Annotated in this window: 107 protein-coding genes and 5 tRNA genes (1 of these 112 only partly in view); 91 read left to right on the top strand and 21 right to left on the bottom strand. The window is 71.9% G+C overall.

Going from position 1 to position 112,967, the window contains the following annotated elements; genetic code table 11:
• Together AMK13_RS23820 and AMK13_RS23815 are read left to right on the top strand one after the other, a co-directional pair.
• Positions 1–173 carry the 3' portion of a L,D-transpeptidase family protein gene (locus tag AMK13_RS23820; RefSeq protein WP_338016324.1) on the top strand. The gene continues 1,042 nt to the left of window position 1, outside the view, so the window shows 173 of its 1,215 coding nt (coding positions 1,043–1,215); the start codon falls outside the window, past its left edge; it ends in the stop codon at positions 171–173.
• A gap of 135 nt (positions 174–308) precedes the next feature.
• A complete protein-coding gene (locus tag AMK13_RS23815; RefSeq protein ID WP_049651545.1) occupies positions 309–1,256 on the top strand; it encodes a beta-ketoacyl-ACP synthase III in 948 nt (315 codons plus the stop codon).
• 248 nt (positions 1,257–1,504) lie between these two features.
• Here the strand turns inward: AMK13_RS23815 and AMK13_RS23810 are convergent, their stop codons facing one another.
• The gene (locus AMK13_RS23810; protein WP_049651546.1) at positions 1,505–2,152 is read right to left on the bottom strand and encodes a TetR family transcriptional regulator; all 648 of its coding nucleotides are present in this window, start codon (positions 2,150–2,152) and stop codon (positions 1,505–1,507) included.
• A 449-nt stretch (positions 2,153–2,601) separates the two neighbouring features.
• Here AMK13_RS23810 and AMK13_RS23805 point away from each other — a divergent pair, with 449 nt between their 5' ends.
• On the top strand, positions 2,602–4,974 hold the full coding sequence (locus AMK13_RS23805; protein ID WP_074003998.1) for an outer membrane protein assembly factor BamB family protein: 2,373 nt from the start codon (positions 2,602–2,604) through the stop codon (positions 4,972–4,974).
• A gap of 37 nt (positions 4,975–5,011) precedes the next feature.
• Here the strand turns inward: AMK13_RS23805 and galE are convergent, their stop codons facing one another.
• On the bottom strand, positions 5,012–5,998 hold the full coding sequence (gene galE / locus AMK13_RS23800; RefSeq protein WP_074003997.1) for a UDP-glucose 4-epimerase GalE: 987 nt from the start codon (positions 5,996–5,998) through the stop codon (positions 5,012–5,014).
• Between the two features lie 204 nt (positions 5,999–6,202).
• On the opposite strand from galE, the gene AMK13_RS23795 reads away from it, so the two are divergent.
• Entirely contained in the window at positions 6,203–7,318 is a 1,116-nt protein-coding gene (locus tag AMK13_RS23795; RefSeq protein ID WP_074004053.1) for a S1C family serine protease, read from the top strand.
• Between the two features lie 135 nt (positions 7,319–7,453).
• On the opposite strand, the gene AMK13_RS23790 is transcribed toward AMK13_RS23795, so the two are convergent.
• The gene (locus tag AMK13_RS23790) at positions 7,454–8,623 is read right to left on the bottom strand and encodes a sensor histidine kinase (protein ID WP_049657675.1); all 1,170 of its coding nucleotides are present in this window, start codon (positions 8,621–8,623) and stop codon (positions 7,454–7,456) included.
• Between the two features lie 341 nt (positions 8,624–8,964).
• On the opposite strand from AMK13_RS23790, the gene AMK13_RS23785 reads away from it, so the two are divergent.
• The 11 genes from AMK13_RS23785 to htpX all read left to right on the top strand — a co-directional run bounded on the left by AMK13_RS23785 (position 8,965) and on the right by htpX (position 20,227).
• Positions 8,965–9,381, top strand: coding sequence for an NADH-quinone oxidoreductase subunit A (locus tag AMK13_RS23785; RefSeq protein WP_049657666.1), 417 nt, complete (start codon positions 8,965–8,967; stop codon positions 9,379–9,381).
• Positions 9,372–10,100, top strand: coding sequence for an NADH-quinone oxidoreductase subunit B (locus AMK13_RS23780; RefSeq protein WP_074003996.1), 729 nt, complete (start codon positions 9,372–9,374; stop codon positions 10,098–10,100). The genes AMK13_RS23785 and AMK13_RS23780 overlap by 10 nt, the downstream gene beginning before the upstream one ends.
• Positions 10,097–11,239, top strand: a complete 1,143-nt coding sequence (locus AMK13_RS23775; protein ID WP_074003995.1) for an NADH-quinone oxidoreductase subunit C — start codon at positions 10,097–10,099, stop codon at positions 11,237–11,239. Before AMK13_RS23780 ends, AMK13_RS23775 begins: the two co-directional genes overlap by 4 nt.
• Positions 11,236–12,195 carry an NADH-quinone oxidoreductase subunit NuoH gene (nuoH, locus tag AMK13_RS23770; protein ID WP_375876941.1) on the top strand — a complete coding sequence of 320 codons (960 nt, stop codon included), beginning with the start codon at positions 11,236–11,238 and terminating at the stop codon, positions 12,193–12,195. The genes AMK13_RS23775 and nuoH overlap by 4 nt, the downstream gene beginning before the upstream one ends.
• Positions 12,192–12,749 carry a NuoI/complex I 23 kDa subunit family protein gene (locus AMK13_RS23765; RefSeq protein WP_074003994.1) on the top strand — a complete coding sequence of 186 codons (558 nt, stop codon included), beginning with the start codon at positions 12,192–12,194 and terminating at the stop codon, positions 12,747–12,749. The genes nuoH and AMK13_RS23765 overlap by 4 nt, the downstream gene beginning before the upstream one ends.
• Complete coding sequence (locus AMK13_RS23760; protein ID WP_074003993.1) at positions 12,746–13,474, top strand: NADH-quinone oxidoreductase subunit J family protein; 729 nt, start codon at positions 12,746–12,748, stop codon at positions 13,472–13,474. The genes AMK13_RS23765 and AMK13_RS23760 overlap by 4 nt, the downstream gene beginning before the upstream one ends.
• Complete coding sequence (nuoK, locus tag AMK13_RS23755; RefSeq protein ID WP_049660586.1) at positions 13,474–13,866, top strand: NADH-quinone oxidoreductase subunit NuoK; 393 nt, start codon at positions 13,474–13,476, stop codon at positions 13,864–13,866. Before AMK13_RS23760 ends, nuoK begins: the two co-directional genes overlap by 1 nt.
• Positions 13,863–15,926 (top strand): NADH-quinone oxidoreductase subunit 5 family protein, encoded by a 2,064-nt coding sequence (locus tag AMK13_RS23750; RefSeq protein WP_074003992.1) that lies wholly within the window; start codon positions 13,863–13,865, stop codon positions 15,924–15,926. Before nuoK ends, AMK13_RS23750 begins: the two co-directional genes overlap by 4 nt.
• Before the next feature lie 53 nt (positions 15,927–15,979).
• Positions 15,980–17,536 (top strand): complex I subunit 4 family protein, encoded by a 1,557-nt coding sequence (locus tag AMK13_RS23745; protein ID WP_049656601.1) that lies wholly within the window; start codon positions 15,980–15,982, stop codon positions 17,534–17,536.
• 56 nt (positions 17,537–17,592) lie between these two features.
• Entirely contained in the window at positions 17,593–19,137 is a 1,545-nt protein-coding gene (locus AMK13_RS23740) for an NADH-quinone oxidoreductase subunit N (protein ID WP_074003991.1), read from the top strand.
• A gap of 226 nt (positions 19,138–19,363) precedes the next feature.
• Positions 19,364–20,227 (top strand): zinc metalloprotease HtpX, encoded by an 864-nt coding sequence (gene htpX, locus AMK13_RS23735; RefSeq protein ID WP_074003990.1) that lies wholly within the window; start codon positions 19,364–19,366, stop codon positions 20,225–20,227.
• Between the two features lie 12 nt (positions 20,228–20,239).
• Here the strand turns inward: htpX and AMK13_RS23730 are convergent, their stop codons facing one another.
• The gene (locus AMK13_RS23730) at positions 20,240–21,694 is read right to left on the bottom strand and encodes an aminotransferase-like domain-containing protein (protein WP_074003989.1); all 1,455 of its coding nucleotides are present in this window, start codon (positions 21,692–21,694) and stop codon (positions 20,240–20,242) included.
• Between AMK13_RS23730 and AMK13_RS23725 the strand changes: the two genes are divergently transcribed.
• From AMK13_RS23725 to AMK13_RS23715, 3 genes are all read left to right on the top strand, one after another.
• Positions 21,693–22,601, top strand: a complete 909-nt coding sequence (locus AMK13_RS23725; RefSeq protein ID WP_074003988.1) for a DMT family transporter — start codon at positions 21,693–21,695, stop codon at positions 22,599–22,601. The two genes, AMK13_RS23730 and AMK13_RS23725, sit on opposite strands and share 2 nt — an antisense overlap.
• A 175-nt stretch (positions 22,602–22,776) precedes the next feature.
• Positions 22,777–23,202 carry a BlaI/MecI/CopY family transcriptional regulator gene (locus AMK13_RS23720; protein ID WP_049656591.1) on the top strand — a complete coding sequence of 142 codons (426 nt, stop codon included), beginning with the start codon at positions 22,777–22,779 and terminating at the stop codon, positions 23,200–23,202.
• Positions 23,203–23,205: 3 nt separating this feature from the next.
• Positions 23,206–24,171, top strand: coding sequence for a M48 family metalloprotease (locus tag AMK13_RS23715; RefSeq protein ID WP_074003987.1), 966 nt, complete (start codon positions 23,206–23,208; stop codon positions 24,169–24,171).
• 34 nt (positions 24,172–24,205) lie between these two features.
• Here AMK13_RS23715 and AMK13_RS23710 read toward each other — a convergent pair whose 3' ends face one another.
• A complete protein-coding gene (locus tag AMK13_RS23710; RefSeq protein WP_049661113.1) occupies positions 24,206–24,901 on the bottom strand; it encodes an NAD(P)H-dependent oxidoreductase in 696 nt (231 codons plus the stop codon).
• 89 nt (positions 24,902–24,990) lie between these two features.
• On the opposite strand from AMK13_RS23710, the gene AMK13_RS23705 reads away from it, so the two are divergent.
• Complete coding sequence (locus AMK13_RS23705) at positions 24,991–25,908, top strand: sigma-70 family RNA polymerase sigma factor (protein WP_074004051.1); 918 nt, start codon at positions 24,991–24,993, stop codon at positions 25,906–25,908.
• A 41-nt stretch (positions 25,909–25,949) separates the two neighbouring features.
• Here the strand turns inward: AMK13_RS23705 and AMK13_RS23700 are convergent, their stop codons facing one another.
• Positions 25,950–26,954 carry an NADP-dependent oxidoreductase gene (locus AMK13_RS23700; protein WP_074003986.1) on the bottom strand — a complete coding sequence of 335 codons (1,005 nt, stop codon included), beginning with the start codon at positions 26,952–26,954 and terminating at the stop codon, positions 25,950–25,952.
• Positions 26,955–27,103: 149 nt separating this feature from the next.
• Here AMK13_RS23700 and AMK13_RS23695 point away from each other — a divergent pair, with 149 nt between their 5' ends.
• Complete coding sequence (locus AMK13_RS23695; protein ID WP_079272382.1) at positions 27,104–28,129, top strand: LysR family transcriptional regulator; 1,026 nt, start codon at positions 27,104–27,106, stop codon at positions 28,127–28,129.
• Here AMK13_RS23695 and mug read toward each other — a convergent pair.
• The 3 genes from mug to AMK13_RS23680 form a co-directional block, all read right to left on the bottom strand.
• Positions 28,069–28,611 (bottom strand): G/U mismatch-specific DNA glycosylase, encoded by a 543-nt coding sequence (gene mug, locus AMK13_RS23690; RefSeq protein ID WP_074003985.1) that lies wholly within the window; start codon positions 28,609–28,611, stop codon positions 28,069–28,071. The genes AMK13_RS23695 and mug overlap by 61 nt on opposite strands.
• A gap of 14 nt (positions 28,612–28,625) precedes the next feature.
• The gene (locus AMK13_RS23685) at positions 28,626–29,774 is read right to left on the bottom strand and encodes a phosphatase PAP2 family protein (RefSeq protein WP_074003984.1); all 1,149 of its coding nucleotides are present in this window, start codon (positions 29,772–29,774) and stop codon (positions 28,626–28,628) included.
• A 169-nt stretch (positions 29,775–29,943) separates the two neighbouring features.
• Positions 29,944–31,023 carry an aminopeptidase P family protein gene (locus AMK13_RS23680; protein ID WP_074004050.1) on the bottom strand — a complete coding sequence of 360 codons (1,080 nt, stop codon included), beginning with the start codon at positions 31,021–31,023 and terminating at the stop codon, positions 29,944–29,946.
• A 681-nt stretch (positions 31,024–31,704) separates the two neighbouring features.
• Here AMK13_RS23680 and AMK13_RS23675 point away from each other — a divergent pair.
• Positions 31,705–32,199 carry a hypothetical protein gene (locus tag AMK13_RS23675; RefSeq protein ID WP_074004049.1) on the top strand — a complete coding sequence of 165 codons (495 nt, stop codon included), beginning with the start codon at positions 31,705–31,707 and terminating at the stop codon, positions 32,197–32,199.
• 125 nt (positions 32,200–32,324) lie between these two features.
• Here the strand turns inward: AMK13_RS23675 and AMK13_RS23670 are convergent, their stop codons facing one another.
• Complete coding sequence (locus AMK13_RS23670; RefSeq protein WP_049652087.1) at positions 32,325–32,813, bottom strand: YajQ family cyclic di-GMP-binding protein; 489 nt, start codon at positions 32,811–32,813, stop codon at positions 32,325–32,327.
• A gap of 220 nt (positions 32,814–33,033) precedes the next feature.
• Here AMK13_RS23670 and AMK13_RS23665 point away from each other — a divergent pair.
• The 8 genes from AMK13_RS23665 (at position 33,034) to AMK13_RS45090 (ending at position 43,758) form a co-directional block, all read left to right on the top strand.
• Positions 33,034–33,114 (top strand) — tRNA-Tyr (locus AMK13_RS23665).
• Positions 33,115–33,520: 406 nt separating this feature from the next.
• Positions 33,521–35,353 (top strand): APC family permease, encoded by a 1,833-nt coding sequence (locus tag AMK13_RS23660; protein ID WP_074003983.1) that lies wholly within the window; start codon positions 33,521–33,523, stop codon positions 35,351–35,353.
• 422 nt (positions 35,354–35,775) lie between these two features.
• The gene (gene kdpF / locus AMK13_RS41160) at positions 35,776–35,865 is read left to right on the top strand and encodes a K(+)-transporting ATPase subunit F (RefSeq protein WP_045693083.1); all 90 of its coding nucleotides are present in this window, start codon (positions 35,776–35,778) and stop codon (positions 35,863–35,865) included.
• Position 35,866: 1 nt separating this feature from the next.
• A complete protein-coding gene (gene kdpA, locus AMK13_RS23650; RefSeq protein WP_074003982.1) occupies positions 35,867–37,531 on the top strand; it encodes a potassium-transporting ATPase subunit KdpA in 1,665 nt (554 codons plus the stop codon).
• Positions 37,531–39,645, top strand: a complete 2,115-nt coding sequence (kdpB, locus tag AMK13_RS23645; protein WP_074003981.1) for a potassium-transporting ATPase subunit KdpB — start codon at positions 37,531–37,533, stop codon at positions 39,643–39,645. Before kdpA ends, kdpB begins: the two co-directional genes overlap by 1 nt.
• 20 nt (positions 39,646–39,665) lie before the next feature.
• On the top strand, positions 39,666–40,301 hold the full coding sequence (gene kdpC / locus AMK13_RS23640) for a potassium-transporting ATPase subunit KdpC (RefSeq protein ID WP_049652083.1): 636 nt from the start codon (positions 39,666–39,668) through the stop codon (positions 40,299–40,301).
• 121 nt (positions 40,302–40,422) lie between these two features.
• Complete coding sequence (locus tag AMK13_RS23635) at positions 40,423–43,014, top strand: sensor histidine kinase (RefSeq protein WP_074003980.1); 2,592 nt, start codon at positions 40,423–40,425, stop codon at positions 43,012–43,014.
• A gap of 69 nt (positions 43,015–43,083) precedes the next feature.
• Positions 43,084–43,758: a response regulator gene (locus AMK13_RS45090; protein WP_049652081.1), complete on the top strand. Its 675-nt coding sequence runs from the start codon at positions 43,084–43,086 to the stop codon at positions 43,756–43,758.
• 269 nt (positions 43,759–44,027) lie between these two features.
• On the opposite strand, the gene AMK13_RS23625 is transcribed toward AMK13_RS45090, so the two are convergent.
• Complete coding sequence (locus tag AMK13_RS23625; protein WP_074003979.1) at positions 44,028–45,296, bottom strand: hydrolase; 1,269 nt, start codon at positions 45,294–45,296, stop codon at positions 44,028–44,030.
• Positions 45,297–45,575: 279 nt separating this feature from the next.
• Between AMK13_RS23625 and AMK13_RS23620 the strand changes: the two genes are divergently transcribed.
• From AMK13_RS23620 to AMK13_RS23585, 8 genes are all read left to right on the top strand, one after another.
• Positions 45,576–45,648, top strand: a tRNA-Thr gene (locus tag AMK13_RS23620).
• A gap of 43 nt (positions 45,649–45,691) precedes the next feature.
• Positions 45,692–45,764 (top strand) — tRNA-Met (locus AMK13_RS23615).
• Between the two features lie 83 nt (positions 45,765–45,847).
• Positions 45,848–46,012 (top strand): 50S ribosomal protein L33, encoded by a 165-nt coding sequence (gene rpmG, locus AMK13_RS23610; RefSeq protein WP_006604855.1) that lies wholly within the window; start codon positions 45,848–45,850, stop codon positions 46,010–46,012.
• A 117-nt stretch (positions 46,013–46,129) separates the two neighbouring features.
• The gene (locus tag AMK13_RS23605; RefSeq protein ID WP_049651991.1) at positions 46,130–46,588 is read left to right on the top strand and encodes a MaoC family dehydratase N-terminal domain-containing protein; all 459 of its coding nucleotides are present in this window, start codon (positions 46,130–46,132) and stop codon (positions 46,586–46,588) included.
• Between the two features lie 5 nt (positions 46,589–46,593).
• Positions 46,594–47,016 (top strand): MaoC family dehydratase, encoded by a 423-nt coding sequence (locus AMK13_RS23600; protein ID WP_049651990.1) that lies wholly within the window; start codon positions 46,594–46,596, stop codon positions 47,014–47,016.
• A gap of 97 nt (positions 47,017–47,113) precedes the next feature.
• Positions 47,114–47,677, top strand: a complete 564-nt coding sequence (locus AMK13_RS23595; RefSeq protein ID WP_234348396.1) for a TetR/AcrR family transcriptional regulator — start codon at positions 47,114–47,116, stop codon at positions 47,675–47,677.
• Positions 47,678–47,780: 103 nt separating this feature from the next.
• Positions 47,781–49,226, top strand: a complete 1,446-nt coding sequence (locus tag AMK13_RS23590; protein WP_074003978.1) for an MFS transporter — start codon at positions 47,781–47,783, stop codon at positions 49,224–49,226.
• 77 nt (positions 49,227–49,303) lie between these two features.
• Positions 49,304–50,347 (top strand): UDP-N-acetylmuramate dehydrogenase, encoded by a 1,044-nt coding sequence (locus AMK13_RS23585; protein ID WP_049651994.1) that lies wholly within the window; start codon positions 49,304–49,306, stop codon positions 50,345–50,347.
• Between the two features lie 8 nt (positions 50,348–50,355).
• Here AMK13_RS23585 and AMK13_RS23580 read toward each other — a convergent pair whose 3' ends face one another.
• Positions 50,356–51,420 carry an adenosine deaminase gene (locus AMK13_RS23580; RefSeq protein WP_049651987.1) on the bottom strand — a complete coding sequence of 355 codons (1,065 nt, stop codon included), beginning with the start codon at positions 51,418–51,420 and terminating at the stop codon, positions 50,356–50,358.
• A gap of 128 nt (positions 51,421–51,548) precedes the next feature.
• Positions 51,549–52,796, bottom strand: a complete 1,248-nt coding sequence (locus AMK13_RS23575; protein ID WP_074003977.1) for a pyridoxal phosphate-dependent aminotransferase — start codon at positions 52,794–52,796, stop codon at positions 51,549–51,551.
• Between the two features lie 291 nt (positions 52,797–53,087).
• On the opposite strand from AMK13_RS23575, the gene AMK13_RS23570 reads away from it, so the two are divergent.
• From AMK13_RS23570 to AMK13_RS23490, 17 genes are all read left to right on the top strand, one after another.
• Positions 53,088–53,160, top strand: a tRNA-Trp gene (locus AMK13_RS23570).
• A gap of 145 nt (positions 53,161–53,305) precedes the next feature.
• Positions 53,306–53,632 (top strand): preprotein translocase subunit SecE, encoded by a 327-nt coding sequence (gene secE / locus AMK13_RS23565; protein ID WP_049651985.1) that lies wholly within the window; start codon positions 53,306–53,308, stop codon positions 53,630–53,632.
• 209 nt (positions 53,633–53,841) lie between these two features.
• Entirely contained in the window at positions 53,842–54,726 is an 885-nt protein-coding gene (gene nusG, locus AMK13_RS23560; protein ID WP_079272379.1) for a transcription termination/antitermination protein NusG, read from the top strand.
• A 167-nt stretch (positions 54,727–54,893) separates the two neighbouring features.
• Positions 54,894–55,328, top strand: coding sequence for a 50S ribosomal protein L11 (gene rplK / locus AMK13_RS23555; protein ID WP_049651984.1), 435 nt, complete (start codon positions 54,894–54,896; stop codon positions 55,326–55,328).
• A gap of 77 nt (positions 55,329–55,405) precedes the next feature.
• Positions 55,406–56,128, top strand: a complete 723-nt coding sequence (gene rplA, locus AMK13_RS23550) for a 50S ribosomal protein L1 (protein WP_049651983.1) — start codon at positions 55,406–55,408, stop codon at positions 56,126–56,128.
• A gap of 234 nt (positions 56,129–56,362) precedes the next feature.
• Positions 56,363–57,142 (top strand): hypothetical protein, encoded by a 780-nt coding sequence (locus AMK13_RS23545; RefSeq protein WP_049651982.1) that lies wholly within the window; start codon positions 56,363–56,365, stop codon positions 57,140–57,142.
• 104 nt (positions 57,143–57,246) lie between these two features.
• Positions 57,247–58,164, top strand: a complete 918-nt coding sequence (locus AMK13_RS23540) for a hypothetical protein (RefSeq protein WP_074003976.1) — start codon at positions 57,247–57,249, stop codon at positions 58,162–58,164.
• A 163-nt stretch (positions 58,165–58,327) separates the two neighbouring features.
• On the top strand, positions 58,328–59,206 hold the full coding sequence (locus AMK13_RS23535; RefSeq protein WP_049651980.1) for a hypothetical protein: 879 nt from the start codon (positions 58,328–58,330) through the stop codon (positions 59,204–59,206).
• Between the two features lie 399 nt (positions 59,207–59,605).
• Complete coding sequence (rplJ, locus tag AMK13_RS23530) at positions 59,606–60,169, top strand: 50S ribosomal protein L10 (protein ID WP_045693068.1); 564 nt, start codon at positions 59,606–59,608, stop codon at positions 60,167–60,169.
• Positions 60,170–60,254: 85 nt separating this feature from the next.
• A complete protein-coding gene (rplL, locus tag AMK13_RS23525) occupies positions 60,255–60,638 on the top strand; it encodes a 50S ribosomal protein L7/L12 (protein WP_198959424.1) in 384 nt (127 codons plus the stop codon).
• Positions 60,639–61,337: 699 nt separating this feature from the next.
• Positions 61,338–64,814 (top strand): DNA-directed RNA polymerase subunit beta, encoded by a 3,477-nt coding sequence (rpoB, locus tag AMK13_RS23520; protein WP_074003975.1) that lies wholly within the window; start codon positions 61,338–61,340, stop codon positions 64,812–64,814.
• 98 nt (positions 64,815–64,912) lie between these two features.
• Complete coding sequence (locus AMK13_RS23515) at positions 64,913–68,806, top strand: DNA-directed RNA polymerase subunit beta' (protein WP_074003974.1); 3,894 nt, start codon at positions 64,913–64,915, stop codon at positions 68,804–68,806.
• A 190-nt stretch (positions 68,807–68,996) separates the two neighbouring features.
• A tRNA-Met gene (locus tag AMK13_RS23510) sits at positions 68,997–69,070 on the top strand.
• A gap of 130 nt (positions 69,071–69,200) precedes the next feature.
• A complete protein-coding gene (locus tag AMK13_RS23505) occupies positions 69,201–69,941 on the top strand; it encodes an SIR2 family NAD-dependent protein deacylase (protein WP_049651978.1) in 741 nt (246 codons plus the stop codon).
• A gap of 90 nt (positions 69,942–70,031) precedes the next feature.
• Complete coding sequence (locus AMK13_RS23500) at positions 70,032–71,246, top strand: cytochrome P450 (RefSeq protein ID WP_074003973.1); 1,215 nt, start codon at positions 70,032–70,034, stop codon at positions 71,244–71,246.
• Positions 71,243–72,265, top strand: a complete 1,023-nt coding sequence (locus AMK13_RS23495; RefSeq protein WP_380717753.1) for an ADP-ribosylglycohydrolase family protein — start codon at positions 71,243–71,245, stop codon at positions 72,263–72,265. The genes AMK13_RS23500 and AMK13_RS23495 overlap by 4 nt, the downstream gene beginning before the upstream one ends.
• 47 nt (positions 72,266–72,312) lie before the next feature.
• The gene (locus AMK13_RS23490; protein WP_074003971.1) at positions 72,313–73,632 is read left to right on the top strand and encodes a serpin family protein; all 1,320 of its coding nucleotides are present in this window, start codon (positions 72,313–72,315) and stop codon (positions 73,630–73,632) included.
• A 36-nt stretch (positions 73,633–73,668) separates the two neighbouring features.
• On the opposite strand, the gene AMK13_RS23485 is transcribed toward AMK13_RS23490, so the two are convergent.
• From AMK13_RS23485 to AMK13_RS23470, 4 genes are all read right to left on the bottom strand, one after another.
• Entirely contained in the window at positions 73,669–74,781 is a 1,113-nt protein-coding gene (locus AMK13_RS23485) for an ADP-ribosylglycohydrolase family protein (RefSeq protein ID WP_049660394.1), read from the bottom strand.
• Positions 74,782–74,894: 113 nt separating this feature from the next.
• Entirely contained in the window at positions 74,895–76,166 is a 1,272-nt protein-coding gene (locus AMK13_RS23480) for a DUF2786 domain-containing protein (RefSeq protein WP_074003970.1), read from the bottom strand.
• 93 nt (positions 76,167–76,259) lie between these two features.
• Complete coding sequence (locus tag AMK13_RS23475) at positions 76,260–77,858, bottom strand: hypothetical protein (RefSeq protein WP_074003969.1); 1,599 nt, start codon at positions 77,856–77,858, stop codon at positions 76,260–76,262.
• 11 nt (positions 77,859–77,869) lie between these two features.
• Complete coding sequence (locus AMK13_RS23470; protein WP_074003968.1) at positions 77,870–78,691, bottom strand: ABC transporter ATP-binding protein; 822 nt, start codon at positions 78,689–78,691, stop codon at positions 77,870–77,872.
• Positions 78,692–78,950: 259 nt separating this feature from the next.
• Between AMK13_RS23470 and AMK13_RS23465 the strand changes: the two genes are divergently transcribed.
• The 9 genes from AMK13_RS23465 (at position 78,951) to AMK13_RS23425 (ending at position 90,514) form a co-directional block, all read left to right on the top strand.
• A complete protein-coding gene (locus tag AMK13_RS23465; protein ID WP_338016321.1) occupies positions 78,951–79,505 on the top strand; it encodes a DUF1707 and DUF4190 domain-containing protein in 555 nt (184 codons plus the stop codon).
• 329 nt (positions 79,506–79,834) lie between these two features.
• The gene (locus tag AMK13_RS23460; protein WP_074003967.1) at positions 79,835–81,454 is read left to right on the top strand and encodes a DUF2142 domain-containing protein; all 1,620 of its coding nucleotides are present in this window, start codon (positions 79,835–79,837) and stop codon (positions 81,452–81,454) included.
• Positions 81,455–81,831: 377 nt separating this feature from the next.
• Positions 81,832–82,203, top strand: coding sequence for a 30S ribosomal protein S12 (gene rpsL / locus AMK13_RS23455; protein ID WP_014144289.1), 372 nt, complete (start codon positions 81,832–81,834; stop codon positions 82,201–82,203).
• A 2-nt stretch (positions 82,204–82,205) separates the two neighbouring features.
• Positions 82,206–82,676 carry a 30S ribosomal protein S7 gene (gene rpsG, locus AMK13_RS23450; RefSeq protein WP_030055803.1) on the top strand — a complete coding sequence of 157 codons (471 nt, stop codon included), beginning with the start codon at positions 82,206–82,208 and terminating at the stop codon, positions 82,674–82,676.
• A 39-nt stretch (positions 82,677–82,715) separates the two neighbouring features.
• Complete coding sequence (fusA, locus tag AMK13_RS23445) at positions 82,716–84,821, top strand: elongation factor G (RefSeq protein WP_049649030.1); 2,106 nt, start codon at positions 82,716–82,718, stop codon at positions 84,819–84,821.
• Positions 84,822–85,021: 200 nt separating this feature from the next.
• Positions 85,022–86,215 (top strand): elongation factor Tu, encoded by a 1,194-nt coding sequence (gene tuf / locus AMK13_RS23440; protein WP_049649031.1) that lies wholly within the window; start codon positions 85,022–85,024, stop codon positions 86,213–86,215.
• Positions 86,216–86,502: 287 nt separating this feature from the next.
• Positions 86,503–87,519, top strand: a complete 1,017-nt coding sequence (locus AMK13_RS23435) for a glycosyltransferase family 2 protein (RefSeq protein WP_074003966.1) — start codon at positions 86,503–86,505, stop codon at positions 87,517–87,519.
• Positions 87,520–87,613: 94 nt separating this feature from the next.
• Positions 87,614–90,034 carry a hypothetical protein gene (locus AMK13_RS23430; RefSeq protein ID WP_143204612.1) on the top strand — a complete coding sequence of 807 codons (2,421 nt, stop codon included), beginning with the start codon at positions 87,614–87,616 and terminating at the stop codon, positions 90,032–90,034.
• Between the two features lie 27 nt (positions 90,035–90,061).
• The gene (locus AMK13_RS23425; RefSeq protein ID WP_074003964.1) at positions 90,062–90,514 is read left to right on the top strand and encodes a GtrA family protein; all 453 of its coding nucleotides are present in this window, start codon (positions 90,062–90,064) and stop codon (positions 90,512–90,514) included.
• A gap of 36 nt (positions 90,515–90,550) precedes the next feature.
• Here the strand turns inward: AMK13_RS23425 and AMK13_RS23420 are convergent, their stop codons facing one another.
• The 3 genes from AMK13_RS23420 to rfbA all read right to left on the bottom strand — a co-directional run bounded on the left by AMK13_RS23420 (position 90,551) and on the right by rfbA (position 93,446).
• Positions 90,551–91,777: an acyltransferase family protein gene (locus AMK13_RS23420; RefSeq protein WP_074003963.1), complete on the bottom strand. Its 1,227-nt coding sequence runs from the start codon at positions 91,775–91,777 to the stop codon at positions 90,551–90,553.
• A 197-nt stretch (positions 91,778–91,974) separates the two neighbouring features.
• Positions 91,975–92,574, bottom strand: coding sequence for a dTDP-4-dehydrorhamnose 3,5-epimerase (gene rfbC / locus AMK13_RS23415; RefSeq protein WP_049649033.1), 600 nt, complete (start codon positions 92,572–92,574; stop codon positions 91,975–91,977).
• Entirely contained in the window at positions 92,571–93,446 is an 876-nt protein-coding gene (rfbA, locus tag AMK13_RS23410; protein WP_049649034.1) for a glucose-1-phosphate thymidylyltransferase RfbA, read from the bottom strand. The genes rfbC and rfbA overlap by 4 nt, the downstream gene beginning before the upstream one ends.
• Positions 93,447–93,527: 81 nt before the next feature.
• Here rfbA and rfbB point away from each other — a divergent pair, with 81 nt between their 5' ends.
• From rfbB to AMK13_RS23380, 6 genes are all read left to right on the top strand, one after another.
• Entirely contained in the window at positions 93,528–94,505 is a 978-nt protein-coding gene (gene rfbB, locus AMK13_RS23405) for a dTDP-glucose 4,6-dehydratase (protein WP_074003962.1), read from the top strand.
• A complete protein-coding gene (gene rfbD, locus AMK13_RS23400) occupies positions 94,502–95,437 on the top strand; it encodes a dTDP-4-dehydrorhamnose reductase (protein WP_074003961.1) in 936 nt (311 codons plus the stop codon). The genes rfbB and rfbD overlap by 4 nt, the downstream gene beginning before the upstream one ends.
• A 17-nt stretch (positions 95,438–95,454) precedes the next feature.
• Entirely contained in the window at positions 95,455–96,771 is a 1,317-nt protein-coding gene (locus AMK13_RS23395; RefSeq protein ID WP_198959421.1) for a lipopolysaccharide biosynthesis protein, read from the top strand.
• A gap of 68 nt (positions 96,772–96,839) precedes the next feature.
• Positions 96,840–97,529 carry a glycosyltransferase family 2 protein gene (locus AMK13_RS23390; RefSeq protein ID WP_049649036.1) on the top strand — a complete coding sequence of 230 codons (690 nt, stop codon included), beginning with the start codon at positions 96,840–96,842 and terminating at the stop codon, positions 97,527–97,529.
• Entirely contained in the window at positions 97,526–97,924 is a 399-nt protein-coding gene (locus tag AMK13_RS23385; protein WP_074003960.1) for a DUF2304 domain-containing protein, read from the top strand. The genes AMK13_RS23390 and AMK13_RS23385 overlap by 4 nt, the downstream gene beginning before the upstream one ends.
• Before the next feature lie 4 nt (positions 97,925–97,928).
• Entirely contained in the window at positions 97,929–98,834 is a 906-nt protein-coding gene (locus AMK13_RS23380) for a glycosyltransferase family 2 protein (RefSeq protein WP_198959420.1), read from the top strand.
• A gap of 83 nt (positions 98,835–98,917) precedes the next feature.
• Here the strand turns inward: AMK13_RS23380 and AMK13_RS23375 are convergent, their stop codons facing one another.
• Entirely contained in the window at positions 98,918–100,669 is a 1,752-nt protein-coding gene (locus tag AMK13_RS23375) for a hypothetical protein (protein WP_074003959.1), read from the bottom strand.
• Positions 100,670–100,959: 290 nt separating this feature from the next.
• On the opposite strand from AMK13_RS23375, the gene AMK13_RS23370 reads away from it, so the two are divergent.
• The 22 genes from AMK13_RS23370 (at position 100,960) to rplO (ending at position 112,959) form a co-directional block, all read left to right on the top strand.
• The gene (locus AMK13_RS23370; protein ID WP_074003958.1) at positions 100,960–102,765 is read left to right on the top strand and encodes a hypothetical protein; all 1,806 of its coding nucleotides are present in this window, start codon (positions 100,960–100,962) and stop codon (positions 102,763–102,765) included.
• A 393-nt stretch (positions 102,766–103,158) separates the two neighbouring features.
• A complete protein-coding gene (gene rpsJ / locus AMK13_RS23365; protein ID WP_012785157.1) occupies positions 103,159–103,467 on the top strand; it encodes a 30S ribosomal protein S10 in 309 nt (102 codons plus the stop codon).
• Positions 103,468–103,481: 14 nt separating this feature from the next.
• A complete protein-coding gene (rplC, locus tag AMK13_RS23360; RefSeq protein ID WP_030055817.1) occupies positions 103,482–104,129 on the top strand; it encodes a 50S ribosomal protein L3 in 648 nt (215 codons plus the stop codon).
• A gap of 4 nt (positions 104,130–104,133) precedes the next feature.
• The gene (rplD, locus tag AMK13_RS23355) at positions 104,134–104,811 is read left to right on the top strand and encodes a 50S ribosomal protein L4 (protein WP_049649040.1); all 678 of its coding nucleotides are present in this window, start codon (positions 104,134–104,136) and stop codon (positions 104,809–104,811) included.
• Positions 104,811–105,128, top strand: a complete 318-nt coding sequence (gene rplW / locus AMK13_RS23350) for a 50S ribosomal protein L23 (protein WP_030280768.1) — start codon at positions 104,811–104,813, stop codon at positions 105,126–105,128. The genes rplD and rplW overlap by 1 nt, the downstream gene beginning before the upstream one ends.
• A 43-nt stretch (positions 105,129–105,171) precedes the next feature.
• Positions 105,172–106,008 (top strand): 50S ribosomal protein L2, encoded by an 837-nt coding sequence (gene rplB / locus AMK13_RS23345; protein WP_030393297.1) that lies wholly within the window; start codon positions 105,172–105,174, stop codon positions 106,006–106,008.
• A gap of 11 nt (positions 106,009–106,019) precedes the next feature.
• Positions 106,020–106,301, top strand: a complete 282-nt coding sequence (gene rpsS, locus AMK13_RS23340; RefSeq protein ID WP_030055821.1) for a 30S ribosomal protein S19 — start codon at positions 106,020–106,022, stop codon at positions 106,299–106,301.
• Positions 106,302–106,358: 57 nt separating this feature from the next.
• Positions 106,359–106,706 (top strand): 50S ribosomal protein L22, encoded by a 348-nt coding sequence (gene rplV, locus AMK13_RS23335; protein WP_030055822.1) that lies wholly within the window; start codon positions 106,359–106,361, stop codon positions 106,704–106,706.
• A complete protein-coding gene (gene rpsC / locus AMK13_RS23330; RefSeq protein WP_049649041.1) occupies positions 106,706–107,530 on the top strand; it encodes a 30S ribosomal protein S3 in 825 nt (274 codons plus the stop codon). The genes rplV and rpsC overlap by 1 nt, the downstream gene beginning before the upstream one ends.
• Before the next feature lie 5 nt (positions 107,531–107,535).
• A complete protein-coding gene (rplP, locus tag AMK13_RS23325) occupies positions 107,536–107,955 on the top strand; it encodes a 50S ribosomal protein L16 (protein ID WP_030055824.1) in 420 nt (139 codons plus the stop codon).
• Entirely contained in the window at positions 107,955–108,179 is a 225-nt protein-coding gene (rpmC, locus tag AMK13_RS23320) for a 50S ribosomal protein L29 (RefSeq protein ID WP_049649042.1), read from the top strand. Before rplP ends, rpmC begins: the two co-directional genes overlap by 1 nt.
• Positions 108,179–108,451, top strand: coding sequence for a 30S ribosomal protein S17 (rpsQ, locus tag AMK13_RS23315; protein WP_030055826.1), 273 nt, complete (start codon positions 108,179–108,181; stop codon positions 108,449–108,451). Before rpmC ends, rpsQ begins: the two co-directional genes overlap by 1 nt.
• Positions 108,452–108,553: 102 nt before the next feature.
• The gene (gene rplN / locus AMK13_RS23310) at positions 108,554–108,925 is read left to right on the top strand and encodes a 50S ribosomal protein L14 (RefSeq protein WP_030393301.1); all 372 of its coding nucleotides are present in this window, start codon (positions 108,554–108,556) and stop codon (positions 108,923–108,925) included.
• Positions 108,926–108,940: 15 nt separating this feature from the next.
• Positions 108,941–109,252: a 50S ribosomal protein L24 gene (rplX, locus tag AMK13_RS23305; protein ID WP_030055828.1), complete on the top strand. Its 312-nt coding sequence runs from the start codon at positions 108,941–108,943 to the stop codon at positions 109,250–109,252.
• A complete protein-coding gene (gene rplE / locus AMK13_RS23300) occupies positions 109,252–109,821 on the top strand; it encodes a 50S ribosomal protein L5 (RefSeq protein ID WP_030393302.1) in 570 nt (189 codons plus the stop codon). Before rplX ends, rplE begins: the two co-directional genes overlap by 1 nt.
• A 3-nt stretch (positions 109,822–109,824) precedes the next feature.
• Complete coding sequence (locus tag AMK13_RS23295; RefSeq protein WP_030055830.1) at positions 109,825–110,010, top strand: type Z 30S ribosomal protein S14; 186 nt, start codon at positions 109,825–109,827, stop codon at positions 110,008–110,010.
• A 283-nt stretch (positions 110,011–110,293) separates the two neighbouring features.
• Positions 110,294–110,701, top strand: coding sequence for a 30S ribosomal protein S8 (rpsH, locus tag AMK13_RS23290; protein WP_030055831.1), 408 nt, complete (start codon positions 110,294–110,296; stop codon positions 110,699–110,701).
• Between the two features lie 22 nt (positions 110,702–110,723).
• Positions 110,724–111,263, top strand: a complete 540-nt coding sequence (gene rplF / locus AMK13_RS23285; RefSeq protein ID WP_049649043.1) for a 50S ribosomal protein L6 — start codon at positions 110,724–110,726, stop codon at positions 111,261–111,263.
• Between the two features lie 3 nt (positions 111,264–111,266).
• Positions 111,267–111,650 (top strand): 50S ribosomal protein L18, encoded by a 384-nt coding sequence (rplR, locus tag AMK13_RS23280; protein WP_030280785.1) that lies wholly within the window; start codon positions 111,267–111,269, stop codon positions 111,648–111,650.
• A 48-nt stretch (positions 111,651–111,698) separates the two neighbouring features.
• Positions 111,699–112,322 carry a 30S ribosomal protein S5 gene (gene rpsE, locus AMK13_RS23275; RefSeq protein ID WP_030055834.1) on the top strand — a complete coding sequence of 208 codons (624 nt, stop codon included), beginning with the start codon at positions 111,699–111,701 and terminating at the stop codon, positions 112,320–112,322.
• On the top strand, positions 112,322–112,504 hold the full coding sequence (gene rpmD, locus AMK13_RS23270; RefSeq protein ID WP_049649044.1) for a 50S ribosomal protein L30: 183 nt from the start codon (positions 112,322–112,324) through the stop codon (positions 112,502–112,504). Before rpsE ends, rpmD begins: the two co-directional genes overlap by 1 nt.
• A 2-nt stretch (positions 112,505–112,506) precedes the next feature.
• Complete coding sequence (rplO, locus tag AMK13_RS23265; protein WP_030280790.1) at positions 112,507–112,959, top strand: 50S ribosomal protein L15; 453 nt, start codon at positions 112,507–112,509, stop codon at positions 112,957–112,959.
• Positions 112,960–112,967 lie beyond the last annotated feature (8 nt).

Raw genomic sequence — 112,967 nt, 5'->3', positions numbered from 1 at the left:
GCCCGATGGGCTCCAAGAAGGGCGGCGGCATCTGGCTCCACGTGGACCACGACGGCCCGACCCACGGCTGCGTGTCGATCCCCGAGGACAAGATGGCCCAGCTGATCCGCACCCTGGACCCGGCCGCCCACCCCGTCGTCGTGATGGGCGACGCCTCCACGCTGGCACTCTGACCCCGGAGTCCGCGGAAGCCGGGCACGGAACCCGGGCGCCCCAAGGCCCCTTGTCCACCTCCTACAGATCGAGGGGGCGGATCCTGTCGCCGGTCATACCATGCTGACCAGCGGGTAACCCGGTTCCATGGCAGTATGAGCGGTTCGCGCATTGTGGCACTCGGCCACTACCAGCCCCCCAAGGTCCTCACCAACGACGACCTGGCGGGGCTCGTCGACACCGACGACGAGTGGATCCGCACCCGTGTCGGCATCCGCAGCCGGCACATCGCCGAGGACGAGACCCTGGTCGACCTCGCCACCGAGGCCGCGCAGAAGGCGCTCGCCAACAGCGGTCGGACGGCGGACGAGATCGACCTCGTCGTGGTCGCCACCTGCACCGCGATCGAGCGCAGCCCCAACACCGCCGCCGCCGTGGCCGCCCGGCTGGGCGTGCGCTCGCCGGCCGCGTACGACATCAACACGGTCTGCTCCGGCTTCTCGTACGCCCTGGCCACCGCCGACCACGCGATCCGGGCCGGCTCGGCCCGCCGCGCCCTGGTGATCGGCGCCGAGCGGATGTCCGACACGCTCGACTGGACCGACCGCTCCACCTGCGTGATCTTCGGCGACGGAGCGGGCGCCGCGGTGGTCGAGGCCCAGGAGGAGGGCGCCGAGCCCGGCATCGGGCCGGTGGTCTGGGGCTCCGAGCCCGAGCGGGGCGACGCCGTGGTGATCACCGGCTGGGACCCGGTGATCAGCCAGCAGGGCCAGTCGGTCTTCCGCTGGGCCACCACCCAGCTCGCCCCGCTGGCCCGCCAGGCCTGCGAGCGGGCCGGGATCGCCCCGTCCGAGCTGAAGGGCTTCGTCCCGCACCAGGCCAACCTGCGGATCATCGACGCGATCGCGGGCAAGCTGGGCCTCGGCGAGGACGCGGTGGTGGCCCGGGACGTGGTCCACTCCGGCAACACCTCGGCCGCCTCCATCCCGCTGGCCTTCTCCAAGCTGGTCGAGCGCGGCGAGCTCTCGCCCGGCGACCCGGTCCTGCTCTTCGGCTTCGGCGGCGGGCTGGCCTACGCCGGCCAGGTCGTGCGCTGCCCCTGACCCCGACCCGGCGGCGCCACGAGGCCGCCTGAGGGCCGCCACAAGGCCGCCCGAGGGCGCCGCGAGGCCGTCCGGACCCGAACAACGCCGCTGGGCGGGCACCCTGTCACGGGTGCCCGCCCAGCGGCATGTCTGGCGCGCTTGCGGTACGTCGGCGGACCTCCCCCGAGGACACGGCCGCCGTCCGTCGTTCCCCGGACAGGAGGCCGGGGCTGCGCGCGGAGCGGATGGTGGGTCGGTGGACGGTCCTACTTGGGCGCCTTCTTGCCGGTGACGCCCAGGTACACCAGGGGAGCGAGGTTGGGCTTGAGGTCCTTGACCTTGACGCCCCAGGAGGTGAAGGCCTTCTGGTGCTCGGCCGCCGAGGCGAGCAGCGAGACCAGGGCCCCGGCCACGGCGTTCGGGTCGAGCGACTTGTCGGCCTGACCCTTCGCCTGGAGTTCCCTGACGGCCTCCGCGAGCGGCTTGGCGACCGCGTTGAGGACCGTCATGCGGATCTTGAAGAACCGCTTGTCCCCTTCGGCGGCACCGAGCGTGACCACTCGGAGAATGGCGTCGTTCTTGCGCCAGAAGGCGAGGAATCCGTCGACCAGTTCTTCCGAAGTGGTCGGTCCGGACTTCCCTGCCCAGGACTTTCCGGCCACCAGCTCTTTGAGCTGGTCGGCGTCCTTGGCCATTTCCTCGGCGATTTCGAGGACAGCGCCCTCGACATCCGGGAAGTACTGGTAGAAGGTCGCGGGGGAGGTACCCGCCATACGGGCGACGTCGATGACCTTGACGTCCCGATAGGGCGACGTGCTGAGCATCTCGCGGAGGCAGTCGAGCAGCTTCTGCCGCGTCTCCTGTCCGCGTCGCCCGGCGACGCGACCGTCGACGGTGCGAACTTGTCCTGTCATGCCGTCAGCTTACCGTGGCACGATCTTGGCGCGATTCGGTGATGCGACTATTACTCCGCACGGGGGTTGGTATAGCGGCATGAACCACTTCGGACGGATATTCACCGGGCTTCGAAGCCCCTGTTTGAAGCCCCCCCGTGTGCTTGCGATCTCACAGCGTGACGGCGAGTCCGCTGAGGGGTGATCGGGTGACAGAGCGTGACGATGACCGAAGAGTGCGGTGCCGTCCGGAAGTGGACGGTCCGGAGCCCCGGGCGCAAGCCGCCCCCGGAGCGGGCGTCAGGATCCGGTCGTTCCGTCCTCGCTGGTCAGAGGCCTGTCCGGGGCGTCCTCCGGGCCGGGACGACGTGTTTCAGGGGGTGGGGGAGGTTGGATATGCGCGGGACGGCATTGGAGAATCGGGTCCGGCACCACGCGGCGGGTGCGGACAACGGGGAGGTGGCAGCGGAGTGGACCAGCTGACGGCGCACGATCCGAGGCGGATCGGGCCCTTCGAGGTGCTGGGGCGGCTCGGCGCGGGTGGGATGGGGCTGGTCTACCTGGCGCGTTCCGCGGCCGGGCGGCGGGTGGCCATCAAGACCGTGCGGGGTGAGCTGGCCGAGGACGAGCTGTTCCGGGTCCGCTTCGCCCGGGAGATCGCGGCGGCCAAGACGGTCGGCGGCTTCTACACGGCGGCGGTGGTGGACGCCGACGCGGACGCCCGGGTGCCCTGGCTGGCCACCGCCTACATCCCGGCGCCCTCGCTGGAGGACCTGGTCGAGGAGTGCGGCCCGCTGCCGGTGGAGGCCACCCGCTGGCTGGTCGCCGGCATCGCCGAGGCCCTGGAGTCCATCCACGCGGCCGGGCTGATCCACCGCGACCTCAAGCCCTCCAACGTCCTGGTGGTCGAGGACGGCCCGAAGGTGATCGACTTCGGCATCGCGGCCGGGGTCTCCAGCACCCGGCTCACCATGACCAACGTCGCGGTCGGCACCCCCGCCTACATGTCCCCCGAGCAGGCCCGGGACAGCCGCACCGTCCGGGGCGCCAGCGACGTCTTCTCGCTCGGCTCGCTGATGGTCTTCTGCGCCACCGGGCACCCGCCCTACCGGGGCACCAACCCGGTCGAGACGGTGTTCCAGCTGCTGCGCGAGGAGCCGGACCTGACCGGCATGCCGCCCGAGCTGATGGACCTGGTCCGCCGCTGCATGCAGCAGGCCCCCGAGCGCCGGCCCACCCCGGCGCAGATCCAGACCGAGCTCGCCCCGCACCTCTTCTCCCGGGACGACGCCACCGGCGAGGCCGGGGACTGGCTGCCCGCCCACGCGCTGGAGCTGATCGAGCGCAAGCGGGGCCGGCGCCCGGCCGCCCAGCCGCCGCGCCCGCCGGCCGAGCCGGCCCAGCCGCCCCCGCACCCCCAGGCGCCGCCCGCGCACGTCCCGCCGCAGCACCCCGGCCCGGCCGACCCGCGCACCAATCCGGGCGGGAGGCACGCCCAGCCGCCGGCCGGGCCGGTGCACAGCCTGCCGCAGCGCGCCCCGGGCTCGGACGCCGAGATCCCGACCGCGAAGATCGCCTCCCCGAACCGGCACCGGGCGCCCACCGGCGGCGCCGTCGAGGTGCAGCTCTCCGGCGCCTCCGTCCGGATAGGCCCGGGGCCGCGGGCCGAGCACGAGCAGCCCGGCCCGAGCACCGCCCCGGCCACGACCGACTGGGTCCGCCGGGCCCCCGTCCCGCCGCCCCCGCCGGTCGCCCGCTGGCGCCCCTGGCGGTTCCGGATGTCCAACGACGTCTGGGGCACCCCGGTGGTCGCCGACGGGACGCTGTTCGTCTCCAGCTTCGAGGTGCACGCGCTGGACATCGCCTCCGGCGAGCGCCGCTACAAGACCCGGGACGTGGCCTGGGCGCTCGCGGTGGACGCCGGCCGGGTGCACGCCGCGGACGGCCCGCACCTGTACACCGTGGACGCCGCGGACGGCACCGAGCGCTGGCGCACCTCGCTCGACGGCTGGGTCTACTCGCTCTCCGCCGCCGACGGTGTGCTCTGCTGCGGCATCAGGGGCGGCGGCGTCCAGCTCCGCTCGGCCGCCAACGGCGCCGAGCTGTGGCGCGCCGACGACGCCCAGCAGGACTTCGAGAACCCGCAGTCCGGCCCGGTCCTGGTGGGCGGCGCCGCCTACTACTACGGCGGCGGGCGGCTGCGCTGCGTCGACCCGCGCGGCGCGGGCCTGCGCTGGTCCTTCCCGGTCGGCGAGGAGGTGCCCTCGCACCCGGTCGAGCGCGGCGGCGTGCTGTACGTGTCGGCCGGCACCCGGGTGTACGCGCTGGACGCGGCCAGCGGGGCCGAGCGCTGGCGCTTCGACGCCCCGGTGGTGCTGTTCACCCCGCCCGCCCTGGACGCCGACGCGGTCTACGTGGCCGACTACCTGGGCACGGTCTACGCGCTGGACGCGGCCACCGGCCGGGACCGCTGGCGCGGGGTCACCGGCCGCCGCCAGGGGGCCGACCCGGTGGTGGTCTCGGACGGCATGGTGCTGGTCGGCAACGGCGAGGTGCTGTACGCCTTCGAGGCGGCCACCGGCCGGGAGCGCTGGCGCTACACCGCCCGCGGCGAGATCGTCGGCTCCCCGGCGGTGGCCGACGGCCTGGTGCACCTGGGCAGCCGGGACCACTCGCTGCACACCCTGGACCTGGCCAGCGGTCAGCTGCGCTGGGAGCTCGGCACCAAGGGCGAGCTCACCGGCTCGCCGGTGGCGGTCGGCGGCCGGGTCTTCGTCGGCTCCAAGGACCGCTGCGTGTACGCGCTGGACGCCTTCTACGGCACGGCGGTGCCCGCCCGCTGAACCGCGGGGCGGACACCGCCGGACGGGCGCCGTCGGATCAGGCCCTGCGGGCCCCGGGGTGGCGGCTGCACCAGCCGTCCCACGCGGAGGAGACCATCTCGGTCACGTCGTGGCGGGCGGTCCAGCCCAGCTCGCGGTGGATCAGGTCGGCGGAGGCCACCACCCGGGCCGGGTCGCCGGGGCGGCGCGGGGTCACCTCGGCGGCGGTGTCGTAGCCGGTGACCTTGCCGATCACCGCCAGCATCTCCTTGACGCTGACGCCCTCGCCGCGGCCGATGTTCAGCACCAGGGAGGTCGCGCCGGCCGGGTCGGCGGCCATCCGCTTGGCGGCCGCCACGTGCGCCGAGGCGATGTCGGAGACGTGGATGAAGTCGCGGACGCAGGTGCCGTCCGGGGTCTGGTAGTCGTCGCCGAAGACCCGCGGGGCCTCGCCGGCGGTGAGCCGCTCGAAGACCATCGGGATCAGGTTGAACACCCCGGCGTCGGAGAGCTCGGGGGAGGCGGCGCCGGCCACGTTGAAGTAGCGCAGGGCCACGGTGGACATGCCGTGGGCCTTGCCGGCCGCGGCGACCAGCCACTCGCCGGCCAGCTTGGTCTCGCCGTACGGGCTCATCGGGGCGCAGGGCGTGGACTCGGTGACCAGGTCGACGTCCGGCATGCCGTAGACCGCGGCGGAGGAGGAGAAGAGGAAGCGCTTCACCCCGCCCTCGGCGGCGGCCTCCAGGACGGTCTGGAGGCCGATCATGTTCTCGCGGTAGTACAGGAACGGCTGCTCGACGGACTCGCCGACCTGCTTCTTGGCGGCGAAGTGCAGGATGCCCTCGACGCCGTGCTCGCGGATCGCGGCGTCCAGGGCGGCGCGGTCCAGGGTGGAGCCCTCGATCAGGGGGACGCCGGCCGGCAGCCGGGAGGCGTCGCCGGTGCTGAGGTCGTCCAGGACGGCGACGCGCTCCCCGGCGTCGAGCAGCTGTCGGACGACGTGTCCGCCGATGTATCCGGCACCGCCGGTGATCAACCAAGTCATGTGCCGATCCTAGGGGCGCGCCTCGGGGATCTCCGGCGCACCCGCGTTCGGATCCGGCCGCCACGTTCGGGCGAGTCGAAGCCACAAAGCGGACAAAACGGTGAAAAGCTGACAAGGATTTCCGTGCGCTCATGCCCGCGCCCCCCGGCGTGGTGACGAATCGGAGGCAGCCAGGTGCACCGTCGCAAGGAACACACCAGCCCCCTGCCCGGCGGGCGGCTGCCGGCCGCGGCCGTGGTCGCCGTGGCGGCCGCGCTGGCGCTGGCCGGCTGCAGCAGCGGCACGTCCTCCTCCGCCACCGTCGCCGCCACCGGCTCGCCCTCGTCCCCCGGCTCCACCCAGGCCTCCGCGGCGTCCGGCCAGTCGAACGGCGGGACCCAGCTGCAGGACGCCTACCAGGCGGTGATCGCCAACGTGCTGCCCTCCGTGGTGCAGATCACCACCGGCGACAGCCTCGGCTCCGGGATCGTCTACGACGACAAGGGCGACATCGTCACCAACGCCCACGTGGTCGGCTCCGCGAAGACCTTCACGGTGACCCTCGCCAACAGCACCACGACGCTGGACGCCGGCCTGGTCGCCAGCTACCCCGACTCCGACCTCGCGGTGATCCGGCTGAACAACCCGCCGAGCGGTCTCCGGCCGGCCAGCTTCGGCGACTCGGGCAAGGTCCAGCTCGGCCAGATCACCCTCGCCATGGGCAGCCCGCTGGGGCTCTCCAGCAGCGTCACCCAGGGCATCGTCTCGGCCACCGGGCGGACCGTCTCCGAACCCCAGGGCCCCGGCTCGCCGGGCGCCACCATCGGCAACATGGTGCAGACCTCGGCGGCGATCAACCCGGGCAACAGCGGCGGCGCGCTGGTGAACCTGGACAGCAAGGTGATCGGCATCAACACGCTCGCCGCGACCGAGCCGCAGAGCAACGGCGCGGCCGCCCCCGGCATCGGCTTCGCCATCCCGGCGAGCACCATCACCAACATCGCCGACCAGCTGATCAAGCAGGGCAAGGTCACCAACTCCGGCCGGGCCGCGCTCGGCATCACCGCCCGGACCAGCTTCAACCAGCAGTTCCAGCCGGCCGGCGCGGTCATCGTGGCGGTCACCCCGGGCGGGGCGGCGGCCTCGGCGGGGCTCCGGGCCGGCGACGTCATCACCAGGATCGGCGACACCCAGGTCGACTCGCTGAACGCGCTCACCACCGCGCTCGCCTCGCTCACCCCGGGCAGCAAGGTCACCGTCACCTACACCCGGGACGGCGGCAGCAAGACCGCCGACGTCACCCTCGGCGAACTGGAAGGCGCCCAGACCTCCTCCCCCTGAGCCCCGGTACGGGGACGCCGGGCCGCACGCCGCGCAAGGGTTCAGCGGGCCGGGTGCCGTACCGGAACGGCGCCGGGACCTCGTCTTCGCCTCGACGAGGTCCCGGCGCCCTACTGTGCCGTGCTGTTCCCGTGGTCAGCGGCGAGCCGTGCGGGTGCGCCAGGGCAGCTCGACGGTGACGGTGGTCGGGCCGCCGTCGGGGCTGTCCACCAGGAAGACCCCGTCCACCGCGCGGATCCGCTCGGCCAGCCCGGCCAGGCCGCTGCCCGGGTACGGGGCCGCGCCGCCCTTGCCGTCGTCCTGGACCAGCACCATCAGCTGGTTGTCCGAGCGCCAGACCTCGACCGTGGCGGAGCGGGCGCCGGCGTGCTTGGAGACGTTGGTCAGCAGCTCGCTGACGGTGAAGTAGGCGATGCCCTCGACCGCCGAGTCCGGGCGCTCGGGCTGCCCGTCCGGGCCGCTCAGGTCAACGCTCACCCGGACCCCGCCGGGGACGGTGCAGCGGGCGGCGACCGAGGACAGCGCGGCGTCCAGGCCGCGGTCGGTGAGCACCGCCGGGTGGATGCCGCGGGCCAGGTCGCGCAGCTCCTGGAGGGCCAGCTTCACCTCGCCGTGGGCGTTGTCGACCATCTTCGCGGCGGCCGCCATGTCGTCCTCGGACTCCACCTCGCGCAGCCGCTCCTTGGCCATGCCGAGGTCCATCGCCAGGGCGACCAGCCGGGCCTGGGCGCCGTCGTGCAGGTCGCGCTCGATCCGGCGCAGGTCGGCGGCGGCGGTGTCGACCACGGTGCCGCGGTCGTCCTCCAGCTCGCGCACCCGCTCGGCCAGGGCGCCCGGGAAGAGCAGCGACTCGATCAGGATGCGGTCGACCGAGGCCAGCCCGCGGATCACCCAGGGCAGCACCGGCCAGAGCACAATCACCGAGACCAGGGTCAGGGCGAAGCTGAGCACGCCCCAGGGCAGCATCAGCACGTTGTAGAGCGCCGAGCGCCAGTTCAGCAGGTCGGTGAGCTGGGCGATGGTGTAGCCGACCACCCCCGGGCGGCGCGGCTTCACCGGCTCCGGCTCGTCGATCGCGGAGCCGTACGCGGCGCGCGCCCGCCGCCGGCCCAGCGTGCCCAGGGAGCGCGAGACGGCCAGGCCGCCGGCCAGCATCGGCAGGCCGAGCACGGTGACCGACAGGCCCAGGCCGACCGACAGCGCGGTCATGGCCAGCACGAAGCCGAAGATGCCGAGCGGCAGGTTCAGCAGCAACTGGCCGACCTGGTGCCACATCCTCGTGCCGTACAGCGGTGGGCGCTCCATCCGGGCGTCCTGCTCCTTGATGGCGTCCACGGCGCGGTGCAGCGGCTTCATGCGGATCTACCGTCCCTACTTCGTCGTGCGGCTGGACCAAGCTTCCCGAACCGGGAGCGGTGGGGGCCATGGGGGTGATACATCTTCCCGGCCGGGGGTTAACCCCACCCCCGCGCCCGGTCACCGGACGCCCGCCCGGGTGTCCACCGGCCGTCTTGCGGAGCGGGCAGGGTTCGGGCGGAGCGGAGCGGTCCCCTTAGACTCACGCTTTGGCCATGGTTGGGCCGGTGAGAGCAAACGTCGTAGAACTGTCTTGAGGGCGGGTTCACGGCCGAGGTGGAGGCGAAGGCATGGAGGGGAAGCACGCGGCTGCCGTCGCGGCCGACCCGGCGGTCGGCAGCGGCTACTTCGACGCGTACGCCGCGATGGGCCTGATGGCCGTCGTCGGGGTGCTCTTCGTCGCCGTGGCGTTCACCGCCAACCGGCTGCTGCGGCCCGTGGTGTACTCGCCCGAGAAACTCCTCGCCTACGAGTGCGGGGTGGACCCGGTGGGCGAGGACTGGGCGCACACCCAGATCCGCTACTACGTGTACGCCTTCCTGTACGTGATCTTCGCGGTGGACGCGATCTACCTGTTCCCCTGGGCGACCGTCTTCGCCACCGCCGGGTACGGCGCCGGGACGCTGATCGAGATGTTCCTGTTCATCGGCTTCCTCGCGGTCGGGCTGCTCTACGCCTGGAAGAAGGGCGTTCTGGAATGGACGTGACGCACTCCCACTCGCACGGCGGCGCACAGGGCGGTCCCGTCCCGCTCGGCCTGCCGGACCCCGCGCGCCCCGGTGCCGTCGAGCGCCGCGGCCTCGGCCCGCTGGCCCGGCTCGCGCCGGACCCGGTCAAGGTGGTGCTCAACTGGGGGCGCCGCTACAGCCTCTGGTGCTTCAACTTCGGGCTGGCCTGCTGCGCGATCGAGTTCATCGCCGCCTCCATGGCCAAACACGACTTCATCCGGATGGGTGTCATCCCGTTCGCGCCCGGACCCCGTCAGGCTGATCTGATGATCGTCTCCGGGACGGTCACCGACAAGATGGCGCCCGCCGTCAAGCGCCTCTACGAGCAGATGCCCGAGCCGAAGTACGTCATCTCCTTCGGCGCCTGCTCCAACTCCGGCGGCCCCTACTGGGACTCCTATTCGGTCACCAAGGGCGTGGACCAGATCATCCCGGTGGACGTCTACGTGCCCGGCTGCCCGCCGCGGCCGGAGGCGCTGCTCCAGGGCATCCTCAAGCTCCAGGAGAAGATCGCCGCCGAGTCCCTGCCGGACCGCTACACCGTGCCCGCGCCCGCGGCGGCGCTGCGCCGGCCGCTGGTGGCCGGGCCTTCGGGGGCTTCCGCGGCCGGTACCGCGAGCGGCTCCGCGGCAGGCTCCGCACCCGGGACCGCGGCCGGTTCCGCGGCCGGCGCTTCGACCGAGGGAGGGGTCTCGTGACATCCGCCGAGCAGTACGCGGCGTCGGTCGGGGAGTGGGCGACCGGCGCCGAGGCGTACGGGCTGGTCACCGTCGACGTCCCCGCCGAGCACTGGACCGAGGCGCTCACCAACGCCCGGGACGTCCTGGGCCTGGGCTTCTTCGACTGGCTGAGCGCCGTCGATGAGCTCGCCGAGGGCTTCTCCGTGGTCGCGCACCTGGCCGCCGTCGAGGCGCCCGGCGTCCGGCACCTCGCGCTGCGCACCCGGGTGCCGCGCGACCGGGCCGCGCTGCCGACCGCCGTCCCGGTGTACGCCGGTGCCTCCTGGCACGAGCGCGAGACCCACGAGATGTTCGGCATCGACTTCCCCGGGCACCCCCACCTGGCCACCCTGCTGCTGCCGGACGGCTTCGAGGGGAACCCGCTGCGCAAGGAGTTCGTGCTCGCGGCCCGGGTCGCCAAGGACTGGCCGGGCGCCAAGGAGCCCGGCGAGTCCGACCACGGCGCCGGGCCGGCCCGGCGCAAGATGCAGCCGGCCGGTGTGCCGGACCCGAACGAGTGGGGGCCGCTCAAGGGCACCCTGCCGCCGGTCGCCGAGCGGCCCGCGCGCGGTGCGCGGGCGGCGGGGGCGGCGGCGCGGACGCCCCGGGCGGCTGCGGGCGCGGGTGCCGGTGCTGGTGCGGCCGGTGCGGGTGCGGCTGCCGCGGGCGCCGAGGGCGGTGCCCCGGTGCGGGCGGACCGGCCGCGGCGGACCCGGTCGGTGTCGGAGGGGTCGGCGAGCCAGGCGGGCGCCGAGGCTCCCGCGGCCGCTCCGGCCGAGGGCGCCCCGCCGGTGCGGGCGGACCGGCCGCGACGGACCCGGTCGGTGTCCGAGGGGTCGGCCAGTCAGACGGCCGCCGAGGCTCCCGCCGAACCGGCCGCCGAGCCGACGGCCGAGCCCGCGGCTCCCGTACGGCCCCGGCCTTCCGACGCGCCCCGGTCCTCCGACGCGCCCTGGCACAACCCGGTGCCCGCCCACGAGGAGAAGCCGTCGGGCGAGAAGCCGGGCGAGCCCGCTGAACCCGCTGAACCCGTTGAGCCCGCCGAGCCGGGCAAGCCGGTCGAGCAGAAGGACGAGACCTCGGCCGGACCGGCCGACCAGGACGGAGAAGGCGCGTGAACCTGCTCGACACGGTGCTGCGCTGCGTCGCCACCCTCGTCGTCTTCCTGGTCCTCCCGCTGGTCATCGGCCAGACCGAGCACAAGGTCATGGCGCACATGCAGGGCCGGCTCGGCCCGATGTACGCGGGCGGCTTCCACGGCTGGGCGCAGCTCGTCGCGGACGGCGTGAAGTTCGCGCAGAAGGAGGACATCGTCCCGGCCGGGGCGGACCGCCGGGTCTTCCAGCTGGCGCCCGCCGTCTCGCTGCTGCCGTACCTCTTCGTGCTGCTGGCGATCCCGGTCGGCCCGGACGGCTTCGTCGGCCAGGCGATCGACGCCGGGCTGTTCTTCGTGCTCGCCGTGATGGGCGTCGGCGTGATCGGCAAGCTGATGGCCGGCTGGGCCTCGGCGAACAAGTTCTCGCTGCTCGGCGGCCTGCGCACGGCCGCGCAGCTGATGTCGTACGAGCTGCCGCTGGTGCTGGCGGCGGCCTCGGTGGCGATGGCCGCCGGCACGCTGTCGCTGCCCGGGATCGTGGACGCCTGGGAGTGGTACTGGCTGCCCTGGCAGCTGATCGGGGCGTTCGTCTTCTTCACGGCCGGTCTGGCCGAACTCCAGCGCCCGCCGTTCGACATGCCGATCGCCGACTCGGAGATCATCTTCGGCGCGTACACCGAGTACACCGGCCTGCGGTTCGCCCTGTTCCTGCTGTCCGAGTACGTGGGCATCCTGGTGGTGTCCGCACTGACCGCGGTGCTCTTCCTGGGCGGCTGGCACGGACCGCTGCCGGACCAGCTCGGCTGGCTCTGGATGCTCCTCAAGACCTTCGCGCTGGCCTTCGTGGTCATCTGGCTGCGGGTCACCTACCCGCGTCTGCGCGAGGACCAGCTGATGCGTTTCGCGTGGACGGTGCTGATCCCGCTCGCGCTGGTCCAGCTGGCCCTCACCGGCATCATCAAGGTGGCGATCTCATGAGTTTCCCCGGTATCGGGCTCGCCAAGGGCCTGGCCGTGACGCTGCGGACGATGACGAGGAAGAGCGTCACCGCGCAGTACCCCGACGTGCAGCCGGTGCTGCCGCCGCGTTCGCGCGGCGTCATCGCGCTGCTGGAGGAGAACTGCACGGTCTGCATGCTCTGCGCGCGCGAGTGCCCGGACTGGTGCATCTACATCGACTCCCACAAGGAGACGCTGCCGGCCGCCGAGCCGAACGCCCGGGCCCGCACCCGCAACGTGCTGGACCGGTTCGCCATCGACTTCTCGCTCTGCATGTACTGCGGGATCTGCATCGAGGTCTGCCCCTTCGACGCGCTGTTCTGGTCGCCGGAGTTCGAGTACGCGGAGACCGACATCCACGAGCTGACCCACGAGCGGGAGAAGCTCCGCGAGTGGATGTGGACCGTCCCCGCGCCGCCGGCGCTGGACCCGGCGGCCGAGGAGCCCAAGGAGATGGCCACCGCGCGCAAGACCGCGGACAAGCTGGCGGCCGCCGCCGCGGCGGCCCTCGAGGAGAAGGGTGACGACGCGTGACCGGTGCCACCACGCTTCTCGCGGCGACCGGCTCCCTGGAGCCGGCCGCCCGTTCGTTCCTGTCCCCGACCGGGCAGGAGATCGTCTTCCTGCTGGTCGGGATCGCCGTGCTCGGCTCGGCCGTGGTCTCGGTGACCACCCGGCAGCTGGTGCACGCCGCGCTCTGGCTGGTGGTCGCGCTCGGCGGGCTGGCGGTGGAGTTCCTGCTGCTCACGGCCGAGTTCATCGCCTGGGTGCAGGTGCTGATCTACCTCGGCTCGGTGGTCGTCCTGGTGCTGTTCGGGCTGATGCTCACCAAGGCGCCGATCGGGCGCTCGCCGGACGCCGACTCCAAGAACCGCTGGGTGGCCCTGGTCGTGGCGCTGGCCGCGGCCGGGACGCTGGTCACGCTGGTGGTCGACGCCTTCCGGACCTCCTGGATCGACCTCGGCCAAGGCGGCGGCTCGGCCGCCGTCACCGGGGCCAGCCTGTTCCGGCACTGGGTGCTGCCCTTCGAGGCGCTGTCCGTGCTGCTGCTGGCGGCGCTGGTCGGCGCGATCGTGCTGTCGCGCGGCTCGGGGCGGCGGGTGCCGCCGCCCCGGGCGGGCAGGCTGCGCGCCGGGCGGCCGGTCGGGTCCAACGGGACGGTCGCCGCGAACGCGGCCGCGAACGTGAACGCGACGACTACGGCCGCTCCCGCTGCTCCGTCCGCGCCGTCCGCGCCGTCCGCGTCGGAGGAGAGCTGATGCACCTCGCCTACCCCGCCGTCCTCGCCGCGCTGCTGTTCAGCGTCGGCGTGTACGGCGTGCTCGCCCGGCGCAACGCCGTCCTGGTGCTGATGTCCGTCGAGCTGATGCTCAACGCCGTCAACCTCAACCTGGTCGCCTTCGACGCGTGGCTGCGGGACTCGCTGCACGCCGGGCAGGCGCTCACCCTGTTCACCATCACCGTCGCCGCCGCCGAGGTCGGGCTGGGGCTCGCCATCGTCCTGCTGCTGTTCCGGGCCCGGGGCACCGCGGACATCGACCGGGCCACCGCGCTCGGCGACCCGGGCGAGGCGCTCGCCGTCGAGGAGACGCCGGTCGGCGCCGGGACGCCGACCGGAGCCGAGGCACTGAAGGGCCAGGCCGCCGCATGAACCTCGCCCTGCCCGTACTCGTCCCCGCGCTGCCCGCGCTCGGCGCCGCCGCGACCCTGGCCGTCGGCCGGAAGGCGCCCGGGCTGGCCCGGCCGCTGGCGATCGTCCCGGTCGCCGTCGCGGCCGTGCTCGCCCTGGTGGTCGCCCTCCAGCTCGGCACCGGCCGGACCCTGGACGCCGGCACCCGGCTCACCCCGACCGGCGGCCCGGACGTCACGCTCGGCCTCCACCTGGACGGCTTCAGCTCGCTGATCTCCGTGCTGGTCGGCCTGGTTGCCACCTGCGTCCAGGTCTACTCGACCGCGTACCTCAAGGAGGACCCGCGCTACCCCTCGTACGCGGCGCTGGTCTCGCTGTTCACCGCGGCGATGTTCCTGGTGGTCTACTCGGGCGACCTGATCGTGCTGCTGGTCGGCTGGGAGGTCATGGGCCTGTGCTCGTACTTCCTGATCGGCCACCACTGGGAGACCGCGGACGCCCGCTCGGCCTCGCTGAAGGCCTTCCTGGTCACCAAGCTCGGTGACGTGCCGTTCCTGTTCGGGATCTTCCTGCTCGGCGCGGACGCCGGCAGCTTCCGCGTCCCGGACGTGCTGGCGGCCGCGACGGAGGGCCGGCTCGGGCACCCGACGCTGACCGCGCTGCTGCTGCTCGCCGGCGTGGCCGGCAAGAGCGCCCAGTTCCCGCTGCACACCTGGCTCCCGGACGCGATGGCCGGCCCGACCCCGGTGTCCGCGCTGATCCACGCCGCCACCATGGTCGCGGCCGGCATCTACCTGGTCGCCCGGCTGCTGCCGGTGTTCCTGCTGTCGGGCGCGGCGCTGGTCGTGCTCGCGGTGATGGCCGCCGTGACGATGATCGGCTCGGCGCTCTGCGCGCTCGCCCAGGACGACCTCAAACGGGTGCTCGCCTACTCCACCGTCGGCCAGCTCGGCTACATGGCCGGCGCGCTGGCCAGCGGGGACCGCGAGGCCTCGGTCTTCCACCTGGTCAGCCACGGCGCGTTCAAGGCGCTGCTGTTCCTGGCCGCCGGCGTGGTGATCCACGCCGCGCACACCAACTCGATCTCCGCGATGTCCCGAATGCCCGGGCTGCGCAAGCGGGTGCCGGACGCCTACTGGACGACGGGCATCGCGCTCGTCGCCCTGGTCGGGCTGCCGCCGTTCTCCGGCTTCTTCAGCAAGGAGGCGGTGCTGACCGCCGCCGAGCACGCCGCCAACGGGGAGGCGCTGACCAACGGGCTCGGCCCGGCCTCGGCGGTGCCGCAGGCGGCCGGGTGGATCGTGTTGATCTCCGCCGGGCTCACCGCGCTGCTCACCGCCGCGTACGCGACCAGGCTCTTCCTGCTGGCGTTCCACAGCCCGGCCGGGGCCGCCGTGCCGACGGCCGCGGCCGCCAAGGCCCGGGTCCAGGCCCTGGCACCGGCCGACCACGAGGCCGGCGCGCCGTACTCGCCCGAGCCCGACGAGGCCGACCCGGCCACCGCCGAGCCGCCCGCGATGCGCTGGCCGCTCTGGGTGCTGGCCGTGCCGACCATGGGCTTCGGCATCGTCGGCCTGCGCTCGGACTGGCTGCCCGCGCTCCTGGACGGCGGCTCGCTGCGGCCCTCCGCGGTCACCGCCGTCACCGGGACCGGGCTCGCCGCGGTCGGCGTGATCGCCGCGTACGGCGCCTGGCGCTCGGCGACCGCCCGGCTGGGCACCGGCCGCCCGGCCCCGGCCGGAGGCTGGGGGAGGGTGCCCGAGCAGGGCGGAGCCCCGGCCGCCGAGGTGATCGTCGCCGACCCCGGGCGCACCCTGCTGGGCCCGCTGTTCGGCCCGGCCCGGCACGGCTTCGGCGTCGACCGGCTCTACCACGCGCTGTTCGTCCGCCCGGTGGGCGCCGCCGCGAAGCTGGTCCGCTTCCTCGACCGCGAGGTCGTCGAGACCTACGTGCGCGGCAGCGGAGCGGGCGCCAACCTGCTCGGCCGGGTCGTCCGGCTCGCGCAGACCGGCAACGCGCAGACGTACCTCAGCGCCCTGCTGGCCGGCGTCGTCCTGCTGGCCGTCCTGGTGGCGGTGTAGCCGGTGCTGCTGTCCTCGACCTCCGCCACCTCGACCGCTGCTGGGAGCCCCCGATGAACGCAGTCCTCATCGCCCTCCTGCTGCTGCCGCTGCTCGGTGCCGCACTCACCCTGGCGCCGGTGTTCGGGCCGGACCGGGCCGTGGCCGACCGGCGGGCCCTGCGGCTGAACACCGTCGTCACCGGCGCGGTGCTCCTGCTCGCCGTCGCCCTCGCGGCCGGCTTCGACCACGACGAACCCGCCCGGATGCAGGCCACCACCGACGTGTCCTGGATCCCGGCCCTGCACGTGCGCCTCCACCTCGGCGTGGACGGCGTCTCGCTGCCGCTGGTCGTGCTGACCGCGCTGCTCACCTTCCTCTGCGCGCTGTACTCGGAGAAGCGGCTGCCGGACGGGGAGACCGTGCCCTCGGCGCAGGCCTTCGTCGGGCTGTTCCTCCTGCTCGAGGTCGGCATGCTCGCCACCTTCGCGGTCCTGGACCTCCTGCTCTTCTTCCTGGCCTTCGAGATCGTGCTGATCCCGATGTACTTCCTGATCGCCCGCTGGGGGAGCGGCGCGAAGGTGCCGTCCGCCAACCGCTTCATCCTCTACACGCTGCTCGGCTCGGCCGTGATGCTGCTCGGCTTCCTGCTGATCGGCAGCAAGGCCGGCACCTTCGACATGCAGGCCCTGGCCGCCGCGCACGGCAGCGGCCTGAGCCACACCACCCAGGTGATCGCCGCGCTGGCGATCCTGGTCGGGCTCGCGGTCAAGGCCCCCGCCTGGCCGCTGCACAGCTGGCTCCCCGACGCGCACACCGCCGCCCCGACGGTGGGCTCGGTGCTGCTCGCCGGCGTGCTGCTGAAGATGGGCACCTACGGCCTGGTCCGCGTCCTCCTCCCGGTCGTGCCGGACGGCGCCGCCACCCTGGCCCCCTACCTGGGAGCCTTCGCGGCCGTCGGCATCGTCTACGGCTCACTGGCCTGCCTGGCGCTGGCCCGCCCCGGCGCCAAGGGCGACCTCAAGCGCCTGATCGCGTACTCCTCCGTCGGCCACATGGGCTTCGTGCTGCTCGGCATCGCCTCCCTCACCCCGGTGGGCGTCAACGGCGCGCTGTTCGCCAACATCGCCCACGGCCTGATCACCGGCCTGCTGTTCTTCGTCGTCGGCGCGCTCAAGGACCGCTACGGAACGGCCGACCTCGACACCCTGGCCGGCACCACCGGCGCCGCCCTGTACGGCCGGGCCCCGCGGCTCGGCGTACTGCTCGCCTTCGCCGCCGTCGCCAGCCTCGGGCTGCCCGGCCTGGCCGGCTTCTGGGGCGAGCTGCTCGCCATGTTCGGCGCGTTCGACCCGGCCGCCGGCCTGTCGCGCCCCGCGTTCGTCACCTACATGGTCCTGGCCGGCCTCGGCACCCTCCTCACCGCCGCGTACCTCCTGATCGTGGTCAAGCGCGTCTGCATGGGCGACCCCGAGCAGCCCGCCCCGGTGGCCGAGCTCGCCGACCTGCGCCCGTACGAGGCCGTCAGCTGGACGCCGCTGGCCGCGCTCACCCTGCTCGCCGGACTCTGGCCCGCGCTGCTGCTCGGCCTCTCCGACCCCGCCGTCAAGCACCTCCTCGGGGGTGGCTGACCGTGCTCGCAGCCCAGACCGCCGCACTCGGACCTCACTCCACGGGGCAGCACACTGTGACCTCCCTCGCCGTAGCCAACCCGGGCAGCCTGATCCAGTCCGTGGACTGGGTGGCGATCGCGCCCCCGCTGATCGCCGCCGTGGCCGCCCTCGCCGTGCTGCTCACGGACCTGTTCCTGCCCGAGCGGCACAAGAAGTGGCTCGGCCGCCTCACCGCGGCCGGACTCGCCCTCGCCCTCATCGCGCTCCTTCCCCTCACCGGATCGTCACCCCGCGCCACCTTCTGCGTGCAGAACGTAGCAGGGGGGTCCGACAACGGCGGCTGCTCGTACGTCGCCGACCACTTCGCCCTGGTGTTCCAGCTGCTCGCCCTCGGCGGCGCGCTGATCGCGGCCCTGCTGTCGACGCACACCGTGGAGGACGAGAAGCTGCCGCGCGGCGAGTACTGGTTCCTGCTGCTCTCCAGCGCCACCGGCGCCGCCCTGCTGCCCGCCTCCCGGGACCTCGCCACCATGGTGATCGCCCTGGAGGTCGCCTCGCTGCCCGCCTTCGCCCTGGTCGCGCTGCGCCGGGACGGCCGGGGCGCCGAGGCCGCGTTCAAGTTCTTCGTCTCCTCGGTGACCGCGACCGCCGTGATGCTGCTCGGCGTCGGCTTCGTCTACGCGGCGAGCGGCAGCCTGCACCTCGGGGCCGTCGCCCAGGGCCTGGAGCACGCCCCCGGACAGCTCAGGCCGCTGGCCGAGGCGGGCGCGGTGCTCACCCTGGTCGGCTTCGCCTTCAAGGTCGCCGCCGTCCCGTTCCACTTCTGGGTGCCCGACACCTACACCGGCGCCCCGCTGCCGGTGGCCGGCTACCTCTCGGTGGTCGGCAAGGCGGCCGGCCTGTCCGGGCTCGCGCTCGCCACCACCGTCGCCTTCCGCCCGTACGCCCACACCTGGGGCCTGGTGCTCGCGGTGCTGGCCGCCGTCACCATGACCGTCGGCAACGTCGGCGCGCTGCGGCAGCGCTTCGACACCCGGTACAGCGCGGTGCGGCTGCTCGCCTGGTCCTCGGTCGGCCAGGCCGGGTACCTGCTGGTGCCGCTCGCCGCGGCCGGCTACGCGCCCACCGGCGTCGACCCGCTCGGCGCCACCGCCGCGTACGCGCTGATCTACGGCGTGGTGAACCTCGGCGCCTTCGGGGTGGTCGCCGCCGTCGGCCGCCGGGCCGGGACCAGCGTGGACGACTTCCGCGGCCTGTTCGCCCGCAACCGCTGGACGGCGCTGGCGCTCGCCTTCTTCCTGCTCTGCCTGGCCGGGCTGCCGCCGGGCGTGGTCGGCCTGTTCGGCAAGGTCGTGGTGTTCCGCGCGGCGGTCGACGCCGGGCTGGGCTGGCTCGCCGTGGTGATGGCCGTCAACGTGGTCGTCGCCCTGTACTACTACCTGCTCTGGACGGCCCGGCTGTTCGCCCCGGCGGGCGACGCGCCCCTCGACGCGGCCGCCGCCGGGCACCGCCTGCCGGTGAGCCTCACCGCGACGCTGGGGCTCACCGCCTCCGCCGCCGTGGTCCTCTCGGTGGCGCCGCAGCTGGTCCTCCAGGTGGCGGGCGGCTCGCTGTTCTGAGCCCGGGCCGGGCCGGGCCGTGGTTCCGGGCCCGGGTCGGGCCGATCCGGGGGTGAGGCCGGGCCGCTCCGCCGTGACGGCCCGGTGACGGTGCGGTGGTACCGGGGGTGAAGCCCGGCGGTGTCACGTCGGTCACAAGGGAACAAGGTCCCCGGCCCCACCCGTTGACCGGGCAAGAGGGACGAGGCAGAAAGGGCTTCCCCACCGCACCATTGGAGGGCCTGACGTGCACAGCCGGCACAACGGACTGAGGACCGCCGTCCTGCTCGGAGGCCTCTCCGCGCTGATCCTGGTGATCGGCGGCCTCTTCGGCCGCACCGGCTTCGTGATCGCCCTGCTGGTCGCCCTCGGGACCAACGCCTACGCCTACTGGAACAGCGACAAGCTCGCGCTGCGGGCCATGCGGGCCCGGCCGGTCAGCGAGTTCGAGGCACCCGGGCTGTACCGGATCGTCCGCGAGCTCTCCACCTCCGCCCGCCAGCCGATGCCCCGCCTCTACATCTCCCCGACCCCGGCCCCGAACGCCTTCGCCACCGGCCGCAACCCGCGCAACGCGGCGGTCTGCTGCACCGAGGGCATCCTGGGGATCCTGGACGAACGCGAGCTGCGGGGCGTGCTCGGGCACGAGCTGAGCCACGTCTACAACCGGGACATCCTGATCTCCTCGGTGGCCGGGGCGCTCGCCTCGGTGGTGATGTTCCTGGTGAACTTCGCCTGGCTGGTGCCGTTCGGGCGCAGCGACGACGACGACGGCCCGGGGCTGTTCGGGATGCTCGCCATCATGATCCTCGGCCCGCTCGCGGCCGGGCTGATCCAGATGGCGGTCAGCCGTTCCCGCGAGTACCAGGCGGACGCCGACGGCGCCCGGATCACCGGGGACCCGCTCGCCCTCGCCAGCGCCCTGCGCAAGCTCGACGCGGGCACCCGTCAGCTGCCCCTGCCGCCCGAGCCGCAGCTCCAGACCGCGAGCCACATGATGATCGCCAGCCCGTTCCGGCCCGGCGAGGCCGGTGCGCGGCTCTTCTCCACCCACCCGCCGATGGCCGAGCGGATCGCCCGCCTGGAGCGGATGGCGGGCGGGCAGGTCTAGGGCCCCAGGGCGTCAGTCCGCGAGCTCCTCGTACGCGAGCCGCAGCCGGTGGACGCCCTCGGCGACCTGGGCGGAGCTCTCGGCGGCGGCGTAGCTGAGCCGGAGGTGGGGGGCCGGGGGCTCGGCGGGGTGGTACGGGCGGCCGGGGGAGAGCTGGACGCCGGCGCGCAGGGCGGCCCTGGCGAGGGTGGTGTCGTCGACGCCGTCGGGGAAGCGCAGCCACAGGTGGTAGCCGCCGGGGCGGTGGGTGCCGACGACGCCGGGCAGCTCGCGGTGCAGGGCGGCGACGGCGGCGGTGCGGCGGTCGCGCAGTTCGGCGCCGAGGGTGCGCAGGTGGCGGGCCCAGGCGGGGTCGGAGACCAGCTCCAGGGTGGCCTCCTGGAGCGGCCGAGGCACGAAGAAGCTGTCCACCACCTGGGTGGCCCGCAGCCGGGCCAGCGCCGGGCCGCGCGCGGTGAGGGCGCCGACCCGCAGGTTGGGGGAGGCCGCCTTGGTCAGCGAGCGCAGGTGCACCACGACCCCGTCCCGGTCGTCGGCGGCGAGCGGGCGCGGCAGCGCGGGGGCGTCCGCGTGGACCAGCAGCCGGGCGAAGTCGTCCTCGACCACGAAGGCCCCGGCCGCCCGGGAGATCCGCAGCACCTCCTCCCGCCGTACGGGCGACAGCACCGCGCCGGTGGGGTTCTGGAACAGCGGCTGGCAGAGGAAGACCCGCGCCCGGGTGGCCGCGAAGGCCTCCGCCAGCAGGTCGGTGCGCACGCCGTCGGCGTCGACCGGCACCGGGACGGGCCGCAGCCCGGCCGCCCGGACGACCGCCAGGATGCCCGAGTACGTCGGAGACTCCACCAGCACCGGCGAGCCGGGCGCGGCGAGCGCCCGCATGGCGACGGTCAGCCCGCTCTGCCCGCCGGCGGTGATCAGGACGTCCCCGGCGCCGATCGGCCCGCCGTGGCCGCCGATGTCGCGGGCGAACCAGCCGCGCAGTTCGGTCAGCCCGTCGGTGGGCGGGCGGTCCCAGGCGCCCGGCCGCCGGCCGGCCCGGGCGAGGACGGCGGCGAGCAGCCGTTCGGGCAGCAGCGAGGCGTGCGGGTAGCCGCTGTTGAGGTCGATGACGTCGGGCGCGGGCACCCGGAGGGTGTCGAACACCGGGGCGGCGAGCAGGTCGCGCGGGCCGGAGTCGGCGCTGAGCGCGATCTCCTGCCAGGAGAGGTCGCCGGTCCGGCCGGCCGGCGGGGCGGGGACGGCCGGGGCAGCGGCGAAGGCGGCCGCCCGGAACACCCCGGCGCCCGGCCGGGAGACCACGAGCCCCTCGGCGACGAGCACCGCGATGGCCCGGGAGACCGTCACCGGGCTGACCTGGTGGCGTTCCACCAGCGCCCGGCTGGCGGGCAGTTTCCGCCCCTCCGGGTAGCGCTCCACTTCCCGCCGCAGGATGTCGGCGAGTTCGATCACGCTGCTACGCTCGTTCATGACGGCACAAGATAGCGCTATCCGCCCCAAGGCGATAGCACCTCGACCGGCCCCCGCTTCCGGCACCGCCCTCGCGGCCCTCGGGGTGGCCTCCTTCTCGCTCACCTTCCCCGCCACCGCGTGGGCCCTGACCGGCTTCGGCCCGTGGACCGCGACCGGTCTGCGCGGCGTCCTGGCCGCCGTGCTGGCCGCGCTCTACCTGCTGGCCGTCCGCGCCCGGCCGCCGCGGCGGGGGCAGTGGCCCGGGCTGCTGGTGGTCTCGGCCGGCTGCGTCCTCGGCTTCCCGCTGCTCACCACGCTCGCCCTGCGCACCTCCTCGACCGCCCACTCGGCGGTGGTCATCGGCGTGCTGCCGCTGGCCACGGCGGTGGTCTCGGCGCTGCGCACCGGCCGCCGGCCGTCCGGGGCGTTCTGGGCGGCGGCGCTCGCCGGGGCCGCGGCGGTGCTCGCCTTCACCCTGGTCCAGAGCCATGGCCGGCCGACCGCCGCCGACCTCTACCTCTTCGTGGCGGTGCTGCTCTGCGCCGCCGGGTACGCCGAGGGCGGGCGGCTCTCCCGGGACCTGCCGGGCGGGCAGGTGATCGCCTGGGCGGTGCTGGTCGCGCTGCCCGCGACGCTGCTGACCGCCGTGCTCGGGCTGGGCGCCGAGCCGGTCCGGCTCGGGGCGAAGGCACTGGCCGGGCTGGCGTACACGGCGGCGGTCTCGCAGCTCGGCGGGCTCGTGCTCTGGTACCGGGGGATGGCCGCGATCGGGGTGCCGAGGGCCAGCCAGCTCCAGCTCGCGCAGCCGCTGCTGACGCTGGTCTGGTCGGTGCTGCTGCTCGGCGAGCACCTGCCGGCCGCGGCGCCGGTCACCGCGGTGGTGGTGCTGGTCTGCATCGCGGTGACCCAGCGGGCCCGGAGCTGACCGGGCGGACGGGACCGGCCTCGGAGCTGACCAGGCGGGCGGCACCGGCCCCGGGGCGGAGCGGCGCCGTACGCCCCCGAACCCTCGCTCCGACCGGATCGGCGCGGCCCCGCGCTCGTTAGGATGAACCCGCGCCCGCCGGTCCGGGCGCGGCATCCGGAGGGAGTGGGCCGTCATGGCAGACCAGAGGCACGCCCCGACGGCCGGGGACGCGCCGCCCCGACGACGAGGCCAGGGCGAGCTGGAGGCGCAGGTGCTCGCGGTGCTCCAGCAGGCGCCCGGCCCGGCCGCCGCGGGGTGGGTCCAGGAACGCCTGGAGGGCGACCTGGCGTACACCACCGTGATGACCATCCTGTCCCGGCTGCACGCCAAGAACGCCGTGACCCGGACCCGCGCCGGCCGTTCCTACCTGTGGCAGGCCTCCGCGGACGCCGCCGGGCTGGCCGCGCTGCGGATGCGCCGGATGCTCGACGGGGAGGCCGACCGGGACGCGGTCCTGGCCAGCTTCGTCAGCGCGCTGCTGCCGCACGACGAGGAACTGCTGCGGGCGCTGCTGGACGCCGCGTCCGCCGATCCGGCGGCGCCCGACCGTGAGAGCTGAGCCGTGGGCTTCTTCGTCTTCCTCCCGCTCGTCCTGCCGCTCACCGCGGTCCCGATCGCGCGCCTGACCGAGCAGCACCTGCATCCGCGCGGCGCGGCCCGGCTGATGACCGTGATCAGCGCGGTGATGGCGGTGTGCAGCGTGCTCTGCCTCGGACTGATCGGCGTGGTCGGCACCGCGCAGATCCCCGGCAACCCGCTGCCGGACAGCTGGTCCGACCCGGAGGTGCGGGCCGCGCTGCCGTACCACGAGACGGTCGGCACGGCCGCGATGTGGCTGCTGGCCCTGGTGGTCCTGGCCTGCGCCCGGACGGTCGTCCGGCACCTGCGGGTGCGGAACCGGGCCCGCCGGGCGCTGAGCGGGCTGCCCGCGGAGCCGGGGGAGTCCGGCGACCTCGCGGTGCTGCCGGACCACAGCCCGTACGCCTACGCGCTGCCCGGCTCGCCCGGCCGGGTGGTGGTCTCCACCGGGATGCTGGCCGGCCTGGCCGCCGACGAGCGCGAGGCGCTGCTCGCGCACGAGCGGGCGCACCTGCGCCACCGGCACCACCGGTACCTGCTGACCACCCAGCTCGCCGCCTGCGTCAACCCGTTCCTGCGGCCGCTGCAGCACGCGGTGGCGTTCAGCGCGGAGCGGTGGGCGGACGAGGAGTCGGCGCAGGCCGTGGGGGACCGCCGGATCACCGCGCGGGCGGTGGCCCGGGCGGCGCTGGTCTCGCACGCCGCCCCGGCCCCCGGCTTCGCGGCCTTCGCGACGCCGACCGCGGCGGCGGCCTCGGCCGGCCCGGTGCCGCGCCGGGTCGCCGCGCTGCTCGGCCCGGTGCCGACCTCCCGCAACTGGCCGCCGGCCAAGACCCCGGCGGGCCTGGCGGCGATGGTCGCGGCGATCGGCACGGCGGTGTCGGCGCTGTGCGCGCTCAACGCCGCCGTGGCCCTGCTGGTGGTGCTCAAGGCCGTCACCCCGCTGTAGCGGCCGCCGCCCGGCCAGGCCCTGTCAGGGCGGCTCAGAGCGTCGCGGCCAGCTCGTCGAGGGCGGCCTCGGCCGCCGCCAGCGACTCGGCGGCGAGCGGCTGGAGGGCGTTCAGCGCCGGGACGTCCGCGGCCCTGGTGAGCTCGGCGGTGACCACGTGCAGGTGCTCCGGCGCGACCCCGATCCGGTCGAAGTACGCCCGCAGGTACGGGACCTGGAAGTCGCAGTGGGCGCGCGGAGTGCCCGGTGCGTAGCCGCCGCCGCGGACGGCGACGACCACCACGCGGGTGTCGCGCAGCAGCGGCTCGCCGGTCTCCGGGTCGTGGTGGACGCCGGGGAAGGTGACCCGGTCGATCCACGCCTTGAGGCCGGCCGAGACGGTGTAGTTGTACATCGGGCTGCCGACCAGCAGGGTGCCGGCGGCCCGCAGTTCCTCGATCAGCGGGCGGCTGAGCGTCCACTCGTGCGCCTCGTCCGGTCCTTCGGCGAGGCGGCCGATGTCGTCCAGCGGGAGTATCCCCTTGCGCTCGGTGCGGCGGCCGAGGGCGTCGTAGGCGGCGCGCACCGGGGGCACCGGGTCGGCGGCGAGGTCGCGGTACCGGTACCGGTCCCGGCCGGCGGTGCCGTGCCGGGCGTGCCAGGCGTCGGCGAAGCGGGCGGTCAGGGCGCGGCTGACCGAGCCGGACGGGCTGATGCTGGAGTCCAGGTGGAGCAGCGTGGTGGAGGTCATGGTGGTCTCCCGGTCACCTCGGAGGAGGACGGATCGTCATAGCGGTGACGGGCCGCGCCGAGGAAAGGTGACCGATGGACCGGGACGCGATGTCGGGAGCGGCGGCCGGGGCGGCGGCGGCCCCGGGGCGGCGGGCCGAGGCGCCGGAGGAGCGCTTCGAGGCCGAGCGCGGCCGGCTGCGGGCGATCGCCCAGCGGATGCTCGGCTCGACCGGCGAGGCCGAGGACGCCGTGCAGGAGGCCTGGCTGCGGCTGGTCCGCACCGGTCCGGCGGAGATCGACAACCTGCCCGGCTGGCTGACCACGGTGGTCTCCCGGATCTGCCTGGACCTGCTGCGGGCCCGTGCCGCGCGCCGCGAGGAGCCGGCCGACGAGGCGCTGCCGGAGGCGGCGGGTGGCGGCCCGGAGCCGGAGCGGGAGGCGCTGCTGGTCGAGTCGGTGGGCCGGGCGCTGCTCGTGGTGCTGGACCGGCTGGGCCCGGCCGAGCGGGTCGCCTTCGTGCTGCACGACGGCTTCGCGGTGCCCTTCGACCAGATCGCGCCGATCGTCGGGCGGACCCCGGTGGCCGCGAAGAAGCTGGCCAGCCGGGCCCGGCAGCGGGTCCGGGGGACGGCCGCGCTGCCCCCGGAGCCGCTGGCCGGGCACCGGCGGGTGGTGGAGGCCTTCCTGGCCGCCGCCCGGGGCGGGGACCTGGCCGACCTGCTGGCCGTCCTGGCGCCGGACGTGGTGCGCCGGGCCGATCCGGCGGCGCTGCCACCGGGCCGCGCCCTGGTGGCCCGGGGCGCGCAGGCCGTCGCCCGGGAGACCACGGTCTTCGGCCGCCGGGCCCGGTACGGCGCGGTGGCCTTGGTGGACGGGGTGCCCGGGATCCTGATCGCCCCGGACGGGCGGCTGCGGCTGGTGCTGCGGATGGCGGTCGCGGACGGCCGGGTGGCCGGCTACGAGGTGGTGGCCGATCCGGCCCGGCTCGCCGCGCTCGACCTGGCCGTGCTGCCGCTGCCCGGGTGACTGCCGCCGGGGTCGGCTGAGTGCGGCGGGGCACGCGGTGGTCAGTCGGCGATCCGGACCAGCATCTTGCCGGTGTTCTCGCCGCGCAGCATGCCGAGGAAGGCGTCCACCACCCGGTCGAAGCCGTCCACGACCGTCTCGTCCGGGACGACGGCGCCCGAGCGCAGGTGCGGGACGAGGAAGTCGTACAGCTCCGGCCGGGCGTCGAGGTGGTCGCGGACCAGGAAGCCCTCCAGCCGCAGGCTCTTCCCGACCACGTCGAACAGGTTGCGCGGGGCGGCCGGCGGGTTCCCGAGCCGGTTGTACTGGGCGACCGCGCCGCACCAGGCGATCCGGCCGCGCTCGCGCAGGGCGCCGATGGCGGCCTCCAGGTGGTCGCCGCCGACGTTGTCCAGGTAGACGTGCAGCCCCTCGGGGGCGGCCTCGCGCAGCCGGTCCGCGATCGGGCCGTCGTGGTAGTCGAAGGCGGCGTCGAAGCCGAGCCGCTCGGTGAGGCGGGCGGCCTTGGCGGCGGAGCCGGTGCTGCCGACGATCCGTCCGGCGCCGAGCAGGCGGGCGAGCTGTCCGGCGGCGGTGCCGACGCCGCCCGCGGCCGCCGAGACGAAGAGCGTCTCGCCGGGCTGGAGCCGGGCGATCCTGGTCAGCGCGACCCAGGCGGACAGGCCGGTGCCGCCGAGCACCGACAGGTGGGCGCTGAGCGGGACGCCGGCGAGGTCGGGGAGCAGGCTCGCCCGTTCGGCGGTGACCACCGAGAGGGTGCGCCAGGCCTGGCGGTGCTGGACCAGCGCCCCGACCGGCAGGGCGTCGGCCCGGGACTCCACCACCCGGCCGAGGGTGCGCCCCTCCAGCGGGGCGTGCAGCGCCCAGCCGCCCTCCTCCATCTCCTCGCGCATGTACGGGTCGACGGACTGGTAGAGGTTCTCGACGAGGGCCTCGCCCGCCGCGAGGGCCGGGACGGTCTCGTCGACGAAGGCGAAGTCCGCGGCGGTCGGCGCGCCTTCGGGGCGGGCGACCAGGTGGACGGCGCGGGCGGTGGGACGGGACATCGGGGCTGCTCCAGGTGCGCGGGGGGCTCGGCGGGACGTGATCACCGTAGGAAGCGCGGGAGCGGCCGGGCAGGGGCGGCGGTCGATGGAACGGGCCGGTCCATGAGCGGGATCGATGGATCGCGGGCCCGCGGATTAGATTCGGGCGCATGACCGATCTCGCCCCGCACGAGCTGCGGACCCTGGTCGCCGTCGAGGAGGAGCGGAGCTTCACGGCGGCCGCCGCACGCCTGGGCACCACCCAGTCCGCCGTCTCGCACGCCGTCCGCGCCTGCGAGCGGAAGCTCGGCACGGTGCTCTTCGACCGTGGGCGCCACGGCGCACGCCCCACCGAGGGCGGCGCGCGGGCGGTGGCGTACGCCCGCCGGATCCTGCGGCTGCTGGACGCGATGGGCCCCGAGGTGCGCGGCGCGGGAGCGGACGGGCCGCTGACCGGCACCCTGCGGATCGCCGCCTTCCGCAGCGCCGCCGCCCACCTGCTGCCACCCGTCCTGGCCCGGCTCGCCGAGCGCCACCCCGGGCTCGGCACCCGCGTCCGGATCGTCCGGGAGCTCGGCCGGGGCAGCGCCGGGGAGGTCGCCGACGGGCGCGCCGACCTCGGGCTGGCGACGCTCGACGCGGGCGGCCCGCCGCCCGTCCCGGGCCTGGTCGCGGTGCGGCTGTACGAGGAGTCGTACGCGCTCGCGCACCCGCAGGGCCACCCGGCGCCGCGCGAACTCCCGCTGGTCGACTGGGACGAGAACTGCGGCTCGTACACCCGGGACTGGTGGCAGCGGCAGGACTGGATCCCGCCCGCGACCGTGGACGTGGAGGACGACACGGTGGCCGTCTCGCTGGTCGCCCAGGGCCTCGGCATGGCGATCATGCCCCGGACCGCCCTGCTCGGCGCCCCGGCCGGCCTCGCCGTCACCGACCTCGGGCCGCGGCCGCCCAGCCGCTCCGTCGGGTACGTCACCACGCCCGAGCTGGCCGGGACGGCCGCCGTCCGGGCGCTGATCCGGGAACTGCGCGAACTGCCGCTGCCCGCCGGGCTGGTGGCGGCCCGGCCCTCGGCGGCGGCGCGTCCTTCGGCACCGGCCGGGGCTCCGGAAGAGGCCCCGGCCCCGGCGGCCGCTCAGCCCCCGACGGCCTCCCGGAGCCTGCGGAACTCCTCGGCCAGCCCGTCCAGGGTGTAGTGGGCGTTGAGGCCGCTGGGGTTCGGCAGCACCCACACCTCGGTGCCGCCGATGCCCTCCGGCTGCCGCCCGAGCGGGGCCCGGCGCTGCCCGAAGGCCGTCCGGTAGGCGCCGATGCCGAGCACGGCCAGCGCGCGCGGGCGCAGCCGCAGCACCCGCTCGCGCAGCGCGGCGCCGCCCTCGCGCAGCTCCTCGGTGGTCAGTTCGTCCGCCTTGGCGGTGGCGCGCGGGGCGACGTTGGTGATGCCCAGCCCGAGCGCGAGCAACTCCCGCTGCTCGTCCGGGCGGTACTGGCGCCCGGTGAAGCCGGAGCGGTGCAGGGCGGGCCAGAAGCGGTTGCCCGGGCGGGCGAAGTGGTGGCCGGTGGCGCCGGACCACAGGCCCGGGTTGATGCCGCAGAACAGCACCCGCAGCCCGGGCCCGGAGACGTCCGGGATGGTGCTGTCCTTGGCGGCCAGCAGCTGCTCGGCGGTGGGCTTCATCGGTGCGCTCGGATTCACCCGGCCAAGTCTGCCGTGCCCTTGGCGGGGGCCTCCGTCCGGGCCGTGCCCTCGGCCGGGGCCTCGGTCGCGTCCTCGGCCGTCGCCTCCGTACGGACCGGGGCCTGGGCCTGGGTCGTGCCTTCGGCCGTCGCCTCGGTACGGACCGGGGCCGGGGCCGCGAGCGGGGCCGAGGCCCTGGCCGCCCGGCGGTCGCGCAGCCGGCGCAGGCCGAACACCACCGCGGCCGCGTACGCCCAGCCGACGAAGACGTCGATGATGAAGTGCTCCGCGCCGTACACCAGGGTGAAGGTCATCGCGAGCGGGTAGGCGACCAGCACCGCCCGCAGCCAGCGCTTGGCGGTGGGCCAGAAGAAGAACAGCAGCATCGCCGGGTAGGCGGAGTGCAGCGAGGGCATCGCGGCGACGTCGTTGGCGAACTGGCTGCCGTTCTCCAGCAGCGAGTCGGCCTGCGGCAGCCCGCTCACCGAGATGACCTCCCAGACCACCCGGGACAGGTGCGGCAGGTTGCCCTCCTGGGCGACCAGCCACGGCGGGTCGGCCGGGTAGAGGAGGTAGGTGGCGAAGCCCGCGAAGGTGAGCGTCAGGTAGGCGGCGAGCAGTTGGCGGAAGCGCTGGTGGGCGCGCCGCCAGAGCACCGCGAGCAGCAGGAAGACGACGAAGAAGTGCGAGAGGTAGACGGCCACCGCGGCGTAGTCGTACCAGTGCGGCGAGCCGGCGGTGTAGAGGGCGTGCTGGAGCCGGACGGTCCAGGTCTCGCCGAAGCCGAGCACCTCGTCGAAGCGCAGCTGCGGCAGCCAGTGCGGGGCCCACGGGGTGTGCGCGCCGTAGCCGCGCAGCAGCGAGTACGTCCACACCACGGCCATCACCGGGACCCAGTCGCGCAGGACCAGGAGGAAGCCGCGGGGGCCGTGCCCGCTGTGCACGGCGCCGGTCAGCAGGGCGGCGATCAGCCAGAGGAACAGCACGTCGTTGGCCGCGGGGATGCCCTCGGTGCGCAGGAACCAGAGGAGGCACGTCAGGTAGAGCGGCCAGGCCAGCCATCGGAGTCTCGACCAGCCCGTCACGCGGGGGCGGGGCGGAGGCACCGGGCGCGGCTGCCCGGCCCGCACGTCGTGCGGGGCCGGGGAGAGGGTCTTGGTCATGCGCACTGAAACTAGCAACCCAAACTTGGAGGTCTCTGGGTGAAATATGACCGGATCGTAAGAACGTCCGACCCGGTCGTCACCCGGTTCGACACACGGTCAGGCACCGGAAGGCGCCCTCGGGCACCTGCGGACACCGTCGGGCGCCTTCCGGCACCGTCCGGCGCCCTCAGGCCACGATGCCCAGCTCGTGCGGGGTGTTGTTGAAGCGGCGGCCGCCGGCCGGGGTGACGGTGACGATGTCCTCGATCCGCACCCCGAACCGGCCGGGCAGGTAGATCCCGGGCTCGATGGAGAAGCACATGCCGGGCACCAGCGGCCGCTCCTCGCCCTCGACCAGGTACGGAGGTTCGTGCGTGGTGGTGCCGATGCCGTGGCCGGTGCGGTGGATGAAGTACTCGCCGTACCCGCCCTCGGTGATCACCCGGCGGGCGATCCGGTCGATCTCCTGGCAGCCGACACCGGGCCGGACCGCCTCGAAGGCGGTCTGCTGGGCCAGCCGGACCAGCTCGTGCACCGTCCGCACCTCGTCCGGGACGTCCGGGCCGACGTGCACGGTCCGGGTGGTGTCGGAGCCGTAGCCGTCCTTGAGGCCGCCGAAGTCCAGCACCACCGTGTCACCCGTACGGATGACCCGCTCACCGGCCTCGTGGTGCGGGTCGGCGCCGTTCGGGCCGGAGCCGACCACGGTGAAGTCGACCTGGCTGTGCCCGTACTGGATGAGCAGCGCGCCGAGGTCGGCGGCCACGTCGGTCTCCCGGCGGCCGGCGAAGGGGACCTCCAGGATGCCCCGGTAGGCGGCGTCCGCCGCGCCGCCGGCCGAGGCCAGCCGCTCCAGCTCCTCGGTGTCCTTGACGGCACGCAGCATCGGCAGGCTGTCGGTGAGCGAGGTGAAGGAGACGCCGGGCAGCGCGGCCTGGAAGCCGAGCAGGTGCAGGGCCCAGGTGTTGTCGGAGACGCCGTACCGGCCGGCCGGGTCGAGCAGCGGGCCCGCGGTGGCGAACGGGTCCTCGCCGTCGGACCAGTCGAGCAGCCGGACGGCCGGGGCGCCGACCGCCTTCTCGGCGTCCGGACGCTCCAACTTGGGCACCACCAGGGTGGGTTCGCGTCCGGCCGCGAGCACGAGGGCGGTCAGCCGCTCGGTGATCGCGGTGGGCGAGTAGCCGCACAGGTAGGACAGGTCGGGGCCGGGGGCGACGACCAGGCCGGCCAGTCCGGCGGCGGTCGCCTCGGCGGTGGCACGGGTCATCCGGTCGGTGTGGTCCTGCACGGTGAAGGGGCGGGGCACGGCGGTTCCTCCTCTGGGGCCGGACGGGCTCTGCTGAGCCTCCGTCGCGTCAACTCCATCACTTCCGGGAGGAGTTGGTGAAGCCCTCGGGGGAGCCCCGGCGGGCCGGCGCGGTGCCGGCGGGTCCGGCGCTCCCCGGCGGCCCCCGCCGGGGGCTGGTCCTGTTGGTCCTGCTGGTCCTGTCGGTGCGATCGGCGGGGTCGGTGCGATCGCTCCTGCCGACAGCCGGAGCACCAGCGCCGGGACGAGGCCGAGCAGGGTGCGGGCCGGCCCGCGGAGCGCCAGGGCCGGTGCGGCGGCGGCCGTCCGGTTCGGCGGGGGTCTGTCCGGCGCATGCATGCGGTCCTCCTCCGTACGGCCCCGGCCGGGAGCGCCCGACCGTGCGGGAGCCGGGGGAGGGGTCGGGAAGAGAGGCCGTACCCGGCCAGTCCACCGGGGCGCCGCGGCCGCCGCATGCCGCGAGCACCCGAGCGGGTGACCGGCGGCAGGACCGGAGGAGCCGCGGCCGACGGCGCGATCCGGGCCCCGCGGACCGGCCGCGGACAGCTCCAAAGGCCCCGCAGCCTGCTCTACGGTCTCCGACCGGGCACGGAATCATAAATTCCGGGCCGACTGTCGGTGCGGTGGGACACCATGGCCGCCATGTCCTATGAACTCCAGGCGCTGATAGGAACACGGGAGCTGCTGACGGTGGCGGCCGCGGAGGTTCCGGCGGCCCGGGTGGTGCCCTTGGCACAGGGGCTGGCGATGATCCCGGTCACCTCCGCCGTCCTCGCCGCGCTCCAGGGGGACGGCAGCGTGCGCAAGCCCCGCGGCGGGGCCGGGTTCGGCTGGCACTCGGACGGCTTCGAACTCCGGCTGGCCGCCTGGTCGAAGGCCGGCCCGATCGCCTGCGTCGAGGCCGAGTACTTCGGCGGCAGCGGCACCCAGCGCGCCGCCGTCTGGGCGGACGGCGCGGTCACCCTCGGCCCGCTCACCATCGGCGAGTTCGAGCCCGCCCCGGCCGACGGCACCCCGATCTCCCACGTCCTGCGACGGATCGGCGCGCGCACCGAGGAGGGCCGGGCGGACGAGTTCGAGTCGGTCGGCCTGGGCCGGCACCGCAGCACCGCCGGCTGGGCGGAGTCGGCCGGCTGACCCGACCCCGCGCCCCACCGCCCGTCGGCCCCGCCGCCCGCCCCGGCCCGCCGACGCGAACGGCCCCGCCCCCGAAGCGGGGAGCAGGGCCGCGCCGTCGTCCGTCGAACCGGCCGACCGGAGGGTCAGCGGTAGTTCACGTACTGGATCGCGAAGTCCAGGTCCTTGCCCTTGAGCAGGGCCTGCACGGCCTGGAGGTCGTCGCGGCTCTTCGAGCTGACGCGCAGCTCGTCGCCCTGGACCTGCGCCTTGACGCCCTTCGGGCCCTCGTCACGGATGATCTTCGCGACCTTCTTCGCGTCCTCCGTGGTGATGCCCTCCTTGACGTTGGCGAAGATCTTGTACTCCTTGCCGGACAGCTGGGGCTCGTTGGCGTCCAGGGCCTTCAGCGACAGGCCGCGCTTCACGAACTTGGTCTGGAGGATGTCGAGTACGGCGCGCACGCGCTCCTCGCCGTTCGCCTTCATCTCGATCTTCTCGCCCGAGCGGCTGATCTCGGCGCCCACGTTCTTGAAGTCGAAGCGCGTCGCGATCTCGCGGGAGGTCTGGTTGATCGCGTTGTCGACCTCCTGCCACTCGACCTTCGAGACGATGTCGAAACTGGAGTCGGCCATGGGTATTGGTCTCCTTGATGCTCTGGTCTTCACTGGCACGGGCCCGCCCCTCGGGGGCGCCCGCGACCCCAGCCTATCCAGCGCCACACCGGCCCCGCCCGTAGCGGGCGCCCGCGGTTTCTTGATCGTCGCGTGATCTATCGAGTGGCGGAGCACCCCCCGGCATCGGGTATGGTTTACCAAGTCGAACGGGGTGAACACCCCGGGAAACGAAGATCCTGGCTGGTTGCCCGAGCGGCCAAAGGGAGCAGACTGTAAATCTGTCGCGCAAGCTACGCAGGTTCGAACCCTGCACCAGCCACAGGATAGAGAAACAGCCCCCGATCTGCGGAAACGCGGATCGGGGGCTGTTTCGTTTTGCCGGGGCGGCCTTGCCAGGGGCGGGGGAGCGGGGAGTCGGGAGGGCGGGCGCCGGGCCGACTTATTGCACATTGCTTGCAATTACGGGTGCCAGGCAGCAGAGTGGGGCCCGGGGGTGGGAGTCCTTCGACAGAGCTGATCGTCTTCCCAGCCGGCGACCGCCGGGACAAACGGCTCGCCCCACCCCCGCCAACAGCCACCCGACGGAGGCCGACGCGGCGTGACGGCCGCGTCAAGGGCGCGTCAAGGCCGCTCGTGGCGGCGTCAGGAACGCGTAGGGGCCCGGCGGGCGACGGGCGCGCGGACCGCAGGATCGGACCAACTACCGACTGCGGAGGTCCCGTCCGATGTCCAGCGCCATCACCACCCCGGCCGTCACGGCCGACTCCGAGCCGCCTGGCACCGGCGCGGGAGACGAGCGGCACCGGCTCAGCGCGCTCGGCGGGCTGGCCGCGCTCTCGCTGGACGCCATGGCCTCGGTCGCGTACGGGCCGGAGTCGATCGTGCTGGTGCTGGCCGCCGCCGGGGCGTACGGGCTGGGCTTCACGCTGCCGGTCACCGCGGCGATCGCCCTGCTGCTGGCGGTGCTGGTGGCCTCCTACCGGCAGGTGATCGCGGCGTTCCCGGACGGCGGCGGCGCCTACGCGGTGGCCAAGGCGCACCTCGGCCGCCGGACCGCGCTGACCGCGGCCGCCTCGCTGGTCGTCGACTACGTGCTGAACGTCGCGGTCTCGGTCACCGCCGGCGTCGCCGCGCTCACCTCGGCCGTCCCGGGCCTGTACGACGACCGGGTCTGGCTCTGCCTGGGGGTGCTCGCGCTGGTCACCGCGGTGAACCTGCGGGGGATCGCCGAGTCGGCGCGCTGGTTCATGGCGCCGACGGCCGTCTTCGTGCTCTCCATCCTGGCGATCGTCGTGGTCGGCCTGTTCCGGGACGCCCCGGCCAGCACCGCGGCCGCCGCCGGCCACGCCTCGACGCTCGCCGAGAACGCCACCACCGTCGGCGCGCTGCTGCTGCTCAAGGCCTTCGCGGCCGGCTGTTCGGCGCTGACCGGGGTGGAGGCGGTGGCCAACGCCGTCCCCTCCTTCCGCACCCCGCGGGTCAAGCGCGCCCAGCACACCGAGGTCGCGCTCGGCGCCCTGCTCGGCGTGATGCTGATCGGACTGGCCGTGCTGATCGGCCGCTTCCACCTCCAGCCGGTCGAGGGCGTCACCGTGCTCGCCCAGCTCGCCGACGCCTCGCTCGGCCACGGCTTCGGCTTCTACGTCGTCCAGTTCGCCACCGTGGTGCTGCTCGGGCTGGCCGCCAACACCTCCTTCGGCGGGCTGCCGGTGCTGCTCGACCTGCTCGCCCGGGACAACCACCTCCCGCACCTGTTCGCGCTGCGCGCCGACCGCCAGGTGTACCGGTACGGCGTGCTGTTCCTGGCCGCGGTCTCGGCGGCGCTGCTGGCCGGCTCCGGCGGGGACGTCAACAGCCTGGTGCCGCTGTTCTCGATCGGCGTGTTCGTCGGCTTCACCATCTGCCAGGTCGGCATGGTCCGGCACTGGCTGCTGCACCGGCCGTCCGGCTGGCGGTGGAAGGCCGCGCTGAACGGCTTCGGGGCGCTGCTCACCGGCGTCGCGGCGCTGGTCGTCACCGGCACCAAGTTCACCGAGGGCGCCTGGGGCATCGTGGTGGCCCTGCCGCTGCTGGTGGTGCTGTTCGAGGCGGTCCACCGCAGTTACGGGCGGATCGGCGAGCGGCTGGAGCTGGGCCGGGTGCCCGGCCCGGTGACCAGGCAGCGCAGCCTGGTCGTCGTCCCGGTGACCGCGATCACCCGGCTGACCAGGGACGGCCTGTCGGCGGCGCTCTCGCTCGGCGACGAGGTGATGGCGGTGACCGTGGTGCACGAGCCGGCCGCCGCCGAGGCGCTGCGCCGGGACTGGGAGCTGTGGCGGCCCGGCGTGCCGTTGGTGGAGATCCCGGACGTCCACCGCCGGCTGGGCCGGCCGATCGCCGACTTCGTCAACGAGCTGGGGGCGGAGCACGCCTACGACCGGCTCACCGTGCTGATCCCCGAGGTGGAGCCGGCCCGCTGGTGGCAGCGGGCGCTCCAGAACCGGCGCGGCGCCGTGATCGACCGCGCCCTGCGGCGGCACACCGACGCGGTGGTCTGCCGGCTGCGCATGCGGATGTGATCAGGGGACGGGTACGGAACGGCCCCGGACGGCAGCCCGCCGCCCGGGGCCGTTCCGTACCCGGACGTGCCCCCAGCGGCCCGCCGCCGAACGAGCCCCCGGCCCGCCGCCGAACGCGCCCCCGGCCCGCCGCCGTGTCTCGGCCCGATCACGACGGTCTCGGTCCGGTGAAGCGCCCGTCAAGGCCGCGTCAACGTCGCGCTGTCACCCGTATGGAGGGCGTCAGGGCCCCATAACGCGCCGCTGACGGCTGGTTTGCTGCATCTGCCGGTCGTCCGCCGGCGCCGCGCGAGCCCCTTCGGCCCAGGTCGCGGCATCTCCCGAACCACTCTGGTGGAGCCCATGTCCGATCTCATCTACGTCGGTGTCACGGTCGCCGTGTTCGCCGTCATCGCCCTGATCGCGCGGGGGGTGGAGAAGCTGTGAGCGCCGAGAACATCGCTGGTCTGGTCGTGGCCGTCGCGCTCGTCGGCTATCTCGTCGTGGCGCTGATCTTCCCGGAGAAGTTCTGACATGGGATCCACTCTCGCGGGCTGGCTCCAGGTCATCGCCCTCGTCGGCGCGCTGGCCCTGTGCTACCGCCCCCTCGGCGACTACATCGCCAAGCTCCTCACCTCCGCCAAGCACCTCAGAGTCGAGCGCGGCATCTACAAGCTGATCGGCGTCGACGGCGACGCGGACCAGCGCTGGCCGTCGTACCTCCGCTCGGTGCTGGCCTTCTCGGCCGTCTCCGTCCTCTTCCTCTACGGCCTGATCCGCCTCCAGGGCTACCTGCTGCTGAACCTGGGTGTTCCGCAGATGGAGGGCCACCAGGCCTGGAACACCGCGATCTCGTTCGTCGCCAACACCAACTGGCAGTCCTACGGCGGCGAGTCCGCGATGGGCCACCTGGTGCAGATGGCGGGCCTGGCGGTGCAGAACTTCGTCTCCGCGGCCGTCGGCATCGCCGTCGTCGCCGCGCTGATCCGGGGCTTCACCCGCAACCGGACGGACCGGATCGGCAACTTCTGGGTGGACCTCACCCGGATCAACCTGCGCCTGCTGCTGCCGATCTCGATCGTCTTCGCCCTGGTGCTGGCCGCCAACGGCGTGATCCAGAACTTCCACGGCTTCCACGAGGTGACCTCGCTGGCCGGCGAGGTCCAGAAGATCCCGGGCGGCCCGGTGGCCTCCCAGGAGGTCATCAAGCTGCTCGGCACCAACGGCGGCGGCTTCTTCAACGCCAACTCGGCGCACCCGTTCGAGAACCCGACCGGGTTCACCAACCTGGTCGAGATCTTCCTGATCCTGCTGATCCCGTTCGCGCTGCCGCGGACCTTCGGCCGGATGGTGGGGGACAACCGCCAGGGCTACGCGATCGTCGCCGTGATGGGCCTGTTCTGGGCCGCCTCGGTGGCCCTGCTGACCCTCGCCGAGTCGCAGCACCACGGCGCCGCCCTGCAGGCCGCGGGCGCCGCGATGGAGGGCAAGGAGCAGCGCTTCGGCATCGCCGCGAGCTCGCTGTTCGCCGCCTCGACGACGCTGACCTCGACCGGCGCGGTGAACTCCTTCCACGACTCGTACACGCCGTTCGGCGGCGGGCTGACGGTCTTCAACATGATGCTGGGCGAGATCGCGCCCGGCGGTGTGGGTTCCGGCCTGTACGGGATGCTCGTGCTGGCGGTCATCGCGGTGTTCGTCGCGGGCCTGATGGTCGGCCGCACCCCCGAGTACCTGGGCAAGAAGCTCGGCGGCCGGGAGATGAAGTTCGCCTCGCTGTACATCCTCACCACGCCGACGATCGTGCTGGTCGGCACGGGTGTGGCGATGGCCCTGCCGGGTGAGCGCGCCGGGATGCTCAACTCGGGCGCCCACGGCTTCTCCGAGGTGCTGTACGCCTTCACCTCGGCGGCCAACAACAACGGCTCGGCCTTCGGCGGCATCACCGTCAACACCGACTGGTACGACACCGCGCTCGGCCTGGCGATGATCTTCGGCCGGCTGCTGCCGATCGTCTTCGTCCTGGCGCTGTCCGGCTCGCTCGCCCAGCAGCAGCCGGTCCCGGCCACCCCGGGCACCCTGCCCACCCACAAGCCGCTGTTCGTGGGCCTGCTGTCGGGCGTGATCCTGATCGTCGTCGGCCTCACCTACTTCCCGGCCCTGGCTCTCGGGCCGATCGCGGAAGGTCTGTCCTCCTGATGTCCACCCCTACGCTCAACCCCGCACCGGCCGACAAGGCGGAGCCCGCCGCGCCGCACAGAGTGTCGAGCGGCCTGCTCGACCCGAAGCTGATCCTCGCGTCCCTGCCGGACGCGGTGAAGAAGCTCGACCCCCGGGTGATGGTCAAGAACCCGGTGATGTTCGTGGTCGAGGTCGGCTCGGTGGTCACCACCATCGCCGCGATCGCCGACCCGTCCGTGTTCGCCTGGGCCATCACCGTCTGGCTCTGGCTGACCACGATCTTCGCCAACCTGGCCGAGGCCGTCGCCGAGGGCCGCGGCAAGGCGCAGGCCGACACCCTGCGCAAGACCAAGAGCGACACCATGGCCCGCCGGCTCACCGACTGGCCGGCCACCGGCGCCGAGGAGGAGGTGCCCGGCACCGCGCTCCGGCTCGGCGACCACGTGGTGGTCGAGGCCGGGCAGGTCATCCCCGGTGACGGCGACGTGGTCGAGGGTGTCGCGAGCGTCGACGAGTCGGCGATCACCGGCGAGTCCGCGCCCGTCATCCGGGAGTCCGGCGGCGACCGCAGCGCCGTCACCGGCGGCACCAAGGTGCTGTCCGACCGGATCGTGGTGAAGATCGCCTCGGAGCCCGGCAAGTCGTTCATCGACCGGATGATCGCCCTGGTCGAGGGCGCCGCCCGGCAGAAGACGCCGAACGAGATCGCGCTCAACATCCTGCTGGCCTCGCTGACCATCGTCTTCTTGGTCGCGGTCGTCACGCTCCAGCCGATGGCCACCTACGCGGGCGCCCCGCAGTCGATGATCGTCCTGGTCGCCCTGATCGTGGCGCTCATCCCGACCACCATCGGCGCGCTGCTCTCCGCGATCGGCATCGCCGGCATGGACCGGCTGGTGCAGCGCAACGTGCTGGCGATGTCCGGCCGCGCCGTCGAGGCCGCCGGCGACGTCAACACCCTGCTGCTCGACAAGACCGGCACCATCACCCTGGGCAACCGCCAGGCCGCCGAGTTCCTGCCCGCCCCGGGTGTGTCCACCGAGGACCTGGCCAGCGCCGCGCAGCTCTCCTCGCTCGCGGACGAGACCCCGGAGGGCCGCTCGATCGTGGTCCTCGCCAAGACCGAGTACGGTCTGCGGGCCCGCGCCCAGGGCGAGCTGACCCACGCCACCTGGGTCCCGTTCACCGCCCAGACCCGGATGTCGGGCGTCGACCTGGACGAGGCCGACGGCGTCCACCAGGTCCGCAAGGGCGCCGCCGGGGCCGTCTCCAACTGGGTGACCGGGAACGGCGGTTCGGTCGGCGACGAGGTCTCCACCCTGGTCGACGGGATCTCCGCCGCCGGCGGCACCCCGCTGGTCGTGGCCGCGAAGACGGGCAGCGCGCCCGCCCGCGTCCTGGGGGTCATCCACCTCAAGGACGTGGTCAAGGAGGGCATGCGGGAGCGCTTCGACGAGCTCCGCCGGATGGGCATCAAGACCATCATGATCACGGGCGACAACCCGCTGACCGCCAAGGCGATCGCGGAGGAGGCCGGCGTGGACGACTTCCTCGCCGAGGCCACGCCCGAGGACAAGATGGCCCTGATCAAGAAGGAGCAGGAGGGCGGCAAGCTGGTCGCGATGACCGGCGACGGCACCAACGACGCCCCCGCGCTCGCCCAGGCCGACGTCGGCGTCGCGATGAACACCGGGACCATGGCGGCCAAGGAGGCCGGCAACATGGTCGACCTGGACTCCAACCCGACCAAGCTGATCGAGATCGTGGAGATCGGCAAGCAGCTGCTGATCACCCGCGGCGCGCTGACCACCTTCTCGATCGCCAACGACGTGGCCAAGTACTTCGCGATCATCCCCGCGATGTTCGCCGGGGTCTACCCGGGCCTGAGCCACCTCAACATCATGGGCCTGCACAGCCCGCAGTCCGCGATCACCTCGGCGATCATCTTCAACGCCCTGGTCATCATCGGCCTGATCCCGCTCGCCCTGCGCGGCGTGCGCTACCGCCCGTCCGACGCCAGCTCGCTGCTGCGCCGCAACATCGGCGTCTACGGCTTCGGCGGCCTGGTGGTGCCGTTCGTCGGCATCAAGCTGATCGACCTGATCGTCCAGTTCATCCCCGGCCTCAGCTGAAGCGGGAAGGAGAGAAAACCATGTCCAAGCCCCTGCCGACGATCCTCCGCACCCACTTCACGGCCCTGCGAGCGCTCCTGGTGCTCACCGTGATCCTCGGGGTCGTCTACCCGCTCCTGATCACCGGCGTCTCCCAGGTCGCCTTCTCCGACAAGGCGAACGGCTCGCCGGTGACGTCCGGCGGCAGGGAGGTCGGCTCCAGCCTGATCGGCCAGAGCTTCAACCTCCCGAAGACCAACCCGGACGACCCGAAGGAGGAGGCCCAGCCGGACCCGAAGTGGTTCCAGCCCCGCCCCTCCGCCGCCGGGACCGGCTACGACGCGTCCTCCTCCAGCGCCAGCAACCTCGGCCCGAACAGCGAGGACCTGTTGAAGGCCGTCAACGACCGCCGCGCCGCCGTCGCCGCGTTCGACGGCGTCGACCCGGCGAGCGTCCCGGCCGACGCGCTGACCGCCTCCGGCTCCGGCCTCGACCCGCACATCTCCGTCGCGTACGCCAAGGAGCAGGTCGAGCGGGTCGCCAAGCACCGCGACCTGCCGGTGGAGACGGTGGGCAAACTGGTCGAGAAGTACACCGAGAGCCGCTCGCTCGGCTTCCTCGGCAACGAGGGCGTCAACGTCGTGCTGCTCAACAAGGCGCTCAGCGAGCAGAAGTGACACCACCTCGTACAGACGGGTGACCGGGCCGGCCCGGGCACGGGGGCACGCCTCCCGCGCCCGGGCCGGCCGACCCGCGTCCGCAGACGTGCACCACCTCCCGATGGAAAGAGCAGTGCCCATGGCCCGCGACCTCACCCCCGGCACCGGCATCCGCGGCGGCCGGCTGAGGGTGTACCTCGGCTCCGCGCCGGGGGTCGGCAAGACGTACCGGATGCTGGACGAGGCCCGGCGCAGACAGGAGCGCGGGGCCGACGTCGTGGTCGGGTACATCGAGTGCCACGGCAGACCGCACACCGAGGCCATGCTGGCGGGCCTGGAGGTCGTGCCCCGCGTCCACCGCGACTACCGGGACGCCGGGTTCGACGAGATGGACCTCGACGGCGTGCTCGCCCGCCGCCCGTCCGTCGTGCTGGTGGACGAGCTGGCGCACACCAACATCCCCGGCGGCCGGCACGCCAAGCGCTGGCAGGACGTCGAGGAACTGCTCGCCGCCGGGATCGACGTCGTCACCACCGTCAACATCCAGCACCTGGAATCGCTGAACGACGTCGTCCGGAAGATCACCGGCATCCCGCAGCGGGAGACCGTCCCGGACGAGGTGGTCCGCCGGGCCGACCAGATCGAACTCGTCGACATGGCCCCGCAGGCGCTGCGCCGCCGGATGGCCCACGGCAACGTCTACAAGGCGGAGAAGGTGGACGCCGCGCTCTCGAACTACTTCCGGGTCGGCAACCTCACCGCCCTGCGCGAACTCGCCCTGCTCTGGGTGGCCGGGCGGGTGGACGAGGGACTGCGCGACTACCGGGCCAGCCACAACATCGACCGGGTCTGGGAGACCCGCGAGCGGGTCGTGGTCGCCCTCACCGGCGGCCCCGAGGGCGAGACCCTGATCCGCCGCGCCGCCCGGATCGCCGACCGCACGGCCGGCGGCGAACTGCTGGCCGTCCACGTCTCCCGCAGCGACGGCCTGGCCGGCGCCTCCTCCGGCGCCCTCGCCCAGCAGCGGCAGCTGGTGGAGACCCTCGGCGGCAGCTACCACGTGGTGGTCGGCGACGACGTCCCGACCGCGCTGCTCACCTTCGCCCGCGCCCACCACGCCACCCAGCTGGTGCTCGGCACCAGCCGCCGCGGCCGGATCAACCGCTTCCTCACCGGCCCCGGCACCGGGCAGACCACCGTGGACGACTCCGAGGACATCGACGTCCACATGGTCACCCACGAGTTCACCGGCCGCGGCCGGCTGCCCTCGCTCGGCCGCCGCCACTCCCGGCGCCGCACCATCGCCGGCTACCTGGCCGGCCTGGCGGTGCCCTGGCTGCTCACCGTCCTGCTCTCGCAGGCGGACCACAGCATCAACCTGACCACCGACGCGCTGATCTTCCAGCTCGGCGTGGTCATCGTCGCCCTGCTCGGCGGCGCGGTGTCGGCCCTGCTGGCCTCGGTCGTCGCCTCGGTGCTGCTCAACTACTACTTCATCCCGCCGGTCCACAGCCTGACCATCGGCGAGACCAACAACATCGTCGCCCTGGTGGTCTTCGCCGCCATCGCGCTCACCGTCTCCACCGTGGTCGACCACGCTGGCCGGCTCACCAGCCGGGCCGCCCGCGCCACCGCCGAGGCCGAGACCCTCTCCACCCTGGCCGGCAGCGTGCTGCGCGGCGCCGACGCGCTGCCCGCCCTGCTGGAGAAGTCCCGGACGGCCTTCGGCATGCGGGCCGTCGCCCTGCTCTCCCGGGGCGACGGCGAGGTGCTCGCGCACAGCGAGGGGGACCACCAGGGCGACGGCGAGGGGCCGCACGAGACCGCCGAGGTCCCGGTCGGCGCGGACGCCCTCCTGGTGCTCACCGGCCGCCGGCTGCCCGCCGCCGACCAGCGGGTGCTGACCGCCTTCGCCGCCCACGTCGCCGCCGCGCTGGAGCGCGACCGGCTGGCCGTGGTCGCCGCCGAGGTCGAGCCGATCAAGGCCGCCGACCGGATGCGCACCGCCCTGCTCGCCGCCGTCAGCCACGACCTGCGCACCCCGCTGGCCGCCGCCCGCGCCTCGGTCGGCTCGCTGCGCAGCCCCGACGTCGAGTTCTCGCCCGAGGACCAGGCCGAACTCCTCGCCACCGCCGACGAGTCGCTGGTCAAGCTCACCCGGCTGGTCGACAACCTGCTCGACATGAGCCGCCTCCAGGCCGGCGCGCTCACCCTGCACCTCGCCGAGACCCACCTCGACGAGATCCTGCCCCGGGCGCTCGACAGCCTCCCCGACCCGTACGCGCCGGTCCAGCCGCTCGACCTGGACACCGCCCCGCCGGTGCTCGCCGACCCGCCGCTGCTGGAGCGGGTGCTCGCCAACGTGATCACCAACGCGCTGCGGTACAACGCCCCCGGCGCGCCCGTCCTGGTCACCGCCAGCCACCACGCCGACCAGGTGGAGATCCGGGTGATCGACCGCGGCCCCGGCATCGCCCCCGAGGACCGTGACCGGGTCTTCCTGCCCTTCCAGCGCCTCGGCGACACCGACAACACCACCGGCGTCGGCCTCGGCCTCGCCCTCTCCCGCGGCCTCGCCGAGGCGATGGGCGGCAGCCTGGAGGTCGAGGACACCCCGGGCGGCGGCACCACCATGCTGCTCACCCTGCCCGCCGCCACCACCGCGCCCAGCACCACCGAGCCCGGCACCACTGAGCCTGGAGCTTTCGGGGAGGAACCTCCACATGAGTGAACGAAGTGAACGAACCATCGAAAGGTGCGTGTCTCGCGAAGCGACTGCCGAGCGAAGCGAGGCGGGCGCATGAGTGAGATTCTGGTCGTCGACGACGAGCCCGCCCTCCTGCGCACCCTGCGGATCAACCTCAGCGCCCGGCACTACGCCGTCCGCACCGCCGCCAGCGGCGGAGAGGCGCTGGACCGCGCCGCGCACAGCGCCCCGGACGCCGTCCTGCTCGACCTCGGCCTGCCCGACCTCGACGGCATGGACGTGCTGCGCGGCCTGCGCACCCACAGCGCGGTGCCGATCATCGTGCTCTCCGGCCGGACGGACGCCGCCGACAAGGTGGGCGCCCTGGACGCGGGCGCCGACGACTACCTCACCAAGCCGTTCCTGATGGACGAGCTGCTGGCCCGGCTGCGCGCCGTGCTGCGCCGGCCGCTGGGCGACGTGCCGCTGGGCCGGCCGGTGATCGGCGACCACACCGTGGACCTCGCGGCCACCGCGGTGCACGGCCCGAACGGCCCGGTCCGGCTCACCCCGACCGAGTGGCGCATCCTCGCCCTGCTGCTCGCCAACCCGGGCCGGCTGGTGCCCGGGAGGCAGATCCTGCGCGAGGTGTGGGGCCCGGCCCAGGAGGGGCGCGGCAACTACCTGCGGGTCTACTTCGCGGGGCTGCGCCGCAAGTTGGAGCGCGATCCGGCCCGCCCGCGGCACCTGGTCACCGAGCCGGGGATCGGGTACCGGTACGTGCCGTGACGGACCGGCGCACCGGTGCCGGCGCGCCCCCGTCAACGAGCCGTCAAGAGCGGCCCGGTGGGCGACAGGGGGGCGTCAAGGCCGCTCGGGGGCGGTGTTCCGCGGGCGTAGTGTCGGTGTCGAACGAGCGGCCCCTGCTCCGTGTGGGGGAGGTCCGGGGCCGCTCCAGCCGCCGCCCGAGGCGGCCAGCAGGTGGGGGAGGGGCGCGCGACACCAGTCGCGCGCCCCCATCTGCCGTCAGGGGCCATCAGGCCCACTCCGGGACCGGCTCAGCCGTCCCCGCCCCCGGACTGCCGGGGCAGCGCCAGCGCCACCGTGTCCGCGAACTCCCGGACCGCGCTGGTCCGGCTGACCACCCGGCCGCTGTGCACCACCAGTCGGCTGTGCCCGCCCGCGAGCGCCCCGGCCAGGCTGTCCCCGCGCACCGCCAGCAGCTCCGCCGGGAACCCGGCGTCCACCCGGACCGGCGCCAGGCCGAGCGCCGCCCGGGCCTGGTTCGCCACCGCGTCGTACGCCGCCTCCGGGGTCAACTCCCCACCGGCCGCCAGCAGGTAGGCCGACTCCAGCGGATCCGCCCGGCCGACCGGGTTGGACGGGTCGCGCAGCGCCCCGCTGCCCGCCGCCAGCGGCACCCCGGCGGCCGCCAACTCCCGTACCAGGCCCGGCCGCAGGCCCGCCGAGCGGCCCTCCATGCCGGTGCAGCAGCCGTTCTGCGGCAGGCAGACCACCCGGACCCCGCTGGTCGCCAGCACCGTCGACGCGCCCCGGGGCAGCGCCCCGCACGGGCCGAGTGCCACCCGGGGTCGCAGCGGGGCCAACGCCCCGGTCATCCGGGCGAGTTGGGCGGCGTCGCCGGCGCCGGTGTGCAGGTCCACCGGGCAGTCCGCCTCCCGGGCGGCCTCCAGCAGCAGCTGCACGTACCCGGCCGGGTCCGGGTCCAGCTCCGGGCAGCCGCCGGCCGCCGTGGCGCCCAGCTTGAGCGCCTCGCGCAGCTGCGCCCGGCCGTCCGCGCCGGCCCGTCCGGTGAGCAGCCGGGGCATCGCCACCGCCTGGAGCTCGGCCAGCCCGCCCAGTGCCTGCCGGGCGGTCAGCACCGCCTCCAGCCGGCGCAGCCCGTGCACGTCGCCGATCCGGACGTGGGTGCGCTGGGCGGTGGCGCCGTAGCCGAGCGAGGTCAGCGCGGCCTCGGTGACCCGGCGGGTGAGGTCGGCCGGGGTGTCCGGCGGCGGGGTGGGCAGGGCGGCGGAGAAGGCGGTGTCGTAGTGGGCGTGCGCCTCGGCGGGGGCCGGGAGCAGCAGGTAGCCGCGCAGGTCGATCCGGGCGCCGGTGGTGACGGTGGGCGCGCCGGGCAGGGCGGGCAGCGGGCCGAGGCTGCCGACGGTGCCGACCGCCTGGATCCGGTCGCCGCTGATCCGGACGTCCACCACCCGCCCGTCCGCCAGCCGGGCGCCGGTGAGGAGCAGGACCGGGCCGTGCCCGAGCGGGTTGGCCGCCGGGCCGGGCCCGGAGTGCGGCCCGTCGGCGGCTGCGCTGTCCATCGCCCGGCTCCTTCTCGGGCCGGCCCGTGCGGTCGGCCCCGTACGGCTGGCCCGTACCGCCGGCCAGTCCTCCCGATCAATGAGCGTCGAGCCTATGGGTCCGGGGGGCGGGTCGCCGGGAGGCGGGCAATAGTCGTATCGGGTCGGGCCGTGCGGCTCGCGGGCCGATCGAACGCCGGGCCTTGGATCGTCCGTCCGTACCCCTCGCCCACCTGCGGTCTTCGCCGCGGGATACGGATTTCACCTCCGGGCGCGAAACGTGTAATCTCTTCCTCGTTCGCCCCTATAGCTCAGTCGGTAGAGCGTCTCCATGGTAAGGAGAAGGTCTGCGGTTCGATTCCGCATGGGGGCTCTGGTGAGAAGCGGTCAGCTCCGGCTGTGCCGCGGATCACTGTGGCGGTGTAGCTCAGTTGGTAGAGCAAGCGGCTCATAATCGCTGTGTCACCGGTTCAAGTCCGGTCACCGCTACCCCGCGTAGTCGGTCGGGAGATCGCACTCCCGGTCGGCTACTCTTGTTGTGTTCTTATTCGTTGTCCAAGGAAGGCACTCCCGTGGCTGCCACCGACGTCCGCCCGAAGATCACGCTGGCCTGCGTGGAGTGCAAGGAGCGGAACTACATCACCAAGAAGAACCGGCGTAACGACCCGGACCGTCTTGAGATGAAGAAGCACTGCCCCCGCTGCAACTCGCACACCGCGCACCGCGAGACCCGCTGACCCTCTTGCAGGGCGACGGGCCTGTGTGAACTCAGGTCTCTTGCTCCGGGCCGCATCCCTCACAGGGGGTGCGGCCCGGAGTTTTTTTCGTATCCACCCGCGTTCCGAGGAGCCGCCATGGCGCTCGACCCCTCCTTCATCGGGCGTAGCTACCCGCCCACCGAGCCGTACGAGGTCGGCCGGGAGAAGATCCGCGAGTTCGCGACCGCGGTCGGCGACGCCAACCCGGCGTACACCGACCTTGAGGCGGCGAAGGCGCTGGGGCACCCCGACGTGATCGCCCCGCCGACCTTCCCGTTCGTGATCACCTACCGCGCGGCCGGCCAGGTGGTCGAGGACCCGGAGCTGGGCCTGGACTTCAGCCGGGTGGTGCACGGCGACCAGAAGTTCGCCTACACCCGCCCGGTGCGGGCCGGTGACCGGCTGTCGGTCACGGTGACCATCGACAACATCAAGTCGCTGGCGGGCAACGACGTGCTCACCGTGCGTGGCGAGGTGACGGACGCGACCGGCGGGCACGTTGTGACGTCGGTCATGACCCTGGTGGCCCGGGCCGCCGACGAGGCGGGGGAGTGAGCGCGATGGCGATCGACTACGACGAGGTCGAGGTCGGCACCGAGCTGCCGGCGCAGTCCTTCCCGGTGACCCGCGACACACTGGTGCGGTACGCGGGGGCCTCGGGGGACTTCAACCCGATCCACTGGAACGAGAAGTTCGCCCTGGAGGTCGGCCTGCCGGACGTGATCGCGCACGGCATGTTCACCATGGCCGAGGCGATCCGGGTGGTCACCGACTGGGTCGGCGACCCGGCCGCGGTGGTCGAGTACGGCGTGCGGTTCACCCGGCCGGTGCCGGTGCCGAACGACGGGGTCGGCGCGGTGGTCGAGGTCTCGGCCAAGGTCGCCAAGAAGCTGGACGACCGCAGGGTGCAGGTCGACCTGCTGGCCACCACGGGCGGCCAGAAGGTGCTCGGCATGTCCCGGGCCGTCGTCCGGCTCGGCTGAGCGGCCCCGGGGTCGCGGCGGCCGGGGTCCCGTACGGGATCTCCGGCCGCCGGCGCGGGCCTTGCGTAGATAGTGATTGGCCACTAACTTGGGGCCCATGGCGAAGTCGAGCATCCGGATGAGCGCGGAGGAGCGGCGCGAGAGCGTCGTCCGGGCCGCCCTGACCGAGTTCGCCCGGGGCGGGTACCACGGCACCTCCACCGAGGCGATCGCCCGCCGGGTGGGCGTCTCGCAGCCGTACCTGTTCCGGCTGTTCCCGAGCAAGCAGGCGATCTTCGCCGCGGCCGCCGAGCGCTGCGTCGAGGAGACCTGGCGGGTGTTCGACGAGGCCTCGGCCGGGCTGTCCGGTGAGGCGGCCGCGGAGGCGATGTCCACCGCGTACCTGGGCCTGGTCGAGAACGGCGACCAGCTCATGATGCAGATGCAGCTCTACGTCTCGGCGTCCGCGGCCAGGGCGGCCGGTGAGGACGAGGTGGGGGAGACCGCCCGGCTGCTGTGGGAGGACCTGTTCGACCGGGTCAGGATCCGGATCGGCGGCGGAATGAAGGACGCCACGCAGTTCTTCGCGTACGGGATGCTGATCAACACCCTGGTGGCGCTCGGCTATCCGCCGGACCACCGGATCTGGGCCGGCTTCGACGGGTGCGAGCCGCCCGAGTAGGCGCGCCGCCCGGATGGACGGGCCGCACGGGGTGTCCGTGCGGCCTCTTTTCGGCCCAAAGAAGTTATTGAGCAATAACTACCTAAGGAACCTGGGGGACGTCATGACGGAGAAACCTGCCATGGGCAGAGCGGCGGTCTGGACCCTGGTGATCGTCAGCGCGGCCAGCTTCATGGCCGCCCTGGACAACCTGGTGGTCACCACCGCGCTGCCGTCGATCCGCGAGGAGCTCGGCGGCGGACTGTCCGACCTCGAATGGACGGTCAGCGCCTACACCCTGAGCTTCGCCGTGCTGCTGATGTTCGGCGCCGCCCTCGGCGACCGCTTCGGCCGCCGCCGGATCTTCCTGGTCGGGCTGGCGGTCTTCACCGCCGGCTCCGCCGCGGCCGCGCTGTCCCCGGGCATCGGCGAACTGATCGCCGCCCGCGCCGTCCAGGGCACCGGGGCCGCGGTGATGATGCCGCTCACCCTCACCCTGCTCACCGCCGCGGTGCCCGAGGGCAAGCGGGGGATGGCCTTCGGCATCTGGTCGGGGGTCAGCGGCCTCGCCGTCGCCGCGGGGCCGCTGATCGGCGGCTCGCTGACCGAGCACTTCTCCTGGCAGTGGATCTTCTGGGTGAACGTCCCGGTCGGCCTCGTCCTGCTGCCGCTGGCCTACCTGCGGCTCGGCGAGAGCCGGGGCCCGGGCCGGGCCCTGGACGTGCCCGGAACCCTGCTGGTCAGCCTCGGGATGTTCGGCGTCGTCCTCGGCCTGATCCGCGGCAACCCGGACGGCTGGACCAGCCCGCTGGTCCTCGGCGCCCTGATCGGCGGCACCCTGCTGCTGGCCGCCTTCGTCCGGTACGAGCAGCGGGTCGCCGCCCACCCGATGCTGCCGATGCGACTGTTCCGCAGCCGGGCCTTCTCCGCCGTCAACGCGGCCAGCCTGCTGATGTACCTGGGGATGTTCGGCTCGATCTTCCTGATCAGCCAGTACCTCCAGGGCGTCGGCGGCTTCAGCCCGCAGGAGGCGGGCATCCGGATGCTGCCGTGGACGGCGATGCCGCTGCTGGTCTCGCCGATCGCGGGCATCCTCTCCGACCGGATCGGCGGCCGGCCGATCGTGGTCGCCGGGCTGGCGCTGCAGGCCGCGGGCCTGGCGCTGTACGGCCTGGTGGTGGACGGGAGCACCGGCCTCGACTACGTCGCCCAGATACCGGCCACCGTGATCTGCGGGATCGGCATGTCGCTGTACTTCGGCCCGACCGCCCAGCTGGTGATGGCCAGCGTCCGGCCGCAGGAGCAGGGGATCGCCTCCGGCGCCAACAACGCGCTGCGCGAGGTCGGCGGGGCGCTCGGGGTCGCCGTGCTCGCGGCGGTGTTCTCGGGGCAGGGCGGCTACCAGTCGGTGCGGGCCTTCACGGACGGGCTGGTGCCCGCGCTGTACGTCGGCGCCGCCGCCGTCGGGCTCGGCGCGCTCGCCGCGGTGTTCATCCCGCGGCGGCGGAGGGCGCCGGTCGCGGCGGCGGGGGAGCGGGCGGCGGACCGGGCCGAGCCGGCCCGGGTCTGAACGGGGGCGGAGGGGAGGGGCCCGCCGACGGGAATCGCGTTCCGGTCGGCGGACCCCTCCCCCGTACGCTGGTGGGCGTGCTGGTAGAAAACGACGCCCCCCTCGCCCCGCTGACCACGCTCCGGCTCGGCGGCCCGGCCCGCCGCCTGGTGACCGCCCACACCGACGACGAGGTGATCGCCGCCGTCCGCGAGGCCGACGCGGCTGGCGAGCCGCTGCTCGTCCTCGGCGGCGGCTCCAACCTGGTGATCGGCGACGCCGGCTTCCCCGGCACCGTGCTGCGGATCGCCACCGAGGGCTTCGCCCTGGACGGCACCGCGCTGGAGGTCGCGGCCGGCGAGACCTGGTCCGAGGTGGTCCACCGGACCGTGCGCGACCACGGACTGGCGGGCATCGAGTTCCTGGCCGGCATCCCCGGCTCCGCGGGCGCCACCCCGGTGCAGAACGTGGGCGCGTACGGCCAGGAGGTCGCCCAGTCGATCACCGAGGTGGTCGCGTACGACCGCACCGCCGACGAGGTCGTCACCCTCTCGAACGCCGAGTGCGGGTTCTCCTACCGGCACAGCCGCTTCAAGGCCGAGCCGGACCGCTACGTGGTGCTGCGGGTGCGGTTCCGCCTGGAGGACAACGACGGGCTCTCCACTCCCGTCCGCTACGCCGAGACCGCCCGGCACCTGGGCGTCGAGCCGGGCGCCCGGGTCGCGGTCGGCACGGCCTGGACGGCGGTGCTGCTGCTGCGCTCCGGCAAGGGCATGGTGCTGGACCCGGCGGACCACGACACCTGGTCGGCGGGCTCCTTCTTCACCAACCCGGTGCTCACGGCCGCGCAGTACGAGTCCTTCCGCACCCGCCCGGGCACCGAGGACGCCCCCGCCTACCCGGCTCCGGAGGGCTGCACCAAGACCTCGGCGGCCTGGCTGATCGACCGCGCGGGCTTCGGCAAGGGCTACGGCGGCGGCCCGGCGACGCTCTCCACCAAGCACACCCTGGCGCTCACCAACCGCGGCTCGGCCACCGCCGAGGACCTGCTGGCACTGGCCCGGGAGATCCGGGACGGGGTCCGCGCGGCCTTCGGGGTGGAGCTGGTGAACGAGCCGGTGATGGTGGGCGTCAAGCTCTAGCCGCGGCCCTAGGCGGGTACGGCGGCCGCTTCCGCAGGGGCGCGGTCGCCGACCAGCCAGGCGTCGATGTCCGCCAGCAGCTCCTTGCGGACGGCCTCCGGCGCGACCGAGCCGCGCACCGACTGCCGTGCCAGCTCGGCGAGTTCGGCGTCGGAGAAGCCCAGCACGTCCCGGACCAGCTCGTACTGGGCGGCCAGCCGGCTGCCGAACAGCAGCGGGTCGTCCGCGCCCAGGGCGAGCGGCACCCCGGCGTCGAAGAGCCGGCGCAGCGGCACCTCCTCGGGGCGCTCGTAGACGCCGAGCGAGACGTTGGAGGACGGGCAGACCTCGCAGGTGACCTGCCGGTCCGCCAGCCGCTCCATCAGCCGGGGGTCCTCGGCGGCCCGTACGCCGTGGCCGATCCGGGCGGCGCCCAGGTCGTCCAGGCAGTCCCGGACGGACTCCGGGCCGGACAGCTCGCCGCCGTGCGGGGCCGCCAGCAGCCCGCCGTTGCGGGCGATCGCGAAGGCCCGGTCGAAGTCCCGGGCCAGGCCCCGGCGCTCGTCGTTGGAGAGGCCGAAGCCGACCACCCCGTGGTCGGCGTAGCGGACGGCCAGCCGGGCCAGCGTCCGGGCGTCCATCGGGGACTTCATCCGGTTGGCCGCGACCAGGACCCGGATGCCCACCCCGGTCGCCGCGGCGGCGTGCTCCACCGCGTCCAGGATCAGCTCCAGGGCGGGGATCAGCCCGCCCAGCCGGGGCGCGTAGGACGTCGGGTCGACCTGGATCTCCAGCCAACGGGAGCCGTCCCGCCGCTCGTCCTCGGCGGTCTCCAGGACCAGCCGGCGGATGTCCTCCTCGTCCCGCAGCACCGAGCGGGCGGTGTCGTACAGCCGCTGGAAGCGGAACCAGCCCCGCTCGTCGGTGGCCCGCAGCCGGGGCGGCTCGCCGGAGCTGAGCGCCTCCGGCAGCCGGACGCCGTGCTTGTCCGCCAGCTCCAGGAGGGTGGCGGGCCGCATCGAGCCGGTGAAGTGCAGGTGCAGGTGGGCCTTCGGGAGGCCCCTGACGTCTCGCGGGTTCAACAGGCGTTCCATTCACCGATACTGCCGTATACGGCCCCTGAACGGGAACCGCCCCCTCTACATCCCCTGAAGGGGTGAAAGGGGGCGGTGCGCCGGGTGAAACCCTGGCGTCGGGTTGACGTCGGCGGACGGACCCGAGGTCAGTCGCGGGCCTCGCCGAGCAGCTTCTGGACCCGGCTGACGCCCTCGACCAGGTCGGCGTCGCCGAGCGCGTAGGAGAGCCGCAGGTAGCCGGGGGTGCCGAAGGCCTCGCCCGGGACGACCGCGACCTCGGCCTCGTCCAGGATCAGGGCGGCCAGCTCGGCGGAGGTCTGCGGGCGCCGGCCGCGGATCTCCTTGCCCAGCAGGCCCTTGACCGACGGGTAGGCGTAGAAGGCGCCCTCGGGCTCGGGGCAGAGCACGCCCTCGATCTCGTTGAGCATCCGCACGATGGTCTTGCGGCGGCGGTCGAAGGCCTCGCGCATCTCGGCGACCGCGTCCAGGTCGCCGGCCACGGCGGCCAGGGCGGCGCGCTGGGCGACGTTGGAGACGTTCGAGGTGGCGTGCGACTGGAGGTTGGTCGCGGCCTTGATGACGTCCTTCGGGCCGACCACCCAGCCCACCCGCCAGCCGGTCATCGCGTAGGTCTTGGCGACACCGTTGACCACGACGCACTTCTCGGCCAGCTCGGGCAGCAGGGCCGGCAGCGAGGTGAAGGTGGCGTCGCCGTACACCAGGTGCTCGTAGATCTCGTCGGTGAGCACCCACAGGCCGTGCTCCAGCGCCCAGCGGCCGATCGCCTCGGCCTCGGCCTCGGTGTACACCGCGCCGGTCGGGTTGGACGGCGAGACGAACAGCACCACCTTGGTGTTCTCGGTGCGCGCGGCCTCCAGCTGCTCGACCGAGACCTTGTAGCCGGTGGTCTCGTCGGAGACGACCTCCACCGGGACGCCGCCGGCCAGCTGGACCGACTCCGGGTAGGTGGTCCAGTACGGGGCCGGGATGATGACCTCGTCGCCCGGGTCCAGGATCGCCGCGAACGCCTCGTAGATCGCCTGCTTGCCGCCGTTGGTGACGAGCACCTGGGAGGCGTCCACCTCGTAGCCGGAGTCGCGCAGCGTCTTGGCGGCGATCGCGGCCTTCAGCTCGGGCAGGCCACCCGCCGGGGTGTAGCGGTGGTTCTTCGGGTCGCGGCAGGCCTCGACGGCCGCCTCGACGATGTAGTCCGGGGTGGGGAAGTCGGGCTCGCCGGCGCCGAAACCGATGACCGGGCGGCCGGCGGCCTTGAGGGCCTTGGCCTTGGCGTCCACGGCGAGGGTCGCGGACTCGGCGATCGCGCCGATCCGGGCGGAGACCCGGCGGTCGGCGGGGCGGATGGACTGGTCGGGCTGCGGGGTGGAAGCGCTCATGCCTGCATCGTCGCAGAACCGGGACCTACCGGGCATCGGGGTATCGGCATCCGTACGTTCCCGTCCGAATCGCGGCCCGACGGTCCGTCGGAAGGGTCCCGCCGGACCGGACGTCCGCCGGGGACCGGCCGGTCCGGAAGAAGAAGCCGGAAGAAGAAGTTCGACCAAACACCCCTCGACCACGTACACTCGCTGCTCGACGGCCCGCCCACAACCGGAGCTTTCACCGCCTGTACAGACAGCGGGGGGAGATACGGTAGGTTGGTCGCCACCGGAGCCGCGAGGCACCGTAGGGCAATAGCTCAATTGGTAGAGCACCGGTCTCCAAAACCGGCGGTTGGGGGTTCGAGTCCCTCTTGCCCTGCTGCTAGATCCGTTTTCAGCCCGTTCGCTCCACAGGAGTGAGCGGGCTTGATGCGGAGATGGCACCGATCAGCACCGCTAGCCGACTGGCCGCCCCCACCGGGTGCGCGGCGAAGCCGGCAGGACCCGGATTCAGGTGAGGACGAGTGACGGAGACCACGGGCTCCACCGCAACGCCTGAGAGCGGCAACCCCGAGGGTGCCGACGGCGCTGCCGAGATCGCATCGGCCGAGGGCGACAAGAAGTCCGGCAAGCAGAAGAAGTCGGGCAAGCGGGCCAAGAAGGGCCTGTTCGCACGGACCGCCCTCTTCTACCGCCAGATCATCGCCGAGCTGCGCAAGGTCGTCTGGCCGACCCGCGGCGAGCTCACCAACTACACCGCCGTGGTCGTCACCTTCGTGGTGGTCATGATGGCCTTCGTGGCCGGCCTGGACTACGGCTTCTCCAAGCTGAGCCTCCTGGTCTTCGGCTGACCGGCCGCCCCACCTCTCGAACAGCCTCCCGACCCGGGCCGATTACTCGGCCCGGGTCGAGCTGTCGGCGCCGGACGTACGCGCGGCTACCGTGGACTCGGTACTGTTGAAGTCTCCGAGACCTCACCTGGCGCCCGCGCGAGCGGCCGTCCGCCGGGCCGGTCGAGGAGCGCGCCACCTTCACCATCTCCAGGAAAGAAGCCGCCACCGTGTCTGAGTCCCCCCTGTACGACGCCGACGAGACCGTCCGCGAGGCGGATGGCGCCGCCGAGCTGGACGCGGCCGAGCCGGCTGACGACGCCGAGTCCGCCGAGCAGATCGTGGACGCCGCGGACAGCGACGAGGACGAGGTCGAGGCGTACGACGAGGCCGAGGCCGGCGAGCCCGCCGAGGAGGCCGCGCTGCACGTGGAGGGCGACGCCGAGGCCGAGGAGTCCGTCGAGGACGCCGAGGAGGCCGAGGAGGCCGAGGAGGAGTCGGCCGACGAGGTCGACCCGGTCGCCAAGTTCCGCGAGGACCTGCGCTTCATGCCGGGCGAGTGGTACGTGATCCACACCTACGCCGGCTACGAGAACCGGGTGAAGCAGAACCTGGAGCAGCGCGCCGTCTCGCTGAACGTCGAGGAGTACATCTTCCAGGCCGAGGTGCCGCAGGAGGAGGTCGTCCAGATCAAGAACGGCGACCGCAAGACCATCCGCCAGAACAAGCTCCCCGGCTACGTCCTGGTGCGCATGGACCTCACCCCCGAGTCCTGGGGCGTCGTGCGCAACACCCCGGGTGTCACCGGCTTCGTCGGCAACGCCTACGACCCGTACCCGCTGACCCTGGACGAGGTCGTCAAGATGCTCGCCCCCGACGTCGAGCGCCAGGCGGCCAAGGAGGCCGGCAAGCCCTCGCCGATCAAGCCGAGCGAGATCCAGGTGCTGGACTTCGAGGTCGGCGACTCGGTCACCGTCACCGACGGTCCGTTCGCGACCCTCCAGGCGACCATCAACGAGATCAACCCGGACTCGAAGAAGGTCAAGGGCCTGGTCGAGATCTTCGGCCGGGAGACCCCGGTCGAGCTCTCCTTCGACCAGATCCAGAAGAACTAGTCATACCGTCTTCGGGTTCGGGGCGGGGGCGAGGAGCCTCCGCCCCGAACCCGTTTTGGTCCAGCGGCGCGGACGCGTTAGCCTGGTCCGATGTGTGTGCTGGCGGCCGGGTGTCGCCCCGGTTTCGCACGCACCAGCAATCACCTCTCGGAAGGACCCGGAGAGACATGCCTCCCAAGAAGAAGAAGGTCACGGGGCTTATCAAGCTCCAGATCAACGCCGGTGCGGCCAACCCGGCGCCGCCGGTCGGCCCCGCGCTGGGCCAGCACGGCGTCAACATCATGGAGTTCTGCAAGGCCTACAACGCTGCGACCGAGTCGCAGCGCGGCATGATCGTGCCGGTGGAGATCACGGTCTACGAGGACCGTTCCTTCACCTTCATCACGAAGACGCCGCCGGCCGCGCGCCTCATCCTGAAGGCCGCGGGTGTCGACAAGGGCTCCAGCGAGCCGCACAAGACCAAGGTCGCCAAGCTCACCAGCGCCCAGGTCCGCGACATCGCCACGACCAAGATGCCCGACCTGAACGCCAACGACCTGGACGCCGCGGAGAAGATCATCGCCGGCACCGCCCGGTCGATGGGCATCACCGTCGAGGGCTGAGTTCCCTTCTCGTCCCCTGTGGTAGGGCCCGCGCAGGCCCGTGACACCACAACTCCATTCATCATTCAGGAGCAGCCATGAAGCGCAGCAAGGCCCTGAAGGCCGCGGACGCCCAGGTCGACCGCGAGCGCCTTTACGCCCCCCTCGAGGCCGTCCGCCTCGCCAAGGCGACCAGCACCACCAAGTTCGACGGCACCGTCGAGGTCGCCATGCGTCTGGGCGTCGACCCGCGCAAGGCCGACCAGATGGTCCGCAGCACCGTGATCCTCCCGCACGGCACCGGTAAGACCGCTCGGGTCCTGGTCTTCGCGACCGGCGAGCGTGCCGAGGCCGCGCGTGCTGCGGGCGCCGACATCGTCGGCTCCGACGAGCTCATCGACGAGGTCGCCAAGGGCCGCCTCGACTTCGACGCCGTCGTCGCCACCCCGGACCTCATGGGCAAGGTCGGCCGCCTCGGCCGCGTGCTCGGTCCCCGTGGCCTGATGCCGAACCCGAAGACCGGCACCGTGACCCCGGACGTGGCCAAGGCCGTGAACGAGATCAAGGGCGGCAAGATCGAGTTCCGCGTCGACAAGCACTCGAACCTGCACTTCATCATCGGTAAGGCCTCCTTCACCGACGAGCAGCTGGTCGAGAACTACGCCGCCGCGCTGGACGAGGTGCTCCGCGCCAAGCCGTCCGCCGCCAAGGGCCGCTACATCAAGAAGACCGCGTTCTCGACCACCATGGGCCCCGGCGTCCTGGTGGACCCGAACCGCACCCGCAACCTCCTCGCCGAGGAGGACCCGGCCGCGGTCTGAGCCCCAGTGCTCTAGAGCAGTCCGTACGGCGGGCCCGTACCCCCTTCACCGGGGGTGCGGGCCCGCCGTCGTTCCCGGGGAAGGAGCCGGTACGCGGCCCGGCGCGGGCCGGTCGGGCCGACGGGCCGGAACGGTTGCCGGATCGGGACACCGGCGGATGGGAACGACGGGCCGAACCGTCGTACGCTCTGCCGGTCAGACCATGTGGAGCACCTGTGACCGCCGGAGTGTGCCGTGCTGCCCGCCCCTCGCCCCACCGTTCTCGTGGCGGCCCTGCTGCTGCTCACCACCACCGGGTGCAGCCTGCTGGCCGTCCCGACCACCCGCACCCCCGGGGGCCCCGCGCCGGTGCCGCCCAAGCAGGTGGTGCTCTCGGCCGCGCAGGGGCTGGACGACGCCGGCGGCGCCCGGATCGACGTGGTCCAGGAGGGCCCGGCCGGCCGGCGCACCGCGAGCGGCTCCCTGGTCTGGGGCGCCGCGGACGAGGCCGGGCTGGCCGTCACCGACGAGCTGGGCACCGGACGGCTGACCGTGAAGGACGGCGCGCTCGACCTCGTCTACCAGGGCGGCGCGGCCAAGCACGCGGAGCGGAGCACCGCCGAGTCGGTCGACCCCGCGGCGGGCCCCGACCCGGAGGGCTTCGCGGGCGGCTGGACGACCGCGCTGATCACCAACCCGGGCAGCCGGGCGTACGAGGTCGCGCAGGGCGTCAAGCTCACCTCGCTCGGCGGCGAGCAGCTGGCCGGGGTGACCGTGGCGCACTACCGGGGCTCCGCGCCGGTGGCCGAACTGTTCGGCAAGGACGACGAGTTGAGCCCGCAGCGGCGGGCCGCCACGCTGGACTGGTACCAGCGGCACGGGGTGACGGCGATCGGCTACGACGTCTGGGTCGGCCCCGGCATGCAGCTGCTGCGGCTGCGCGAGACGGTCCGGGGGAGTGCGGGAACCACGGTCACCACGACCGATGTCTCGGCTCCCGGAGCGGCGGACGCGACGCCCGCCGCCGGCGGGTGACGGGGCAGCGGATATCCGGCGCATGGGGCTTCCGGCGATCCGTTAGAGTCCGGATGAGAAACGCATGAGAAGAGCTGACAATCAGCTCTTCGAGGGGGGAAGTCATGGCTGGAACCCGCAAGGCCGCCGTCACCGTCGTCCTCGCCGCCCTGGCGCTGACCGCGACCGCGTGCAACAACGACAAGTCGGCGGACAAGAACGCCGCCCCGGCCGCGCCGACCACGGCCGCCGCCCCGGCCACCCCGTCGGCCGCCGCCCCGACCGGCGCGAAGCCGGAGAAGGTCAGCCCGGCGGTCTTCCTGGAGCAGGTCACCCAGAAGACCGGTGCGGCCAAGTCGGCGAAGGTCGACGAGCTGATCCAGGTCGGCGAGATCACCATGAAGGGCCAGGGCGCGCTGTCCTGGGCCGACGGCCTGGAGGCCGACCTCGCGATGGACCTGTCGGGCTCCCCGCTGGGCAAGGTCCTGGCGCCGATCACCGGCGGGCCGAAGGCGCACTACCTGTACACCAAGGACGCGGTGTTCCTGGGCCTCGGCGGGGAGCTGCTGCAGAACAGCGGCCCGCGCTGGGTGCGCTACACCATGGCCGACATGGCCAAGGCCTCCGGCGGTGCGACCGACCAGCTGCAGAGCGCGGACCCGGTGCAGGGCGTCCGGACGCTGATCGCCGGCGGCAAGGTCACCGAGGTCGGCCCGGAGACGGTGAACGGCAAGGCGACCACCCACTACTCCGGCGTGATCAGCGCCGCGGACCTGGCCATCGCCTCCACCCAGGGCATCACCCAGGCGCAGGCCGACCGGATCAAGAAGGGCCTGGACGCGGCCGGCATCGCCAGCGAGCAGGTCGACGTCTGGGTCGACGCCGACAAGCTCGTGGTCAAGCGGACCGAGCAGGCCGAGAGCAAGGTCGGCGCGGTGAACGTCTCCGTCAGCTACTCGGACTACGGCACCCCGGTGATCGCCGCCACCCCGGTGGACTACATCGACCTCGCCGATCTCCAGAAGGCCGCCGCCGGCAGCTGATCCCCGCCGCCCCGGACCGGAGCCCCGGCCCCGGTCCGGGCTCGGCCGACCCGGTGGACCCGCCCGCCCGAGGGGGGCCGCCACCGGGCCGGTCGGAGACGGGTGGCAAGGTGGCCGGAACGGGGCCGCCGTCGGACGGGGGCGGACGAGAGGGGAACGGACGATGGCGGCACGGCAGCGCTTGGCGGCGGTGGCCGTCGTCGCCCTGCTGACCAGCGGGCTGAGCGGGTGCGGCGGGGGCGGGGAGACGTCCGCCACGCCGTCCGGCAGCCCGAGCCTGAGCAGCGCCTCGCCGTCCACCGCCTCCCCGAGCGCCCAGGCCAAGCCCACCGATCGCTCGCCGCACGGGGTGCTGCTCTCCGCCCAGCTGGCCATGCAGACCGCCCGCCGGGCCAAGGTCAGCTACCGGCTCGGCCCGGACGCCGGGTCCGGCCCGCTGTTCTGGCAGCCCAAGACCGCGCTCCAGATCAAGCGCTCCACCCCCGCCGAGGCCGAGCAGCTGATCGTCGTGGACACCGTCGCCTACCAGGGCGGGGACGCCGCCACCGCGGCCAGGCAGGGCGGCCGGCACTGGGAGCGCTTCACCGTTCCGCCGGACGCGGACGGCCACAAGGAGGTCCCGTACGCCGGGCTGATCGACCTGCTGAACCCGGTCGAGGCGCTGACCGCGGCCACCGCCGAGGGGACGGACCCGGTCTTCGTCGGCGAGGAGAAGTTCGAGGACTCGACCGTCGAGCACTACCGGGTCGCCACCACCGCCGAGAAGTACGCGGCCGCCCAGGCCCAGCTGACCGCGGCCCGCCGGGACGGCCTGCGGGCCGCGCTCTCGCCCGGCGGCTCGGCCTCGCTCACCCTGGACCTCTGGCTCAACGACAAGGACCAGCTGGTCCGGCTCCAGCGGACCGGCACCGGGGACAGCGGCCGGCAGGACGACTCGGTGCTCTACACCGACCTCGCCGGGGCGCTGCTCTCGGCACAGGCGCCGGCCGAGTCGGACACCGTGGACACCGGCGTCCGGACGGTCTCCCCGCTGGCCCGCTGAGCCGTCGGCCCGCCGGCCCATCGGCCCGCCGCACTGACGACCCGTGCCGCGGCGACCCCGGGGGACGCCCCGTCCGAGGGCGATTTGCACCTGGTGAGGGGCTCCGGTTACTGTTGCCGAAGCCAAAGACCGCTGGTTGTCGCCGCGCCCGTCAGGGATCGGTGGCCGAAGGATCTGCGCTTCGTCGCAGGCAGCCCGCGCAGGTGTGTCTGGAGCTTCGACTTCCGGGTCCGCGTTCGCGCGATCGCCCGTCGAGGTCGTCACGAGCCCCGTGCGCCTGCGCACCGGGGCTCATTGCGTTTTCGCAGGAGCTTTCCTTCCCTCCAGTCGGTCCACGGCGACCCAGGTCGACTTTTGCGGTCGGCCCGACTTCGACATCACGGAAGGAGGCGTAAGCCTATGGCCAGGCCCGACAAGGCTGCCGCCGTCGCCGAGATCACGGACAAGTTCCGTGGCTCCTCCGCGGCGCTGCTGACCGAGTACCGCGGTCTCTCGGTGAAGCAGGTCAAGACCCTGCGTCGCTCGCTCGGCGACAACGCCGAGTACGCCGTGGTGAAGAACACGCTGACCAAGATTGCGGCCAATGAGGTCGGGATCACGGAGCTCGACGACCTGTTCAACGGTCCGACGGCTGTCGCCTTCGTCACCGGTGACCCGGTGGAGTCGGCGAAGGCTCTGCGTGACTTCGCCAAGGAGAACCCCGCTCTCATCATCAAGGGCGGTGTCCTTGACGGTAAGGCGCTGTCCGCCGATGAGATCAAGAAGCTCGCGGACCTCGAGTCCCGCGAGGTGCTGCTCGCCAAGCTGGCGGGTGCCCTGAAGGCCAAGCAGTCCCAGGCTGCCGCGCTCTTCCAGGCCCTGCCGTCGAAGCTCGTCCGCACTGTGGACGCGCTGCGCGACAAGGTCGAGCAGGGCGGTGCCGGTACGCCGGCTCCCGCCGCCGAGGACGCGGCCGCCGAGTAATTCGGCAGGCTCACGCCTCGCTGCGGGCCCGTGCCCGCCCAACCCGTACATACGGCACCACCTGCCGATTTAGTGGAAGGACGCCATCATGGCGAAGCTGACCCAGGACGAGCTGCTCGCGCAGTTCGAGGAGCTCACCCTCATCGAGCTCGCTGCCTTCGTGAAGGCCTTCGAGGAGAAGTTCGACGTCACCGCTGCCGCCCCGGTCGCCGTTGCCGCCGCCGGTGGCCCGGCCGCCGTTGAGGCCGTCGAGGAGCAGGACGAGTTCGACGTCATCCTCGATGGTGCCGGCGACAAGAAGATCCAGGTCATCAAGGAGGTGCGCACCCTGACCTCCCTCGGCCTGAAGGAGGCCAAGGACCTCGTTGACACCGCTGGTGCCAAGGTCCTGGAGAAGGTTGCCAAGGACGTTGCCGAGAAGGCCAAGGCTGCCCTCGAGGGTGCCGGCGCCAAGGTCACCGTCAAGTGACTTCTCGCCCCCTCTGAGGGGGCCTGAAGCCGGGCCGATCACCCTTGCGGGTGGTCGGCCCGGCTTTTTCGCGTTCCCGGGCCCCTGGGCCGGGCGCGGGGCCCCGTTCCGCCGCCCCCGGCCGGCCCGGTCCACCGGTGTGGCCGAACGCCCACTCGGCACCGTCGGTGCCGGACGGTATGGTGATCACCGTCGTCGAGGGCGGCCCCACCACGGCTTCTGTAACGCCGAGGGGGTCGCGGTCGATAGACCGGTCGAGGCCCGCACCGTCGGCGGGCCCTTGACGAACCCGGCGGGGCGCGCGATTCTCAAGGCGCGAGTCCGCCCGGTTGGTCCGCTACTGGATGCATAACCAGTGGCTCCGGCGGGAAATGACTCCACGTGAGTTAGAGCAGTACCCGGTGGGCGTCCGCGCTCGCCGGCTACCGGGAGGAGTCTCCGATTCGGTCTCCGAATCAGAGCTGGACAGCAGTGTGGCCATTGGCTACACTGTCCCTTTGCGCTGCCTGTTAGCTGCTCCGTGACTCGTCGCCCGGAGTTTGCGTTGCCCTGAAGGGGTCTGGCATCGCCTCCGCAAAGCGGCTCTGACCTGGGACTTCGATCCCGGCGGAGGCCAGTGGCGAGGAGGCGGGACCAAGCCCGTGAAGGCCCGGCTGGTACGCGCGTAGTGAGCTCCGAGCCCTCGGAAGGACCCCCCTCTTGGCCGCGCCGCGCAACGCCTCGAACAATTCCGCCGCATCCACCGCCCCGCTCCGCGTCTCGTTCGCGAAGATCAAGGAGCCCCTCGAGGTCCCCAACCTCCTGGCCCTGCAGACCGAGAGCTTTGACTGGCTGCTCGGCAACGCGGCCTGGAAGTCCCGGGTCGAGGCGGCCCTGGAGAGTGGTCAGGACGTCCCCACGAAGTCCGGTCTGGAGGAGATCTTCGAGGAGATCTCCCCGATCGAGGACTTCAGCGGGTCGATGTCGCTGACCTTCCGCGACCACCGTTTCGAGCCGCCGAAGAACTCCATTGACGAGTGCAAGGACCGCGACTTCACGTTCGCGGCCCCGCTCTTCGTCACCGCCGAGTTCACCAACAACGAGACCGGTGAGATCAAGTCTCAGACGGTCTTCATGGGCGACTTCCCGCTCATGACCCACAAGGGCACGTTCGTGATCAACGGCACCGAGCGTGTCGTCGTGTCGCAGCTGGTCCGCTCCCCGGGTGTGTACTTCGACTCCACCCTGGACAAGGTGTCCGACAAGGACATCTACTCCTGCAAGGTCATCCCCTCGCGTGGTGCCTGGCTGGAGATGGAGATCGACAAGCGCGACATGGTCGGCGTCCGCATCGACCGCAAGCGCAAGCAGTCCGTCACCGTGCTGCTCAAGGCGCTCGGCTGGACCAACGAGATGATTCTCGAGGAGTTCGGCGAGTACGAGTCGATGCGCGCCACCCTGGAGAAGGACCACACCCAGGGCCAGGACGACGCGCTGCTGGACATCTACCGCAAGCTGCGCCCGGGCGAGCCGCCCACGCGCGAGGCCGCGCAGACGCTTCTGGAGAACCTCTACTTCAACCCGAAGCGCTACGACCTCGCGAAGGTCGGCCGTTACAAGGTCAACCGCAAGCTGGGCAACGCCGAGTCGCTGGACTCCGGCGTGCTCACCGAGCCCGACATCATCGGTGCGATCAAGTACCTGGTGAAGCTGCACGCGGGCGAGACCGAGTGGCGTGACGACGAGGGCCGCGACATCGTGGTCGAGGTCGACGACATCGACCACTTCGGCAACCGCCGCCTGCGCAACGTCGGCGAGCTCATCCAGAACCAGGTCCGTACGGGTCTCGCCCGTATGGAGCGCGTCGTGCGCGAGCGCATGACCACCCAGGACGTCGAGGCGATCACGCCGCAGACCCTGATCAACATCCGGCCGGTCGTCGCCTCCATCAAGGAGTTCTTCGGCACCAGCCAGCTGTCGCAGTTCATGGACCAGACGAACCCGCTGTCGGGCCTGACCCACAAGCGTCGTCTGTCCGCGCTCGGCCCCGGCGGTCTCTCCCGTGAGCGCGCCGGCTTCGAGGTCCGTGACGTGCACCCCTCGCACTACGGCCGCATGTGTCCGATCGAGACGCCCGAAGGCCCGAACATCGGTCTGATCGGCTCGCTGGCCTCGTACGGCCGGGTCAACGCGTTCGGCTTCATCGAGACGCCGTACCGCAAGGTCGTCGACGGTGTGGTCACCGAGAAGGTCGACTACCTGACGGCCGACGAGGAGGACCGCTACGTCATCGCCCAGGCGAACGCCCCGCTGACCGCGGACCTGCACTTCGCCGAGCCGCGTGTCCTGGTCCGCCGCCGTGGCGGCGAGATCGACTACATCCCGGGCTCCGAGATCGACTACATGGACGTCTCGCCGCGCCAGATGGTGTCGGTCGCGACCGCCATGATCCCGTTCCTCGAGCACGACGACGCCAACCGCGCGCTCATGGGCTCGAACATGATGCGCCAGGCGGTGCCGCTGCTGAAGAGCGAGGCCCCGCTGGTCGGTACCGGCATGGAGTACCGCTGCGCCGTCGACGCCGCGGACGTCATCACCGCCGAGAAGGCCGGTGTCGTCCAGGAGGTCTCGGCCGACTACGTCACCGTGGCCAACGACGACGGCACGTACACCACGTACCGCGCCGCCAAGTTCACCCGCTCCAACCAGGGCACCGCCTTCAACCAGAAGGTGCTCGTGGACGAGGGCGCCCGGGTCGAGGTCAACCAGGTGCTGGCCGACGGCCCGTGCACCGACGAGGGCGAGATGGCCCTCGGCAAGAACCTGCTCGTGGCGTTCATGTCGTGGGAGGGTCACAACTACGAGGACGCGATCATCCTGTCGCAGCGCCTCGTGCAGGACGACGTCCTCTCCTCGATCCACATCGAGGAGCACGAGGTCGACGCCCGTGACACCAAGCTCGGCCCCGAGGAGATCACCCGGGACATCCCGAACGTCTCCGAGGAGGTCCTGGCCGACCTCGACGAGCGCGGCATCATCCGCATCGGCGCCGACGTCGTCACCGGCGACATCCTGGTCGGCAAGGTCACGCCCAAGGGCGAGACCGAGCTGACCCCGGAGGAGCGCCTGCTCCGCGCGATCTTCGGCGAGAAGGCCCGTGAGGTCCGCGACACCTCGCTGAAGGTGCCGCACGGTGAGTCCGGCAAGGTCATCGGCGTCCGCGTCTTCGACCGCGAAGAGGGCGACGAGCTGCCCCCGGGCGTCAACCAGCTGGTCCGCGTCTACGTGGCCCAGAAGCGCAAGATCACCAACGGTGACAAGCTCGCCGGCCGTCACGGCAACAAGGGCGTCATCTCGAAGATCCTGCCGGTCGAGGACATGCCGTTCCTGGAGGACGGCACCCCGGTCGACATCATCCTCAACCCGCTGGGTGTCCCGTCCCGAATGAACCCGGGACAGGTCCTGGAGATCCACCTCGGGTGGCTCGCCAAGCAGGGCTGGGACGTCTCCGGCCTCGCCGACGAGTGGGCCCAGCGCCTCCAGGCGATCGGCGCCGACACGGTCGAGGGCGGCACCAACCTCGCCACCCCGGTCTTCGACGGCGCCCGCGAGGACGAGATCACCGGCCTGCTGGACAACACCACCCTCACCCGTGACGGTGAGCGCCTGGTGAACTCCACCGGCAAGGCCCGGCTGTTCGACGGCCGCTCCGGCGAGCCGTTCCCGATGCCGGTCTCGGTCGGCTACATGTACATCCTCAAGCTGCACCACCTGGTCGACGACAAGCTGCACGCCCGCTCGACCGGTCCGTACTCGATGATCACCCAGCAGCCGCTCGGTGGTAAGGCGCAGTTCGGTGGTCAGCGCTTCGGTGAGATGGAGGTGTGGGCCCTCGAGGCGTACGGCGCCGCCTACGCGCTCCAGGAGCTGCTCACCATCAAGTCCGACGACGTCCTCGGCCGCGTGAAGGTCTACGAGGCCATCGTCAAGGGCGAGAACATCCCCGAGCCCGGCATTCCCGAGTCCTTCAAGGTCCTCATCAAGGAAATGCAGTCGCTCTGCCTCAACGTGGAGGTGCTGTCCTCGGACGGCCAGTCCATCGAGATGCGGGACTCCGACGAGGACGTGTTCCGCGCCGCCGAGGAGCTCGGCATCGACCTGTCCCGGCGCGAGCCCAGCAGCGTCGAAGAGGTCTGACGGAGGTTGGGCCGGCCGCAGCAGCGGCCGGCCCGCCCCCAGGCCCCCCTCAGACCACATGAACGACTCTCGACTTACGAAAGAGGGCTTGACGACCAGTGCTTGACGTCAACTTCTTCGACGAGCTCCGCATCGGCCTGGCCACCGCCGACGACATCCGCCAGTGGTCGCACGGCGAGGTCAAGAAGCCGGAGACCATCAACTACCGCACCCTGAAGCCGGAAAAGGACGGGCTCTTCTGCGAGAAGATCTTCGGCCCCACCCGGGACTGGGAGTGCTACTGCGGTAAGTACAAGCGCGTCCGCTTCAAGGGCATCATCTGCGAGCGCTGCGGCGTCGAGGTGACCCGCGCCAAGGTGCGCCGTGAGCGGATGGGCCACATCGAGCTGGCCGCCCCGGTCACCCACATCTGGTACTTCAAGGGCGTGCCGTCCCGCCTGGGCTACCTGCTGGACCTGGCGCCGAAGGACCTCGAGAAGGTCATCTACTTCGCCGCCTACATGATCACCTGGGTCGACGACGAGCGCCGCCAGCGCGACCTGCCGTCCCTGGAGGCGCACGTCTCGGTCGAGCGCCAGCAGATCGAGAACCGCCGCGACTCCGACCTCGAGGCCCGCGCCAAGAAGGCCGAGACCGACCTGGCCGAGCTGGAGGCCGAGGGCGCCAAGGCCGACGTGCGCCGCAAGGTGCGCGAGGGCGCCGAGCGCGAGATGAAGCAGCTGCGCGACCGCGCGCAGCGCGAGCTCGACCGCCTCGACGAGGTGTGGGCCCGCTTCAAGAACCTCAAGGTCCAGGACCTCGAGGGCGACGAGCTGCTCTACCGCGAGCTGCGCGACCGCTTCGGCACCTACTTCTCCGGCTCGATGGGCGCGGCGGCCCTCAAGGACCGCCTCGAGACCTTCGACCTGGCGGAGGAGTCCGAGCGCCTGCGCGAGATCATCCGCACCGGCAAGGGCCAGAAGAAGACCCGTGCGCTCAAGCGCCTCAAGGTCGTCTCCGCGTTCCTGCAGACCACCAACAAGCCCAACGGCATGGTGCTGGACTGCGTCCCGGTCATCCCGCCGGACCTGCGTCCGATGGTGCAGCTGGACGGTGGCCGCTTCGCGACCTCCGACCTGAACGACCTGTACCGCCGCGTCATCAACCGCAACAACCGCCTGAAGCGCCTGCTCGACCTCGGTGCCCCCGAGATCATCGTGAACAACGAGAAGCGCATGCTCCAGGAGGCCGTCGACGCGCTGTTCGACAACGGCCGCCGCGGCCGTCCGGTCACCGGCCCGGGCAACCGCCCGCTGAAGTCCCTCAGCGACATGCTGAAGGGCAAGCAGGGTCGTTTCCGTCAGAACCTCCTCGGCAAGCGAGTCGACTACTCGGCCCGTTCGGTCATCGTCGTCGGCCCGCAGCTCAAGCTGCACCAGTGCGGTCTGCCGAAGGCCATGGCGCTGGAGCTCTTCAAGCCGTTCGTGATGAAGCGCCTGGTGGACCTGAACCACGCGCAGAACATCAAGTCGGCCAAGCGCATGGTCGAGCGCGCCCGTCCGGTCGTGTGGGACGTCCTCGAAGAGGTCATCGCCGAGCACCCGGTCCTGCTGAACCGTGCGCCCACCCTGCACCGCCTCGGCATCCAGGCCTTCGAGCCGCAGCTGGTCGAGGGCAAGGCCATCCAGATCCACCCGCTCGTCTGCACCGCGTTCAACGCGGACTTCGACGGTGACCAGATGGCCGTCCACCTGCCGCTCTCCGCGGAGGCGCAGGCCGAGGCCCGCATCCTGATGCTGTCCTCGAACAACATCCTGAAGCCGGCCGACGGTCGCCCCGTCACCATGCCGACCCAGGACATGGTGCTCGGTCTGTTCTTCCTGACCTCGGACCGCGACAACGTGAAGGGCGCCGGCCGCACCTTCTCGTCGACCGCCGAGGCGATCATGGCCTTCGACGCCCGCGACCTGGACGTCCAGGCCCCGATCGAGCTGCGCCTGCCGGCCGGCACCGTCCCGCCGCGCGGCTGGACCCCGCCGGTGGACGAGGAGGGCCAGTCCGGCTGGTTCGACGGCGAGCCGTTCCGCCTGACCACCACCCTGGGCCGCGCGCTCTTCAACGAGCTGCTGCCCGAGGACTACCCGTTCGTCGACTACGAGGTGGGCAAGAAGCAGCTCTCCGCGATCGTCAACGACCTGGCGGAGCGCTACCCCAAGGTCGTCGTCGCGGCGACGCTGGACAACCTGAAGGCGGCCGGCTTCCACTGGTCGACCCGCTCGGGTGTCACCGTCTCGATCTCGGACGTCGTCGTCCCGCCGAACAAGCCCCAGATCCTGGAGGGCTACGAGGCGAAGGCGGAGAAGGTCCAGCGTCAGTACGAGCGCGGCCTGATCACCAACGACGAGCGCAAGCAGGAGCTCATCGGCATCTGGACCCAGGCGACCAACGAGGTCGCCGAGGCCATGAACGAGAACTTCCCGAAGACGAACCCCATCTTCATGATGGTCGACTCGGGTGCTCGTGGAAACATGATGCAGATGCGCCAGATCGCCGGTATGCGTGGTCTGGTGTCGAACGCCAAGAACGAGACCATCCCGCGACCCATCAAGGCGTCGTTCCGTGAGGGTCTGTCCGTGCTGGAGTACTTCATCTCCACCCACGGTGCCCGTAAGGGTCTGGCCGACACCGCCCTCCGTACCGCCGACTCCGGCTACCTCACCCGTCGTCTGGTCGACGTCTCCCAGGACGTCATCATTCGCGAGGAGGACTGCGGCACCGAGCGCGGCCTGAAGCTGGCGATCGGCTCCGTGGGCCCGGACGGCGTGCTGCGCAAGGCCGACGACGTCGAGACCAGCGTCTACGCCCGCATGCTGGCCGAGGACATCACGGTGGACGGCAAGCTCCTCGCCACCGCCAACACGGACCTCGGCGACGTCCTGATCGACGAGCTGATCCGCCACGGCATCGGCGAGGTCAAGACCCGCTCGATCCTGACCTGTGAGTCGGCCGTCGGCACCTGCGCCATGTGCTACGGGCGCTCGCTGGCCACCGGCAAGCTGGTCGACATCGGTGAGGCGGTCGGCATCATCGCCGCCCAGTCCATCGGTGAGCCCGGTACCCAGCTGACCATGCGTACCTTCCACACCGGTGGTGTGGCCGGTGACGACATCACCCAGGGTCTGCCGCGTGTCGTCGAGCTCTTCGAGGCCCGTACCCCCAAGGGTGTGGCCCCGATCTCGGAGGCGCAGGGCCGGGTCCGCATCGAGGACACCGAGAAGACCCGCAAGCTGGTCGTCACCCCGGACGACGGCAGCGACGAGATCGCCTACCCGGTCTCGAAGCGCGTGAAGCTGCTGGTCAGCGAGGGCGAGGCGGTCGAGGTCGGCCAGAAGCTGACCATGGGTGCCACCAACCCGCACGACGTCCTGCGCATCATGGGCCAGCGTGCCGTCCAGGTCCACCTGGTCGCCGAGGTCCAGAAGGTCTACAACTCGCAGGGTGTGTCGATCCACGACAAGCACATCGAGATCATCATCCGGCAGATGCTCCGCCGCGTGACGATCATCGAGTCGGGCGACGCCGAGCTGCTGCCCGGCGAGCTGGTCGAGCGCGGTCGCTTCGAGCAGGAGAACCGCCGCGTCGTCGCCGAGGGCGGTCACCCCGCCTCCGGCCGTCCGCAGCTGATGGGTATCACCAAGGCCTCGCTGGCCACCGAGTCCTGGCTGTCGGCCGCCTCCTTCCAGGAGACGACCCGGGTCCTCACCGACGCGGCGATCCACGCCAAGTCGGACCCGCTGCTGGGCCTCAAGGAGAACGTCATCCTCGGTAAGCTCATCCCGGCCGGTACGGGTCTGCCCCGCTACCGCAACATCCGGGTCGAGCCGACCGAGGAGGCCAAGGCCGCGATGTACTCGGCCGTCGGCTACGACGACTACGACCTGTCGCCCTTCGGCGCCGGCTCCGGCCAGGCGGTCCCGCTGGACGACTACGACTACGGCCCGTACACCGGCTGAGTCGCGCGTCACTGACGCAGGGCGGTCACCCCTCACGGGGTGGCCGCCCTGCGGCGTTCCCGGGGGCCGTCAGGGGCCTTCGGGGCGGGCCGGGCAGCCGGACCCGCCGGGGGCGGCGGGGAGCCTTCAGGGGGCGGACGGAAGCCGATTAGGTCATTCGGCGGAAGTCGCGTAGAGTCGTGTTTACCGACGCGGGGTGGAGCAGCTCGGTAGCTCGCTGGGCTCATAACCCAGAGGTCGCAGGTTCAAATCCTGTCCCCGCTACAAAGAAGAAGGGCCCGGAGGCATCAAGCCTCCGGGCCCTTCGGCGTTTCCCGGGCCGGGGCGTTCGCGGGGCCGGCGCCCCCGGAATTTCGGTGGCCGGGGCCGGGCCGCCGCCCGTACCGTCCGGGGTATGAACGCGAAGCGTCCCCTGATCGCCGTGCTCACCGGCGCGGGCATCTCGACGGACTCCGGCATCCCCGACTACCGCGGCCCGCAGGGCCTGTGGCAGAAGGACCCGTCGGCCGAGGAGCTGGTCACCATCGGGCCGTACCGGGACGATCCGCAGGTGCGCCGGCGGGCCTGGCGGATGCGGCTGGAGACGGGCGCACTGGCCGCCGAGCCGAACGCCGGGCACCGGGCGCTGGTCGACCTGGAGCGCTCCGGTCTGCCGCTGCGGGTGCTCACCCAGAACATCGACGGGCTGCACCAGAAGTCCGGGCTGCCCGCCCGCAAGGTGCTCGAACTGCACGGCACGGCCCGGGAGACGCAGTGCCTGCGCTGCCGGGTGGTCGGGCCGATGGCGGAGGCGCTGGCGCGGGTCGAGGCGGGGGAGCCGGACCCGGCGTGCCGGGCCTGCGGGGGGATCCTGAAGCCGCGCGTGGTGATGTTCGGCGAGAACCTCGACCCGGAGGTGCTCGGGCAGGCCGACGCGATCGTTCGGGCCTGCGACGTGTTCATCGCGGTCGGCACCAGCCTCCAGGTGTTCCCGGTGGCGGCGCTGCCGCTCGACGCGGTGAGGAGCGGGGCGGAGCTGATCATCGTGAACGGCGAGCCGACGCCGTACGACGGGGCCGCGGCCGAGGTGATCCGGGAGCCGATCTCCCAGGCGCTCCCGGAGCTGGTGCGCCGACTTGTCCTGGAGCGGGCCTGAGCAGGGGCCGGAAGGGTCATATTCCCGGACGTACCGCGTGCGTACGATGATCCTTCCGGCTTCCCCCCTCTGGCCTGGAGTGATCGACCGATGACGACGACGGCGAAGTTCGACCCCTGGTCGGCGGCGTTCGTGGCCCACCCGTACGACGCGTACGCCGAGCTGCGCGAGCACGCGCCGGTGACGTACTTCGAGCCGACGAACCAGTGGCTCGTCTCCCGCCACGAGGACGTCAGCGCCCTGCTGCGCGACCGCCGGCTGGGCCGCACCTACACCCACCGCTTCAGCCACGCGGAGTTCGGCCGCCCCGAGCCCGACCCGGCGCACGAGCCCTTCCACACCCTCAACGACAACGGGCTGCTGGACCTGGAGGCCCCCGACCACACCCGGATCCGCCGGCTGGTCTCCAAGGCCTTCACCCCGCGCATGGTCGAGGGCCTGCGCCCCACCGTGCGGCGGCTGGCCGGCGAGCTGGTCGACGAGCTGCTCGCGGCTGGCGGCGGCGACCTGATCGCCACCGTCGCCGAGCCGCTGCCGGTCGCCGTGATCGCCGAGATGCTCGGCGTGCCGGAGGGCGACCGGCACCTGCTGCGGCCGTGGTCCGCCGACATCACCGGGATGTTCGAGCTCAACCCCGGCGAGGAGGCCGCCCGCCGGGCCGTCACCGCCAGCACCGAGTTCTCCGACTACCTGCGCACCCTGATCCGCGAGCGCCGGGCGGCCCCGGGCTCGGACCTGATCAGCGCGCTGATCCAGGCCCAGGAGGGCTCCGACGCGCTCAGCGAGCAGGAGATGATCTCCACCTGCGTGCTGCTGCTCAACGCCGGCCACGAGGCGACCGTCAACACCACCGGCAACGGCTGGTGGGCGCTGTTCCGCAACCCCGGGGAGCTCGCCCGGCTGCGCGGCTCGGTGGACGAACTGCTGCCCACCGCCGTCGAGGAACTGATGCGCTGGGACACCCCGCTGCAGATGTTCGAGCGCTGGGTGCTGGAGGACATCGAGGTGGGCGGCGTCACCGTCCCGCGCGGCGCCGAGATCGCCCTGCTCTTCGGCTCCGCCAACCGCGACCCCGAGCGCTTCGTCGACCCGGACCGCCTCGACCTCGGCCGCACCGACAACCCGCACATCACCTTCGGCGCCGGAATCCACTTCTGTCTCGGCGCCCCGCTTGCCAGACTGGAGCTCACCGAGTCCTACGGCACCCTGCTGCGGCGGGCGCCGGGCCTGCGGCTGGTCCGCGAGCCCGAGTGGAACCCGGGCTACGTGATCCGGGGGCTCAAGGAGCTGCTGGTCGAGGTCTGACGACTGAGGGGGAGAGGGCCGTGGGCAAGGCGACAGGGGCGCTGCTGGGGCTGGCGATCGGGGACGCGCTGGGCCACCGCACCGAGTTCGACGAGATCGAGCACATCGCCCAGTACTGCGAGGACTGGCGGCAACTGCCCTTGCCCAAGCCCGCGTTGGTCACCGACGACACCCAGATGACCCTCGCCCTCGGCCGCGGCCTGCGCACCGCCCTGGCGCGCGGGCCGCTCACCCCCCTCCGGCTGGTGCGGCCCGTCCGCGAGGAGTTCGTCGACTGGTGGCGCTCCCCGCAGAACAACCGCGCCCCCGGCATGACCTGCCTGCGCGCCTGCGAGCGGCTCAGCCACGACGAGAAGCGCTGGCAGCAGGCCAGCGACGTCGGCTCCAAGGGCTGCGGCGCCAACATGCGGGTCGCCCCGATCGGGCTGATCCGCGAGCTGGACGCCCGGCAGCTCTCCGGCGCCGCCCAGCTGCAGTCCGCGCTCACCCACGGCCACCCGACCGCGCTCGCCGCCGGCGACCTCACCGCGTACGCCGTCCGCAAGCTGGCCGAGGGCGTCCCGCCCGCCGGGCTGCCGGCGGTGCTGCGGGCGTACGCGCTGGCGAGCCGCGAGCGCTACGACGAGTTCTGGCTCGGCGACCTCGCCGACCGCTGGTACGGCAGCTCCCCGCAGGCCGTCATCGCCCGCGGCTGGGACGACTGCCTCACGGTGCTCGACCAGCTGGAGGCCGCCCTCGCCGCCCCCGACGTCGAGGCCGACCCCTGCCTGGCCACCGGCGAGGGCTGGGTCGCCGAGGAGGCCTTCGGCACCGGCCTGCTCTGCTTCCTGCTGCTGCCCGACGACCCGGTCGCCGCCGTCCGGAGGGCCGCCTACTCCAGCGGCGACTCCGACTCCCTCGCCTGCCTGGCCGGCGCCTTCGCGGGCGCCCACCACGGCGAGGCGGCCTGGCCGGCCGACTGGGTGGAGCGGATCGAGCACCGGGACGAACTGCTGGAGCTCGGGGCGCTCTGGGACTGACGCCGTACGGGCCGGAACCCGATCCGGGGGCGGCGCGTCGAAGGGCCATGACGAACCGCAGCACCGGAACCCGTCGCACTCTCCGCCGCCCGGCGGCGCTGCTCCTCGCGGCCGCGCTCGCCACGCCGCTGCTCGCCGGCTGCGGCGGCACCGGAGCCGCCGCACCCGTGGAGCTCCGGGCGGCCGCGCCCGCGAGCCGCCCGGCCGTCGACCCGGCGCAGGTGGCCGCCACCGCGGCCGCCACCGACGCCTTCGGCCTCGACCTCCTGCACGCCCTGACCGCCCAGCCGGACGCCGCCGGCGGCAACCTCGTGGTCTCGCCGTCCGGCCTGGCCACCCTGCTCGCGATGCTGCTGCCCGGCGCCCGCGGCGCCACCGCCGGGGAACTGGCCAAGGCCCTGCACACCGAGCTCGACCCGCGGCAGTACGCGCTCGCCACCGGCGCGCTGAACCGGCCGGTCCCGGCCACCGACCGGCTCACCCTGCGCCGCAGCGACGACCTCTGGACGCAGCAGGGCCTGGCCGTCGAGCCGGGCTACCTGGCCGACCTGGCCGCCGCCTTCGACACCGGCGTGCACCAGGCCGACTTCGCCAAGGACCCGGACGGGGCCCGCAAGACCGTCAACGCGGCCGTGGAGAAGGCCACCGACGGCCGGATCAAGGACCTGTTCGGCCGGGACGCGATCACCCCGAGCACCCGGCTGGTGCTCACCGACGCGCTCTACCTGAAGGCCCGGTGGGCCGCCGCCTTCAAGCCCTCGCACACCGCCGACCGCCCGTTCCACAAGCTCGACGGCTCCACCCCGGCCGTCCCCACGATGGCGCAGACCGGGGAGTTCAAGTACGCCGACGGCTCCGGCGGGATCCTCGGCGAGCCCTGGCAGGCCGTCGAGCTGCCGTACGCGGACGGCGGACTGGTGATGGACCTGATCGTCCCCGCGCAGGGCGGCTTCGCCGCCTTCGCCAAGGGCCTGGACCAGCCCCAGCTCGACCGCGTCCTCGGCGCCCTCGCCGAGCGGCCGGTCGACCTCCGGCTGCCGCGCTTCCGCTTCGGCACCTCGAAGGAGCTCACCCCCGCGCTGCGCTCGCTCGGCGTCTCCTCGGCCTTCGACAAGGCCGATCTCACCGGCATCGCCAAGGAGCCGCTGGTCGTCGGCACGGTGGTGCAGAAGGCCACCGTCGAGGTCGACGAGGAGGGGACGGTCGCGGCGGCCGGCAGCGGTGCCGGGGTCGAGGCGGCGGCGGCGCCGAACGCCGACCGGCCGGTCCAGCTGTACCTGGACCGGCCGTTCCTGTTCCTGATCCGGGACGCCCGGGGCGGGGCGCCGCTGTTCCTCGGCCAGGTCACCGACCCGCTGGCGAAGTAGCCGACGGGCCGGGGCGGCGTCCGAGGGGCCGCGGGCTCACCAGGCCGGGTAGCGCCCGCCGAGCGCCGGGTGCCGGGGGTCGCGGCTGCCGAACAGCACCAGCAGGTCGTCCGCGACCTGCCGCAGCTCCGCCCGGCCCTCGACCGCCCCGGCCCACTCGGCGGGCAGCGCCGCGGCGCCGTACGCCGCCCCGACCAGGTTGCCGCAGACCGCGCCGGTCGAGTCGCTGTCCCCGGAGTGGTTCACCGACAGCAGCAGCGCGGTGCGCACCGGGTCGGGGTCCAGGGTGGCCGCCAGCAGCGAGTACACGGCGATGGCCAGGCACTCCTCGGCGATCCAGCCGAGCCCGACCCGCTCCACCGTCTCCGCCGCGGGCTCGGCCTCCTGGGCCAGCCGCACCGCCCGGGCCAGCGCCTGGACGGTCTCCTTGGAGCTCGGCAGCTCGCGGATCTGCTCCACCGTCTCGCCGACCGCCGCCCACGGCTCGGTGCCGTGGGCGAGCCGCTCGACCAGCGCCGCGAAGGCGCCCGCCGCGAGGTAGCCGGTCGGGTGGCCGTGGGTGAGCTGGGCGCACTGCACCGCCAGCCCGAAGGACTGCTCGACGCCCAGCCGGGCCAGCCCGAACGGCGCCGAGCGCATCACCGTGCCGCAGCCCTTGGAACCCGGGTTGATCGGCCCGGTCAGCCCGATCGCGGACGGCGCCTCGAACACCGGGTGCTCGGACACCCCGCTCAGGCAGGCGTTGCCCGGCGCCCGCCGCGCGTACAGGAAGGGCCGGCTCAGCAGCCAGCCGTCGTACGGGCGGGGCTGCGGCCCGGTGTCCGGCGCGTCCTGGAACTGGGTGCGCAGCCAGCGCCGGTAGGCGCCGTGCACGGCCTCCGGCACCGAGCCGCCGCCGCCCGTCCAGCCGCGGACGAAGCCGCGGATCAGGCCCTCGGCGGTGAACAGCGTCATCTGGGTGTCGTCGGTGACCTCGACCGGCCCGGACCCGGCCGGCAGTGTGGTCACGCCCTGCGGCCCGTACCGGTCCTGGATCTGGTGGAGCTGCTGGAACTCCACCGGCCAGCCCAGCGCGTCGCCGATCGCTCCGCCGAGCAGCGTTCCGCGCACCCGGTCCCGGTACCCCGACTCCGCCGCCGGTTCCGTCACGTCGAGCCCCCCTTTGTTCGTGGCGGACTACGTTCTATCAGGTCCCCCGGGAGGCGGGGCGACTCCTGTGGATCTTGCGCGGGTCGGCCGGGGGACCGCCGGGGCGTGAGCGCCTACCGGCGGATCGCCCCGGCGCGCCCGTGCAGCGCGGCCCGGTCGGCGGCGGCGCGTCCGGCCGCCCAGCCCACGCCGTCGCTGACCCGCACCCGCTGCGAGACCAGCTTCGGGAACAGCCGGCCGATCTCCTGGTCCACCGCCTCGGAGCGGGCGGCGAGCGCGGGCAGCAGCCGCGCGTCGGGCAGCAGCTGCTCCTCGGTGCCGTCCTCGCGCAGGTGCCGTCCGGCCGCGGCGGCGCTGGTGGCGCGCTCGGTCGCGGCGGTCAGCCGCTCGCGGATCCGCGCCGCGTACGCGACCAGGAAGGACTGCCGGAACGCCTTGCTGCGCGAGTCCTTGCGGGAGCCCGCCTTGTTGAGCGCGTGGGTGGCCTGCACCAGCAGCGAGGTGTAGAGCAGCTCGACGCCGTCCAGGTCGCCGTCGAAGCCGACCACGGTGCAGAAGCCGAACTCCTTCGCCCACACCACCCGGCACCGGTTGGCCGCCGCGACCGCGTCCAGCAGCATCGTCTTGGGGCCCTCGTACGGGTTGTCCACCCCGATCCGCAGCGCCGCCGGGGTGTCGCGGTCGGCACCGGACGCGGCCAGCAGCGCGTCGTCGATGCTGTGCTGGGCCATCAGCTGCTGGGCCTTGGCGGTCAGCGCCTCGGCCTCCTCCGGGTACTCGGTGGACTCGGCCTTGGCCAGCAGCGCCCGGATCCGCGCCAGCATCCGCGGCTCGCCGCTCACCGGCCCCGCGTGCTGCGGCCGCACCGCCTGCCCGGGGGCGGGCCCCACCGGGGCGATCGGCGGCAGCCGGCCCCAGGTGCGCAGCAGCTCCAGGGCGGCGGTGGCGAGCGCGAAGCGGTCCAGCCGGTGCCGGTCGGCGAAGGCGCCGAGGTACTCGTCGTCGCCGGACCACCACACCTCGGCCTCCAGCTCGCGCAGCTGCTCCAGCCAGCGCCGGTCCAGGGCGGCCGCGGGGTGGCGGCGGCCCTCGGCGGCGATCAGGTCCACCGCGAGGGCCAGGTGGACGGGCTTCAGCTCGCGCCGCACCACCCGGGCCAGGTCGGCCGGCCGCCACCCGGCGGACCAGCAGCGGCCGACGGCCGTGTCCGCGTACCCGAGCAGCGCCCGGCCGACCTCCGGCCACTGCCCGGCCGAGGCGGCCAGCAGCGAGGCCCCGGTGTCCAGGGCGAGGTCCAGCGCCTCCTCCGGCGCCGTCACCACCGACCGCACCGCCTGCTCCAGCAGCGGTCCGGCGGTCCCGGCCTGCTGCGCGCGCTCGCCCACGGTGTGTCCCTGCTCTCCTCGACGGTGCCACGACGGCCCGGCTCCTCCTGCCCATGATGCCGGAGCGGCGGCGGGGACCGACGGGAGAGCGGTTCAGCGCTCGACGGCCTTGGCGAGGATCTCCGGGGTGCGGTCCAGCAGGCGGGCCGCCGCGAGGCGGACGCCGAGGGCCGCGACCAGGGCGCCGTACAGCGGGCCGACCAGCAGCACCGGCCAGCTCGGGCCGTCGGAGACCAGGGCCCAGGCGAGGTAGCCGCCGACCGGCAGCGCCAGCAGGGCGACGCCGAGCATCGAGCCGAACTGGTTGAGCAGGATCAGCCCGCCCTGGCCCGGGGCGGCGTTGCGCATCGGGTTGCTGTCGGCCGGCATGGTGTACGGCGCCAGGACGCTGAACATCGCGCCCAGCGCGATCCCGCAGCCGAGCAGCGTCAGCGCCAGGCCGAGCGCGGACGGCAGCTCGCTCCACCGGCCGGTGACGGCCGCCAGGACCAGCCCGAGCAGCAGCGTCACGGGGACGGCGTACGACAGCACCGCGTACGCCCGGCCGCGCAGCTCGGAGCGGGCGTCGGCCGGGGTGCGCAGGGTGGCGGCGACCATCCAGAACGCCGAGCCGTCCATACCGAACAGGTTGAGCATCTGCAGCCCGAGGAACACCCCGGTCATCGCCAGCAGGTAGACGCTCGCCCAGCCCTGGACCATCGACAGCACGCAGATCACCAGCGTCATCCCGATGCTGGTGAACAGCGCCGCCTTGGCCCGCGGCTCGCGCCAGGCGTACCGCAGGTGCCGCTGCATCACCGCGCCGGTCCGGCCCTGGGGCAGGAACCGCCAGCCGCGCGAGTCCTGCACCCCGCGGGCGACCTCCAGGGTGGAGGAGTCGGCGGTCACCATCAGCTCCTGCAGGCTCCGCCGCCACCAGCGCAGCAGCAGCGCCAGCAGCGCGGCGGCCGCGGCGAGCTGGAGCAGCGCCAGCCCGTACCGGCCCTCGCCGGCGGTGCGCGGCGCGTCCGCCGCGCTGATCGGCGGGATCCAGCGCAGCACGGAGGCGATCGGCTTGAGCGGGCTGAGGTCGATCGGCCCGCCCCGGCGGCCGAGGATGCTCTGCGAGCCGACGTTGGCGACCTGCACCAGGAGGGCGAAGGCCAGGCCGCCGAAGATCGCGAAGTCCTTGCCGCGCCGGCTGGAGAGCATCCGGGCGTTGCCCGCCGCGACCGCCCGGGAGAGCGTGACCAGGCAGAGCAGCGCGAGCGGCACGCTGAGCACCGCGACCGCGGCCGAGGCGCCGCCGGTCGCGCCGGCCAGCACCGCGGCGGTCACCAGCACCAGGCTGACCAGCGGCCCCGGTCCGATCAGCGCGGCCAGCAGGGTGCCGCGCAGCAGCGGGCCGGGGCGCAGCGGCAGCATGGTCAGCCGGGTCGGGTCGGCGCTCTCGTCGCTGGAGAAGAGGAACAGCGGCAGCGCGGCCCAGCTCAGGGTCAGCACGCCGAGCAGCACCACCCCGGCGTCCCCGGAGCCCGCGTAGCGCCCGTTCAGCGCGGTCATGGCGACGGCGACACCGGCCGCGAGGGCCAGGCCCGCGACGCCGCCGATCACGTAGACGGTGGTCCGGCCGGGGCTGCGCCGCAGCCCGTTGCGCAGCAGCCGCAGCTTGAGCGCCACCAGGGCACGGACCACCGTCCGCCCGTCGGGCACCGGGGCATTGTTCACAGGGTGCCCCCGGCCTGCCCGCCGCCGAGCCAGCCGAGCGCCTGCCCGTCGTCCTCGCGGACGCCGATCAGCTCCAGGAAGGCCTCGTGCAGGCTGCGCCCGCCCCGGACGGAGTCCAGCGGCCCCTGGGCTATCACCTGGCCGGCGTTGACCACCGCGACCCAGTCGCAGAGCTGCTCGACCAGTTCCATCACGTGGCTGGAGAAGATCACCGTGGAGCCGGCCGCGGCGTACCGCTTGAGCACGCCGCGGATGGTCTGGGCGGAGACCGGGTCGACGCCCTCGAAGGGCTCGTCCAGGAACAGCACGTCCGGGTTGTGCAGCAGCGCGGCGGCCAGGCCGATCTTCTTGCGCATGCCGGTGGAGTAGTCGGCGACCAGCTTGTCGGCGTCCCGGCCGAGGTCCAGGACGGCCAGCAGCTCCTCGGCCCGCCGGTCCACCTCGGCGCCGGGCAGGCCGCGCAGCCGCCCGGTGTACTGGAGCAGCTCGCGCCCGCTGAGCCGCTCGAACATCCGCAGGCCCTCGGGCAGGATGCCGATCCGGGCCTTGACCGTGACCGGGTCCGCCCACACGTCGGCGCCGTGCACCAGGACGGTGCCCTGGTCGGGCCGGAGCAGCCCGGTGACCATCGACAGCGTGGTGGTCTTGCCGGCACCGTTCGGCCCGACCAGGCCGATGAACGCCCCGGCCGGCAGCTCCAGGCTCAGCCCGGCCACCGCGGCCTGGGGGCCGAAGTGCTTCCAGAGCCCCTGGATGCTGACGGCGGACGGGGTTCCCGGCCCGGAGAGGTCGGGGGACGGCGGCGCTGACGCCTGCATGGCGGCCTTCTCTGCTCGTGGTGGTGGACGTCGTCGTGGTGCGGGTCTCTCCGGGCTCAGCCTGTCATTGCTCGAACAGCCTGTCGCCCGAGTTGAGCATCCCCTGAGCGTGTCCGCCGAACGCGTGAGGAACGCCACGCGAAATCGTCTTCTCGGCGGCTACTGGGCCGATTTGGCAACTACTCAGTTCGGCCGTTCGTCCTGCACTATGAGGGAGCAGTGACGTGCGCGGGGGTACCGCGCTACCGGGAGGTGGCGGATGTCCGTACAACCATGGGGCGAGCCCGGTTCCGGCTATCCGCCCGGCAAGCTGCCGGCGGGTGGCTGGCAGCCGGCGCCCGCGCCCGCGGTGGCGTCGCAGGCCGCGATGCGGGCGGGCCACGCGGACCGGGACCGCACGCTGGACGTGCTCAAGGCCGCGTTCGCCGAGGGGCGGCTCACCGTCCAGGAGTACGAGCAGCGCCACGAGGCGGTGGCCGCCGCGCAGACCTACGGCCAGCTGGCCGTGCTGGTGGCCGACCTGCCCTCGGGGCCGATGACGGCGCCGCCGCCCACCGCGGCCACGCCCGTTCCGGCCACCTTCATGCCGGTCCCGCCGCCGCCCCAGGCCCGCCAGACCAACGTGCTCGCCGTGGTCTCCCTGGTGGCCGGCCTGGTCGGCCTCTCCGCCCCCGCCGTGGTCACCGGCCACATCGCCCGCGCGGAGATCCGCCGCCGCAACATGGACGGCGACTGGGCGGCCGTCCTCGGCCTGGTCATCGGCTACCTGGGCTGCGCGTTCTGGACCTTGATGATCCTCATCGGCCTCGCCTGAGGCCGGTCCGGTCCGGTGGCCCCGCGGCGGCCCGTGTCCGGCCTGCTGGTCGGAGGTCCGGGCGGTACGCTCTGGACCTTGGTGATCCCGCTGGGTACCGTCTGAACCTGTTGGGTACCGTCCCTCGTCGCCGGTGGACCGCACCGGGCCCGCCGGGCTCGGAGACCGCCATCGGGAGGGTGCCATTAGTCCCTCAGGGCTCGGTTCGGTACGGTCTTCTCGTCCATGGCTGACCGTTGCCTGTTACATCTCGTCGATGCGAGCACCCACCACGCCCGGCCATGGTGCCGCACGCCGAGTTCGGACCGACCCCAAAGGCCCATTTCCAGATGATGATCACTGCCGTCAAGAGCATCGCCGAGCGGCTTGCGACCTCGCCCCGGCGGCTGTGGGCGGTCGCGTTCGCGATCCTGTTCGCGCTGAGCGCGTCCTGGTCGCTGGCGACTCCGATCGGCGGTTCGCCGGACGAACCCGCGCACCTCATCCGGGCCGGCGCGGTCGCCCGCGGCCAGGTCAACGGCGAGGAGGTCATGACCCCGCACACGGTCGGCGGGATCAAAAGCTACTGGGCCGAGAGCGGGGTGGTGCTCCCGCGGATCTACGAGGACGTGGCGGAGACCCACTCCTGCTACGCCTTCAAGCCCTGGCAGTCGGCCGACTGCGCACCCGCGCTCAAGCAGCGCTCCGGGACGGCCGAGGTGACCACGTCGGCGGGCCGCTACCACCCGGCGTACTACTTCGCCGTCGGCTGGCCCAGCCTGCTGCTCCCCGGCAAGACGGCCTTCTACCTGATGCGCCTGATCTCGGCCGCGATCTGCGCCGCCCTGGTGGCGAGTGCGGTGGTCTCGGCGGCGGAGTGGCGTCGGCGTTCCCTCGGCATCCTCGGAGTGGTGGCGGCCGCCACCCCGATGTCGCTGTTCATGTTCGGTGTGGTCAACCCGAGCGGCCCGGAGATCGCCGCGGGCATCCTGGTCTGGAGCGCCGCCGTGGCGCTGCTGATGAACCCGGACCCACAGCTCCTGAGCCGCCGCGTCGCCCGGCTCGGCATCGGTGCGACCGTGCTGATCAGCATCCGGCCGTTGGGCGTGATCTGGTGCAGCGGGGCGGTCTTCTTCGCCCTGCTGCTGCTCGGGCGCCGGGACGTGCTGGGTTCGATCCTGCGCCATCGGGCGACCTGGGTCTGGGGCGCTCTGACCGCGGTCTCGGCCGGCGTGGCCCTCGTCTGGTCCTCGACCCACCCGGACCACTCGGTCATCAACGCCCCGAGCGGCTTCACTCCGCTGTCCGCGGCCCGTCAGACCTTCGACAACGGTCTGCTGTACATGAAGCAGATGATCGGCTACTTCGGCTGGCTGGACGCCGAACCCCCGGCCGTGACGCTGCTGCTGTGGTGCGGCGTGGCGGTCCTCCTGTCGCTGCTCGCGCTCTGCTACGCGCGGCTCAGGGACTCCCTGGCCGTCCTGGGGATCCTGGCCGGGATAGTGGTCATACCGCTGGTGGCCCAGGCCATGCAGGCGCAGAAGGTCGGCATGATCTGGCAGGGCCGCTACCTGCTGCCGTTCGCCGTCGGGCTGCCGATCGTGTGCGCCGCGATCTGCCACGAGCGGCTGCCGCAGGGCGGTTTCGCCTGGCGTCGGCTGATGGTGCTCTGCTCCGCCGCGCTGGCCCTGGCCGACTTCGCGGCGTTCGTCTGGGCGCTGCGCCGCATGGCGGTCGGTACCGGCGGGTCGTTCTTCATCAGCCCGGCCCACTGGGCGCCGCCGTTCGTGGGCTGGCAGCCCTGCGTGCTGCTGTACGGGGTGGCCGTGGCGGCGCTGGGGCTGCTCGTCGCCCTGTCGGACCGGAAGGAGACCGACCAGCAGCAGGGCGAGGTGTCGTCGGCCGGGACGTCCGGGGACGGCGCCGACGACGGGAGTGCCCCGCTCGCCGCCGTCCGCGCGGAGGCGTAGGGTTTCGCCGTGCGGGGGGTTCTCGGCCGTGGTATGGGTGCCGCCCTCGTCGTTTCCCGTCCCGTTTCGAGGGCCGGCCCCGCGACCTGCGGCGTTGCATTTGTTTTGACCGAGCCCGATGCGCTAGGTACGCTCTGACCTTGTGCCTGGGGTGTCCCCGGGTCCTTGTGCGTGCATGCACACCGGTCGCCGCGCCGAGCCGGAGCGCTTCCCAGCGTCCCGCGCGTAGAGCGCCGTCGCTGTACAGCAGCCATGGGATTCCGTGTCGTAACAAGCCCAACACACCCGACCGCGTGGGTCGACCACGGGGCCGTGTGTGAGGGGAGACACCGCAGGTTAGTTCCACCAAGCCTTGGCACACAGAAAACGGAGAAACGGTGCCTACGATCCAGCAGCTGGTCCGAAAGGGCCGGCAGGACAAGGTCGAGAAGAACAAGACTCCCGCGCTGAAGGGTTCCCCGCAGCGCCGTGGGGTCTGCACGCGTGTGTACACGACCACCCCGAAGAAGCCGAACTCGGCTCTCCGCAAGGTCGCCCGTGTGCGCCTCACCAGCGGGATCGAGGTCACCGCTTACATCCCGGGCGAGGGCCACAACCTGCAGGAGCACTCCATCGTGCTGGTGCGCGGTGGTCGTGTGAAGGACCTTCCTGGTGTCCGCTACAAGATCATCCGCGGTTCGCTTGACACCCAGGGTGTCAAGAACCGCAAGCAGGCTCGCAGCCGCTACGGCGCCAAGAAGGAGAAGTAAGAATGCCTCGTAAGGGCCCCGCCCCGAAGCGCCCGGTCATCATCGACCCGGTTTACGGCTCCCCGGTCGTCACCCAGCTGGTCAACAAGATCCTGCTGCACGGCAAGCGTTCCACCGCTGAGCGGATCGTCTACGGCGCCCTCGAGGGCGTCCGTGAGAAGACCGGCTCGGACCCCGTCGTGACGCTGAAGCGCGCGCTGGAGAACGTCAAGCCGGCCCTCGAGGTCAAGTCCCGCCGTGTCGGTGGCGCGACCTACCAGGTTCCGGTCGAGGTCCGTCCGGGCCGCGCCAGCACCCTGGCGCTGCGCTGGATGGTCGGGTACTCCCGCGCCCGTCGCGAGAAGACCATGACCGAGCGCCTGATGAACGAGATCCTCGACGCCAGCAACGGCCTGGGCGCTTCCGTGAAGCGTCGCGAGGACACCCACAAGATGGCCGAGTCCAACAAGGCCTTCGCGCACTACCGCTGGTAGTCCGTACCCCGTCACTAGACAGAGAGAGAACGAGCCACAATGGCTGCAACCTCCCTTGACCTCGCCAAGGTCCGCAACATCGGGATCATGGCGCACATCGACGCGGGCAAGACCACCACCACCGAGCGGATCCTGTTCTACACCGGTGTGTCGTACAAGATCGGTGAGGTCCACGATGGCGCTGCCACCATGGACTGGATGGAGCAGGAGCAGGAGCGCGGCATCACGATCACGTCGGCCGCGACGACCTGTCACTGGACGGTCGACGACGCCGACCACACCATCAACATCATCGACACCCCGGGTCACGTCGACTTCACCGTCGAGGTGGAGCGTTCGCTGCGCGTCCTCGACGGTGCCGTGACGGTGTTCGACGGTGTCGCCGGTGTCGAGCCCCAGTCCGAGACCGTGTGGCGGCAGGCTGACCGCTACGGCGTCCCGCGCATCTGCTTCATCAACAAGCTGGACCGCACGGGCGCGAACTTCTTCTTCTGCGTCAAGACCATCGTGGACCGCCTCGGCGCCACCCCGCTGGTCATGCAGCTCCCGATCGGTGCCGAGTCGGACTTCCAGGGCGTTGTCGACCTGGTCCGCATGAAGGCGCTGGTCTGGTCCGCCGAGGCCGCCAAGGGCGAGATGTACGACATCGTCGACATCCCGGCCGAGCTGCAGGAGCAGGCCGACGAGTACCGCGAGGCGCTCATCGACACGGTCTCGAACGTCAGCGACGAGATCATGGAGCTCGCCCTCGAGGGCGAGGAGATCCCGGTCGAGCTGCTGCAGGCCGCGATCCGCAAGGGCACCCTGAACTCGGACTTCACCCCGATCTTCTGCGGTACCGCCTTCAAGAACAAGGGCGTTCAGCCCCTGCTCGACGCGGTCGTCAAGTACCTGCCGTCCCCGCTGGACATCGAGTCCATCGAGGGCACCAAGCCGGGCGACGACAGCGTCAAGATCTCCCGCAAGGCCTCGGACGACGAGCCGCTCGCCGCGCTCGCGTTCAAGATCATGTCGGACCCGCACCTCGGCAAGCTCACCTTCGTCCGGGTCTACTCGGGCCGCCTGGAGTCCGGCACCTCGGTGCTGAACGCCGTCAAGGGCAAGAAGGAGCGCATCGGCAAGATCTACCGCATGCACGCGAACAAGCGTGAGGAGATCGACTCGGTGGGCGCCGGCGACATCATCGCCGTCATGGGCCTGAAGCAGACCACCACCGGTGAGACGCTGTCCGACGAGAAGAACCCGGTCATCCTGGAGTCCATGGACTTCCCGGCCCCGGTCATCCGCGTCGCGATCGAGCCCAAGTCCAAGGGTGACCAGGAGAAGCTGGGTGTTGCCATCCAGCGTCTCGCCGAGGAGGACCCGTCCTTCCAGGTCAACACGGACGAGGAGACCGGCCAGACCATCATCGCGGGTATGGGCGAGCTGCACCTCGAGGTGCTGGTCGACCGTATGCGCCGTGAGTTCAAGGTCGAGGCCAACGTCGGCAAGCCGCAGGTCGCGTACCGCGAGACCATCCGCCAGGCGGTCGAGCGCATCGACTACACCCACAAGAAGCAGACCGGTGGTTCCGGTCAGTTCGCCAAGGTGCAGATCGCGATCGAGCCGCTCGAGCAGGCCGAGGGCTACGAGTTCGTCAACAAGGTCACCGGTGGCCGCGTTCCGCGGGAGTACATCCCCTCGGTCGACGCCGGTTGCCAGGAGGCCATGGAGTTCGGCATCCTCGCCGGCTACCCGCTGCAGGGTGTCCGCGTGAGCCTGCTGGACGGCCAGTCGCACGACGTCGACTCCTCCGAGCTCGCGTTCAAGATCGCCGGTTCGATGGCCTTCAAGGAAGGCGCGAGGAAGGCCAAGCCGGTCCTCCTCGAGCCGATGATGGCCGTCGAGGTCACCACGCCCGAGGACTACATGGGCGACGTGATCGGCGACATCAACTCTCGCCGTGGCCAGATCCGGTCCATGGACGAGCGTCACGGTGCCCGCGTCGTCACGGCGCTGGTGCCCCTCTCCGAGATGTTCGGCTACGTCGGTGACCTGCGCAGCAAGACCTCTGGTCGCGCGAGCTACTCGATGCAGTTCGACTCGTACGCCGAGGTTCCGAAGAACGTGGCGGACGACATCATCGCCAAGGCCAAGGGCGAGTGACGTCCCGATAATCGGGACGATTACGAAGCCTTAGGCTATTCGGAGGCGTCTCGGGAGGATCCGGTCGGATCCTCCCGGGAGCCTCCGGCCCCCCCACCAGCGGGACGGCACGGGATGTCCTCCGGGCAACCCGCACCAAAACCGATCAAAGACCAACTGGCGTCAGCACGGCGTACAGGAACTGTCCTCAGGAGGACTCAGTGGCGAAGGCGAAGTTCGAGCGGACGAAGCCCCACGTCAACATCGGCACCATCGGTCACATCGACCACGGCAAGACCACGCTGACCGCGGCCATCACCAAGGTGCTGCACGACGCGTACCCGGACCTGAACCCCTTCACGCCGTTCGACCAGATCGACAAGGCCCCGGAGGAGCGTCAGCGCGGTATCACCATCTCGATCGCGCACGTCGAGTACCAGACCGAGGACCGTCACTACGCGCACGTTGACTGCCCGGGTCACGCCGACTACATCAAGAACATGATCACCGGTGCCGCCCAGATGGACGGCGCCATCCTGGTGGTCGCCGCCACCGACGGCCCGATGCCGCAGACCAAGGAGCACGTCCTCCTGGCCCGCCAGGTCGGCGTTCCGTACATCGTTGTCGCCCTGAACAAGGCCGACATGGTGGACGACGAGGAGATCCTGGAGCTCGTCGAGCTCGAGGTCCGTGAGCTGCTCTCCGAGTACGAGTTCCCGGGCGACGACCTGCCGGTCGTCCGCGTCTCCGCGCTGAAGGCCCTCGAGGGCGACGCCGAGTGGGGCCAGAAGCTCCTCGGCCTGATGAAGGCTGTCGACGAGAGCATCCCGACCCCGGCCCGCGCCGTGGACCAGCCGTTCCTGATGCCGATCGAGGACGTCTTCACGATCACCGGTCGTGGCACCGTCGTCACCGGTCGCATCGAGCGCGGCATCCTCAAGGTCAACGAGACTGTCGACATCATCGGCATCAAGGAGACCAAGACCACCACCACGGTCACCGGCATCGAGATGTTCCGCAAGCTGCTCGACGAGGGCCAGGCCGGTGAGAACGTCGGTCTGCTGCTCCGTGGCATCAAGCGCGAGGACGTCGAGCGCGGCCAGGTCATCATCAAGCCGGGTTCGGTCACGCCGCACACCGACTTCGAGGCCCAGTCGTACATCCTGTCGAAGGACGAGGGTGGCCGTCACACCCCCTTCTTCAACAACTACCGCCCGCAGTTCTACTTCCGTACCACGGACGTGACCGGCGTCGTGACCCTCCCCGAGGGCACCGAGATGGTCATGCCGGGCGACAACACCGCCATGACGGTCGCGCTGATCCAGCCGATCGCCATGGAGGAGGGCCTGAAGTTCGCCATCCGTGAGGGTGGCCGCACCGTCGGCGCCGGCCAGGTCACCAAGATCATCAAGTAATTGACGATCTGACCTGCCTGCCTCGTACAGGCTCGTCCGAAGGGCCCCGCGCACCCCGGGTGCGCGGGGCCCTTCGGCGTGTCGGGATATCGAATCGACGGCGATCAGGTAACAGGTCCGTTGAGAGTGCCCTTGGAATGGACTGCTATCCTGCCGCTCATTGGCTCTCCCCCGCCGGCGTCCGCGATGCTCCGGGTGCGGAGGGGGAAGGATTCCGGCCGGTGGGTCGACCCGGCGGTCCATGCCGCCCAACCGCTTTCGGATCACATGGGGACAGGCGAAGAAGGATGCTCAACGCAGTGGAGCAGGGAGTCGGGCGGACCGGGGAACCGGCGCCGCTGTTGTCGGTCGTCATGCCGATCTACAACGAGCAGGAGGCGCTGCCGCTGACCGTGCGGCGCCTGCGCCCGATCCTCGACGGCCTGGGAATCACGTATGAAGTGGTCGGCATCGACGACGGGAGCACGGACGCCACCCCGGCGCTGATGCAGAAGATCCACCAGGACTGGCCGGAGTTCCGGATCGTCCGCTTCGCCCGCAACTCCGGGCACCAGGCCGCGCTCACCGCCGGCATCCACCGTGCCTTCGGCGACTACGTCGTCTCCATCGACGCCGACCTCCAGGACCCGCCGGAGAAGATCCCCGAGATGCTCTCGCTCGCGCGGGAGCGGGACCTCGACATCGTCTACGGCGTGCGCGGCGACCGCGGCACCGACACGATCTTCAAGCGCCGCACCGCCGGCGCCTACTACTGGCTGATGCGCAAGCTCGTCGGCAAGAAGATGCCCAACCAGGCCGGTGACTTCCGGCTGCTCAGCCGCGCGGCGGTGGACGCTCTCAAGGCGATGCCCGAGCACCAGCCGGTCTACCGGCTGCTGGTGCCGTGGCTCGGCTTCCCGAGTGGCGAGGTCGTCTACGTGCGCGAGGAGCGGGTCGCCGGCTCGACCCACTACCCGCTGTCCAAGATGGTCCGCCTCGCCGTCGACAGCGTCACCAACTTCTCCGCGAGCCCGCTGCGGCTCGCCACCTGGCTCGGCCTGCTGAGCTTCGTGCTCTGCTTCGCCCTCGGCGTCTACACCGTGGTCGCGTACGCGCTCGACAAGACCGTCCCCGGCTGGTCCTCGCTGTTCATCGGCATGCTGTTCCTCGGCGCCGTGCAGCTCTTCTGCATGGGCCTCCTGGGCGAGTACGTCGGCCGCATCTACTCGGCGGCACAGGCCAGGCCGGCCTACTTCGTCGGCTATGACTCGGCGGAGGGGACCGACCCCGCGACAGCTCGTCGCAGCGCCTCCTACACGGGCTGACCGGAGTCGTTCCGACGCCGGTCGACGGACCGCCGCCGGCCTCCACCGGGCTGCCGTGCTGCGAGCTGTGAGCTCGGACGAGAGAACGGACACCATGCATACGAACAGCACCGCGACCGGAGCAGTGCCGGCCACCGGAGGACGCCCGGGTATTCCGGCGCCGTCCGGCGGGCGGCCCGGCGGCACGGCGGACGGGAGAACCGGGGCCCACGCCCTCTGGCGGTTCCTCCCTGCGGTCTGCGCGTACCTGCTCCTGGTGGGGCTGCTGTTGGCCGCGGACACCAGGGTCGGTGACATCGCCCGGTACACCTTCTACGCGGGCTGGGGCGTGGTGCTTCCGGGCACCCTGGTCTTCCGGGCCCTGCGCAGGCGTCCGCACACCCTGCTGGAGGACCTCGTCTTCGGCGCGGTGACCGGGCTGGTGCTGGAGCTGGCGGCGTGGGCGGTCCTCGTCCGCGCGGGCCTCCAGTCGGTGGCCGTCGGGTGGCCGCTCGCCGTGGTCGTCCCGTTCCTGCTCGTCCCGCGCCTGCGCCGGCACTGGCGCCCCAGCGGGTACCGGCGGCTGTCCCTCGGCTGTTCCTGGTCGATGGCCGGGCTGGTGGGCCTGACCAGCCTGTACTACTACCTGGTCTTCCTGTCGAAGTTCCCGGTCCTGGCGACGGACGAGAAGTCACGGCTGTTCGGCGACATGCCGTACATGCTGTCGCTGGCGGCCAACGCCAAGCAGCACGTGCCGCTGACCTTGCCGCAGGTGGCGGGGGAGCCGCTCCACTACCACTGGTTCACGTTCGCGCACATGGCGATGACCGACATGGTCGGCCACATCGACCTGCCGGTGGTCGAGACCAGGCTGCTCGTCCCCGCGTTCGCCGCGCTCGGTGCGCTGATCACGGCGGTGGTGGCCCAGCGGATCACCGGTCGGGCGTGGGCCGGCCCGCTCGCCGCGCTGCTGCTCTTCGCGGTCGGCGAGTTCACCGCGGTCTACCCGAACACCGTGATGAGCTGGACCTTCGGTGCGCCGGCCGTCCGGTTGATGTCCTGGTCGAGCATGTCGCTGACGTACAGTCAGCCGCTGCTGATCGCGCTGATCGGCGTGGTCGCCGACGGGCTCCGCAGGGTCGGCGGCCCGGGCGACGCCGACGGGCCGCCCCGGGCACCGGAGTTCGGGTGGGGAGTCTTCGTCCTGGCGGCGATGTTCGCGACCGCCTCCAGTGCGGCCAAGGCGAGCACCCTCCCGGTGGCACTCGCGGGTCTGGCCGTCGCCGGCCTGGCGGTCCTGATCAGGACCCGGCGCATCCCCTGGAGGGTTGTCGGGCTGGGCGCGGCCATCGCGGGCGCCCAGCTCTTCGCGACGGCGGTGATCTTCGACTTCGAGAGCTACGGCCTGGAGGTCATCCCCTTCGGCAACATCCAGAAGTACTGGGCCGAACCCGTGGAGGGCCGGCCGGTGCTGCTGCAGAGCGGTCTGGTCGCGGCCGTCCTGATCGCCTTCTTCCTGAACCACCAGATCAAGCTCCTCGGCGCGGTGCCGCTGCTGTGGCGGCGCCGCCTCCGGCTCGACGCGGTGCAGTGGTTCCTGCTCGGCGCGGTGGTCGCCGGACCGGCGGCCTACCTGGTGGTCAACGGTTACAACGCCAGCTACTTCACCATCTCCGCGATGCCCTTCGGGGCGGTGCTGTCCGCCTGGGGGTACTGCGAGGCCTTCGAACGGGCCACGCTGCCCAAGGCAGCGAAGGCCGCCCTGGCCGTCGGCGCGGTGGCCCTGACCGGACTGTTCACCTGGCTCTCGTACCGGTTCTCGGCGGACTGGGAGACCTTCCTGCGCGAGCACACCGGGGACGGCACCGGCACCGAGCCGTACACGCCGCTGCTGCCGGCGCTGAGCGTGGCGGCCGCGTTCGCGGTGCTGGCGGTCCTCCTGGGGCTGCTCTGGCGCCTGCTCTCCAGGGCGGCGGGCGGTCTGCGGCGCCGGGGCGGGGTCGTCCTGCTCACTGCCGGACTGACGCTCGGCACCCCGGGCCTCGCCCTCGATGCCATTCAGGCCCACGAGACCCTGTGGGACGGCAGCTGGGTGATGCCGGCGAGCCAGGTGAACGCCGCGCGCTGGATCCGCTCGCACAGCGCGCCCTCGGACATCCTGGCGACGAACAGCCACTGCTGGCAGTACGAGGACTACGCGGACGGCCTGCCGTGCGCCAACTACCGTTCGCACTGGCTCAGCGGCTACTCGGAGCGCTCGGTCCTCATCGAGGGCTGGGCGTACGCGCCGAGGCTGATGGCCAGCGCGAACGGGGCGTCGGCCTCCGGCTCGCCGTTCTGGGACACCGAGCTGTTCCAGCTCAACGAGGCCGCGTTCTACGCGCCGACGCCGGACGTCCTGAACCGGCTGCACCGCGATCACAAGGTCCGCTACCTCGTGGTCCAGCGGAAGGCCGGCGCCGAGTCACCGCAGCTCAAGGACCTCGCCAAGCCGGTGTTCGACAACGGCCGGGTGGCCGTCTACGAGCTCTCCTGACCCGACGAACGAAGCAGTGGGCAATCCATGGTCTCCACCGACAACGCGCCGGCACCGGCCCCCGACGGCCGGGCGGCCGCGACGGCCGGCACCGCCAAGCGGCAGCTGCCGTCGTTCCTGGTCATCGGCGTGCTCAGCACGCTCTTCTACCTGGGCCTGTACGTGGTGGCCCGCCAGGTCGTCGACCAGCAGGCGGCGAACCTGATCGCCCTGGCGGTGAGCGCGGTCGCCAACACCGCGGCCAACCGGCGCTTCACCTTCGGCATCACCGGCTCGGAGGGCGCGGTGCGCCACCAGCTCCAGGGCGCCGTCGCCTTCCTGATCGGCCTGGGCCTGAGCAGCGGCGCACTCGCGCTGCTGGCCCTGCTCGCGCCGCACGCCTCGCGGGTGGTCGAGGTCGCGGGCCTGGTCGTGGCCAACGGCCTCGCGACGGTGGCCCGGTTCGTCCTCCTCAAGGTGTGGGTCTTCAGGACCCGCTGAGGGCGAACCGGGCCACCGGGGCCTGGCGTCGTGCGGTCAGGGCGCGGGGACCGCAGACCTGGCGGGTTCCCCGGCCTGCTCGGCCGACACCGGGACGACGACCGTGCGGGCCCGGCGTTCGGCCAGCGCGCGCACCGGCCGCGGCGTCCAGTCCTTCGCCTTCAACGCGGGCTTCTCGACCAGGTACCAGGAGAGCGCGGCGAGGACGACCGTCCCGCCGAGGGACAGCGGGAGGTAGACCTTCATGCCGTGGGTGTTGCCCCCGAGCGCGGCGACGGCCTGCTCGACGGTGAAGCCGTACACGTAGATGCCGTACGAGAAGTCCCGCTTGACGCCGATCCGTTGGAACGGCCGGGGCAGCCGGACCGCCAGCCAGAAGAGCAGGTACGCGAAGGCCGGGTAGCCGAACGCGAACAGCCCGCCGTAGCGCAGGCTGGCGACGAGCACGACGACCGACAGCAGCGCGAGCCCGGCGTTGATCGGGATCCGCTCCTTGTACAGCTGCACCGTGGCGCCGAGCAGGAAGACGAACGCCAGGTAGACGAAGTACTGGGTGTAGACCTGGCCGAAGACCGGCACGTGGATGTAGAAGCCCATGCTGTGCGGGTTGTTGACGAAGCCGGGAGTCGTCCGCCAGTCCTCGAAGATCAGGATCCAGCCGACCAGGGTCAGCAGCGGCACCGTCTTCTTCGCGCGCAGCAGCACGCCGCCGGCGGCCAGCAGGCCCATCATGACGTAGCAGAGCATCTCGTAGTCGAGCGACCAGAGGGAGCCGTTGATTCCGGGGTCGTGGTTGGTGCCGGCCTTCATGCCGTCGTCGATCACGTTCGAGATGTCGAACCCGGTGGAGAGCGAGGCGTTCCAGGCACCCGCCAGGTAGTTCAGCGGCCCGTGCGGGTGCGACCAGTAGCCGGTGAGCGAGTGGTGGGTCCGGTAGTACAGGGCGGGCGCCACCAGCAGGACGCAGACCAGGAGCGAGGCCCAGAGCCCGGGCAGGATGCGCAGGGCGCGGTGCCAGGAGTACCGGCCGATCGTGCTGCGCAGGGCGCTGCCGGTGATCATGAACCCGGAGAGCGCGAAGAAGCCGACCACCGCGAGCCGGCCGAGGTCTATCTGGCCACCGCTGAAGTGGGAGAGCGGAGCGGGCCGGCCGAATCCGAGCGGGTAGGCGTGGGAGTAGACGACGAGCACCGCCAGGGCCGTGCGGATCGCGCCGAAGCTGTTCTGGCGGCCGGACAGGCTGCCTCCTCCACCCCCTCCCATCAGCCACGCGAAGCGTCGGGTGCCGACGCCCCCGCGTATGCCGTGTGAGGGTCCCGCTTGGTGGGTCATGGTCGTCCGATCCGGCCGGCTGGGGAGCGGCCTGGGAAGGGGCCTGGGAGGGGGCAGGAGGGGCAGGAGGGATGACTGAGGGGACGTGAGCGCTCGCGCGCGCGTCCCCTCAGCCGGACCGGCAGTCGCTACTGCTGCTTCAGCGAGTCCGTGTAGGCCTTGCAGGCCTGGTAGTCCGGCAGCAGGCCGGTGGCGAGCGCCTCCGCGAGGGTGGGCGCGACCGCGTCACGGGCGGAGAGCTGCGGGGCGTCGGTCGGCCACTCGATGCCGAGGTCCGGGTCCAGCGGGTGCACGCCGTGCTCGCCGGTCGGGTTGTACGTCGCCGAGCAGAGGTAGGTCAGCGTGGCGTCGTCGCTCAGGGCGCAGAAGCCGTGGCCGAGGCCCTCCGGGATGTAGACGGCCGTGCGCTCGGTGTCGTCCAGCCGGACGAACTCCCACTTGCCGAAGGACGGCGAGCCGACCCGCAGGTCGACGATGACGTCCAGCACCGCGCCGCGGGTGCAGGCCACGTACTTGGCCTGGCCGGGCGGGACGTCGGCGAAGTGGATGCCGCGGACGACGTCCTTGGCGGACAGCGACAGGTTGGCCTGGGCCAGGTCCAGCGGGTGGCCGACGACCTCGGCGAGGAGGTCGAAGCGGTACCACTCGGTGAAGTGGCCACGGGCGTCGCCGTGCACCTGCGGGGTGATCTCGAAGGCGCCCTCGATGGAGAGCTCGCGGAACTTCACTTGGCGGCCGCCTCGTCGAGCAGGTCCACCAGGTACTGGCCGTAGCCGCTCTTCAGCAGCGGCTCGGCGAGCTCGCGCAGCTGGGCGTCGTCGATCAGCCCGGCCCGCCAGACGGCCTCCTCGATGCAGCCGATCTTGAAGCCCTGGCGCTCCTCGATGACCCGGACGAACTCCGAGGCCTGGACCATCGACACGAACGTGCCGGTGTCCAGCCAGGCGGTGCCACGGTCGAGGGTCGTCACGTGCAGGTCGCCGGTGCGCAGGTAGGCGTCGTTGACGGCGGTGATCTCCAGCTCGCCGCGGGCGCTCGGCTCCAGGGTGCGGGCGATCTCGACGACCCGGTTGTCGTAGAAGTACAGGCCGGGGACGGCGTAGCGGGACTTGGGCTCGGTCGGCTTCTCCTCGATGGAGATGACCTGGCCGCTCTCGTCGAACTCGACCACGCCGTACGCGGTCGGGTCGGCCACGGGGTAGGCGAAGACCCGGCCGCCCTTGATGTCGGAGTGCTCGGTGAGCGAGGTGCCCAGGCCGGTGCCGTGGAAGATGTTGTCGCCGAGGATCAGGGCCACCGGCTCGTCGCCGATGAAGTCCGCGCCGAGCACGAAGGCCTGGGCGATGCCCTCGGGCTTCTCCTGGACGGCGTACTGGAGCTTCAGGCCGAACTGGGAACCGTCGCCCAGCAGCCGTTCGAACTGGTCCCGGTCGTTCGGGGTGGTGATGATCAGGATCTCGCTTATCCCGGCCATCACGAGGGTCGAGAGGGGGTAGTAGATCATCGGCTTGTCGAAGACCGGGAGGAGCTGCTTCGACACCGCACGGGTCAGGGGCCACAGCCGCGAGCCGGTGCCGCCGGCCAGGAGGATTCCACGCATGGGAGCACCCTATTCGAGATCGCCCGACGCGGGAGGGGCCGGGTCGGGAGGGTGTTCGGGCGGCGGTAGACTACGCGCATTATGCGCATCCTCGTGACCGGCGGCGCCGGGTTCATCGGTTCGGAGTTCGTCCGTCAGCTCCTCGGGGCTGACGAGAACGCCCGGATCACGGTCTTTGACAAGCTCACCTACTCGGGCGTCCTGGAGAACCTCGCCCCGGTGGCCGACCACAAGGGCTACACCTTCGTCCAGGGCGACATCTGCGACACGGACGCCGTCGACCAGGTCATGCCGGGCCACGACGTGGTGGTGCACTTCGCCGCCGAGTCCCACGTGGACCGCTCGATCGCCGGTGCGGGCCCGTTCGTGCTGACCAACGTCGTCGGCACCCAGGTCCTGCTCGACGCCGCGCGCAAGCACGGCGTCGGCCGCTTCGTGCACATCTCCACCGACGAGGTGTACGGCTCGATCAGCGAGGGCTCCTGGACCGAGACCTGGCCGCTGGAGCCGAACTCCCCGTACTCGGCCTCCAAGGCCTCCTCCGACCTGCTGGCGCTGGCGTACCACCGCACCCACGGCATGGACGTCGTGGTGACCCGCTGCTCCAACAACTACGGGCACTACCAGTTCCCGGAGAAGGTCATCCCGCTGTTCACCACCAACCTGATCGACGGCAAGAAGGTGCCGCTGTACGGCGACGGTGGCAACGTCCGCGACTGGCTGCACGTCTCCGACCACTGCCGGGGCATCGAGCTGGTCATGCGCGGCGGCCGCGCGGGTGAGGTCTACAACATCGGCGGCGGCACCGAGGCCACCAACAAGGAGCTGACCGGCCTGCTGCTGGAGGCCGCCGGCGCGGGTTGGGACATGGTCGAGCACGTCGAGGACCGCAAGGGCCACGACCTCCGCTACTCGATCGACATCAGCAAGATCCGTGAGGAGCTCGGCTACGAGCCGCAGGTCCGCTTCGAGGACGGCCTCGCCGCGACCATCGCGTGGTACCGCGAGAACCGCGCCTGGTGGGAGCCGCTGAAGCAGAAGGCGGCCCTGGCCAAGTGACCGCGAACGCCGCCGCGCCCGTGCGCTGGCTGGTCACCGGCGCGGCCGGGATGCTCGGGCAGGACCTGCTCTCGGTGCTGGGCGCCGACGGGACCGCCGAGATCACCGCGCTGCGCCGGGCGGACCTCGACATCACCGACCCGGCGGCCGTCCAGGCCGCCGTCGAGGGCCACGACATCGTGGTCAACTGCGCCGCGTGGACGAACGTCGACGCCGCGGAGGCCGAGGAGGACGCCGCCACCGCCGTCAACGGCACCGGTGTGCGCCACCTGGCCGAGGCCTGCGCCAAGAGCGGCGCGCGGCTGCTGCACGTCTCCACCGACTACGTCCTGCCGGGCGACGCCACCGAGCCCTGCCCGGAGGACGCCCCGACCGCGCCGGTGAACGCGTACGGCCGCGGCAAGCTGGTGGGGGAGCGGGCGGTCGCCGAACTGCTCCCCGAGCACGGCTACGTCGTGCGCACCGCCTGGCTGTACGGCGAGCACGGCCCGAACTTCGTGGCCACCATGCTCAAGCTCGCCGCCCAGCGCGACACCCTGGACGTGGTGGACGACCAGCACGGCCAGCCGACCTGGTCGTACGCGCTGGCCGGCCGCCTGGTCGAGCTCGGCCGGGCCGCGCTCGCCGGGCAGGCCCCGGCCGGGGTCTACCACGGCACCGCGAGCGGCCGGACCACCTGGTGCGGACTGGCCCGCGAGACCTACGCGCTGAGCGGGCTGGACCCGGAGCGGATCCGCCCGACCACGTCGGAGGCCTTCGTCCGCCCGGCCGCCCGCCCCGCCTTCAGCGTGCTGGCCCACGACCGCTGGGCCGCCGCCGGGCTGGCGCCGCTGCCCGAGTGGCGGACCATGCTGGCCGAGGCCCTGGCCACGCCCGTCTTCGCCGAACTGGCCGCCACGGCCCGGACCACGGAGAGCGACAGACCTCAGTGAAGAACGCACTGACGAAGGTGGCTGCCGCGCTACCGCCGGGAACCCTGGCGGTGGCCGGCGGCACCGTCGTACTGGGTGCCGCCTCCTACATCCACCTCGGAGTGGCGGGCCACAGCCTGTCGGTCGACGACATGGCGAACGTCTCGCTGCTGTGGACGATCGTGATGTCGGTCGGCATCGGCGTCTTCTTCCCGATCGAGCAGGAGCTCACCCGGATCGTCTCGGCGCGCGCGGCGCTCGGCCACGGCGCCGCGCCGGTGCTGCGCCGGGCGACCCTGCTCACCGGCGGGATCCTCGCGGCGACCCTGGTCGCCCTCGGCGCCGCCTCCGGCCCGATCGCCCGGTCGATGTTCCACGGCGACCGCTCGCTGGTGCTGGCGCTCGGCGGGGCCTTCACCGGCATGGCCGTCTGCTACCTCACCCGCGGCGTGCTGGCCGGCCTCGGCCGCTTCGGCGCGTACGGCACCCAGCTCGGCCTGGACGGCGGCCTGCGGATCGGCCTGGCCTTCGCCTTCGCCGTGGCCGGTGTGCACTCGGCGCTCGCGTTCAGCCTGATCCTGGCCGTCGCGCCGATCATCGCCACGATCGTCACGCTGCCGCCGCTGCTGCGCGCGGTGAAGCCCGGCGAGCAGGTCGGCTGGTCCGAACTCTGCTCCGGGCTCGGCCTGCTGATCTGCTCGACGCTGCTCTCCCAGGTCGTGGTGAACGCGGCCGTGGTGAGCACCAAACTGCTCGCGCCCTCCGACTCCGCGCTGATCGCCGCCCTGCTCAACGCGCTGGTGCTGGCCCGGGTGCCGCTGTTCGTCTTCGGCTCGCTCCAGGCCTCGCTGCTGAACGGCCTCTCCGCCGCGATCGCGGTCGGGGACCGGGCCGCCTTCACCGGGATGCTCAAGAAGATCGGCGCCGTGGTCGGCGGACTCGGCGTGCTCGGCGGCATCCCGGCGGTCGCCCTCGGCCCCTGGCTGATCCAGGTGCTGTTCGGCGCAAAGCCGGTGCTCGGCTGCCTCGACTTCTTCTGGATGTCCGCCGGAACCGTGGCGTACATGTTCGCGATGGTGCTCGGCCAGGCGCTGATGGTATTCAAGCGGCACAACCTTCAGCTGCTCTGCTGGGCGGTCGGCACGGCGGTCCTCGCCGCGATCACCTTCATGCCGGGCGACGTGTCCACCCGCGTGGTCGTTGCGTACACGGCGGGTTCCGTGGCCACCGTCCTCGGTATGCTGGCGGTCCTGAGGCAGAGTTTCGCCCGTTCGGCGACGAACTCCGCCGGCCTCGTCCAGCAGTCGGGGGACCCGAACGCCGCGGTGTTGAGCAGCCGGACGGCCGGTGACTGACCGTGTCCGCCCCTCATCTTCAGATCGCCGCGCAGCAGCGCGGGCCAGACCCCATTCATGGAGCCTCCGTGTCCCAGTACGACGATGTTTGGCTGGTGATCCCGGCCTACAACGAGGGCCAGGTGATCGCCGACGTTGTGGAGGGGGCGCGAAAGACGTTCCCGAACATCGTGGTCGTCGATGACGGCAGCGGCGACGACTCGGCCAAGCACATCATGGAGACGGGCGCGCACCTGGTGCGCCACCCGGTCAACCTCGGCCAGGGTGCCGCCCTCCAGACCGGCCTCGCCTACGCCCTGGCCCAGCCGGGCGCCAAGTACTTCGCCACCTTCGACGCGGACGGCCAGCACCAGACCGCCGACGTCGAGAAGATGGTCGCCCTGCTGCGGGAGGGCGACACGGACGTCGTCCTCGGCTCGCGCTTCATCGAGCAGAACGGGCAGGTGCCGTGGATCAAGCGGGTCGTCCTGCGCACCGCGGCGACCGTCAGCCCGACCGCTCGCAAGCTCAAGCTGACCGACGCCCACAACGGTCTGCGCGTGCTGAACCGCGAGGCCGCCGGCCGGCTGCGGATCACCATGAACGGCATGGCGCACGCGTCGGAGATCGTCAGCTTCCTCGCCGGCTCGGACCTCCGGGTCGCCGAACTCCCGGTGGACATCCTGTACACCGACTACTCACGCGCCAAGGGTCAGTCCCTGATCAACGGCGTCAACATCATCTTCGACATCTCGCTGCGGGAGCGTAGCCGCCGATGAAATTCTTCTGGATCCAGCTGGTTCTCATTCTCGGCTCGGTCACTCTCGCCTTCATGTTCATCCGGCGTTGGGACCGTGCCAACACCCGCGCCTGGAAGCGCATCGCGTTCTCGGTCTTCGTGCTCGTGAACATCTACGCGGTGCTGCGTCCCACCGACGTGACCTGGCTGGCCCACCAGCTCGGTGTCGGCCGCGGCACCGACCTGGTGCTGTACGGGATGGTGCTGGGGATGGGCTTCCTGACCCTGAACACCTTCCTGCGCTTCCGCTCGCTGGAGAAGAAGCTCACCGACCTGGCGCGGACCGTGGCGATCAACGAGGGCGCCCGTCTGAACGAGGAGCGCTTCGACCTGGACCTGCCGGTCTCGGCGCCGGTCGACCGCAGCAAGGCCTGATCCCGTGGCGACCTTCGAGTTCATGCTGCCGTACTACGGCGACGTGGCGCTGATGCAGGCCGCGGTGCGGAGCATCCTCGCGCAGACCGACCGGGACTTCCGGCTGACCGTCATAGACGACGGCAAGGAGCCGGACGTCCCGGGCTGGTTCGCCTCGCTCGGCGACGACCGGGTGAGCTACCTGCGCAACGAGCGGAACCTCGGCATCACCAAGAACTTCCAGAAGTGCGTGGAGCTGTCCACGGCCGACCACGTGGTCATCATGGGCTGCGACGACCTGCTGCACCCGCACTACCTGGAGACCGTCCGGGCGATCGTCAAGGACAACCCGGACCTGGGCATGGTGCAGCCGGGCGTCGAGGTCATCGACGGCAACGGCGAGGTCAGCCGCTCCGGCCTGGCGGACAACGTCAAGGAGAAGATCTACGCGCCGACCGTCAAGGGCCGGCGGCTGATGGGCGGCGAGGAGCTGGCCGCGAGCGTGCTGCGCGGCAACTGGCTCTACTTCCCGTCGATCTGCTGGCGGGGCGAGGCGCTGCGCGCGGTCAACTTCCGCGACGAGTACTCGGTGATCCAGGACCTGGCCCTGGTCGTCGACCTGCTGGAGCGCGGCGAGCAGATGCTGGTGGACAACACCACCGTCGTCTTCCAGTACCGGCGGCACGCCGTCAGCGAGTCCTCGGTGCAGGCCTTCTCCGGCACCCGGTTCACCGAGGCGGAGCGGTACTTCAACGCGGTGGCGGAGCGGATGGACGCCCGCGGCTGGCCGAAGGCCGCCCGTGCGGCCCGGTTCCGCAGCGCCTCGCGCCTGCACGCGCTGACCATGCTGCCGGGCGCCCTGAAGCGCGGCGAGCGGGCCGGCGCCAAGGTGCTGGTCCGCCACGCGCTGACCGGCGGCGACCGGCACTGACCGCTCGCACCCACTGGTACGGCACTGGGCCGGTAGTCCGAGTTCGGACTACCGGCCCAGTGCCGTTCGCGGTTCGGGGAGGGTCACTCGGGCAGGTCCGCGGAGAACCCGGGGAGCAGTTCGTCCTTGCGCGGGTACGGGTTGACCTTCGGGCAGATCAGCTTCCCGAGGTCGACCTTCGGGTCCGCCGGGTTGATGAGTCCCGGGGCGTCGACGCACTTGGGCGCGTAGCGTGAGCAGTGCCCCTTGGTGTCGGCGGTGGTCTGCGAGATCCAGGCCAGCATGCCGGCGCCCTCGTGCGGGTCGGGCATGTACTTGCTGGCGGTGGCGGAGCCGGCCATGCCGAAGAGCAGGCCCAGCGCGCAGAGGGCGCCGATGGCCACGCCGCGCTGGTTGAGGCGCAGCGGGAGACGGCGGCCGGTCTCCTCGGCCGTCTCGGGGGCCGAAGCGGCGCTCCGACGGCGGCGGGCGATCAGGTAGCAGGCCAGGCCGACGAGGACCAGCAGGCAGTAGAGCAGCTGCGCGCTGGTGCGCGGGTAGAGCATGACGGCCTGGTCGCGCTCCATGTGGGAGGCGTACCAGTAGCGCATCAGCAGGGCGCTCGCCGTGCAGGCGGCGGCGGTCAGGACGACGGCCCGGCCGATCCCGAGGGCCAGCGCCACGCCCAGGCCGACCAGCAGCAGGATCGTGAAGAGGCCGACCCCGCCGAGCTCGCCGGGGATCGGCCAGGTGCTCTGGCCGTCGGTGCCGGGGAGGTCGTCGCGCCACATCGCGAAGTAGGTCGGCTCGGTGTAGGTGTCGAAGTAGCAGTAGCGGTCGACCGTGCTCCCGGCGGACCCGAGCAGCCGGACCAGGTAGAGGGAGGAGACGGCCAGGAAGACCCCGGCGGCGGCGCCGATCGCGGTCAGGGCGTTGAGCAGGCCGGGGGTCCCGCCGGTGCGGCGGGCACGCAGCAGCAGCACCACGGTGAGGACCACCGCTCCGGCGGCGGACCACACGAACCAGCCGGAGTAGAGGTTGAACAGCAGTGCGATCCCGAGGCCGAGCACGGCGCCGCGGACGGCGACGGTGCGGCGCGGGAGCTCCGGGGCGCGCTGGAGGAGCTGCATCAGCTTCGCCAGCACGGGGAGGAAGGCGACGAGCACGAAGGTGGTGTACGGCTTGTACGGCTGCGCCATCGGCAGGGCGGCGGTGACGCCGATCCCGAGTGCCCAGAGCGGGGGCAGCAGCAGCCGCCAGGACAGGTAGGCGAGCGGGCCGAGCATCGCGACGAACAGCAGGTCGACGAGCTTGAGCGCGTAGCCGATCTGTCCGTGGGTGAGGTGTTCGGCGACGAAGGCGACGATGTGCGGGAACAACGGCGGGTAGGCGCCGTCGAGGGGCTTGCCGTCCATCAGGGCGCTGACCCAGGCCTGGAGGTTGCCGGAGTCCCCCGACTGGGCGTACAGAGGCCAGTTGGTGTCGCGCAGCGCGAGCGAGACGCCGGCCGCCAGGACGCCGGAGGACAGGCCCGCGACCGCGGCCGCGGCGAACCGGACCGGGACCTCCGCCCAGCGGCGCATCGCCGGCACCAGGACCAGGACGACGACGGCGAGCAGCAGCAGGAGCCGGAGCTGCAACGCGGCGAGGCCGCTGACCTGGCCGATCCGCGACATGGGGTTCAGCTCGATGGACGTTGCCAGGCCCGTCATGAGCAGGGCCGCCGCGACCGCGGTCAGGGCCTCCGCGGTCCAGAGGACGGCGGGGCCGCGCAGGGCGGCGGCCCGTCTTGTTCGCCTGGACGGTATGCCCTGTTGCATGCCCGGGGTGGAGGCGGGCTGCACGCTCGTCGTCACTGTTCGGTCCTTCTGCTCTTCCGCAGAGATTCGGTGCGGAGGCGGTGTGTGGTTTCGGTGCCGGACACCGAGATTCTGCCAGCCCCCCGGGCAGCGGATCAGCAGGGGCCGAACCACCCTGTCCTGGCGGGCCGTTGTCGTCCGTGGGGGGAGGAGTGTGTTGGCTCCGGCAGATCACCGCGTGGCACACTGCCGATGCGCTTCGACGAGTGGTGGCGGGAACCGTGGCGCGCCGCCCGGAGCCGGTCATGACGAGATCGCCAAACTCATACAAGTAGGGAAGTGTCCCGGTGCAGCCGCTGATCGACTCTGCCCACACGTCCGACGGCCCGGGCCGGGGTGAGGACGGCGGCACGAACGCGCCCGACACACCGGTCGTGCCGCCCCGGCTGCGGGCGCTCGCCGCCCACCGCTGGTTCTGGGCGGTGGTCCTGCTGCTCGGGTACGGCGGCCAGGTGGCGTTCCGCCTGGTGCTGTCGATCCACAACTACTTCCCGTCGGTGCACGCCGACGAGGACTCCTACCTGGTGATCGCGCGGGTGCTGGCCGGGCGGCCGACCACCGAGATGCCGGTCGGCGTGGTGATCCCCGGCGGGTACCCGCTGCTGATCTCGCCGGCGCTGCGGATCGCCGACACCCCGGCCGCCGCGTACCACCTGATCATGGGCATCAACGCGCTGCTCAACGCGCTGGTGTTCCCGCTCGCCGTGGCGGCGGCGCGCCGGGTGGGCCTGTCCCGGCCGCACGCGTACCTGGTGGGCGCCGCCGTGGCGCTGGTGCCGCCGGTGGTCTTCTACTCCCAGTTCGTGATGTCGGACACCGTGCTGCCGGTGGTCCTGCTGGCCTGGCTGCTCGCGATGCACGGCTGGCTCTCGCCCGGCACGACGCGCCGCCGCGCGCTGTACGCGGCCGGGACGGGCCTGGCGGCCGGCTTCTCGATGGCGACCCACGACCGCGGCGGCGTGGTCGTGGCGCTGACCGCGCTGGTCCTGGTGGTGGTGCTGGCCGTCGGCTGGGCGCCGCGGCTCGCCTCGCTGGCCGGCGTCGGCGGGCTCGGGCTGTCGTACCTGGGCGCGAAGCTGCTGGCGCGCTTCGTCGAGAACCAGTTCAAGGACGTGCCGCCGAGCACCGTCGGCAACAAGGTCTTCGAGAACCTCGGGGACAGCAAGTACATCGGCACGATCATCGCCCGCACCTTCGGGCAGCTCTGGTACTTCATGACCTCCACGTACGGCTTCGGGGCGGTCGCCCTGGTGCTGTGCGTGGTGGTCGTCTTCCGGCGCCGGTACACGGTGGCCGAGCGGGTGGTGGCCTTCACCATGGTGGCCCTGCTGTTCGGCACCGCGCTGGCCTCGGCGGCCGGGCTGGCGGACAACGACCGGACCGACAACTGGGTGTACGCCCGGTACTGCGCGGTGCTGGTGCCGATGTTCATGGTGGTCGGCCTGGCCGCGCTGTGGCGGGCCGGGGTCCGCGCGCTGTTGTGGACGGCGCTGGCCGGCGTGGCGGCGATCGGGATCATCCAGCTGTCGGTCGGCGCGTACGCGGGTGCCGCGCTCAAGCTCTGGGTCAGTCCGTGGACGGTGCCGGACGCGATGTTCCTGGCCTCGACCTGGGACGACCTGCACATGGTCCGGACGAGCTTCGGCGCGCTGGCGGTGCTGGGCGCCTGCCTGCTGCTGCGGGTGGCCGGCGGGCGCCGGGTGGTGGCCGCGGTGGTGGGGTGCGTGACGCTGTTCGCCGCCTACGCGACGGTCGCCGTCACCGACAACGTCTCCGAGCCGCACGCCAAGGCCCGCAAGTACCAGGCGGTGGGCGTGGCCAAGGAGGCGGGCCTGCGCAAGGGCGACAACGTCGTCCTGGACATGGACCTCGACTGGGACACCCGGATGTCGATGGCCTACGAGGTCTACTGGGGCCGGGTCTGGTCGGACGACCTGAAGGACGGCTCCGCCCCGCCGGAGGCGGCCACCGCGTACCTGGCCGGCTGGAGCAAGGGCGACCTGCCGCAGACCAGCTGGCCGGACGCGCGGCCCGGCTGGCACGTCGCGAAGTTCAACAAGGACCGGGGCTGGGTGCTCTGGCGCAAGGACTGAGCGGGGACGTCACCCCATCGGGGCCGGTGAGGAGCGCCCCACCGGCCCCGATTGGCATCCGGGCTGCTCCATGTGGCAGTATGTCCAAGTTGCTCGGTTGAGTGCCGATGCTGCGCGCCTCCCGCCGGGAGGACCGGAAGCGAGTCCCATGTACTCGTCGTTCCCGTGATGGCCGTCAAGCGTGAGTTCTACGCCACGGCAGCTGCGGGGCGAAAGTACGGGAATCTTCCGGGAAGCGTGTGCGGGGCCTCGACCCGGCACCCCTCACCCCGAAAGTTTTAAACCGACGAATTACTTCGCCGGTTTTTTGCAAGCGCGAGTGCGACACGCCCGAGCGCGGGGGTCGGAGGGGGAGTCGCGAAGTGACTAAGGACAAAGGACTACTGAGTAGCCATGGCGGGACAGAAGATCCGCATCCGGCTCAAGGCCTACGACCACGAGGTCATCGACTCCTCGGCGAAGAAGATCGTCGAGACGGTGATTCGTACTGGTGCGCAGGTCGCGGGCCCGGTGCCGCTGCCCACTGAGAAGAACGTGTACTGCGTCATCCGCTCGCCGCACAAGTACAAGGACTCGCGCGAGCACTTCGAGATGCGTACTCACAAGCGTCTGATCGACATCCTCGACCCCACGCCGAAGACGGTTGACTCGCTCATGCGTCTCGACCTGCCGGCTGGCGTCGACATCGAGATCAAGCTCTGAGAGGCGCACCGAAGATGGCTAAGCAGATTAAGGGCATCCTGGGCGAGAAGCTCGGCATGACCCAGGTCTGGGACGAGAACAACCGGGTCGTCCCGGTGACCGTCGTCAAGGCTGGGCCCAATGTCGTGACCCAGGTCCACACCGCCGACAGCCCGGCCGGCTACGACGCCGTCCAGATCGGCTTCGGCGAGATCGACCCCCGCAAGGTGAACAAGCCCCTCGCGGGCCACTTCGCCAAGGCCGGTGTCACCCCGCGCCGCCACCTGGTCGAGCTCCGTACCTCGGACGCCTCCGAGTACACCCTGGGCCAGGAGATCACCGCCGAGCTGTTCGAGGCGGGTGTCAAGGTCGACGTGACCGGCACCTCCAAGGGCAAGGGCTTCGCCGGTGTCATGAAGCGCCACAACTTCCGGGGCCTCGGCGCCGGTCACGGTGTGCAGCGCAAGCACCGCTCGCCCGGCTCGATCGGTGGCTGCGCCACCCCGGGTCGCGTGTTCAAGGGCGTACGGATGGCCGGCCGGATGGGCCACGAGCGTGTGACCACCCAGAACCTGACCATCCATGCCGTTGACGCGGAGAAGGGGCTGCTCCTGATCAAGGGCGCAATCCCGGGCCCGAACGGCGGCCTCGTCCTCGTCCGCACCGCGGCGAAGGGGCTGTGAGGATATGAGCACCATTGACATCCTGTCGCCCTCGGGCGACAAGACCGGCAGCCTCGAGCTTCCGGCCGAGATCTTCGACGCGAAGGTCAGCGTTCCGCTGATGCACCAGGTCGTCGTGGCGCAGCTCGCTGCGGCCCGTCAGGGCACCCACAAGACCAAGACTCGTGGCGAGGTCCGCGGTGGCGGCAAGAAGCCGTACCGCCAGAAGGGCACCGGCCGCGCCCGTCAGGGCTCGACCCGTGCGCCGCAGTTCGCCGGCGGTGGCGTCGTGCACGGTCCCGTGCCGCGCGACTACTCGCAGCGGACCCCGAAGAAGATGATCGCCGCCGCTCTGCGCGGTGCGCTCACCGACCGGGCCCGCCACAACCGCATCCACGTCGTCACCGACGTGGTCGCGGCCGAGGTGCCGTCGACCAAGGCCGCCAAGAGCCTGTTCGGCAAGATCACCGAGCGCAAGAACGTCCTCCTGGTCGTCGAGCGCGAGGACGAGCTGGGCCTGAAGTCCGCTCGCAACCTGCCGCACGTGCACATCCTGGACGCCGGTCAGCTGAACACCTACGACGTGCTCGTCTCCGACGATGTGGTCTTCACCCAGGCCGCCTTCGAGCGTTTCGTGGCCGGTCCGGCCGCGTCCGCCAAGGCCGTTGCCGCTGAGGGCGAGCTCGAAGGGAGCGCCGCCTGATGAGCGACGTTACGAGCAAGACGTTCACGGACCCCCGTGACGTCCTGGTGAAGCCGGTCATCTCCGAGAAGAGCTACAGCCTTCTCGACGAGAACAAGTACACGTTCATCGTGTCGCCGGGCGCCAACAAGACCCAGATCAAGCAGGCCGTCGAGGCGGTCTTCTCGGTCAAGGTCGAGGCTGTCAACACGATCAACCGTCAGGGCAAGCGCAAGCGCTCCAAGACGGGCTTTGGCAAGCGCAAGGACACCAAGCGCGCCATCGTGACGCTGGCCGAGGGCAACCGCATCGACATCTTCGGTGGTCCGGTCTCCTAACGGAGATCGTGATCGTCGATAAGGACGAGGACGAGAGAGCCAAATGGGCATCCGCAAGTACAAGCCGACTACGCCGGGCCGTCGTGGCTCCAGCGTGGCCGACTTCGTAGAGATCACGCGGTCCACCCCGGAGAAGTCGCTGGTTCGCCCCCTGCACAGCAAGGGCGGCCGTAACAACGCCGGTCGGATCACCGTTCGCCACCAGGGTGGCGGTCACAAGCGCGCCTACCGCGTGATCGACTTCCGTCGTCACGACAAGGACGGCGTGCCGGCGAAGGTCGCGCACATCGAGTACGACCCGAACCGCACCGCGCGCATCGCGCTGCTGCACTACGCGGACGGCGAGAAGCGCTACATCATCGCGCCGCGCGGCATCACGCAGGGCGACCGGATCGAGAACGGCGCTGGCGCCGACATCAAGCCGGGCAACAACCTGCCGCTGCGCAACATCCCGGTCGGTACCACCATCCACGCGGTGGAGCTGCGTCCCGGCGGCGGTGCCAAGCTGGCCCGCTCGGCCGGCTCCGGCATCCAGCTGCTGGCGCGTGAGGGCAAGATGGCGCACCTGCGCATGCCCTCCGGCGAGATCCGCCTGGTCGACGCGCGCTGCCGCGCCACCGTCGGCGAGGTCGGCAACGCCGAGCAGTCGAACATCAACTGGGGCAAGGCCGGCCGCATGCGCTGGAAGGGCGTTCGCCCGACCGTGCGTGGTGTCGCCATGAACCCGATCGACCACCCGCACGGTGGTGGTGAGGGTAAGACCTCTGGTGGTCGCCACCCGGTCTCGCCGTGGGGCCAGAAGGAGGGTCGTACCCGTCGCCCGAAGAAGGCGTCGGACGCTCTCATCGTGCGCCGCCGCAAGACCAACAAGAAGCGCTAGGAGCAGGTCAGATGCCGCGCAGTCTCAAGAAGGGCCCCTTCATCGACGGCCACCTTCTCAAGAAGGTGGACGCGCAGAACGAGGCGGGTACCCAGAACGTCATCAAGACCTGGTCCCGCCGCTCCGTGATCTTCCCGGCCATGCTCGGCCACACGATCGCGGTTCACGATGGTCGCAAGCACGTCCCGGTGTTCGTCACCGAGTCGATGGTCGGCCACAAGCTGGGCGAGTTCGCTCCGACCCGCACCTTCCGCGGCCACGTCAAGGACGACCGCAAGTCGAAGCGTCGCTAGTCGCCTGAGCTTCACCGCCAGAACGACTCAATGACTTACTCCATTAAGGGGACAACCATGGAAGCCAGGGCCCAGGCGCGGTACATCCGCGTCACGCCCATGAAGGCCCGCCGCGTGGTGGACCTCATCCGTGGCCTGCCGGCCACGGAGGCCCAGGCCGTCCTGCGTTTCGCTCCGCAGGCCGCCACCGTGCCGGTCGGCAAGGTGCTCGACAGCGCCATTGCCAACGCCGCGCACAACTACAACCACTCCAACGTGGACGACCTCGTCATCAGCGAGGCGTACGTTGACGAGGGTCCGACCCTGAAGCGGTTCCGCCCGCGTGCCCAGGGCCGCGCCTACCGGATCCGCAAGCGGACCAGCCACATCACCGTGGTCGTCAGCAGCAAGGAAGGGACCCGGTAATGGGCCAGAAGGTTAACCCGCACGGGTTCCGCCTCGGCATCAGCACGGACTTCAAGTCCCGCTGGTACGCCGACAAGCTGTACAAGGACTACGTCAAGGAAGACGTTGCCATTCGTCGCATGATGACGAAGGGCATGGAGCGCGCCGGCATCTCGAAGGTTGAGATCGAGCGCACCCGCGACCGCGTCCGCGTCGACATCCACACCGCCCGCCCCGGCATCGTCATCGGTCGCCGTGGCACCGAGGCCGACCGCATCCGCGGCGACCTCGAGAAGCTGACCGGCAAGCAGGTCCAGCTGAACATCCTCGAGGTCAAGAACCCCGAGCTGGACGCCCAGCTCGTGGCTCAGGGCGTCGCGGAGCAGCTGTCCTCCCGCGTCTCCTTCCGCCGTGCCATGCGCAAGTCGATGCAGGGCACCATGAAGTCCGGCGCCAAGGGCATCAAGGTCCAGTGCTCCGGTCGTCTCGGCGGCGCCGAGATGAGCCGGTCGGAGTTCTACCGCGAGGGTCGTGTGCCGCTGCACACCCTGCGTGCGAACGTCGACTACGGCTTCTTCGAGGCCAAGACCACCTTCGGCCGCATCGGCGTGAAGGTCTGGATCTACAAGGGCGACGTCAAGAACATCGCCGAGGTCCGCGCTGAGAACGCCGCTGCCCGCTCGGGCAACCGCCCGGCCCGTCCCGAGGGTGGTCGTCCCGCCCGCGGTGGCGACCGCCGTGGTGGCGAGCGCGGTGGCCGTGGCCGTCGTCCCGCCGCTGCCGAGGCCCCCGCGGCCCCGGCCGCTGAGGCGCCGGCTGCCGAGAACACCGGAACGGAGGCCTGACTCCCATGCTGATCCCCCGTCGGGTCAAGCACCGCAAGCAGCACCACCCGAAGCGTCGTGGCGCTGCCAAGGGTGGCACCGAGCTCGCCTTCGGCGAGTACGGCATCCAGGCCGTCACCCCGGCCTACGTGACGAACCGGCAGATCGAGTCCGCTCGTATCGCCGTCACCCGTCACATCAAGCGTGGCGGCAAGGTCTGGATCAACATCTACCCGGACCGTCCGCTCACCAAGAAGCCGGCCGAGACCCGCATGGGTTCCGGTAAGGGTTCGCCCGAGTGGTGGATCGCGAACGTGCACCCGGGTCGGGTCATGTTCGAGCTGTCGTACCCCAACGAGAAGGTGGCTCGTGAGGCGCTGACCCGCGCAGCTCACAAGCTCCCGATGAAGTGCCGGATCATCCGGCGCGAGGCAGGTGAGAGCTGATGTCGGCCGGCACCAAGGCTGCTGACCTCCGCGAGCTGGACAACGAGGGTCTCGTTGCCAAGCTCCGTGAGGCCAAGGAGGAGCTGTTCAACCTCCGCTTCCAGGCGGCGACCGGGCAGCTCGACAACCACGGACGGCTCAAGCTCGTCCGTAAGGACATCGCGCGGATCTACACCCTGATGCGCGAGCGCGAGCTGGGCATCGAGACGGTGGAGAGCGCCTGATGACTGAGAACACCAACGAGACGCGCGGTTTCCGCAAGACCCGTGAGGGTCTCGTCGTCAGCGACAAGATGGACAAGACCGTCGTCGTCGCCGTCGAGGACCGCGTCAAGCACGCTCTGTACGGCAAGGTCATCCGCCGTACGAACAAGCTGAAGGCGCACGACGAGGCGAACGCCTGCGGCATCGGCGACCGGGTCCTCCTCGCGGAGACCCGCCCGCTGTCCGCGACGAAGCGCTGGCGCGTCGTCGAGATCCTCGAGAAGGCCAAGTAACGAAGTTGATGCGGTACGGCCGTATGTGCACCAGGTCCCTCGCGGGCGCTGGTGTGAGCAGCGGCCGGCCCGTCAGCTCTCGTTGACGATCAGGAGAAAGCTGTGATCCAGCAGGAGTCGCGACTGCGTGTCGCCGACAACACGGGCGCGAAGGAAATCCTTTGCATCCGCGTTCTCGGTGGTTCCGGTCGCCGCTACGCCGGTATCGGGGACGTCATCGTCGCGACCGTCAAGGACGCGATCCCCGGCGGTTCGGTGAAGAAGGGTGACGTCGTCAAGTGCGTCGTCGTCCGTACCGTGAAGTCGCGCCGTCGTCCGGATGGCTCGTACATCCGCTTCGACGAGAACGCCGCGGTCGTTCTGAAGAACACCGATGGTGACCCCCGTGGTACCCGCATCTTCGGCCCGGTGGGCCGCGAGCTGCGTGACAAGAAGTTCATGAAGATCATCTCGCTTGCGCCGGAGGTGCTCTAACTCATGGCGAACAGCATGAAGATCAAGAAGGGTGACCTGGTTCAGGTCATCACCGGCAAGGACCGCGGCAAGCAGGGCAAGGTCATCCAGGCCATGCCCGCCGAGAACAAGGTCCTGGTCGAGGGTGTGAACCGGGTCAAGAAGCACACCAAGCCGGGCCCGGGCACTCAGGGTGGCATCGTCACCGTCGAGGCGCCGGTGCACGTCTCCAACGTCCAGCTGGTCGTGGAGAAGGACGGCAAGAAGGTCGTCACCCGCGTTGGCTACCGCTTCGATGACGAGGGCAACAAGATCCGCGTTGCCAAGCGAACCGGTGAGGACATCTGATGTCTGAGACGACTGTTGAGAAGGTGACCCCCCGTCTCAAGGAGCGTTACAACTCCGAGATCAAGGGTCAGCTGCAGGAGCAGTTCTCGTACGAGAACGTCATGCTGACGCCCGGCCTGGTCAAGGTCGTCGTCAACATGGGTGTCGGCGAGGCCGCCCGTGACAGCAAGCTGATCGAGGGCGCGATCCGCGACCTGACCGCGATCACCGGTCAGAAGCCGGCCGTGACCAAGGCTCGCAAGTCCATCGCGCAGTTCAAGCTGCGCGAGGGCCAGCCGATCGGCACCCACGTCACCCTCCGTGGTGACCGCATGTGGGAGTTCCTGGACCGTCTGGTGTCGCTGGCCCTGCCGCGTATCCGTGACTTCCGTGGCCTCTCCCCGAAGCAGTTCGACGGCCGTGGCAACTACACCTTCGGTCTGACCGAGCAGGTCATGTTCCACGAGATCGACCAGGACAAGGTCGACCGTCAGCGCGGTATGGACATCACCGTCGTGACCACCGCCCAGACCGACGACGAGGGCCGGGCGCTCCTGCGCGCTCTGGGCTTCCCGTTCAAGGAGGCGTAACACATGGCGAAGAAGTCCCTCATCGCGAAGTCCGAGCGCAAGCCGAAGTTCGGCGTCCGGGCCTACACCCGGTGCCAGCGCTGCGGCCGTCCGCACTCGGTGTACCGCAAGTTCGGCCTGTGCCGTGTCTGCCTTCGTGAGATGGCGCACCGCGGCGAGCTGCCGGGCGTGACCAAGAGCTCCTGGTAGTCCTCTCCCAACAGAGGGACCAGGCACTTTAGGCACACAGCGAAGCAGAGGTGCCCGATCCCACACCGGCCCGTTTTGGGCCTACCGTACGGATTCCCGTAAGGTAGTGGGGTCGGGCCCCCTGCCACGGCTTCCCCATGGACGCCCGTGGCCCTTCTGGAGGGCTCGCACCCAGTCTTACGACGTCGCAGGTCCCCTGCGCTTGTGCCCCTGACGAACTCGCAAGAGTGCGGCAGGGGGACCTGGCGCGGAGAAACCGCGGCGAGAGAGGCCTGAGGCCATCATGACCATGACCGACCCCATCGCAGACATGCTCACGCGTCTGCGTAACGCGAACTCGGCGTACCACGACTCCGTGGCGATGCCGGCCAGCAAGATCAAGGCGCACGTCGCCGAGATCCTGCAGCAGGAGGGGTACATCTCCTCCTACAAGGTTGAGGAGCCCGTCGAGGGCGAGGTCGGCAAGAAGCTGACCATCGAGCTCAAGTTCGGCCCCAACCGTGAGCGCTCCATCGCCGGCATCAAGCGCATCAGCAAGCCGGGTCTGCGCGTTTACGCAAAGTCCACCAACCTGCCGAAGGTGCTCGGCGGCCTGGGCGTGGCGATCATCTCCACGTCTTCGGGTCTCCTCACCGACAAGCAGGCCGCCAAGAAGGGCGTAGGCGGAGAAGTTCTCGCCTACGTCTGGTAATTCGGGAAACGGAGGTACAGCAATGTCGCGCATTGGACGGCTGCCCATCCAGGTCCCCGCTGGCGTGGACGTCACCATCGATGGCCAGGCGGTCTCGGTGAAGGGCCCGAAGGGCACCCTCACCCACGTTGTCGCCGCGCCGATCGAGATCGGTAAGGGCGAGGACGGCACGCTGCTCGTCACCCGCCCCAACGACGAGCGTCTGTCGAAGGCCCTGCACGGCCTTTCCCGCACGCTGGTGGCGAACATGATCACCGGCGTGACCGCGGGCTACCGCAAGTCGCTGGAGATCAGCGGTGTCGGCTACCGAGTTCTGGCGAAGGGCTCCAACATGGAGTTCCAGCTGGGCTACAGCCACCCGATCCTCGTCGAGGCCCCCGAGGGCATCTCCTTCGTCGTCGAGTCGGCCACCAAGTTCCACGTGGACGGCATCGACAAGCAGAAGGTCGGCGAGGTCGCCGCGAAGATCCGCAAGCTGCGCAAGCCGGACCCGTACAAGGCCAAGGGTGTCAAGTACGCGGGCGAGGTCATCCGCCGCAAGGTCGGAAAGAGTGGTAAGTAAGCGATGAGTGTCTCTGTCAAGATCGGCAAGGGCAACGCCTACAAGAGCGCCGCTCGCAAGCGCCGCGCGATCCGCGTTCGCAAGCGCGTCGTCGGCACCGAGGTGCGTCCGCGCCTCGTCGTGACGCGTTCGAACCGTCACATGGTCGCCCAGGTCATCGACGACGCCAAGGGTCACACCCTGGCGTCGGCGTCCACCCTCGACGTGTCCATCAAGGGCGCCGAGGGCGACAAGACCGAGCTGGCCAAGAAGGTCGGGAGCCTGGTCGCCGAGCGCGCCAAGGCCGCCGGCATCGAGTCGGTCGTCTTCGACCGCGCGGGCAACCGGTACGCCGGCCGCATCGCCGCCCTGGCGGACGCGGCTCGTGAGGCCGGGCTCGACTTCTAAGCCGCTCGTCGGCTCAGTCGACGGACGTAATCGAGAGAGGTAATTCCAATGGCTGGACCCCAGCGCCGCGGTAGCGGCGCCGGCGGCGGCACCGGCGGTGGCGAGCGGCGCGACCGTAAGCGTGACGACCGGGGCAACGCCCCCGCCGTCGAGAAGACCGCTTACGTCGAGCGCGTTGTCGCGATCAACCGTGTCGCCAAGGTTGTCAAGGGTGGTCGTCGTTTCAGCTTCACCGCGCTGGTCGTGGTGGGCGACGGTGACGGCACCGTGGGTGTCGGTTACGGGAAGGCGAAGGAGGTTCCGGCCGCCATCGCCAAGGGTGTTGAGGAGGCCAAGAAGAACTTCTTCAAGGTCCCCCGTATCCAGGGCACCATCCCGCACCCGATCCAGGGTGAGAAGGCCGCCGGCGTCGTGCTCCTGAAGCCCGCCGCCCCCGGTACCGGTGTTATCGCCGGTGGTCCGGTGCGCGCCGTCCTGGAGTGCGCCGGCATTCACGACATCCTGTCGAAGTCGCTCGGCTCGGACAACGCGATCAACATCGTGCACGCCACCGTGGCTGCTCTGAAGGGCCTCGTGCGCCCCGAGGAGATCGCCGCTCGTCGTGGCCTGCCGCTGGAGGACGTGGCCCCCGCCGCTCTGCTGCGGGCGCGTGCTGCTGGGGTGAGCGCCTGATGGCTCGCCTGAAGATCACGCAGACCAAGTCGTACATCGGCAGCAAGCAGAACCACCGTGACACCCTGCGTACGCTTGGTCTCAAGCGCATGCACGACGTCGTGGTGAAGGAGGACCGTCCCGAGATCCGCGGGATGGCCCACACGGTCCGTCACCTGGTGACGGTTGAGGAGGTGGACTGATCATGGGCGACAACCCGATCAAGATCCACAACCTGCGTCCCGCCCCGGGTGCCAAGACCGACAAGATCCGCGTGGGTCGTGGTGAGGGCTCCAAGGGTAAGACTGCCGGTCGTGGTACCAAGGGCACGAAGGCCCGCTACCAGGTTCCGCAGCGCTTCGAGGGTGGCCAGATGCCGCTCCACATGCGCCTGCCGAAGCTGAAGGGCTTCAAGAACCCGTTCAAGATCACGTTCCAGGTTGTCAACCTCGACAAGCTGGCCGAGCTCTACCCGCAGGGTGGCGAGGTCACTGTCGAGGACCTGGTCGCCAAGGGCGCGGTTCGCAAGAACTCCCTCGTCAAGGTGCTCGGCACCGGCGAGGTCTCGGTTGCGCTGCAGGTGACGGTCGACGCCGTCTCCGGCTCCGCCGCCGAGAAGATCAAGGCCGCCGGCGGTACGGTCACCGAGCTCGTCTGAGCCCGCTG

Source organism: Streptomyces sp. CB02056 (genome assembly GCF_001905545.1).
Taxonomy (GTDB): domain Bacteria; phylum Actinomycetota; class Actinomycetes; order Streptomycetales; family Streptomycetaceae; genus Kitasatospora.
Note: the sequence above shows the minus strand (reverse complement) of the source record. Positions and strands in the feature narration are given on the sequence as shown.

What these genes read in the sequence shown, in the direction of transcription:
- AMK13_RS23815 (WP_049651545.1), top strand. Translation starts at nt 309, where the DNA reads ATGAGCGGTTCGCGCATTGTGGCACTCGGCCACTACCAGCCCCCCAAG.
- AMK13_RS23810 (WP_049651546.1), bottom strand. Translation starts at nt 2,152, where the DNA reads ATGACAGGACAAGTTCGCACCGTCGACGGTCGCGTCGCCGGGCGACGC.
- galE (WP_074003997.1), bottom strand. Translation starts at nt 5,998, where the DNA reads ATGACTTGGTTGATCACCGGCGGTGCCGGATACATCGGCGGACACGTC.
- AMK13_RS23790 (WP_049657675.1), bottom strand. Translation starts at nt 8,623, where the DNA reads ATGGAGCGCCCACCGCTGTACGGCACGAGGATGTGGCACCAGGTCGGC.
- AMK13_RS23785 (WP_049657666.1), top strand. Translation starts at nt 8,965, where the DNA reads ATGGAGGGGAAGCACGCGGCTGCCGTCGCGGCCGACCCGGCGGTCGGC.
- AMK13_RS23780 (WP_074003996.1), top strand. Translation starts at nt 9,372, where the DNA reads ATGGACGTGACGCACTCCCACTCGCACGGCGGCGCACAGGGCGGTCCC.
- AMK13_RS23765 (WP_074003994.1), top strand. Translation starts at nt 12,192, where the DNA reads ATGAGTTTCCCCGGTATCGGGCTCGCCAAGGGCCTGGCCGTGACGCTG.
- nuoK (WP_049660586.1), top strand. Translation starts at nt 13,474, where the DNA reads ATGCACCTCGCCTACCCCGCCGTCCTCGCCGCGCTGCTGTTCAGCGTC.
- AMK13_RS23750 (WP_074003992.1), top strand. Translation starts at nt 13,863, where the DNA reads ATGAACCTCGCCCTGCCCGTACTCGTCCCCGCGCTGCCCGCGCTCGGC.
- AMK13_RS23745 (WP_049656601.1), top strand. Translation starts at nt 15,980, where the DNA reads ATGAACGCAGTCCTCATCGCCCTCCTGCTGCTGCCGCTGCTCGGTGCC.
- AMK13_RS23725 (WP_074003988.1), top strand. Translation starts at nt 21,693, where the DNA reads ATGACGGCACAAGATAGCGCTATCCGCCCCAAGGCGATAGCACCTCGA.
- AMK13_RS23730 (WP_074003989.1), bottom strand. Translation starts at nt 21,694, where the DNA reads ATGAACGAGCGTAGCAGCGTGATCGAACTCGCCGACATCCTGCGGCGG.
- AMK13_RS23720 (WP_049656591.1), top strand. Translation starts at nt 22,777, where the DNA reads ATGGCAGACCAGAGGCACGCCCCGACGGCCGGGGACGCGCCGCCCCGA.
- AMK13_RS23710 (WP_049661113.1), bottom strand. Translation starts at nt 24,901, where the DNA reads ATGACCTCCACCACGCTGCTCCACCTGGACTCCAGCATCAGCCCGTCC.
- AMK13_RS23705 (WP_074004051.1), top strand. Translation starts at nt 24,991, where the DNA reads ATGTCGGGAGCGGCGGCCGGGGCGGCGGCGGCCCCGGGGCGGCGGGCC.
- AMK13_RS23700 (WP_074003986.1), bottom strand. Translation starts at nt 26,954, where the DNA reads ATGTCCCGTCCCACCGCCCGCGCCGTCCACCTGGTCGCCCGCCCCGAA.
- AMK13_RS23695 (WP_079272382.1), top strand. Translation starts at nt 27,104, where the DNA reads ATGACCGATCTCGCCCCGCACGAGCTGCGGACCCTGGTCGCCGTCGAG.
- mug (WP_074003985.1), bottom strand. Translation starts at nt 28,611, where the DNA reads ATGAAGCCCACCGCCGAGCAGCTGCTGGCCGCCAAGGACAGCACCATC.
- AMK13_RS23685 (WP_074003984.1), bottom strand. Translation starts at nt 29,774, where the DNA reads ATGACCAAGACCCTCTCCCCGGCCCCGCACGACGTGCGGGCCGGGCAG.
- AMK13_RS23680 (WP_074004050.1), bottom strand. Translation starts at nt 31,023, where the DNA reads ATGACCCGTGCCACCGCCGAGGCGACCGCCGCCGGACTGGCCGGCCTG.
- AMK13_RS23675 (WP_074004049.1), top strand. Translation starts at nt 31,705, where the DNA reads ATGTCCTATGAACTCCAGGCGCTGATAGGAACACGGGAGCTGCTGACG.
- AMK13_RS23670 (WP_049652087.1), bottom strand. Translation starts at nt 32,813, where the DNA reads ATGGCCGACTCCAGTTTCGACATCGTCTCGAAGGTCGAGTGGCAGGAG.
- AMK13_RS23660 (WP_074003983.1), top strand. Translation starts at nt 33,521, where the DNA reads ATGTCCAGCGCCATCACCACCCCGGCCGTCACGGCCGACTCCGAGCCG.
- kdpA (WP_074003982.1), top strand. Translation starts at nt 35,867, where the DNA reads ATGGGATCCACTCTCGCGGGCTGGCTCCAGGTCATCGCCCTCGTCGGC.
- kdpB (WP_074003981.1), top strand. Translation starts at nt 37,531, where the DNA reads ATGTCCACCCCTACGCTCAACCCCGCACCGGCCGACAAGGCGGAGCCC.
- kdpC (WP_049652083.1), top strand. Translation starts at nt 39,666, where the DNA reads ATGTCCAAGCCCCTGCCGACGATCCTCCGCACCCACTTCACGGCCCTG.
- AMK13_RS23635 (WP_074003980.1), top strand. Translation starts at nt 40,423, where the DNA reads ATGGCCCGCGACCTCACCCCCGGCACCGGCATCCGCGGCGGCCGGCTG.
- AMK13_RS45090 (WP_049652081.1), top strand. Translation starts at nt 43,084, where the DNA reads ATGAGTGAGATTCTGGTCGTCGACGACGAGCCCGCCCTCCTGCGCACC.
- AMK13_RS23625 (WP_074003979.1), bottom strand. Translation starts at nt 45,296, where the DNA reads ATGGACAGCGCAGCCGCCGACGGGCCGCACTCCGGGCCCGGCCCGGCG.
- AMK13_RS23605 (WP_049651991.1), top strand. Translation starts at nt 46,130, where the DNA reads ATGGCGCTCGACCCCTCCTTCATCGGGCGTAGCTACCCGCCCACCGAG.
- AMK13_RS23600 (WP_049651990.1), top strand. Translation starts at nt 46,594, where the DNA reads ATGGCGATCGACTACGACGAGGTCGAGGTCGGCACCGAGCTGCCGGCG.
- AMK13_RS23595 (WP_234348396.1), top strand. Translation starts at nt 47,114, where the DNA reads ATGGCGAAGTCGAGCATCCGGATGAGCGCGGAGGAGCGGCGCGAGAGC.
- AMK13_RS23590 (WP_074003978.1), top strand. Translation starts at nt 47,781, where the DNA reads ATGACGGAGAAACCTGCCATGGGCAGAGCGGCGGTCTGGACCCTGGTG.
- AMK13_RS23580 (WP_049651987.1), bottom strand. Translation starts at nt 51,420, where the DNA reads ATGGAACGCCTGTTGAACCCGCGAGACGTCAGGGGCCTCCCGAAGGCC.
- AMK13_RS23575 (WP_074003977.1), bottom strand. Translation starts at nt 52,796, where the DNA reads ATGAGCGCTTCCACCCCGCAGCCCGACCAGTCCATCCGCCCCGCCGAC.
- rplK (WP_049651984.1), top strand. Translation starts at nt 54,894, where the DNA reads ATGCCTCCCAAGAAGAAGAAGGTCACGGGGCTTATCAAGCTCCAGATC.
- rplA (WP_049651983.1), top strand. Translation starts at nt 55,406, where the DNA reads ATGAAGCGCAGCAAGGCCCTGAAGGCCGCGGACGCCCAGGTCGACCGC.
- AMK13_RS23540 (WP_074003976.1), top strand. Translation starts at nt 57,247, where the DNA reads ATGGCTGGAACCCGCAAGGCCGCCGTCACCGTCGTCCTCGCCGCCCTG.
- AMK13_RS23535 (WP_049651980.1), top strand. Translation starts at nt 58,328, where the DNA reads ATGGCGGCACGGCAGCGCTTGGCGGCGGTGGCCGTCGTCGCCCTGCTG.
- rplJ (WP_045693068.1), top strand. Translation starts at nt 59,606, where the DNA reads ATGGCCAGGCCCGACAAGGCTGCCGCCGTCGCCGAGATCACGGACAAG.
- AMK13_RS23505 (WP_049651978.1), top strand. Translation starts at nt 69,201, where the DNA reads ATGAACGCGAAGCGTCCCCTGATCGCCGTGCTCACCGGCGCGGGCATC.
- AMK13_RS23500 (WP_074003973.1), top strand. Translation starts at nt 70,032, where the DNA reads ATGACGACGACGGCGAAGTTCGACCCCTGGTCGGCGGCGTTCGTGGCC.
- AMK13_RS23490 (WP_074003971.1), top strand. Translation starts at nt 72,313, where the DNA reads ATGACGAACCGCAGCACCGGAACCCGTCGCACTCTCCGCCGCCCGGCG.
- AMK13_RS23470 (WP_074003968.1), bottom strand. Translation starts at nt 78,691, where the DNA reads ATGCAGGCGTCAGCGCCGCCGTCCCCCGACCTCTCCGGGCCGGGAACC.
- AMK13_RS23465 (WP_338016321.1), top strand. Translation starts at nt 78,951, where the DNA reads ATGTCCGTACAACCATGGGGCGAGCCCGGTTCCGGCTATCCGCCCGGC.
- AMK13_RS23460 (WP_074003967.1), top strand. Translation starts at nt 79,835, where the DNA reads ATGATGATCACTGCCGTCAAGAGCATCGCCGAGCGGCTTGCGACCTCG.
- rpsG (WP_030055803.1), top strand. Translation starts at nt 82,206, where the DNA reads ATGCCTCGTAAGGGCCCCGCCCCGAAGCGCCCGGTCATCATCGACCCG.
- fusA (WP_049649030.1), top strand. Translation starts at nt 82,716, where the DNA reads ATGGCTGCAACCTCCCTTGACCTCGCCAAGGTCCGCAACATCGGGATC.
- AMK13_RS23435 (WP_074003966.1), top strand. Translation starts at nt 86,503, where the DNA reads ATGCTCAACGCAGTGGAGCAGGGAGTCGGGCGGACCGGGGAACCGGCG.
- AMK13_RS23430 (WP_143204612.1), top strand. Translation starts at nt 87,614, where the DNA reads ATGCATACGAACAGCACCGCGACCGGAGCAGTGCCGGCCACCGGAGGA.
- AMK13_RS23425 (WP_074003964.1), top strand. Translation starts at nt 90,062, where the DNA reads ATGGTCTCCACCGACAACGCGCCGGCACCGGCCCCCGACGGCCGGGCG.
- AMK13_RS23420 (WP_074003963.1), bottom strand. Translation starts at nt 91,777, where the DNA reads ATGGGAGGGGGTGGAGGAGGCAGCCTGTCCGGCCGCCAGAACAGCTTC.
- rfbA (WP_049649034.1), bottom strand. Translation starts at nt 93,446, where the DNA reads ATGCGTGGAATCCTCCTGGCCGGCGGCACCGGCTCGCGGCTGTGGCCC.
- rfbB (WP_074003962.1), top strand. Translation starts at nt 93,528, where the DNA reads ATGCGCATCCTCGTGACCGGCGGCGCCGGGTTCATCGGTTCGGAGTTC.
- AMK13_RS23385 (WP_074003960.1), top strand. Translation starts at nt 97,526, where the DNA reads ATGAAATTCTTCTGGATCCAGCTGGTTCTCATTCTCGGCTCGGTCACT.
- rpsJ (WP_012785157.1), top strand. Translation starts at nt 103,159, where the DNA reads ATGGCGGGACAGAAGATCCGCATCCGGCTCAAGGCCTACGACCACGAG.
- rplC (WP_030055817.1), top strand. Translation starts at nt 103,482, where the DNA reads ATGGCTAAGCAGATTAAGGGCATCCTGGGCGAGAAGCTCGGCATGACC.
- rplD (WP_049649040.1), top strand. Translation starts at nt 104,134, where the DNA reads ATGAGCACCATTGACATCCTGTCGCCCTCGGGCGACAAGACCGGCAGC.
- rplW (WP_030280768.1), top strand. Translation starts at nt 104,811, where the DNA reads ATGAGCGACGTTACGAGCAAGACGTTCACGGACCCCCGTGACGTCCTG.
- rplB (WP_030393297.1), top strand. Translation starts at nt 105,172, where the DNA reads ATGGGCATCCGCAAGTACAAGCCGACTACGCCGGGCCGTCGTGGCTCC.
- rpsS (WP_030055821.1), top strand. Translation starts at nt 106,020, where the DNA reads ATGCCGCGCAGTCTCAAGAAGGGCCCCTTCATCGACGGCCACCTTCTC.
- rplV (WP_030055822.1), top strand. Translation starts at nt 106,359, where the DNA reads ATGGAAGCCAGGGCCCAGGCGCGGTACATCCGCGTCACGCCCATGAAG.
- rpsC (WP_049649041.1), top strand. Translation starts at nt 106,706, where the DNA reads ATGGGCCAGAAGGTTAACCCGCACGGGTTCCGCCTCGGCATCAGCACG.
- rplP (WP_030055824.1), top strand. Translation starts at nt 107,536, where the DNA reads ATGCTGATCCCCCGTCGGGTCAAGCACCGCAAGCAGCACCACCCGAAG.
- rpmC (WP_049649042.1), top strand. Translation starts at nt 107,955, where the DNA reads ATGTCGGCCGGCACCAAGGCTGCTGACCTCCGCGAGCTGGACAACGAG.
- rpsQ (WP_030055826.1), top strand. Translation starts at nt 108,179, where the DNA reads ATGACTGAGAACACCAACGAGACGCGCGGTTTCCGCAAGACCCGTGAG.
- rplX (WP_030055828.1), top strand. Translation starts at nt 108,941, where the DNA reads ATGAAGATCAAGAAGGGTGACCTGGTTCAGGTCATCACCGGCAAGGAC.
- rplE (WP_030393302.1), top strand. Translation starts at nt 109,252, where the DNA reads ATGTCTGAGACGACTGTTGAGAAGGTGACCCCCCGTCTCAAGGAGCGT.
- AMK13_RS23295 (WP_030055830.1), top strand. Translation starts at nt 109,825, where the DNA reads ATGGCGAAGAAGTCCCTCATCGCGAAGTCCGAGCGCAAGCCGAAGTTC.
- rpsH (WP_030055831.1), top strand. Translation starts at nt 110,294, where the DNA reads ATGACCATGACCGACCCCATCGCAGACATGCTCACGCGTCTGCGTAAC.
- rplF (WP_049649043.1), top strand. Translation starts at nt 110,724, where the DNA reads ATGTCGCGCATTGGACGGCTGCCCATCCAGGTCCCCGCTGGCGTGGAC.
- rplR (WP_030280785.1), top strand. Translation starts at nt 111,267, where the DNA reads ATGAGTGTCTCTGTCAAGATCGGCAAGGGCAACGCCTACAAGAGCGCC.
- rpsE (WP_030055834.1), top strand. Translation starts at nt 111,699, where the DNA reads ATGGCTGGACCCCAGCGCCGCGGTAGCGGCGCCGGCGGCGGCACCGGC.
- rpmD (WP_049649044.1), top strand. Translation starts at nt 112,322, where the DNA reads ATGGCTCGCCTGAAGATCACGCAGACCAAGTCGTACATCGGCAGCAAG.
- rplO (WP_030280790.1), top strand. Translation starts at nt 112,507, where the DNA reads ATGGGCGACAACCCGATCAAGATCCACAACCTGCGTCCCGCCCCGGGT.